This window comes from Paenibacillus sp. FSL R7-0216, assembly GCF_037969915.1.
Taxonomy (GTDB): Bacteria; Bacillota; Bacilli; order Paenibacillales; family Paenibacillaceae; genus Fontibacillus; species Fontibacillus rhizolycopersici.
The window spans coordinates 1,967,855-2,083,197 of sequence record NZ_CP150222.1 but is presented as its reverse complement, the minus strand read 5'-3'; the positions used below and the strand labels follow the sequence as shown (position 1 = coordinate 2,083,197).

Genomic DNA, 115,343 nt, shown 5'->3' with positions numbered 1-115,343 from the left:
GTTTTTCTGGAGCGCAGCGATCGTTGATCCCGCGTTCCACCAGGCCAGCTTATACATGGCCGCATTGCCGCCGGAGAACTTCTCGATCGATTCCTGGGCGGTGTTCAGCGGGGTTTCGGTATCCAGCAGACCTTCCTTATACAATTTGCTCATGTAGGCAATGTACTCTTTCATCTCCGGCTGCTCCGCCCGATGCACCAGCTTGCCGTCCACTTCCTTCCAATCCGTGTACACGCCAAAGGTCGTAGCGATGTCCCCGTAGATGGAATCCTTGCTCATCGTCAGCGGGATGACATTTTTCTTCTCTTTGATCGTTTTCAGCACGGTGTACAACTCGTCTCGATTCGTTGGGATGGACAGCCCTAACTCATCTAGCCAATCCTGCCGGACCACAAGCTCCTCGCCGATGCTCACGCCTGCCCCGGTCTCGGGAATGCCGTAGATCTTCCCGTCGATCGTTGCGCTGGCGAAAGACTCCGGCTTGATCGACTGTTTGATATAGTTGCCATGGGCCTCCAGTAGCTCATCCATCGGTTCGAGCGCTCCCGCCGAAGCCAGATTATAGAACTGGGCCGCATTCAGCTTGGCGATATCATAATTCTCTTTACTGGACACCATTAAGTTCAGTTTCTCATCCGCATTCTCCGCAGGAAGCAATTCATAATCCACATGGAATCCGGTTCTTTCCTCAATGTATTTCGCCACATATTCGGTTTTCGGATCAAACAGCCCGTATTGCATGATCATCCGCAGGTCCGGTTTACCCGAATTGTCCCCGCCATTTGTTCCTTCCGAGGTTGCATTGGTTGTATTGCCCGAAGGCTCAACCGCATTAGGTTCCGACGTTCCGCCTCCTCCGCCGCATCCGGATAACACCAACGCGAAGCTTAGAATGGCGGTGAGTACCGCCGATGTTTTCATCTTGAAAATCATGAATAACCTCCTTAATAAGCTTTTTTTATGGGGGTAGCACTGCAAGTCGAGCGCATCACCTCCTTCAGGAGCTGTTCTCATAGAGCCGACCTGAGCCGACCGACTCAACCTTTAATCGAACCGACCAGCACGCCTTTGACGAAGTATTTTTGCAGGAAAGGATACACGAGCAGGATCGGAATAGTTGCTAGAAGAATCGAGGAGGCTTGAATCGACTGAGGTGTTGTGTTAATCGCGGCATCGACGTTATCCTTGAGGAAATCGCCGCTGGAGGACACGAGAAGCTCCTTCAAGTAAAGCTGCATCGGCTTGATGGCCGGGTCGCTGATGTAGATCATGGCGGAGAAATAATCGTTCCAGAACGCCACGGCAAAAAATAATCCAATGGTGGCAAGGACCGGCAACGATAAAGGGAGCATCACCGACGCCAGGATCCGGATATTCCCCGCACCGTCCAGTTTGGCCGACTCCTCCAACTCCTCCGGAAGGCCTTCGAAGTAATTTTTGATAATCAGCATGTTGTACACGTTCACCATTGCAGGGAGGAATAGGACCGGAAAGGAATTGACCAGATTCAGGTTCTGCATCAGCAAGTACGTGGGAATCAACCCGCCGCTGAACAACATGGTAAATACGAAGATCAACAAGAGCCCCTTCCTGCCGCGCAGCCGAACCTTCGACAACGGATAAGCCGTCAGCGTCGTCAAGAACAGACTGCAAACTGTCCCAATCACGGTGAGGGCGATGGAGACTTTGAGCGAATTCAGGAACATGGAGTCTTGGAGCACATATTGATAAGTCTCGAGTTGAAGGCCAACCGGAAGCAACCCCACCCTTCCTGAGATCACGGCGCTCTCGCTGCTTAAGGACTTGGCGAGCAAATTAACGAAAGGCAGCAGCGTCGTCAGCCCCAACAAGATAAAGAAGATGTAATTGAGAACCGTAAAGCATTTCTCGGAAAACGAGGTTTTCATCGTCCCCCTTGGCGCTGGTAATCCTTCCAAAGCCTGTTTCGGTTCCATGCCTTCCTTCCCCCTTCCTTACCAAATCCCGCGCTGCAAATATTTGCGGCTGGCTGCGTTCCCGGCAATCACCAGCGTAAAGGAGATGACCGCCTCAAAGAGCCCTACCGCCGTTGAGAAACTGTAATCCTGACTGCCAAGCCCTCTGCGGTACACATACGTGCCGATGACATCGGAAACCTGATAGACCACAGGATTGTACATTACCAGAATTTGTTCGGTTCCGGCTTCCAGTACGCTGCCGAGCCGCAAAATAAACATCAGGACGATAATCGGCGCGATCCCCGGCAAAGTAATATGCCAGAGCTGCTTCCATCGGCCGGCTCCATCCATTTTCGCCGCTTCATAGAGCATCGGATCAATCGTGGTGAACGCAGCCAGGTAGACAATGGTGCTCCAGCCGGTCTCCTTCCAACCCGCCGAAGTGATCAGCACGCTTCGAAATACGCTATTATCGAGAAAGAAAGCAATCGGCTCCATCCCCATCGAGGCCAGTGCCTTATTGATCATCCCACCGTTCGTCGACAACAGATCCATAAATAATCCGCCAACGATGACCCAGGACAGGAAATGCGGGAGATAAATTACCGTTTGCACCGTCCGCTTAAAGATCATGTTTCGCATCTCATTTAACATGAGAGCAATGACGATGGGTAAAGGAAACAGAATTACAATTTTAAGAAAACTGATAATCACCGTATTTTTGAACACTTGGGCAAAGTCCGGCGACGTAAACAGCTTCTCGAAATGCTTCCAGCCGACCCAAGGGCTGTCCGCAAACCCGCTGAAAATGTTGAAATCCTTGAAGGCAATACTTATTCCGTACATCGGCGTATACTTGAACAGCAAAACAAACAATATCCCCGGCACGAGCAGCAAATAGAGATCCCATTCCTTCCAAATGTCGTGCCCCAGCCGGCTCCAATAGCCGCGTTTGGGCTTGATCTTCCTGGCCGATTCGGGCCCGGGCCCGATATTCAATTGCATCCGCTTGCCCCCTTCCCCTGTATTCGTCCACTTGTGATAACATTGTAAATTTGGAACGGGTGGGCTGAGTAGGCGAGAGCAATTACTATTTGTGGTAATATGATGGTTTATCAACCTAATGAAGGGGTAAAAAAAGAAGCCTTGCGGCTTCTATTGATGTGGAGTTTATAATCCGATCAATCGACATGGGGAGTACGATGAAGGTTAAACATGAATGTGCCCTGTAGGCTCCGAGCTCAAATCTCGCTAACGCTTGCCATGGTGCTTATTTCGGTAAAATAGAGTGATTTCCCATTCTAACGCTTGCCAGAGAGCTTATACGTGGAAAAACAGCTCCTTTTCCGCAGAAAACCGACAAATAAGCTTTCTAATCAGCGTTAGATTGACAACCACGCCATAAAGACCCAAATAGCGTTGCTCACAAGCGTTAAAGTTCGCTAACCCTTACACTCCCCAGGATTTACCCCCCAATACTTGCGGAAAACCTTGGTAAAGTAACTCACATCCCGGTAACCCACCGAACGAGCAGCGTCGTACACTTTATGTCCTTCCTGCAGCAGCGATTTGGCCCGCTCCATTTTGCGTTCGAGCACGTAATCCGAGAAGGCGACCCCCATCTCCTGCTTGAACAACCGGCTTAAGTAAGAGGAATTGATATACATGCGGTCTGCCACCGTGTGCAGGGTTAATTCCTGATCCATTTCCTCATTCAACAACCGCAAAATCTCCTTCACCACCTGATGGCTGTTCGCTTTGCGTTGCTCCTTCACGTAGACCACAATCCGGTTAACGATTCTCGTCATATGCGCCCAGGTCTGCGTTTGAGTGCTCAGTAAGCTCATGTTCTGGATATACCTCGCATCATCACCAAGCACCTGTTTGATCGTCCAGCCCCGCTTTTGAATCATTCGGGTAAACAGGCCATGCACAAAGAACACCGACTCATGAAACTCGTCCGAAGTCTCCATCTTGGTAACCTGTTCATCCCATATCCCTTGCAGGGCTTCCATGGCTTTGGCCTCGTCCGCGGTCTCCATCGCAATCTCTAACTCCTTCTCCAGATTGGGTTGGATCGCGAAGGGCCGAGCGTACTCCCTAGCTGTTTCCCGATACGGGATGATAAGATCATGCCCGTACACGACCCGCTCCTGCAGGGCATGGCTAGCCTGCCGGTATAACGAAACCAGGTGCTCTAGTGGGCCCGCCCCTGCGCTAATGCCAGCGCTGGCAGTTCGATGCAGCACTTCTTTAATCCGGGAGAGCAGCTGGGACAAGTCCGCATTCATCCGTAGCATCGCCTCGCTCACCTCTGTCTCTGGCCCAACCACGAACACCATCATCAGATTCATGTCCGAGTCGGTCGCGATCCACCAGGTCGGAGGGGGTAACAGTTCTTTGGCCAGAATTTGCAACGTAAACTTCTGAATCTCCGCCTTCTCCCCCTCCTCTGGAGATGGGTCCAGTTCCATCACGGCAACCGCGATACGATCCTCTTGCCGCAGCGGGATTTGCAAATCCATGCATTTGCTCAGGATCTCCCCGTGTCCAACCTTGCCGCCGGCCCACTGAAGGAAGAACAGATTTTGCAAATGTGGCAGGTTGGACAACCACTGCTTCTCTAACGCCGCCTGGTGCCGCCATTGTTCTAACTCGTGCTGCAGCTGTCGCCGGGCTTCCAGCACGGCTTCCAAAATTTCTTCCTCGCCCGCGGGCTTCAGCAAATATCGTGAAACCCCATGCTTCAGCGCAGTTTGGGCAAATTCGAAATTGTCGTGTCCGCTCAAAATAATGATTTTCATCAACTTCGTGAGCAATCCACGCTCTTTAAGCTCGCGCAGCAGAGTCAGTCCGTCCATCCCCGGCATTTGTACGTCGATCAGCATCAGATCCGGCTTCTTCCGTTCCATGAGCTTCAACGCATCCAGTCCGTTTGCCGCCGTGCCGATCATATCGATTCCGTGTGACTCCCACAAGATATTATAGGCAAGCGCCTGGCGCAGCCGGGGCTCATCTTCCACAATCATCAGATTCATCCCGTTCCCCCTCCCATGGAATGGATAACAAAACAGCTGTTCCTTCTCCCCATACGCTCTGAACCGTCAACCTCGCTTCCGGTCCGTAATACAATTTCATTCTGCTCAGCACATTGCGCAGGCCAAACAAATCCTTCGCCTGCTCTTCTTCCTGCAAATAGGCGGAAACCATGCGGGGATCCATATGGTCCAGCTCCTGCTGGATATAATGGAGCCGCTCTTCCTCCATTCCCGGGCCGTTGTCCTCCACGCGGATAAACAACGTCCGCTCCTGTTCAACCCAACTGGAGATGACCAGACAACCGTCCGATTCTTTCCCCTCCATGCCATGGATAATCGCATTCTCCACGATCGGCTGAAGCAGCAGCTTTAACAACGGAATCCGCTTGCTCCGCTCCGATATCCGATACTCCACACGGAAATTGTCCATGAAACGAAGCTGCTGGATACGCAAATAATAATTCAAGTGGACGATGCTCTCTTCGATTGTGAACACCTGCCGACCCTTGTTTAGGCTGAGCCGGAAGAAGCTGGAGAGGTTCATCACCATCTCGCTGATTTCCTCTGCATCGTAATTTTTGGCCATCCAGTAGATCGAATCCAGCGTGTTATACAAAAAATGCGGGTTGATCTGGGATTGCAGAAAGCGGAGCTCCGTCGTTTTCAGGCGCAACTGCTGCTCATAATGATCCTCGATCAGGTGTTTCTGCACCATGGCCATGCGATTAAAGGATTGGATCAAAAATCCAAACTCGTCCTTCCGATTCGTAGTGACATGGATCCCCAGTTCCCCGTTGCCGAGTCGTCTCATCCCCTTGGCCAATTTCAGTACGGGAGAAGCGATTCCGCTATACACGACCCAGGATACGGTGAAGGCAAGAATCAGGCTCAGCCCGATAATAGCAAAGGTAAACAGGCGCAATTGATCGGTCTCTTGATACAGCTCGCTTTTGGGCTGGACCATGGTCAGTCGCCAGGTCGAATAGGAGGAATCCATCGTGACGGTCATATCCTGATCCGGAAGATGGGGGGGCGATGGTTTGCCAACCTCAAGCAGCACTTCCCCCTGTTCATTTGATAATGCGATTCGGCTGTTTTCCGAAGGCAGCAAGGTTTTGATAATATTCAACAATTTATTCTTACTGAACGACACGACGAGCAGATTCGCTTGCCGATCGCTGTTGTACAAATCCATCGCCCGCAGAAGCGAGATGCTGTCGGTGTTCGTCAATTGCCCAAAAGTCACCCCGTCCGTAACCGCATAGTCCGACTTCACATAAGAGATGCCTGTCCCGTTATGGCGGGCGGTCTCCACGAACCATTCCTTCTGGGCGTCCCCTGCCAGTTGTTTGCCTCCGTAATGGGTGGAAATCAGCATCCCTGAGGCGGGATGATAGACGGAAATTTGTGAGATATATCGGTTAACCGAAACGGAGTTCGACAGTTGTTCCAAAATATAAGAGAAAGCCATGATCGATTGCGGCGAGAAATCGCTGCCGTTCTCGTTCAGCAGTGCATTCATGGCGGGGTCCCCGGCGATCAGCGTCGAAATCTCCTCAACGTTCTGGAAGACCAGGTCCAAGTGGTTCATCGCCGAGGAAAGGGCCGTTTCGGTCCGATGCACCGCCTGGTTATAAAGGATATCCCGCGATCTCTCCACCGCAAACAGACTAATCAGGACCAACGGAAGCAAGATGAGTATAAAATATCCGGTCAGCCGGAATTGAATATGGTGCGAAAAACGGTTCTTGATCCATCGAATCACCGTACTCCTCCTCCAAGCGGTGCGGCTCCGCGATTACTTCCTGCTTTCGTACCAGCGATTGACTTCTTTCGTTATTTCACTCCCTCCATCCGCTTTCCATCTCTCGACATATTGATCGAACGCATCCAGGGGTTCGATCCCTAAAATAATTTTGACAAATACGTCCTCCAATCGAGTCAGGTTCTTGCTGTATTTCCCCATCGCCGGCGTCGGAATCCCGTAAAATGCGTTAGACATAATATTGCGGTGAACGGTTTGGATATTGTTATATAGGTTAAAATCGCCAAGCGAGTCGAGGCGCTGCTTAAATAACGTTTCGTCGGGAACGTCCACCAAGGACTGATAAATCCCCCGGTACAAGCTCTCGTCATGCAAGGCGAAATCCGTAACGATCCGATCTCCTTCCCGCCGCCAAATTTCATTTTCAAAACCGAGCTTCAATGTCTTATAGTCACTCGCGATAAAATCCAGCAATTGAATCACTTCAACTGCATGCGGGGAATTCGCCGGGATCACGTTATAGCCGCGAATGAGATCAATGCCGTTTACGCCTTTGTCCCCTTTGGGTCCCGTAGGATATTCCAATGGAATCCAACGAGCGTCCGGGTCCCGTTTCATATTGGCAGCGATCGGTCCACGCGTATCGTACCAGGTTGCTGAGAATAACCCCACTTTCCCGTTCTCGACCTTCTCGAACAAGTTTGTCTGAAGGTTTAACGGAAACTCTCGTTCCAGCAGCCCTTCTTGGTACAACCGGGCTAGAAAGCCAAGCGCTTCTTTCGTTTCTGGCAGAATATTTCCGTAAACCAAATGACCGTCACGTTCAAACCAGGTGTCCAGTTGCGTACCGTAGGCGCCGAAGAACGGAGAGGAGCGTCCAAGCTCGGCCGTGAACGTCAAACCCACGGTGTCCTGCAAGCCATTGCCGTCCGGGTCATCCCGGGTGAAGGCTTGAATGACTTTGTAATAATCGTCCAGCGTTTCCGGAGGGTCTAGACCCAGCCGGTCCAGCCAATCTTTTCGCGCATACATCAACTCGATGCCGGTCACTTCGTTTAAGCTAGGCACGGCATAAATTTTGCCGCCGTATTTGACTCTATCCCATACTTCGGGAGGAATTTTCTCTTTCAGGTGAGGGCCGTACCGGTCGATCAGATCATCCAAGGGTAACAGTGCCCCCTGTTTGACATAATTGTCAAACCATACGGGCTCATAGGCGTGCAGCATGTCGGGGTGGTTCCCCGAGGACATAATGACGTCCAGTTTTTCGTCATAGACCTCGGTGGGGGGCGTGTTGACCTGAATGTCCAGGCCGGTCTGCTCTTCAATATAATTCAAATAACGGTTGTCGTTCTCATCCATGCCCTCGGGAAAAGTCATGCCCAGATCGGAGATGACGATGCTGACCTGGGGACGAGAACGCTGATCGCCTCCAGTAGGCAGGTCCTCGGCTTGTCCGGGTAGGCTGCATCCCGTGAGCTCCGTGGCAATTCCCATAATCAACGTCAATAATAGCAGCAACCGCTCGTTCCTCCGGAGCAGAATAGATCGTATTCTCATTGTGTCCATGTCCCTCCTACTCCCCTCAATCTAGCTTGCATATCCGATCAGACCCGTTTATCCCTCTCCTATAAACCAAATTATACATAGCGACGCCTAGAGAATTTGTCGAACGTTGATAGCGGTCATCTAGAAAAAAAAACTAAAACTAATAGGGTGACTCGGGTTTGAATAAAACAAGATCAGTCCCAACCCGGCCGTTGAAAATGAATCCAAGGCCGGATTGGGACTGATCTGATCCCGTCATCTTCCAAACTCATCCTTATATTCATCGACCGGGTCCCATTTGGACCAGGCTCCTTCAAGGAGGTTCCCCTCCGGATCACGGAAGTAGAAATACTTCGCTTCCCCGTTTCCCAAGGTCATCAAGTCTTCTACTTCAACCCCTTTATTCCGTAACATCTCATGCGTGTATTCGATATTAGGACAGTTGATCGCCATGATCGGAAACGGTTTTCCGTTGCGCAGGATTTCTAGTCGATTGGGACTTTCCGTCTCAATCAGCAATAACGCAATCGAATGTTGATGCGGGTGATGCAACACGGCTAGATTAGATCCGCGGTCTTCGAATTTGTTTATCAATGTAAACTCTAGATTGTCCGTATACCACTGAATGGACGCGTCGATACGGGATGTCGGTACATACACATAACCAATCCGCGAAAATTTATAGGGTTTACTCATCCGGGGAATAACCCCCTGCCTATCAAATTGGCCGTTACCGGCTTCTTACCGATTTCTCGTGACCATACGGATAATTGGCCGATATGGTGGATCTCGTGGGCGATCACGTGCCGCAAGACTTCACCGTAAGTATGGGCTTCCCGCTCTCCCTCATCCGTGATATCGATCATCACGCGATCTTCCAAACTATCCTTCCAATCATAAATAAATGGTGCAAGCTCCCTGTGACAGCGGTCGGAAAAAGCCTTGACCTCAGCTAAGCTGGCCACTTCCTCGAAAGGAGGGAGATTGACCGTTCTCTCTTGGATGCCACCAACGATCCACCCATATTCGACGGCCACAATATGATACAACGTAGGAAGGATGCGTCCGAGTCCTCCGGTGCGTTTCTTCATCAATTCTTCCTCGCTTACCGTCTCGCACCAGTCAAACCAATCGCGGCGGACTTGCCAGTTATACTCGAATAATTTCAACATCCCTGATCCTCCTTCAAAATCTCTGAGTCACAACCGTGTTCCACATCCAAATAATTAGACGCAATAGGCAATTTTCCCTTCCGATGGAACAAATGGATTTGGAATAGACATGCCGTTTTTTTCGGACGATATACGGAAGTATTCACTTAATCCTAAAGCGCTTACAATGGTGGAAAATGTTTCTCTATTTTAAAAAGGAAGTGAGGAGATTCAGATGTTTGTGTTCCTTGCTAAGCGAAAAGATAGGTTCTTCAAACTGCTCGCCGCCCTATGCATCGCTTCTCTTCTTCCGCTTCTCCCGCTTGGCCCCCTCCCAATGGTCTCAGCCGCTTCCCTCGTAACGATTGACACCCCTGCCCACGGTGATGAAGTGGAGGTAGGAATGCTTACCGTATCAGGCCAGTACACGGAGGCGTACAACGTCGTCCTGATCGTCAATGGCACGGAGCAACTGCCGACCCGGACGGACGGCGAAAACGGCGAAGCCTCAGGCATTTGGAGTGCCGAGCTGGACACCAGCCGATATGACGGTGAGATCACGTTGCTTGCCAAAGGAACACAAAGCACGACCCGATACGGTGTATCGAGTCAACCGATTACGATCCGTGTGGATAACCCCAAGGTGACGAAACCCGCCGTTTCCATTACGAATCCGCTGGATGGGGCGCAGCTTAGAGGGAAAACCACCTCGATTCACATTTCCGTAAACTCCAGGAGTCGCATTCAGTCAGTGGAAGTTCGAATCAACGATGGAGCCTGGCAGAAGGCCGTTAAGTCCGGAAAGCTTTACAAATATACCTGGAATACCAAAGACCTTGGCGATAAGACCTCCAGTCTGGAAGCCAGAGCGATCGATGAATTTGGGAATATCGGCCGCAGTATGACCGTATATGCTTCCACGGGAGGAGGAACCCACGAACCCGTGACGGTTGAGAGGCAGGATCGTGCCATGTGGATATGGGAAAAAGCTGCCTACAATCTGTTCCTGAACCCCGGATCCAAATCCGCTCTAAAAGCTTTTGCCGAGGACACGACCACCTTTGATTCGGATCCAATCACAACCTTCTACATCGGCGTGTTCCCTTACGGCGGAGTCGATATTCTCGAAGAGTATCCCGACAAGGTACGCGATTTTGTGAGCTGGGCGCATGACAACGGCTACCAGGTTCAGGCCTGCATTGCCGGTGGGACAACGCCGCCCTATATGGGAGCGCTAGCCCCTTATCATGAGTATGCCGTCCGGGAAATCGAGAAGGTCATCAACTATAATATCGCGGCGACTCCAGCCGAACGATTCGATGGCGTGAACGTGGATATCGAACCGTATATCCTGCCGGAGTTTAACGCGGAGAAGCCTACGGTTCAACTGCAATACCTCGATGTGCTGCAGAAAATGATCGATCGCCGGAACGCCGCCGGCATTGACTTGCCCTTCGGACCGGCCATTCCGCGCTGGTTCGACAGCAGCGAAGGCGCCAAAGAGATTACGTGGAACGGGGAAACCAAATGGCTCTCCGAGCATGTTCAAGATCTCAGCGATTACATCTCTATCATGGATTATCGCGATGTGGCGGATGGGGGCGTCGGCATTATCGCCCAAGCGCAAGGCGAACTGAGCTACGCCAATATGATCGGAAAGCCGAATTCCGTCGTGATCGGCGTAGAAACGCTGGATATCGCAAGCAGCGGCGATCCGGAAACGATCACGTTCCGTGAAGAAGGGCGCACGTATATGGAAGCTGAGCTGGATAAAGTGTATGCGGCGTTCCAATCCGATCCGGCCTTCGCCGGCATCGCCATGCATCATTACGACTCGATCCGCTGGCTGCCCTCCACCTGGGGACCGGACGGCCATCTCTGGCGCGTCGATCCCGCTGATACGGAGCCGCCTTCCGTCTTGCCGGATCCGCCGCTGGCCTCGGCAGCCGGTTTTCAGTCGGTGCAGCTAAGCTACGGGCGAGCCACGGACAATTCCGACATCGAGCATTATCTGATCTATCGCGGTACGGAACCCGATTTTTCGCCGGATGACGCTCATTTGGCCGGGACCTCCAGAAATTTGACGTATATGGACACGGGATTACTCTCGAATACGACCTATTACTATAAGGTCGCAGCCATGGACATCAGCGGCAATATCGGGCCGGCGACCTCTCCGGAGGCATCCGCAACGACGGCGACCTCCTCCACGTACCTGAAACCGATGATCGTCGGAAATATGGAGATTACCTTCAACGTGACACGCGCCGAAGTCCGCTTGGAAATCATCGATCTTGAAACCGGCCAAGGCGTGCCCGCCGCTGTGTATGGGCGATTTACCCAGAGCGGAGGGCGTTACATCGAAATGTCCACCGATGCGAATGGGTACGCCAGCGGTTCGTCCGAGGCGTTAACCTCCCCTTCCGGCGAAGTTGGCTTCTTGCCCCAGCGGATCGTGGCTCCTGGATACTATTGGGCGTCGGCCTATGACCTGAACCGGAACATCACCGCCATCTGGCCGCAGCGTTAATCCCTGGCGCGGGCTAATACAATCGATACCGTTCAATGGCCCGGCGAAGAGAAGCGATCTCCTGCCGGGTCATTCTGTAGTCGGCGAGGTCATTCGCGGCTTCCTCCGGAATCACGCCGGACAGCGCAAGGCACCCAAGCATACGCAATATATATTGATCCATCGGGCGGATAAATGTACTCTCGGCATAGCCGTCCACCCGGGCGGATAACGCCATGAACCTTGCGTAGTCTCCATCGGCATACGCCTGCATCAGGTCATGTTGAATGTTCGGGAACGCGGCGCCTAGTCCAACCAAGGCGCCGCGAGCCCCGCGCATCAGCGAATATCCGAACATCCGGTCCTCTCCGGTAATGAGCAGCTGCTCCGGGAATTCTTCGGACATGAGCGTGGACACGTCCTGCAGCGTCATCACGCTGTCGAGCGTCGCCATTTTGATCCCTACTGACATCTCAAGGGACAACAAGGCTCTCAGCACTTCAGTGGAGTAGGCGATTCCCCCGGCCTCGGCATATAAATAAAACAAAATGAGAGGTTTCCCCAATTGCCCTAACGCTTGATGATAGTCCACAATGGCTTGATTCCGTTCCGTTTCCGGGAGCTCATGGAGAATCACAGGTGGAAATACGAGCAGAGCGTCCGCTCCCCCCTGAACCGCATCGGCAGCCATGGACAAGCTGTCCTGCTTCCATCGATCTATCTTGGCCGCACCCAGCAAACGGAAGTCCGGGATCGCTCCAACGCCCGCTACCAACAGCTTGGATTCTCCAAGCGCCGCTCTCCACGTCTCTAGAACCGAAATTCGCTCCGAACGGTCCATATGTAATCCCCGTCCTGTATGTGCCCAAACGGCCGCCCCGGCGATGGATTGTGACGCAAGATACCGAGCATAAGCTTCCTGCGCTTGCTCATGGATCTGGCCCGTAAGGTCGCGTGGGACCGGAACGGCCGGGACGAGTCCCCATGCCAAGGCTTGTCTCACCTCGGTAATATTCATTCGTGATCCCCCTTTACGAAAAAATCGCGTCCCCGCTCCCGATACCAAGTGGTCACCTCGCGGAACGAGGCGATTCCCTCCCGATGTCCGATTTCCCCAGTTTCTCTTAAGTGAAGCATCCAGGTGACCAATCCGTTCTCCGGATGAAAATACAGCTCATGCAAAGCCCGCTCCGTTTTGCTGCCAATGGTCATGCCATACGCGCTGGAGGGCAGCTGAAACAAGGTGTGCATCTGCAAGCTTTCGGTGCCGCGCAATGCGTATTCCAGCGCCATCTTACCGGAGTGCACATCCCCTGTCCCCGAAATGCCGGGAACAGGCACCGTCAGCTCTCCCTCAAGCTCCAATCGGCGCAGCGTGGAGAGAAGCCGCAGATTACGGCGACTCAGATCCGGCCCGCCATAGGCGGCCCCGCGCTTCTCGCCATCTTGACTCGTCCGTTCATAAAGCCGATTCGCGTAGACGAGATAATCCGGCCGAACCTCACCTTCTTCGATCAACGTTCTAATCGTCCGCAATTGAAAGTCATCATCAAACACCGTATTCATCAGTTTAATTCCCAGTTGAAGCTCGTCCGGCGGCAAGGCCGATTGGATCAGCCTGGGCACCTCTCGATACCAACGAAGGATGGCCTCCTGTTGCTCCGCCCGGTCCGATCCGGCTAGCGTCGGGCTAAAGTCTTTTTCCAATTGGAGCGGACCCGCTTCGCCGGCCTTCCGCCAAACCTGGGCCAAACTCTGCGTCGTATGGCGATATTCGTCTAACGCAAAATCGTCGTTTCCCGCCGGCAAGTGATATTTGCAGGAAGGCACGACGACGGTCCCCCATTCGGACCCATGGCGCAGTGAGGCTGCGAAGAAGCCCAGGTATTCCGCAAACGAACCATGCCACCCCCGTCCATGCCAAGTAACGTTCCACCCCCTGTCGCCTGTTTCCTTCCCGGTGATAGGCTCCACCTTCATCCGCGTATCCTTGACGGCCCAAGCCTCCATCCCGCGATGGCCTTGTCCGTTTTCCGCGATCACAGTTTTTAGGACGACAAATCCCAGGCCGGCCTGCGCATCCGTACGAACTTGAGCTTCATTCAGCGACAGCTGGCCCGCGGCTTTGCCAAATGGGTTCTTGATCGGAGTAAGTCCATACCTGGAAGCGACGTCGATGCCATACGCCTCCATCAAATAAATCTCAAGCCGCTTCGGAAGACCCGTATGTCGGAACCGTTCGTAGTCGCGGCGAATCCGGACCCCCTCCGTATGGCGGTGGCTGGGAACGGCGGGCAGTATCAGGCGGTTCATTGGCTTCATCCCCTTTTGAATAACGCTATATCCTGATTTGTATGCCGAATCCGCCCCCGTTTTGTCCTCCGAAACGCCTATTTTTCCCCGATCAAAAGAAACCGTCGATGTGCAGCGCGTAAATTTGTCGGGGTCGACCGCGGCCCACCGGCTGCTCCTCCCCCACGATGGTGGCTAATTCGTATTTCTCCAACGCGGCCATGATTCGCCGAGCGCTGCGCAGGGTGATCCCGAATCCTTCCGCCAGTTGCGCTGCGGTTAAGGCCCTAGTGTCCAGCCTGCGACATAGAGAGATTAACCTGTTCAGCGTTCCGACGCTGAGACCGGCCTTTTTGGCCATGGAGATCAGCTCCGGGTCTTCGCTTCGTGCCGAATATTTCAAAGTCAGCTCTGATCCCATCGGCCCGTAGACCTGCCCGTCCTGCATCATGAGAAAACAGTTGCCGCCCCCGCCCGCTTTGGCTTTTAGCAACGCTTCCCGCGCTTTTCCTTCCGCCTCGTTCGCCGTTCGACCGAGGCCGATTCCGATACTCGCCTTCCACTGCAGCCGCTCCATCACCTCCAGCAGCAGCGGGGCTTGCTCGAATTTGCGAGTCGCCTGTTCAATGATCCCCCGCGTGGTGATGAAGGAGACCTCGCCCGAATCCGTCCAGTTGATCAAAGACTGCGTCTCCTCCCCGAAATCGATCAGGATTTGCTGAAGGATGATTTTTTTGCGCTGAACCTCGTAGTCGGAAGCCGCCTCCTTCACAACCCGTTCGAAATGATCGATATTCAGAATGCCGATCGCCATTTGCGTGCTGGATAAACGAAGGCTCTTCCCCTCGAGGAGCGCGCGGTTCAGCACGTCCCGAATGGACGATTGCGTAGGCACGACGCGAAAAGCGGGAACGCCCAGCTCAACGAGCTGCTGATACACCGAAGTGACACAAGTGACGGTGGCCGCGACGAGCCCCTGGCTCCACAACTCGTAGTGAAAGGCGACCAGATCTTCGTGGCGCGTACCGGCGCTGTACGGTTTGACGTAAATTTGCCGGCGCACCAGGCCAAGCTCGTCTAGCTGCTCCTCCAGTTCATGCCGCAGGAGCACGTCCACGCTGATACGGATTTCCCCATCCATCTCTAGCAGCTGGGTGCGGTAGAAATCAAACAACACCTTATACAACGTAGTCCCGGAATATTGTACATGCACCATCGGCAGGCCAGGCTCGCTATCGAGTGCGAGCTGATAGGGAATCGGACCCGTAAACAACAGGATGTCCGCCTGCTCCCGAACGCGGGCCACGACTTCGAGCGTATCCTGCTCATGTGGATAGGGGGCCGGGATCATGTTGAGCTCCTGAAACACGCTGCCGACTTCCACCACCTTATCGACCAAGTCGCTTGGACCGATTACCGCCACATTGAGGTTCAAGGACGATCGTCACCTCCACCGGACAATTCCTGGGTCACTTCGATGAGGGAAAGTTGCGTTAACTCCAGGACCCGATCGCCGAAATATTCAAACGAGAGAAATCCGTCATACTCCAGCTCCGCCAGCTTTCGCAGGATTGCGCGATGGTCACTGTCCCCTTGCAGCACGGGAACGGGAACGCTTTGGGCCCAGTCCTGGTGGTTCCATTGATAGTTCTTGAAATGAACGTGGGGTATCCGGTTATAGAACCGATCTAGGGCAGGCAAGGGATCTTGGTGATCAACGAAAAAATTAAACCCGTCGAAGATCAATTCCAACTCCGGGCCAACTCGATCCAGCAGCTTGGAAATGTCGTCTGTGGTATCGGCCAACGTATTGTTATGCATTTCAATGGCCAGTCGAACTCCATCCTGCTCACAAGCTGCGGATGCAGCCGATAGACCGGATACTACGCTATCCCATAAAGAGGGGGGCGCCTCACGGGACGATAGATGCCCTGCGAATGTACGTATCCTTGGGCAGCCCAGTTCCTTAGCCCAACGGGCTGCCCTCTGGACCTGCTGGAGATCGGCTGCTTCGTTTTGGGAAAAGGAGGTGTACGTACTGATTGCCGGGACACTGAGACGATGTTCGGATAATAACCGCCGAAGGTCGTGAGTCGTGCCGCCGCCATCTAAATACTCCGCAATGTGGCCTTCCCATAGCTCAACCCCATCAAGCTGTAACCGGTTAGCTGCCTCCAGCACTTCCTTGAGGATCATCCCTTTGAGTCCGGTGGAGCAGATACTGAACTTCATCGCGAGGGTTTTCGGTTCAGTCGACAACCTGTTCCACCCCCGTAGCCTGTGAACGGTACACCGCCTCTAGTACGGCGATCACCGACTTGGCGTATTCGCCGGAGCATTCCGGCTCCGAGCGATGCTCGATGGCATCCAGCAGATCATGTAGCTGCAAGGCAAATGGAGATTCGGCGCCTTGGGCATCATCACCTTCCACCGGTTCGTACTCCCCGTCGCTGCTGATCCATAGGCCTTGGCGGGAAATCAGCCTGGCCATTCCTCCAGTAAAAATCAACTCCGTTTCGTCCTTCGCCACGCCCTCATAGCCGGATTGGACGATCACCGCACCGATGCCGCCCTCCGTCTCCGCCAGTACGACGCCGCTGCCCTCCACATTGCCGATCGGCGCTTCATAACTCAACACCGCCTTGACCTTCGTCACCCGGCGACCGGTCAACCATTGGATCTTGTCGATCGAATGAGCGCCCAAATTCATCAGGATGCCGCCTCCGGCCTTCTCCTTCTCGAGGAACCAGCGCGGACGTTCTTCTTCGAAATAGGCTTTGTGCCGAGTGTCATGAATCGCCACTAGCTTGCCCATCCTGCCGCTTTCGATCAAAGTCTTCGCTTGCCGGTTCGCCGGCAAATAATGCTGCGTATGCCCGACCATCAGCGCTATCCTGGCTTCCTTTACCGCGGCCAGAATCGCGTTGCAGGACGCCGAGCTGATCGCCATCGGCTTCTCCAACAGCAGATGGCAGCCCTTCGCTGCGCAGAATACGGCGCATTCCTCGTGTAGATGATGCGGCAGCGCGATGATGGCGATGTCCGGCTTTTCCCGAACGATCATTTCCTGGTAGCTGGGATAATAGGCGAGGCCATATTGGGCCGCGACATCCCGCCCTCTAACGCCATCGGGATCCGCGACCGCCACCGCGGTCAACCGCTCCGGCCCCAGTTGCCGAATCGCGTCCAGGTGGTTACGCGAAATGCCGCCGGCCCCGATCATTACAACCCGATAACTCATGATCTTCCTCCTTTACCGCCTCTACTTAATGCCGGCAGAATTGTTGCCTTGGCACAATCCCACCGTCTCTACTTAATGCCGGCGGAATTGCTGCCTTGCACAAAGTATTTCTCCGCGAACAGAAACACGAGCAGGATCGGAATCAAGCTCATCAGCGCGGCGGCCACCATATACTGCTCATTGCCCGACCATTGTCCGGCCATGGACAAGATGCCGATCGGCAGCGTAAAGTTCTCCTTCGACGTTAGGAAGATGGCCGGAGACAAAATCTCGTTCCATTTCGTCATGAACGTGAACACCGCCAGCGTTGCGAAGGTCGGCTTGCACATCGGCATAAAGATCCGCCAATAGATTTGCATCGGATTACAGCCGTCTAACCGGGCTGATTCCTCATAATCTCGCGGGATGCCCAGAAAGGCTTGTCGCATGAGAAAAATGCCAAACGGCTGGGCCAACCATTCGATGATCCAAAGCGGAGTCAGCGTGTCGAGCAGATGCAACGACTTAAAGATTACGAACTGCGGAATGATCAGGACGACCGGCGGAATCATCATCGTGCCGAGAACGACGAGGAACAGCGTATTTTTGAACGGAAACTTCAGCCTGGCAAACGCGAAAGCGACCATGGAGCACGAGATCAGCGCACCGATGACCGACAGCACGGTAATGATAACGCTGTTCATCGTATACTGGCCAAACGCCCCAAGCTTCCAGACCTCAACGTAATTGCTCCACTGCACGGGAGAAGGAAACCACTCTGGAGGAACTTTGGTGTATTGAGCGTAGCTTTTCAAGGAATTAAACACCGTCGTAAGAAAAGGCAGCAGCATGATCAGCGAGCTGCAAATAATGACCGTATAACCGGCGATTTTTTTCTTTCTCATTCGTAATGCACCCACTTCTTCTGCAACGTCATTTGGACGACCGTCAGCAAGAACAGGATCACGAACAGCACCCAGGCGATCGCGGAGGCATACCCCATACGCAAGAACGAAAATCCCTCCTGATACAAGTAAATCATCAGCACAAGGCTTGCTTTGTTTGGCCCTCCTGCGGACGAAGCGTCCATCGCCCCGCCGGTCATGACGTAGATTTGCTCAAACGCCTGGAACGTCGATATCGTGCTCATGATTAGCACGAGGAACGTGGTGCCCGAGATCAGCGGCACGGTGATGCGGCGGAACTTCTGAAGCGTGCCCGCGCCGTCGATTTCGGCCGCTTCGTACACCTCGGACGGGACATTTTGCAGTCCAGCCAAATAAATCACCATAATGTACCCGATGCCCTTCCATACTGCAATCAGCACGAGCAACGGAATGACGAGATGCTCATCCTGCAGCCACTTCTGAGGATCCAGGCCTAACGCCTGCAAGAGCGAGTTGGCAAAGCCAAACCTCGGGTTAAACACCGCGTCCGACACGTACATGATGACCGTCCAGGAGGAGATGACCGGCAAGAAATGCGCGAGACGGAACATTTTCAGCGCCCGCAGCTTCTGATTTAGCGCCACCGCGAGTACGAGGGCAAAGAAGGTCTGCAGCGGCACGAACAAGATCGTGAAATAAACGGTGTTCCCCAGCGCCTTCCAGAATACCGGCTCGTTCAGCAGCTTGGCGTAATTGTCCATTCCGGTCCATTTCGGCGGGTTCAGGATATCATATTCAGAGAAGCTGAAATATAAGGAGGCCAAGAGCGACCCGAGTACAAATACGAGAAAATGAATGAGATAAGGGGTCACCATCAGGAGCCCCCATTTGCCATCGTGATGCAACCGACTTCGTTTTTTGCGGATCGGGGAAGACCCGGTATGAGCCAGGTCTCCTGTCCGTAGATCTGCCGTTTTCCCCACCATGTTCATCACGCTTTCTTATCGATTTGGTCATCCGCCTCTATTTCTTATAAAATTCATCCAGCACCTGCTGTACCTCTTTATCTGCTTGGGTTAAGGCCTCGTCGACGCTAATCTCGCCTTCAAAAGCCCGGTTGATGTTGTCCCCAAACTTCCCGACCCATTCGCTCCAAACCGCGTTGACGTCTAGCGTGCCGGCGAATTCAAAGCTATCAAGGAATGCCTTCTTGTTCTCCGGGTTGCCGCTTAAGAATTGCTCGGAGTTCGCCACCGATTTTTTGACCGGCACCGCTTCTCCCAGGGCCGCCCATTCATTTTGCGCTTCGTCTTCGGTCGCCCAGTATTTCACCCATTCCCAAGCCGCGTCGCCTTTCGCCCCTTCCGCCTTCTTGTTGATGACCCAGGAGTTCGCGATGACCGGGGAGAACCGTTTGCCGTCCGGCCCCTTGGGCAGCAGGGTCACGTCATAATTCAACCCCGCTGCATTCGCATCGATTGTGCGGGCATAGATCCCGATGCGCATGGCTGCGGCTTTGCTAGGAAATGGCGCCATGTTGCTTTGGAAGCTTTTCAAATCAGAAGGGGTTGTTAACAGTTCACGCTGCATACCGTCTACGATCCATTCCATCGCTTGCTTGTTCTCTGGCGTATGGATGATCGACTTCGTCAGCGTTTCGTCCAGGACGCCGCCGCCGTACGATTTCAGCACCGTCATCCAGCCTTCGGTAATGCTGAAGAACGTTAAGCCGTATTGCGCGACTTTATTTTTGTCAAAAGCGGCATCCGTCGCATACGCTCCGTTCGAATCCTTGGTCAGCTTCTCCGCCGCTGCCTTGAGATCGTCCCAGTTCCAATCCTCTGTTGGATACGCGACCTTAGCCTCGTCGAACATGTCCTTGTTATAGTAGAGGACGGCGATTTGAATCCCCTGCGGGACGCCCCAGTATTTCCCGTTCGCATCTTTGTTGAAGTCGAGGCCGTAATAGTCGTCCTTCTTCAAGTCCCGATCAATCCATTCGGTCAAATCCTTTAATACGCCGCGTTCCGCGTATTTGGGGACGAGCACGCCGTCGGACAGCCAGAGATCAGGCGCGCTTTCCGCCGCAATCTGCGTGTCGAGCTTTTGGAAGAACTGATTGTAAGGCGAGGATTCCGTCTTGATCGTGATATTCGGATGCTTCTCCTGAAACTTGGCGATCAGCTCCTGCATCTTCGCATCGGTTTGTGCCGAGGAATAATAGCCTAGTCTCAACTCCACCGGCTTGTCGGCCGTTTCTTGCGGTTGATTTTGCTGCTGCCCTTCCGCCGTACCTCCGTTCCCTCCGGTCCCGCCGCCATTCGTGGACGGAGTCCCGTTCCCTCCCCCGGAACATGCCGAAATCAACAACACAAACGTCAAAATGACGATTGCTCCGATCCCTTTCCGTTTCATGCCCTGACGTCCCATTTCCATCCCCCTTGCTTATTCCCCACCCCATGTAAGCTATTTCAAGAAGGTCGATGGGAGTGGTGTTGTGATTATCTTCAAAGTAAAGGACCCCGAAATAGAGTTCAACGTCCTTAAATCGCCCCAAAATCGCGCGCACGCTAAACATTCACAATATACGTTTGAGCGAAAGGCGCTGCGGCGTGAGCTCGGCGAACCAGCAGCACATCCCCGCTAAGGTGCACGTTTGCAAACTGGTACCCCCGAGGCCCTTGGTGTGAAAATAACACCGCATCCTCCCCGCTCTCATGTGTGACCGACAGTGCCGTCGCCAGCTCCCTTGGAACCGGGCGGCCGTAGCTGTCCAGCACGTCCAGTTGGCGGATGGCCGGCGGCGCCTCGCTCTGCCGCCGGGCTGGAACCAACACCGTGACAAACTTCGTAAACCCTTGCCCGGATTGCCGAAGGACGACTTTGCAGGCGGGCGTCTTCTCGTTATAGTTGCGCGAGACCCAGCTCGGTTCGACGTCGATTTTCACAGGATGAAGCGGAAGGATTCGAAGCACCGGTCCCCCGCTCCCGATGTCACCGGCGTCTCCGATCACGAGGCGATTCTCGGCTTGAAACCGCACCTCCAGCCCCTCGGCTAAATGAAACGGCAGCGCGTAGGCGTGTTCCTCGTCGCCGTGGGACAGGCAGGTATCGACGACAACCCAATAATCCGGCTTCACGAACAGGATTTGGCGCATCACCTGAACCGGATGGTGCAACCGCCAATAGCCGTCATGTCCCCCTTGGGCATAGTCGTAGCCCGGGGCGGTCTGCCACACGCGACCGAACGAACGAGCCACGTTCCTCCACTTCCAGGAATCCACGTAGTCCGATATCGTCTGTCCGTCGACGGAAATCGTATTGTGTTGGAGTGATTCCTTGAAATACTGGCGATCACGGGTTTCCATGTAGGTGCACCGTCCCGGATCGACCAGAAACTCGCGGCCGTAAGCAAACAAACTGATATGCAGGGCATCGTCATGTCCGTGGGCCCGAATCACGTCCATATGCCCGTTATCGAACCAGAGATAACGAGCCGTAGGCTCCCAATCGCTGCGCATAAAGGCATACCCGCCTTGCGCCAGCTCCTTGGAGACGAACTCCGGCACCGTTGCTTCGAGTTTCTCGTAGAGTTCGAACCCTCTTTGTCCGTAATACCAGATTCCTTCGTAATCCAGCGATCCATAGGCTTGCGATTTCAGATCGCCTCTCCGATACAGCACGGCCCCTCTCGCGAGCACGTCCCGGATATCCGTACTGTCGCTGTCGCTAAAATTCGGCTGGCGTCCGTCCGGTTGGATGATCGCCAGCGAGGCGGTGTACATTCGGTTTAGAGTATCATGGAGGGTGGGCGGCAACGCGATGCCGTTAAGCTCCGCAAGCCAAACCGATTCGAACAGGCAATGCAGCACCTCATGGTGGTACATGCTGCTTTGTTCATTTTGCAAGCCGTCCTCAAAAACCTGTAACGGGCACATCTCCACCAAGCGCTGGACCGCGGTTTGCCGCCATTTTTCCGCTTCCTCCAGATCGGGAAATAGCAGTGCCAATTGAAACAGGCCATTCGTTTCGAGAAATCCCCAGTTGCTTTGCCGGTCATGCGACGTATAGGCGACGCTCAGGTACATCCCATGCCGTCGGACCGCTTCGAGGAATACCGTCTCTTCCTCCGTCCCCCAATGCTTCGAGCCGCGCACGCAATAATAGCCTTTAAGCCAATGGGTGATTCGGATGCCGCTGTCCAGCTTGCGCCAAGTATCCTTGACATTGAAGCTGCGATCAGCGCTCTCCAACACTTCCGCTTCGGTCAGCGGGTTTTGTCTCATCCAATCCTTCAGCAGCCGGATATACGCCAGCGCATACGATTCTTGGCCGGTTAACCAATAGGCTTGCCCCAACTCGCCCATGTATCTCGCCCGGTTCAGCATGACGAGCCATTCCAGATCCCCGTTATGCCGGTAATACCAATCAATGCCGTTCGGGAAAGCCACCTCCTCTTCGCAGCGCTCCATATCCCAACGATGGGTGAAAATAAACGTGTTTCGCGCGGCCAAATCAGCCCGGTGGAGCACCTGCTTCACTTCTTCGGGCCAATGCTTGCGGCAGGCATCCACAATAAAGGGTCGTTCCTCCTCAATCCAGTAAAAACGCCGGGTTACCGGGTTATCATCCTCTCCTAACGCCATTTGCTTTGCTAGCCTCCTTCATGACTCATCCATCGGTCCACAAGGCATTTGATTTCCCATGTCGTCTTCAGTTAAAGCCCCAGCCACTCTTCCAACCCTTCTTGGACAAACCGATCATCGTTAAGATCAGGATATGCGCGATAAACGCGTTCAATTTCTGCAATTTGTCCGGGCGACAGCTCTTCTTCGGGATCGAGGCACCAACGTCCGGCCAACAAGCCTTGGCGGCGCAACACTTCATGGATGCCCGGAAGACAACCTTGAAACCCGTTAGCCGCATCAAAAAGGGCTGCGTTCGCATCGGTGATTCGCATGCCGCGCGTTAGCAACTCCGCAGGGATGGGGGCGCCGCTCTCGCGGAGAGCAATGATCTCCTCCAGCAGCTCCACCGCTTGGGACGTCCATACCGCCCAGTGGCCCAGCAGTCCGCCGACGATCCGCTTCTCCACCGTTTCCCTCGAGGTTGTGCGGTAGCTGAATACGGTGAGCAAATCCGCGACGATGTTATCGTCGTTTCCGGTATAAAGCGCAATCTCGTCCCGGCGACTGGATTCGCATACGGCCCGCACCACGTCCAGCGTCTGATAGCGGTTAAAGGGGGCAATTTTGATCGCCTTGACCCCCGGCAGCTCGGCCAGATCCCGCCAAAACGCGTAGCTAAGCCGCTTCCCGCCCACCGCCGGCTGCAAATAAAACCCGCAGACGGGGATCACCGCGGCGATCGCTTCCGTGCGGCGGATCAGCTCCGCCTCGCTGTCATCCGCCAGCCCGCCGTTGCTGACCAGGCCCAGGTCATACCCGAGCCCGGCGGCCAGCTCGGCTTCGCGAACCGCCTGCTCGGTTGGGCCGCAGATGCCTGCCACCTTCAGGAACGGGCGCTGTAGCCCGGCGGCTTCCACCTCCTCGGCGGCCAGGCGGAGTACCGGCTCAAACAAACCAATTTCAGGGTCGCGGATCTGAAATTGCGTTGAGTGAACCCCTACCGCGATCCCGCCGCTCCCAGCGGCGATATAATAACGCGTTAACGCGCGTTGTCTGCGCTCATCCAACCGGCGCGTCGCGTCCAGCGCCAGCGGGTGCGCGGGGATCACCGTTCCCCGTTGCAGCAGCTTGTGCAGCTCGGGTTTCAACTGCGGTTGATTGCCCATCAGAACACCCCTCCCCTTTCCTGAAAATGGGTAGGTTTCCCTAACGTATTTCCGCCAATCTCGACCCAATCCGCGGTCCAACACATCATTTCTCGGAGTGAAACCCGTGGATACCCCAATAAAGCATGCGATGCGGAAGCATTGCTTAATAACGCCGTCGCCTGTTCCTCCCCGGTGAATACCGGCCGGATTCCGAAGGCTTCGCCAAACCGTTCGGCCAGCCAACGGATCGATACCGTCTCCGGCCCAGTGATATTGAACGTCTTCGGCGGCGAATCGCAATGCAACAGCGAACGGATCGCCATCTCATTGGCGTCCCCCTGCCAAATGACGTTTACCAGACCCATGTTCAGGTCGATGGGCTCCCGTTCCTTCACCGCCTTGGCTACCTCCAGCAAAATGCCATACCGCAGATCAATCGCATAATTCAGCCGAAAGTTGACAAGCGGGGTACCGTTCTTACGGGAAAAATATTCAAAGACCCGCTCCCGCCCCAAGCAAGATTGTGCATATTCGCCGATTGGCGCGGGGGCGGTTTCCTCCGAAGCCCCGCCCTGGGTAACCGCCGTCAGCGGGTAAATATTGCCGGACGAGAAAGCCACGATCCGCGAGGCTTTAAATTTCTCCGCCACCCGCCCCGGGAGATAGGCATTCATAGCCCAGGTATAATACTCGCGTCCAGTCGTCCCGAATTTGTGGCCGGCCATGTAGATGACATTCCGTGCCTCCGGCAGACGCGACAACGCGGCTTCTTCCAGTAAATCCGCCGAAACGGTGCGGATGCCCGCTGCCTCCAGCTCCTCCCTCAGCGTCCCCGCGGAGAACCGGGAGACGCCGGTGACCCTGGCGTTCTTCCCTGCGGCGGCCAAGCCCCGGGCAAGCAGTTTGGCCAAGCTGGGGCCCATTTTCCCGCCGACACCCAGAATCAGAACATCGCCGTCCAGCCCTGCAAGATCCCGAACCAGCCGGTCTGAGGGCTCGCTCAAACGCTGTTCCAGCTCAAGAATCGTTTTCATCTCTCATCACCTCATCTGGTTTTCCCCTTTATGGTAGAAGCGTCAGGAATTCCAGACAACGACCTTATATCGTCCTAAAAACAAAGCAGGAGGGAACCGGCCGCCGCCGATTCCCTCCTATAAATCTATGCTATAGCTTTTTGGACAAGAGAATTTCAAGAGGATCCTTCTCCTGCAGCAAACACCCGACGTCGACATATCCAAGCTTCCGGTAGAAATGCTGCGCATCCTCGTTGGATTGCGTCGAGGTCATTACGACTTGAAAGCCCTGCTCTCTCATTTGCTCTTCCCAGTGCAGGACAACATTCTTGCCAAGTCCCTGCCCCCGATAAGGTTCGTCAATCCATATGAGATTCATAAACGGCGTGTTGTCCCAAAAATAATTGAACCTCATCCAGCCGATGGCTTGGTTGGATTCCCGAAGGATGTAGATTTCCCTCGCCATAATCTTGGTTGGAATTAGCGTCCTTGCGAGATGTTTGTCCCTTTCGCTGATATAATCGATGTCTGCTTCGGTGGCGAACTCAATGTTCACTCTTGCTCCCCCCGTTCGTTATCCATGCAGAGATCCCGGATCTGCCCAAGGATTACAGGGAAGTCGCGCGGATCCTTAATGACAAATAAATAGTCCGCTTCTTCTAGTCCCGGTTGATCCTGTTTCGAATCTCTTTGTCGATCCAAAACTTCCGAAAAACTAGACGCATTTCGAAAGATCTTATTTTTTCTCTGCGTCTTTTCCACGCGTTCCTCTAGCAAATGGAAGGGCAAATCAAAGTAAACCAGAATTCGCTTAAATCCCTTCTCCTGAAAATAGCGAAGCACATTCCTTCGCGAGGGTTCATGCAAATTTGAATTACTCAGAATGATGTGCATGTGACTGTGTTCTACCGCATACGCCACAATGGTATGGGTGATGGAGAACTTTAACGTATTTGGCCCTTCCGAGGGGCGCAATTTCATATAATGCGCGTTAATGAACGCAGCATGATTGTCCTGATCAATGACCACCGCATCTTGCTGCAAGACTTTTTCCAGCTCTGTGGCAAATGTCGTTTTTCCGCTATGCGTCATTCCTACCGTCATAATTACAAAGCGGCCCCTTGGCATATCTTCCATTTAGCCAATCTCCTTCATAAACGCTACGATTCTACCGGCTTCCCTAAATCCAATCTTTTGGTGAAACGCTTGGCTTACCTGGTTATCCCATCCTGTGTCCGACCCCAACTCTTTACATCCCAGAGATTTCGCCCAAACTTCCCCCGCCGCCACCAATTGCCTCGAGATTCCTTGATTTCGATGATTTTCGTCTACGTAAATTCCTTCTACATACCCGACCGGACTTGAACTGGAGCCTTCTACATAGTCAAATCGAAGGGACATATGCAAGAATCCGATATAGTTACTATCAATGGCAGCCAGAAAAACCTTATCTTTCTCGGATGCTAGTACATCTTCGAACTCACCTCGTAGTTCCGACCATTCATGATCCGGCCAAAGCTTCAACGCCAAACGAGTTACATCATCCAGATTGGTTGGATTGGCATGTTCAATCATCATTCGTTCTCCCTCTAAGCGTACTCAAAGAATTTTTCGTCCCATCACAACCCCAAACATCCCGATCATTCCTTCGTGATCGTTAAGCCCATATTGACGATAGAACGCTTCCTTTCCCTGGGACGCAAACAAGCCTACGAAAGCTTTTTCCGGTGCATTTTCTTTTAGGTAATTCACCAAAGCCTCCATGATCTGTCGTCCCACGCCCTGTCCTTGATGATCGGGATCCACAGCAACATCCTGTATGTAAAAATAAATCTGACCATCCCCTACGATCCGCCCCATCCCGACCACTTCACCCTTCTGCTCCACAACAACGCTGAATATCGATTGGCTTAAGGATAGGTCGGCGACCTCAAAGTTCATAAACTCTTTCCAACCTACGACGGTGCAAAGTTTAGTATATTCCTCCAACGTAGGTACTCTATGAATTACGGTGTATTTTGCGCTCAACTTATTTTCTCCTCAACGTAAAATAGAGTAGTCCTTCTTTTAACTCACTTTCTTGGTGAAACCCCAACTTCTGAAGCAGTCTCTGAGATTGGAGGTTATCGACTTCCGTCGTCGCCTCAATATAGTCCAGCCCCATAAGCTCAAATCCGATACGGATTAATGGTTTCATGGCCTCCTGCATGAGTCCCTTACCCCAATAACCTGGTGCTAAATCAAACCCGATTTCTGCTTTAGTTCCCGGATTCCCTTCGGTGTACCAGCAATGGTAACCGCAAGTCCCGATGAGCTCCTGGGTTTCTTTGCTGAATAATCCGTATCGGCATCCCGTGTCCTGGATATGGAAGGCGATGATCTCTTCGGCCTCCTGAAGATCTTTACAAACCTCAATATCCATAAATTTCGTGACCTCCGGTACCGAAAAATGCCTCAATACGGCGGCTGCATCTGCCAAAGTCAATTCTCTCATGAATAGTCTTTCGGTTTCTATGTTCGGATAATTCATGTTATACCACCTTCAAAAAAGTTGTTCTGTCCAATCCTCAAAATGCTCCTCAAGAAATCTAATTTCCTTCTCGTAGTGAGCTAAATGGCCTTCGTCAACAAGCTTGATAAATGCCGTGTCTCCGGATGCGGCACGCTCGGATAAGGTAGTGCACATGGTTTGGATTCGAGAAATGACCCAATTCTTGAGGTCACCCGGGACTTCCATCCCATAAGATTGGAAGAACAGCTCAATCCTATTTTTCCGCCGAGAAGCATGCTTCTCCCGGTCATAAGGAACAACCTCGTGATCCACTTCTCCCGGTGAAAAAGCAGCAAGCGGAACGGAAGTATACAAGGTGTAAGCGATATCCCACAACCGCGGACCGGGGCCGGCCATATCGAAGTCAATGATCCCTACTGGCCGATTGTGATCAAACACAACATTATATAAAGCTGCGTCGTTATGACAGACCACTTCATGCAATGCTTCATCTGGATAACTATTAATCGATTCCTGGGTGGTTACAAATCCTACAGTGGCATCATGATAACTTCTCAAGAGCTTAGCCAACTCGGTAAGCACGCTGTCCGACCACATATATCGTTCAATTTCGGGGTAGTCGTTCCCCGGCACATCGCCTTCAAGATAAGTTAGCATTTCTCTCCCCTGTTCATCGCGCCCCAAAAATCTCGGGGAATGAGCAAACCCTTGACCTTCAAGGTGTTTGAGAAAATCATACACATAAGGGTTGGGCTCTGCCTTTCTTCGTACGGTTCCCCCCACTTTTACGACCTGATTGATGTTACCGCCGTTCAACATTTCTTCGTGTTCGGACAAGATGTAAACCTCCCGTCGATGGTTCTACTTCGGTTCATGGTTTCTTTACGTACTATCGGAATTGTATTCGAAATTTCATATCTAAATTGGCGCTGGCAACGAAAAATCCGAATTGTATTCGGTTTTTCATATAGATTTAGGCCAAAACACTTGAAAGTGTGCATATCTATATGAATTTTCATATACATTGCGATAAAACCGACGAAAACGCTAAAATGTATTCGATTTATCGACCAAACTACTTCCAAAGACGCTTTACATCCATTACCTTATCCCCGGTAAACCCCAGCTCATAAACATCCGGATTCGTAAGCCGACTCCATGCCTCAAACCCAAATGAATCATCAAAGTGTTTCAAGATAAGAGCCATTAGATTTCCGTGCGTCACCACAGCGATATTCCTTTCTGGCCGTTGGATGAGGTCTTGGATGGCAGCAACTCCCCGGGTCATCGCCTCACGTGAGGATTCACCACCCGGTAACTTCAAATCGAGATCATCAAACGACTTCCTCAGTTTATCCATCCAATCTGGCATCCCCTCTGACGACAGGACTCTCTCACGAAGACGATGATCCATATGTATAGGTAAACCTAAACGTTGGGATAACGGTTGGACTGTTGAGACCGCTCTTTGATAGGGGCTGCTCACCATCCAGTCTATGAATCTATCATGTAAAAAATCCGCCAGTTGCCCCGCCTGAACTTCTCCTTCCTGCGTTAACTTCGCCGAGGCTTCTTGACCATTAGCCTTACAATGTCTGATTAGATATATCCGCTTCAAAGATATCCCCCCTTACTTAGGATTGGATTGGTAAGGATAACATTTCTCCTGTTTCATTTCATTCTACAATGAGAGAATCTCTTTATTGCAGTATGCTTTCCAGTGTAAATATAGTTGATCCATGGTCGTATCCAGGATTGTCTCCAAGGCTAGAGGTTCTCTAATGATTTCATTTAACGATTCAAGTCCATATTCATCGACAATGAACTGGATCATTAAGCCGCTATAGAAATAAGCTGAACTTCCGTAATCATCAAAGAAGGTGGGACTATTTAGCTGTTCTAGTGTTGGAATCTCGCGAAAATGATGTTTCTGATTCAGTGCGTCCTCAAGCTGCAATGCAGCGTAAAATGCCGTGCCTTCATCCAGCCACTTCACACTTCCAACCGCCGGATGGATTTGTTGGATTATGGCATGAATAAACTCATGAACTAATTGATCCGTATATTCGGAATGTAAAGAAGGAACAAATCGTATTTGCGGCGGGGTAAATACCTTAATAATGTTATCTTTGGCATCGTATGTACCTTCGGTTTGACGACCTATGATATTGTAAAATTGCTCGCGATCCGTATACACATGAACCCTCGTTTTCTTAGATGGACTAAATTGGAACATGGTCGTTAATCGCTCATAATTGGATTCGTAATTTAGGGCAAGCTCTTGAATAACTTGTTGAACATCATCATCTTGACTCGGTGAGTAGAATTCCCCATGGATAGTTTCTTGGATTAGGTAGAGTTCATCTTCATCTCCTTGCTTAGTCAAGGAACAAGATCCTAAGAGTAGCATCGTGACCATACTCCATATCGTAAATTTATGCCTCAAAAATCTTCCTCGCTCTCTTGTCAAATATTAGGTATGCGATACACTTTATCGTATAGAAGCGACTTACATGCCAGGAACTCCTGCTCTGTGAGTGGCTTGGGGTAGCTCATGATTTTCAGTGGTAGATCTTGTCCCCCGACCCTCAACGGCGGCTGAACATAGGGATACTCATTAAGGTGGAATCCCAGTCTCTCGTAAAACCGGATTCGACGACATGAGATGATATCTTCCGGCAGTTCCACCTCGAGAACAGTCAATTTGTCCGACTCGCCCAAATAATGACTCATCAACCGATCCCCGATTCCGCCTCCTCTCATAGCTGCATCTACTGCAAAATGCTCAATAAAACGGAATATCGGAAATTCCCAAACCGCCAAAAAGGCGATAATCCGTCCCTTCTCATCCGACTCGGTGATCAGCCGATATTCAGGATGCCGCAACAGCTCTTTTTGCCCAAATTGGGTTCGGTATTCGATCTCGGGAAAGGATGCCGACATGATTTCATACACACGCTCAAAAACATTCATTCCGCTAACACTTCCTCATTCCTCAAATTACGCTTAACTAGCTAATCATACGCTTGTTTCCCAATCCTCTTTTAGCAGCCCATAGACCACCTTATTCGTCTATTCTTCTCCGCATAGAAGAACCTCCCACGAATCCACTTACAAAACATCGAGAGAATTTACGATCCCTTTGGTGATCTGGGGATACACCACAGTCAAGATGACCGATGCAATGAACATAATAAGCAGGGTTTTAGGATATTTCCCCCTCAACCAACGAACCGTCTGGTACAAGCAAAATAATAATAGAGGAATTGCAATCAAGGATGTAATATGCCAGCCTAACTGCCCCTCCCTCGTCCAACTACCAATCCCTATGAACTCCAGGAAGCTGTCCAATAAGGAATAGCCGTAAACGTGGTTTGTCGCTAAGATCAATAATAGGAAATAGCCCATCAACCATAGCCAACCTTTGTTCACCCGAAGACCTTGTTTCAAACTCCAACACCTCCGCTACTCAACACGACCGAGGTCTCGATTTGCCTTGCAGGCACATTCCAATAGGTACGAAGTAATTGATTTTTCTCTTCGGGCGACACCAAATGAAAGCCATTCTTGACATAGAAGCGGATGGCCCAATCCGCCGATGCCCACGTTCCGATCAAGATCGGTTTATTGGTCAAAGCCATGAGATGCGTGAGAAGCTTCGAGCCAATTCCGCTCTTCCGTTGCAGAGTTCGAACATAAGCATGACGAATTAAAGAAACCTCCCTTTTATCCTGAATCCCCATAACTCCAAGCAATTGGTTATCTTCTTCATATCCCCAAAATACGACGCCTTGGTTGATTTCATCTAATAATTCATCCCACGTCATATACGGTTCATGATACCTGTCCTCAGGGATGATCCCCTTATAAGCTTGCGCCGCATCGTTAATGATCAGATAAATGTCCTCCCTATCTTGATCCGTACATAATCTAAGCATGGGACTTCCCTCCTTGGTTTTTACGCTTACCTATCTTTTATTCGTATTCGATCTTCATTTCCTTTACGAATACCGCGGTTCCTCTAATGGATATCTCCAAATCCTGATCTTGTTCTCCTCTTGTGGCTTGCACGAACACTCTTCCATTTCTCCCGATTTCCATCCCTTGCTCTACTAGAAATTCAACCTTCCTCACTACTTGATTCATATAGGTTAAATAATACGCTCCCATAACACCTGAGGCCGTTCCGGTAACCGGATCCTCTAGGGTTCCTGAATACGGAGACGAGAAATGTCGTGCATGCATAAATGCACCCGGGTCGTGCGTTTCCATACAAAAAGGATGGATAGAAGCTCTTGGGTTTTCTTTCAAGATGTCAGGAAATATGCGATTCTTGGGGGCCATTTTCATAAATGAGGATAACCTTCGAATGGGGACTAACAAGGTCCAGGTTCCTGTACTTCCATAGACGATGGGGAGGGAGATGTCGATTTCGCTGCCAGTCAAACCCAGGGATCCCGCTAACTGATCAACGTCTCCGTGATATGAGATGAATTGTGGGCGATCTTGCCTCATTTCAATCTCCAGCGTAGGATCCGCCGTCTTCAAAGAAACCGGCAAAACACCGGCACGGGTTTCAATCGTAAGGGAGGTTTTATTCTGCAAAACCCCTTTTTCCTTCAAACAATGGATCGAGGCAATGGTGGCATGGCCGCATAAATTGATCTCGTGCCCGGGAGTAAAATACCTCAATCGCAGATCGGCTACGCTGGACCTGAGCACAAATACGGTCTCGTTAAATCCCACGACGCCAGCGATCTGCTGCATGTCCGCATCACTTAAGGAATCCGCATGGAGAACGACGCCGGCCGGATTTCCGTAGTTCGGTTTGGTTGAAAACGCATCGTAATGATAAACGGTAATCCTATTCATCCTCGAACCCACTTTCATGTTTAGGTTGTACCCTTCCATAATTATACTTCTGATCATTAGGGGGCGGAAGCTACGATTCTGTTATAAAAAAAAGCCCCCGCTTACGCGGAGGCCTTCTATGCACACCTAATTCAATTATTCCATCATAGCTTCGCCTTGATCTCCGGGACCGACATCCCCTCGGAGCGCAGTTGCTTGATCCGCGAGATTCTTTCCACCGTTTCTTCCCGTCGGTACCGGCGCGTCAGATTCTCTTCAGCCTGCTCGAACGGCAGCATGCCTTCCTCCGTGTAGAACTTCAAGGTGCTGTAGCGGGTCGCCGTCAGCCGCGCCAGTTCGCCGATCGTCACGAACTCCGAGGCCAGAATGGCTTCCATGGTACGTTGTCTGGACATAGGGGCAGGACTCCTTTAGATCGGGCGTTTCGGAAGCAGCCGTACCCCTTGGATCGGGATGCGCACCGTGACAAAATGAGGAACCGCTTCATAAACTTGATTGTCGATTTTGATCGTGGGGATCTCCCCGTCCTTCAACACGGTAAATACATGGCCTTGGGCCTCAAGCCGCTCTTTGACGGCCTCCAGACGTTGCTTGGAGTTAGAGAACCAAGCCTCCGTCTCAATAAAAACCGCCTGCGTGCGATCCAGCAAGGGAAACAGGAAGAGCATACCGGTGCCGACCGAAGTGCGCACGAACGTTTTTTTCATCCGTAAAACATGCTTGATCGCGAATTCCCATCCCCGATAGATTTCAATAGTAAAGATCGTATGAGCCAATGGATTGCTGGAGTCCAGCCCGATCATGCGAGCCGCCACAAGGTCCAGTTCATTTCGTGAAAAGAGGTCCGGCAAACAGCCGCTTTCCCGCAGCAACCACAAGAGACAAACCGTATCGTCGCTGACCGGTCCATCCTCCAGAATCTCCGCCCGGAATCCCTCCGTTATCCGCGTATATTCATCGATGGGGCAGCGGTATTCTTTGATCGATACGCCGGCCGATTCGTAATACATATCGCACCCGAGTAAATTCGGGATCTCCTCCAAGCCCCCGAGATCCGACAGCGTCTTCGCCATAGCGAGCTCAAAACGGGCCAACTTCCTTTTGGACAACGAAGAAGCATGCTTCAACCACCAGGACAAGTCATGTTGACGGCCGCGAGCTTTCGAACTAACCCCGTTCAGAATCAGCTCTCGGTATGCCGATACCTTGCTTGATGCATTCTCCCCCGTCCTCGTTACAGGCTGGATCTTGCCATTTGTTCCAGTTAACCCGCCGTCCAGATAGACCTCCAGAACAACGGCAGCCGCCATCGCGCGAAGCGATATCTTCTTGACGGTCGTTATCATGTTACTTCGCTGCGCATTCAGCGCGATCATCGAAAAACGCTGGGCCAAGGTAAACTCCGTTATCTCTGCCATCGCCAAACTCCCCCATCGGTCTGGAATCGAGTGACCTTCTTCTTCGTCAAAAACCACTTACTACTTACTGCTTACTACTTACTACTTACCACTTACTATTTACACCATATTCCTTTTGGGATGTTTTGTCAATTGAGATTCCGCACTTGCTCGAAATCGGGATCTAGCCCCCTTACTCCTCGACCAGCACCAGCCCTTTGGAGATTGCCGGCTCCATAAACGGACTCGCCGTCCCAACGCTAAACAGCTGTAAATGATGCATCGCGCGCGTGCAGGCCGTGTAGAACAACCGTCGCAAGCTCTCTTCTCCATAAGACCGCACCGAGGCATCGTAAATGATCACCGCATCAAACTCGATACCTTTGGCCAAATAAGCCGGAATGACCACCACGCCCTGCTTGTATTCAATTGAATCGCGGGTCACCAGCTTAAGCTCGCGGATTCGTTCTCCCCCCAAAGCGGCATAAGCGGCTGCGCTTTCTGCCGCCGACCGACATACGATGGCGATCGTATCCGCCCCACGCGCTTTCAATTCGGCGACCCTGCGTTCAAGGCAGCGGTGCAGCTCCGAAAGATCGGCCACCTGCGTTAACTTTGGCTTCTCCCCTTTACGCTCGAACGGTTCGATATTTTCGCCGCCAGGGATCAGACTCCGCGTAAACTCAACGATCGGTCGGGTCGACCGATAACTGCGGCGTAGTAAAATCGTTTCGGTAGCCTCTGGCCCATAAAGGCGAGTCAGCCCCTGGAAATCCGCCGTACCGGCAGCGTGAGCGAAGATCGCCTGATGGAAGTCGCCTAGTACCGTCAGTTTCGCTGCGGGAAACAGTCTTTTGATAAACTCGAACTGAAGCGGAGAGTAATCCTGCGCCTCATCGATCAAAACATGACGGATAGACACGTTCGCCTGGAACCCCAGAATCAGCTCGTTCAGCAGCAGAAATGGCGTTGCATCCTCATAGTACAACTTGCCATCCTTCAGGTTCTGAATCGTGATGCGGCAAATATCCGGCCAAGCTTCCCGTAATTCTGGCGCCTCTACTTCCAACCAGGAGCCGGTACCGAGGGTTGGCGTCTCAAAGAGCTGTTTATAGATACCGGCAAGATCGATAAACCGCAGCTCGCGGATCTGTTCCCGCACCGGCTTCAGCTTCCTGCGCACGACCATTCGTGCTAGCTCTCTCGCCAAGCGTTCGCCCTCGATCTCCTCGTCCGAATCTTCGTTTAGGCCATGCTTTTTGCGAATCTGTTCATAAGCCCGTTCATATTGCTCGTTGCTCAGTAACTCAATTGCCTCCTGCACCCACGGCTTGCGGCGTTCCAGCTTCTCGATTTCGCCAATCCGCTCCTTCAACCATGTCGTCAGGCGATCGATTCGCCCGGACAAACGTAAGTGTTCGTCTCCACCGTAAAATTGCTCCGCCATTTCTTCAGCCGTAATCAACGTGCCCCCGCGAAACTGCAAAGGCAGGAACCGCATGCCGCCTTGCTCCAAGGAAGAACGATAAGCTTGGATCGCCTCCAAAAATGGCACAGACGCCTTTAATCGAATCGCGGCCATACGCGCCGGATAATCCGGATTATCGTTCGCCGTCAGTGCATATTCCAACTGCGCGTAGGCATCCTCGATCTCGAAAAGACCGCTAAGTCGATGATCGAGGTATTCCTGGAACGTCACCTGTTGCATGTTCTCCTCTCCAAGCTCGGGGAGCACGCCTGATACATAAGTCTGAAACATCACATTAGGCGAAAATAAGATGATCTGATCCGCCGTCATCCGTTCGCGGTATTTGTACAGCAAATAGGCGATCCGCTGTAAAGCAGCCGATGTCTTTCCGCTGCCGGCAGCGCCTTGGACGATGAGCAGCCGGGCGCGGTCGTGCCGAATGATCCGGTTCTGCTCCTGCTGGATCGTCGCCACAATGCTGCGCATCTGCGAATTGGCCGTTTGACCAAGCACCTCCTGCAGCACCTCGTCCCCGATCGTCAGTGAAGTATCGAACATCGATTCGATCTGCCCCCGGCGAATCAGATATTGCCATTTCCGCTTCAACTCCCCATGAATCGTCCCGCTTGGCGTGGAGTACTCGGCAGGCCCCGGGGCGTAATCGTAGTAGACGCTGGAGATTGGAGCCCGCCAATCGTAAATCAGGAACCTCTCCCCGCTGGGATCCATCAAGGACGAGACACCGATATAGACCCGCTCCATCCCCGGCTCGCCTTCTTCGGCGAAATCGATTCGCCCGAAGTAAGGATTCTCCTGCATCCGTAACAGCGCGGCCCGGCGTTTAGCAGCTTGGCGATGGCTGCTTTGGCTTAACGACAACACTTCGGCCTGCTGCCGCAGGCTGATGACCGTTTCCAGAAAGTCGTCGAAGTTATCCAGATTGACCGTAACATCTTCCCAGAAATGCTTGCGGAACTCGACGACTTCATTTCTTCGCCGCGAGGTGTCCTCCTCCAGTTCGCCGACGCTCTCCGCGAGGACCTCCATCACACGGTCCAACCGTTCCTGTTCCCGCTTCAGCTCCTGATCCATAATCAGCACTCCTTTTCATAAAAATGGGGGTTGACGCGAATTGATTTTTTGTGTACAATAAAATTAGGAAAGCTATACTCATAATGGTTACCTTCGACACATGCTATATAAATATAGCATGTTTTTTCGCGTTAATCAATCACCCCACATCATAAAAACCCCGCCAACTCCGCAATCTGCGGATAAGTTGGCGGGGCTTTCATTTTAGTAACCATTAAGCATTGCGTTGTTTAATCCATTGCTCCAACGTGTCTTCCAACGTCATATTCGCAGTAATGTGCTCAGTGCCTTCACGCTCGAAATCAATCCATCCCGTATTGAAACCGTCCAGCATAGCCATCCGGCCATGCACACGATCGGCAGGGCCACCTTGGTGGACGAAAACTTCTGCCCATTCGTCACGCGGCAGCGCAATAGCTTGAACCTCACGATTCAGTAATCCCCCCCAAATTTCAGCAATGTCATTCGGAGAATAAGGCTCCGGTCCTTGCAGCTCCAAGTAACGGAGCCCTTCCCAGCTCTGCCGCAGCGTTTTCGCAGCAATTTGCCCAATATCCACCGTGGCAATCATCGGGATTTTGCGATCAAGTGGCTGAAGGAATCCAACAACCTGCCCTTTATCTCTAGCGGACTCGACATCCCAGATGGAGTTGTCCTGGAACCAAGCGGCCCGAAGGAAAGCCGAAGGCATCGGCAAGCCGGACAACTCCTGCTCCAGAATATGCAGCGATTCGATAATGCCGAGCCCGTTCGAGCGATGTGCTCCGACGGACGACAACGCTACGAATTTCGGTACCCTGGCGCCAATAAGCGCTTGGGCGACCGCGGCAACCGTTTCCCTTGTTTCCGGAAACCCCTCTGATGGATAGAAAACAGCCGGGTTCATCACAAATACGCCCTCCGCGTCAGTAAAGGCAGCTTGTAAAGCCTCCGCATCGCGATAATCGGCGAACACCGGCTCAGCACCGTTCTCTCTCCAGATCTCCGCTTTCTCTTTGCTTCGAACAACCACCCTAACCTGCTCGCCTTGCTCTAGCAACGCCTTCGCAGTGGCTCCTCCTACTTGTCCCGTTGCTCCCATGATCACGTACATGATTATCGCCTCCTCTATTGGATGTGTATATCCTATCACAGAGGATTACAACTTACAATATACAAATTTATTTTCTTGTAACTTGAAACAAAAGAAAAACTCCTTTGATCTGACCCAAAGGAGTTTCATTATTACCTCGTAAACAAACCGTTGGAGATCAGATGCCAGACGGCATCGAACCTTTGATCCCCATCGGGCAATTCCCATTCTGCGGAGTGAGCGACATGGTGAAAGGGAGTCGTGGCCATGAACACGGCCATCGCGGTCGTCCTTGCTTCTTGCTTAGCAATGGCCCCTTCCTTTATGCCATCCTTGATCATCGTAGCCAACTGATCCAGTAAATGATTGCGATGTACTTGAATAGCTTCAGGCGCTTCTGTTACGAGTGACGAGTACATTTCGAACAATTCAGGGTCCTGGCTGGCGCGGCTCCGTTTAAATTTACGGAGTGTATCTAACCAACGATACAACTTATCGGCGGCAGGTGCCGCCTCCTCGACGACGGCCTGCAAGGGAGGGAGGGAACGCTCTAACCAACGCTCAACAACCGCCTCCTTCAAAGCCGCTTTATTATCATACAACCGGTATAACGCCGCGTGAGTCACGCCAAGCGCCCGAGCGATATCGGACATATTCGTTTTGGCCGGGCCGAACTTACGCAGGATCGCCTCGGTCGTATCGAGAATCCGTTCTTTGGACAAGACTTCTTCTGCCAATAGAAGCACCTCTTACTATGAAATGGCTAGGATAATACCTTCATTATAACCGAAAGGATCCCTGTTTGACGATAAGAGTGCTTCATCCTCTAAGCGCGAGGCGCGAGAAAATGCTTAAGGCAAAACCTTGGTTTTGGCCGAAATCGGCATTCTCGGCTTCGCAATCGGTACCTCTGCCGGATACCCAATGCCGAATACCCCTATTACCTCGTACCCCTCCGCCACGCCGAGAAGCTCGCGGTTATGAGGCAAGCCGCCGATCGACGACCAGAATGTGCCGACGCCGGCCTCGTGGGCAGCCAACTGGAAATTTTGCGCGAAACAAGCGGCCGCCATGACATTCTCATCCCGCTCGATCCCCGTGGCTCCGGGTTTGGATACCAACGCGATAACGACAGGGGCACCCCAGAAATCGCTCTTATGCTTCAGCTTTGCCCGCGTTTCCGGTCCGATGCGAAGCAACTCCCACGGTTCGTTGCAACGATGATTCGGTGCGAAGCTTGCTGCTTCCAGCCAGCCCATCAGCGCTTCTTCATCGATCGGATCAGGTTTGAAAGCCTTGATATTTCTCCGGCTTTTGATTAATTCAATTATGTTCATGCTCATCTGTAGCTACCTCCCTTAACTCAAACGAATGGATAAATTCTTGAATGATTTCGTCAACCGACCTCAAGTGTCGTTTACCAATGTATAGAATAGGTATTTCAAAGTCAAGTTTATCCATCCCGGTGCAAAAAAAAGACAGCCCCTCATAGAGAGATCTGCCTTTTTCAAATAGGCCAAACAGTCAGGTACTAATACAACCGCTCTTCGCCGGTAACCGGGTTCTGGAATGCCGATTGGATATCGCTTTTCGTCAACTCCTCGGCAAACTCTGTATCCTGAGTCGGTTTTAATTTGGCCGTTTGTTTCGCTTTCGGGGCTTTCTCCCGTTGATTGTCCATTTGTTTCGAATCCTTCTCCATCGCCTAGAGCACTCTCCTTTACTTGCGTAAAAATAGGGTATGCCTAGACGTTAGAGTGCGGCTCGGTTCCGCTTTTTATGCAGAACTGCCAGTCGTTAGGATTAATAAGCTGTCCAGCCGGCGTCCGCGGTAATCGTGGTGCCGTTGATAAAGCTTGAATCGTCGGAGGCCAAGAACAACGCTACTTTCGCGATATCCTCAGGTTTTCCAAGGCCTGGGTTGATGCCCATCCCCACTTGAGCCCGTTCCATGCCAAACGGATTGACCGCCGTGAGCGTCGCACCGATATTCGTTTCCACCGCCCCCGGGGCAATTGCATTGCAGCGAATCCCGAGCGTGGCGTACTGGAAGCCAACGTTCTTCGTCAATCCAACAACCGCGTGTTTAGAGGCGGTATAAGCCGCTCCTGCCCGGGAGCCGAACAAACCGCCGGCTGAAGCGATGTTCACGATAACCCCTGCTTTTTTCTCTGTAAAAATCGGAAGTGTCTTGCGAATCGTCCGCATCGGACCTGTCGTATTCACGGCGAAGACCTTGTCCCACAAGGCATCCGTGATATCGGCGGCAGGAACGAAGTTATCCATAATGCCCGCGTTGTTAACCAGGATGTCCACCGTACCAAAGCGGCTCACGGCACTGTCGATCAAACGCTGTACGTCTTCTTCTGAGGCAACGTTGGCCGCGATCGCGATTGCTACTCCGCCTTTTCTCTCAATTCCCTCCACCACTTTGCTGGCATGCTCCAGGTTGAGGTCAGAAACAACCACTTGGGCGCCTTCAGCCGCAAACAACTCGGCGATCGCTTTCCCCATCCCCGAAGCTGCCCCGGTGACAACCGCTACTTTCCCATTTAACTTCATATCATTTATCCCTCCGCTTTTATGATAAAATGTACATATGTTGATTAATAATCATCTGTAATTCAAGTATAAAAATCACAGTAAACGCTTGCAATCAGCAAATTACGCTGCTTTGTTGATTAATGGACAAGCTTGACCTTTTTGTTTACGAAACTTAGGAAAGAGGGTGTAACGATGCCCCGGACCACGTCAAAAATGGACCCGAGAATCCTGCGAAGCAAATCAGCGCTGCGCACCGCCTTGCTTCAGTTGATGGCGCAGCAACCGTTTCACGCGATCACGATTACGGATATCGTTAGGCAAGCCGGTTATAACCGCGGGACGTTCTATGCGAATTATGGGACAAAAGAGGAATTATTAAACGATATGATCGAAGATAAAATCCAGGATCTGCTTCTTGCCTTCCGGGCGCCATATGAGAAGATCGATGTATTTTATCCGCATGAGCTCCATGCGCATTCCGTGATGATATTCGATCACGTTGCCCGGAACGCCGATTTTTATACCGTGCTAACCCACAGCGAGGTTCTTCCGGCACTCCGCGAGAAAATCCTGGTGTCTCTAAAGCAAATCATCATGGAGGACCTGCGATGCGAAAGCTGCGAGACTCAAGTGATCGACACGGAACTGATGGTCATCTATTCGCTGCATGCGTTGCTCGGGTTGATTTTTCATTGGATCGAAAGTGGATTTGTCCACTCCCCATTGTACATGCAGGAGCAACTGGTACGGATTATTCACCAGCAATCCGGCGTAAAACTGGAGGTTAAGAGCAAGCATTAAACAAGAGCCTGCCGGATTGTCGGCAGGCTCTCTTGCGCTATCGTGGCTGATGACTGATGACTAAAACAGCAACCTCTTATGAGCTTAGCTTGGCCGCTTTCAGTTTGGCCAATTCGGCCTGCACTTCATCCTGTTCCGACCAATCGGCCAAGCGAAGCCCGTCTTGATCCACCGATCGTACAGCCGATACCTCAGCCTCTAACCGCATTACTTTTTGCTCCATGCGATCAAATCCGCGAATAATTTTCCCGGTGTCTCCTGCCGTTATACTTGCGTTCGTTGCCCGCAGCGTAGTCATGGCATTTTTGCGTGCAAGGAGGAACGTTAGCTTGTTACTGAGGTCCTTATGCAGCTCTACCAATCGGCCAATTTCGCCCTGCAGGGCTGCCGTTTGTTTCCGAATGACCTCGCGTTGCTCCAGGTACGTCTGCTGCAGCTTCTCCTGATGCAGCTTTTCCTGAATCGCCAGCTTCGCAATGTCATCCTGATCGCGATCGACCGCCAATCCGGCTTGACGGGTGCGTTTCTCAATCACTTGTCCGGTTTGGGCAACCAGCAGATCATAATGCTGCTCGGCAGCAAGCTGGTTTCTTAAAGCTAGGCGGGCATGATCGATCTGATCCTCTAGCTGCCGGATATAATATTTAGCCATGCTGACCGGATCCTCCATACGATCCAGCAGATGGTGCGTATCCGCCGCCGCCATGTCTTTCATTCTTCCGAAAATCCCCATATTATTCTTCCTCCTTATATTGATTGCGTTCCCATTCATCCAGGAATCGGCCTCGGTGATGACCGATATCGATCGGATACGGAATCACGATAGACTCTTGCGGAATTGCATTCTGTTGATGGTTTGTCCATTTTCGGTACAAGAAGTAACCCAAGATGACAACGATCAAACCCCACAATGGGGTTAGCAAGCTCATTGCGCTAATGACGGCGAACCCAGCACCCGCCCATTTCAGCATCCCGCTTGCTTTAACAAACAACGCGGTACCGCCGATCCATGCAGCCAATTGTAACAGACTCAGCCATAACGGCTTGGCGCTCGCCTCCGTCCGGCTGTCCGATTGCATCATCATCGGCATCCCATGTTGTTCGTAGCGAAAGGAATCCTGCCACGCTTGATGGTGACCCATGTGGGCACTGGCCGTCGTCACGCCGAACAGTTGGGTGCAAATGATGGCCGTAAAAAGGACAACCGCCATAACGGCTATCCCAGCCGTGATGGAAGATCGTTTCACGACACTCACCTCCTTCCTCGGATGTCTTTGTCTTGATGAGATGAGCTTAACGCGCGAACCTTTAATGAAACTTAACAAAAAGCATAAGCACAAAAAAAAGCGAAACCACCACGTGGTTTCGCTTGAGCCCCTCTTTAAGCCTGTTCCCCGTTTTCGATCACGGCGGCCAGCAAAGCGAGAGTTAATCCCTGCCCCCAACCCTGCGCCCATTTTCGATCGATGTGAAGATAACCTTCGATATCCTTCATCACGGCGGTCCCGCCGGATACGTTCAGAACCCGCCCGTTATCGGCGATGTTCGCCAAAACCCCGTCCAACGCCCTCTGTACATATTTGGCGTGCAGCGGATTGCCTTGGGTGATCATCGCCGCCGCGATCCCCGCCGTAGCGGACACTTCGCCGTAAGCGTTCGGGTAATCGAGCACGGTGCCCCACAAGCCGTCTTCATGCTGCAGCTTCTTCATCGCGGCTAACTGGTCGCGCAAGGAGCTCCAAAGATGCATCATCGGCGGATACAAATAGGCCTCCGGCAATCCCTTGGCCGCGCGGGCCATCGTATAAGCCGCCCAGGCGTTGGCACGCCCCCAGTAAATGCCGGACATATGATCTTGGTTGAGGTGATTGTACCCGTGATACCATAGGCCCGTGTCTTCGCTCTGCAAATAGTTGATATGCCAGTAGAACTGATGGAGCGCATCGTCGATCCAAGGCTTCTCGCCTAGCATCACCCCGGTGCGGAGCATGAAATACGCCGCCATAAACAACGTATCCGCCCAGCATTGCTCAGGGAAATCATTCCCCGCCGACACCGTATGCTGCAGAACCCGGTCCCCGAACCGCGGGGCCTGGTTCTGCAGATAATCGATTTTGCTCAGGATCAGGTCGAGATATTTCTGCTCCTTCGTTTGTTCATACAGCGTGAGCAACATATGTCCCATCGCGCAAGCATTTACCGTCCAGACCGGGAGCCCAGCCTCGATGTACTCCTCGCACCATTGAACCATCCGCTCCACATAGGCCGGTTCCCCGGTCGCTTCAAACGCCCGGCTGATCCCGTAATAAGCCACGCCGCATGGCCAATCCCAGGTCAGATCCATCCCGAAAGTATACTCCGCAACGCGTTCGATAATCGGCTTCAGTTCGGAAGGGGCCGTGTTTAGCTTCAACATCTCTCCATCCTCCTCGCCCTTTACTCTATTTGTAGTTCCCGGCATCGATTGCTTCTTGCTTCTCGTCGAGAACTTCCTGATACCCCGCATCTAGATACGTTTTCTTGGCCGCTTCGTACGTAGCATCGAACTCGCTCTCCGACGCAATCGCGATCTTGACATACAACTCCTGGAACAGCGAATTCAGATCGGCCTTATATTCATTCACTTTCTCGAGCACCACACTGTACAGGGCATCCGGCGTACGGAATTCCGCATACTTGTCGTAGAAAGCCAAGGAGTCTTTAGCCAAATTCTCATATCCCGGTGGCGACATGCTGCGCAAATAGGCTTCCCGCATTTTCTTCGGATCATCGTATTTCACGGTTTCGACAACGAGGCACCAGTAGTCCTTGTTGTTGTTCTGAGAGAGGACGGAATCTCCTTTAAAATCCGCGTTTTTCACGGCGATGCCATCGGCATCCAGCGTATAGTTCTCGCCCTCAACCCCGTTTTGCAGGAAGAACAGATTCTCCGGCTGGCTCATCCATTCCAGGTACATCCACACGGCGGCGCGTTCCATCTCGCTAGACTCATAATTGATGCCCATGATCATTCCAAAGGGCCAGTAAGCGCGTCCCTGCGGCTTCCGCCCCTCCGGCACGCCGGCTTGAGCATCCAGCACAGCAAATTCCGCATCCGGATTGTTCTTCAGCGTCGAGGTGATCACGTCGGTATTGCTGGAGAGATAGAAGCTAAAGGTCCCGGTTTTGCCTGCCACAAATTCTGCCTTGGCCTTGTTCTCATCATCGCGCAGATAGAATTCCTTATCGATCAAGCCGTTGTTATATTGATAGTTCAGGTTACGCAGGTAACGCTCCGTATCAGCGGTAGTCAGATCCGCCACGCCCAGGTCGGAATACAACGCGCGGTATTTCTCGTCGATCGGCCAGTCGCGGAACGCGTAATTAAACGTGTAGTTGTTCTTTTTTAACGTTTCGCCGCCGGCACCCAGGCTCGCTTCCTTCCACTTGGCTAGCAGCTCGTTATATTTCTCCAGGGAGGTGAGATCCTCCATCTTCATGCCCACCTTCTCTACCCAATCCTTGCGGATCAGCGTCGTGAAGCTGTCCAGGCTTGGACGCTCGCCGAAGAAAAACACGTTTTTCTTGTCGACCGCCCCATACTGTTTTATGGTGTCCCCCATCGTTTTCCAATAGGTCGGTGCGTAATGGGCAATTTCGTCCAAATCCAGCTCCTGCATCACGCCTTCCCCATAGTAGGCCAAAGCCTGAGGCATATCATAATGGTAAATAATATCCGGTGCCTTATGCGATGCCAACAGTTGCTCATAATCCGTTACCTCATTGCTGCGGGTGATCGGGATGAACTTCACGGTGACGTTATGCTTGTCGCCAAATTCCTGCTGAATCCAGCGCGTATAGTAGTTATCGGTGACATTCCAGCCCTCGAAAGCCCTTTCATAAACAGGAAGCTCAAGCGTGACCTTCTCAGGAAAACCAGCCGAATAATCGGCGTACTTACCGTCCGCGCTCTGATTCGCGGAAGGGCTCGACTCGTCCGAGCCCTTGTTCGAATTGGCGTTCTTGCCGCTTCCGCCCGTACAACCTGACAATAAACCTACAATAATCATCGAAACCAGGATCCAGGTAAACTTTTTGCCCATTTCTCGATTCCCCCTAATCGATAATAACTACTCCTTGACGGCCCCAAGCATGACCCCCTGAACGAAATACTTCTGGATAAAGGGATACACGCACAGAATAGGCAGAGTGGCAAATACAACGCACGAGGCCTTCAACACCTCGGGATTGCTTAGCGAAACCTGCGTGGCTTCCAGTTGAAAGCTTTCGCTCGCCTGAATGACCAGATAATACAATTTCAGTTGGAGCGGCCGTAAGTCTACTCTTTGTTTAATGTAAAATAACGCATCTTGATACGCATTCCAGCGTCCGACCGCGTAAAACAGCGACAACGTCGCCAGGATCGGCTTGGAGAGCGGAAGTACAATGCTCCACAAGATCCGGAAATGCCCCGCACCGTCGATCCGAGCCGATTCCTCGAGACTAACCGGGATGCTGCTGGAGATCGCCGTCTTCATGATCAGCAAGTTGAACGCGCTGAACGCCTGCGGCAGAATAAGCGCTGACCATGTATCCAACATGCCGAGATTGCTGATCAACATGTACTCGGGAATGATCCCGCCGGTGAAATACAAAGTAAACATAAAGAGGAACGTCAGCGTGGTTCGGCCCTTCAATTGCTTGCGAGACAGCGGATATGCCGCACAGATCGTGATGATCATGCCGAGTACGGTGAACAGAATCGTGACCACCACCGACACGTACAAAGAGCGCAGAATACTGGCATCGGCGAAAATTTTGCTGTACGCTCCCAAAGTAAACCCTTCCGGCCACAGAAACACCTTGTTCGCAATGACAAACGCATCATCGCTTAACGATTTGGCGATGACATGAAGAAACGGCAGCAAGCATACGAGCGAGGCGAGGATCAACGCGAGATGAATCAGGACGTCCCAGACGTCGTAGCGATGTTTGCGGCGGAGTCGCAGCGTGTTTACGGATGCTTTCATGGTTCGCCTCCTTTCTTAGAGCAGCCCGTCTTCGCCTAGTTTCTTAGCCACCCGGTCGGCCAGCAGGACGAGTACCAGCCCGATCACGGACTGGAAGAGCCCTAGCGCCGTAGCACGGCTAAAGTTCCCGCTCTCGATCCCCCAGCGGTACACCAGAACGGGAATCGTCGTCGTGAATTCGGTGGTCGCTTTATTTTGCAGGGCAAAAATCCGTTCGAACGAGCCTTCCATCACCCGGCCTAAATTCATGATGAGCAACGTCACGATCGTCGCGCGAATCGAAGGCAGCGTCACGTTCCACACCTTCCGCCACCTTCCGGCCCCGTCCACGGTCGCCGCCTCGTACAACTCCGGGTTTATGCCGCTCATGGAAGCCAGGTAGATGATCGTTCCCCAGCCCATGCTTTGCCAAATGCCGATCGCAAGATAACTGACCAACCAGTTGTTGTCCTCTTGCAAGAACGGGATCCGCGTGCCGCCCATCATTGCGATCAAGTTGTTGATGACTCCATTGCTTTCGCTCAACAGCTGATAAGCGATCGCTCCAATAATGATCCAGGAGAGGAAGTGCGGCAAATAGAGCAGGGTCTGGTTGATCCGTTTGAACTTGACGTTCTTGATCTCATTGAGCAGGATGGCGAGCAGGACGGGAATCGTGAAGCTAAAGACCAGGTCGAGACTATTCAGCAAAAGCGTATTGCGGACGGCGCGGCCGAAATCATGTTTGGCGAAAATCTCGGCAAACACCTCGAACCCCACCCATTCGCTGCCCCAGAACCCGCGGGCGATTTTGTAATCCTTAAAGGCAAGCACGAGTCCTGACATCGGCGCGTATTTGAACACCAATACAAAGGACAAAGGGATCAATAACAGGAGATAAAGTTCCCAGTCCCGCCGGAAATGGAATGCAGCCCCCCGACCTAACGCCGGGTCATTTCTGAATTTAGGCTTCGATTTTGAAGCGCTTTCAACTTTCACAACATTCACCTCCTCCACAGTCTGGCCTGTCTCGGTTCCATCACGGTTGTTTCAGCGATGACGAGTTTGTGTCACATCATACCCCCACGTTTAATCCGCCGTAAATCATGAGTTTTGATCTTCCTTATCACTTTTGATCGTTCCCCTTGCAGTAATGGCGATTGCCGGACTTTATGATCAAATCTGAAGGGTTGAAGCAAAAATGGAGCCGCCTCCTTCGGCTAACCCGAAGCAAAGCAGCTCCCACGAAATTTAACCCGAGCTCCGCAGCTTGCTAGCCTTGTAACTACTCGGCGGCATCCCTTCATACTTTCGAAAAAACCGATTGAAACTCTGAATGTTCACGTAACCGACCTCCGCTGCAATCTGTTTCACCGTCATCCCGGATTCCAGAAGCAGCCCCTTGGCTTTCTCGATCCGCCGCAGGTTCATATAATCGATCAAACTGGTTCCTGTCATTTCGAACACGATTTTGCGCATGTAAGAGTAACTGATCCCAATTTCCTTAGCCATGTCCTCAAAGACGATTTCTTCGCAGTAATGCGCATCCAGATAACGGAGGATTCGTTCCCCGTGCCCGGGTTCACTCTCGGGTCTACGCGCAAGGTACTGGAGAATATCGCGGTAGAACTCACGCATATAGTGATCCAACTCATCCAATGTGTCGATGGAGGCGATAGCGGAATAAATGTTGCCCCGACCGGCGAATATCCGCGTAGGATTCATCTGATTTTCCCGCAGTTCCTTGATCGTGACACCAACCAACTGGTGATAAATAAACATGATATTGTCGTAGGAAATAGAGGGTGCGGATTGGATTTCTACGCGGATCACAGTCAATTCCTCTAAGAGGCGCTCAAGGTTCCCCGCCTGTAGGAAATTCAGAATTCGCCTCTCGCTATCTACAGGATAAAGATAAGGCTTGCCGCGTTCCTCTTCCTCGCTCCAGAAGGAGATCCCGCCGCCTCCGTCAACCATCCGCTGCTTAATGACCTCCATGGCCTCCGCCGCGCGATCTTGAAGACCGGCGTTTTTCTCCGTCCGGCTGCTGACCCCAACGGTTACCGTATGGCCAAGCAAATCCCCCGCATATTGACTCAACGCCTCAAGCGCTGACTTAATTCCTTCGTAATCGCGATCTACCTCCTCCTGCCCGAAGTTGATCACGACGGCAAAGCAGCCCTCACCTTGATAAACGCATCTCGCAACAACTCCGGGAGGGAATAAGGTCTCGCCATGTGTCACGATTAGATATCGGTGGTAGCTTCGGGTTTCCGGGTTCGTCATGTCCGCGTAACTTCGGTAACGGTCGATCGAAAGGACGCCAACCAAACTATAGGGTTCAGGAAACAGCTCCGTCGCCGGCTGGACCTCTTCCCCTCGCAGCAAACGGTGAACCGCCAAACTGCGGACATCCTGCTCCCGTTCCTGAAGCAGCTTATAGAGCTGCTCCTCTTCCTCCTGCATTCGTTTAAATACAGCATCGAGGAAGGTCAATTCATTTTTGTCCGCTACTCCTCGGCTGCCACTGGACCTAACGGTCCGGACCAGCCTTCGCAACGGTTTGGATAGCCAGGTCGCGAGAAACACCGTCAATACGGATCCGGCAAAGATCACGGCAGCCGTCAGCCAAACGATATTATGCTGCAGCTTGTTCGTTTTGGCCATCAACGCATCCATGGAATAAACGTTTACGTTCCACCATCCGAATAAATCTGAACGGGACCAGGTGTACAAAAGCCGCTCGCCATGAAGCTCATGAAAGGAATAACCTTCCCGCGCCTGGCTTTCTAAGATCTCTTGCATGTTCGGTTGCTTGGTTCCGTCGGTAAACAGCACCGCCTTGTCATTGTGCGAAATGATCAACCCATCCGCTTGCATAAGCAGATAGCCGTGGTCGGCCGGCTCGGCGGATCGCAAATATTCTCCGATTTGGCTTTCCCGCAGGTTGACCACGATCGTCCCGCGTGTCGTCGTTGATAACCGGTTCAGGGGCAACACGTAGGAGATCACGGTTTCTCCCGAGCTCAACCTCCGAGGTACCCACACGCCGCTAATCCCTCGTCGTCCCTCCAGAACCTTCTCCATCCAACCGATCGGTTCATACCGGTCCGTAGTCGTAATGCCTTTGTCGGTCGAAATCACATAATCCGCACCGCTTAAGTAAAAGAAAGAGGAGTACACTCCGTTCACCCGGTTGTTCAGGTTCACCAGTTCCCGAAGCACCGTCAATGCCTGGCTCACATGATTGTAATCCTCTTGCAGCTCTCGGTAATTCTCAAATGGACGGATGCGGTCAAAGACCCTGCTTGCCGTGAGCCGTACTGTATCCTGAGCCAAGTTATTCAGCGCATTCTCGTTCAACCTTCGGTTTGCGTCTAATCCCGCCAAGGAAGATTCCGCAATCGCCTTCTCGGAGTAGCGCAAGATTTGCGTACCGCTGAACAACGTCAGAATAATCGCCGGAACCGCCATGACGCAGAACAGGATGACTGCCAATTGAAGCATCATTGGAATCCGTTTCATCTTCCCTTTCATCCCCTCCGAAATGGGCTTTCCGCAGCAGATTTCTGGGTGACTGATCTAAAGCGCTTACATAACACACTTGGATAAATTATACATCAGTGCCAAGTCAGGGTCTATTTCTATCATTTTAAATTTTCACAATTCGGTAAACGCAAAAAAGCCCGTACCTAATAGGTACGGGCTTAGCAACTCCGAACTCCTGGCTTCACTCCTCGTCCATGCGGGTGTTCGCTCCAGCGGTCCAGGCGCTGCCGGCCACCAGCTTATCGCGATACTCCTGAGGAGACACGCCCTCCAGCTCTTTGAAAACACGAGAGAAATGACGGGTATTCTCGAATCCGACGGCATTGCTGATTTCCGACAGCTTAAGCGAACCCTTTCCGACCAATTCCTTCGCTTTTCGGATTCTTACTTTTTTCAGATAGGTCACAAAGCTTTCGCCGGTATACGCCTTAAACGCTTCGCTGAAATAGGAGTAATTCAGCGATACATGGTTGCTGACAATCGCCATATTCAGTTGACGGTGGTAATGGTTTTCGATATACGCCACCGCTTCTTTCATATCTCCGTGCTCACTATGGGCGGATCGAACTTCCTTGATATATTCGTCAAGGTCTGAGAGCAGCTGTTCCAGCGATCGGAAATAGTCGTGAAAATGGCAGAAGTTCGACATATCCCCCACTTTGCGGTAGAGCTTCAGCACGTCGACGGAAGCTTCGCCATAAACGCGAAACACTTCATCCAGCACCTGTTCGTTCATATGCCGGCTGACCGCCTCCAGGTACGACATATCCAACTCCGGCAGTTGATCAACCCGGAAGATCTCATGCAGGAGCGAGCCGATTTCTTTTTCCCGATTCGTACCTAGGATATTCCCAAGCTTGCGGATGGTCTCCCTCGGAACAGGATAAGACAACCGCTTCATCTGCAATTCCTCATACCAGATCAATCGAGTCTTCGGATAAATAAAAGTATATTTCAACGACTCACACGCCTGGCGATAGCATAGGGCCAGATCCGTGAGCCGGCTTCCTTCTTCGCTCACGCCGATCAACATCCCGTCAAGATCCCGTTCCGCCGCCAGCAGCGAAAGTTCCTCAAACTTGCTGCGTGGACCCCCGACTAAAATCATTCGCCCCTCGCGATCCAACAAGGAAGCGTTGAGTACGCCGTCCACACTTTCGAACATATGCAGAGCAAGCGACTTTAAATCCTCTTTCTTCATGCGGCTCCCATCCACGTTTTTGTAGGTCAAAGCCGCGATCGTAAAGGGGAATGCATATTGATCGAAACCGATTTCGGAACTCCAGATGCTAAGGTCCTCCCCGGCCAGCTCCTGCTGCGTCTGCAGGAGTTCCTGCAGACGCACCGATTGAACCTGCAACCGATAGCTCTCCGTAGCGGCTAATTGCTCAACCATGTGCGAGCGTTTCGCCAGATTATCCTGACACTTTCGCAGCGCCGCGAACAGTTCATCCCGGCGGATCGGCTTCAAGAGATAGTCGACGGCCTGATACCGGATGGCTGCTTTGGCATACCTGAAGTCTTCATAACCGCTTAGAATAATAATTTGCGGCCGACCGGCCTGCCCTTCCGGCTGCGGACCTTCCGACACATTCTCAATCAAAGCGATTCCATCCATGATGGGCATCCGGATATCCGTTATGATGATGTCTGCACCTTGGGTCCGGTATAGCTCGATGGCTTCCGCCCCATGAGCTGCCGTAGTGAGATCGTATTGGCCCGGGAATTCACGTTCAATCATAGTCTTCAGACCAAACCGAATATTCTTCTCGTCATCCACGATCAATAGTTTTGTCATCTGTGCCAACCCTCCCTGTTAACAGCACCTTCGGCATGATCATCACAACTTGGGTGTACTGTCCTTGCTCGCTGAAAAGCTTCAGACCGTACTGTTTTCCGTAATATAAACGTATGCGCTCTTGAACATTTCGAAGGCCAATACCGTAATGATTCGACGGTGCAAAATTTCCTGGAATCTTATCTGTCAAACCAACTCGGTCTAATTCCTGGTTCAATTCAAGCAGCGAGGTTTCATCGACCCCTCTTCCGTTGTCCGTCACTACGATTCGGATATCGCTTTGCGGCAATTCCAGAACCTGAATCGAGATGTTTCGCGCTCCCGTTTCATCCCCGGTCCAAGCATGCTTCACTGCGTTTTCGATGATCGGTTGAAGCGACATCTTGAGCATCTCCATATCCAGAAGATCATTTGAAATATCCAACTTCAGCTCAATCGGTTCATCAAAGCGAATATTCATCACTTCGATATAGTTTTCGATGTGGCGGATTTCATCGCGCAGTTTCACGTATTCCCCGGACCATTTGAAGTTATACCGCATCATTCCCCCGAGGGAAGTCAGCGCATCGGAAATTTGCCGTTGGTTTTCGATTTCAGCCAGCATTTTGATGTTCTCTAACGTATTATACAAAAAGTGAGCATCGATTTGGTTATGAAGGGTTCGCAGCTCCGCTTCCTTCGTGAGCGCTTCCTTGTAAACGGCCTGGGCCACCAGCGTATTGATCGTGTTCATCAGCTTGGAGAAATGATGCGCCAGTTCTCCGACCTCGCCCCCACCGTGGATCGTGATACCGCTGTAGGTCTCCCCACGCCGCACCTTCTTCATTTCTTCCGTAAGCACACGAAGATTCTTCAGAATAAACGCATTAAGAATATAAGCAATGACAGTAACCAACGTAATAAACCCAATATTGGCTCCGATCAAAATATTGCGCATATGTGAAATTTCCTTAAGCACGCCGTCCATGGACACGATATTCAACAGATCCGCATTGATCCGCTCAATGGGCTTATGCAGCAGCAGAAATGATTTTCCGTTCTCTTTGTAATAAATATCCCAAACCCCGGTTTCTTTATAACGTATCAGTCGCTCCCGGATCGCTTGCTCCAGTTCCGGATTCGTACGAAGATACGAGCTTGGGTCGCGGGTAAAAATCTGGGCTTCACTATCCACAAGCAGCATTTGCGATTCGCCGTTCTGGAAGGTGGAATAGGTTCTTGGGCTGAATTTTTCCAGCAACATGTCGACCTGAACCATCCCGACGTGATGGTTTGTCGGAATGCTCATTTCTCGAAGCAAGGACACCTTTGGCGTTGCCGCTGGGGTTTGCCCTTTGTAGCGTTGCATCAAATCCGGATCATTGTATTGAAAAGACCAGGATTCCGTTCCTTTCATTTCCTTCGCTTTTTGAAACCACGGCTCACTTGCTACACGGGTTTCCCGGAAGAAAATCGGCCAAATTTCGGTGATGTTACTGCTTGAGAAGAGCCGCAGATGCTCCACATTCGGGTTTAAATACTGGATTCGCGTTAAGCTTTTAAACGTATAGTAGCTGAAATTGACGAGTTCACGAGCACCTGTCTCGCTCGCATTCGCTAGATAATCCTGTACTTCCAGATCGTCGTAGGAGACTTGCGCTGCCCGCGCCATCGACTCAATCTGGGTATCGATATGCTGGATTTCCATCTCCAGCAACGAGGTATTCTTGTCCTCGGCATCACGGACATACATGTTATTGATGGCTTGATACGAATAAAAGGACACCAACGAACTGGGTCCTAAAATAATGAAAATATAAGAAGCAATCAGGCGGCTCTGAAGTGAGCGGCGCCCAAACCAATATTTAAACGAATCCCACCATGCTGCCCAGGGCTTCCTTCTCTCCATATGCCGCGCGACTCCTTTTCATAAACGCCCAAAAGCCCGCGATTCGCGGGCATTTTTTGGGCAGAACGAGGATTATTCCATGCCAAGTTTCTTCTTGTTCTCTTCATACTTAGTTTGCTGGAACGCCTGCACTTTGGCAAGTCCCAGATCTTCTTGTTTCTTGATGTAATCGGACCAGATCTTATCGAATTCTGCGTCAGACGGTGCCATCAGCAACTTCGGAAGCGTCTTGCTGCGCAGATCTTTAATCTTGCTCAGGATAATGCCTTCATCCGAATTGGCCAACGGATCGATCAAGTCAAATTCGGAGACACTGACGGTTTTACCGCGAGTCCAGTCTTCCAATTGTTTGTACGGTTCAACCGATTCAGGCTGCCATTGCTGGGTGATGTTAGTGTTCTGCATCATCCAGAAGGTAAAGGAGGAGCCGTATTGTTTGTCGAATGCAGCCCGGTCTTTATTCATGAGATCAAAGGCTTCCGGTTTGAATTGGTCTTTGCCGTCAATCGTGTCATAGCTGACGCCTTTTTCACCCAGGTAAAGGTCTTTTTGACCTTCTTCACTCATCAGGTAGCTCAGGAATTTAATGGCGCGAGCTTTATCCTTCACATCTTTAGAGATCAATGTTACCGTCCAACCGGAAATCGAAGGACCGTTCAAAGTAGGCGGATCCAGTTTGGAGTTCGCCGGACCGTCAACCGCGATGTAAATCTTGTTTGGATCTTGTTGGTACAGAGTGCCCAATTGCGCTGCAAAGTCGGTGCGTTGGTACAGCATCGCGAAGTAACGTCCTTGCGCGATCTTCTCTTCCATTTGAGCGCGTTTGTCGATGAAAATATCCTTCGCCAGCAAGCCATCTTCGTTGGCTTTGCGCAGCGTTTTCAACCACGTTACATATTCCGGATCGGTTTCACGGTTGTACAGCTTGCCGTCTTTTTGTCTCGGAATTGCCAGGAAGTTCTGCAGATATTGTTCCAAGGAGTCATTACCGACAGCTGTAAATTCATGCAGACCCAACGGAATCAGCGGTTGACCGTTGATTTCAGGGAATTTCTCTTGAGCTGCTTTCAGAGCAGCCACGAAGCCTTCCGGTGTACGCATATCAGGGCTGCCGATGGCTTCATAAATATCTTTACGTACGACGAAGGTTTGGTTGGATACATACGTATCGCCGTATTGCTCATAGTCTTTAGGGGACGAGGAAGAGTTCGGATAACCGTATACATTCCCGTCTGGCTGCGTGTACCAGCCCAGTTTGTCTGGGTCAGCGATTTTGAAGAAGTAAGGATCATATTGTTCCGCCAATTTGTTCAGCGGCTCAACAAGTCCACCTTCGATCATTTTCTTCACGCCGTCTTCATACCAGCCCAGCGTAATGAAATCAGGCAGCTTGCCGGATGCGATTAGCGTGTTCAGCTTTTCGTTTTCATTCCCGGCAGGAACGATGAAGTTGATGTTTACACCCGTTTTCTTCGTTACATATTGGGAAGTCGGGTCAACCCCCCATTTATTCGGGAACCAGGCAAAGTTCAGGTACCAGTCGAAAGTGATTGGAGACGTATCGGATTTCCAACCTGGTTCATCAGCCGATGGTGTTGCGGCCGGCTCGGTCGATTCTTGCGAATTGGTGTTGGCAGGCTTGTTGTTAGCGCTTTCCTTACTCGCATTGCCATTACCGCCGCAAGCAGCCAGAGACAGGACCATGATGGCCGCCATCAGCAGCATCATCATTTTTTTGGACTTGCTTTTCATGCCCATGCTTTTTACCCCTTTTCTCATTTGGTGTGATTCCTTTTATGTGCAACTCCAAAGCCGCCGAGAAGCGGCTCGGAGGAGTTACCACGAACGTGGTGAGTCGGCCTATACCGCTTCTTAGCCTTTGATCGAGCCGATCATCATCCCTTTAACGAAATAGCGTTGCAGGAACGGATAAGCGAACACGATCGGCAGGGTCGTTACGACCATCGTTGCCAGTTTGATCGATTGGGAAGTGACTGTCTTAGTCACCGCGCTGCCCTGTACGGCCGTCGTCATGATGTTGGAACTGGACTGGGCCACAACCCGGTATAGAAACGTCTGGATCGGCTGCAGGTTCTCGTTGTTGACGTAAATAATCCCCGTAAAATAATCGTTCCATTGATAGACCCCGTGGAACAAGGCGATCGTTGCCAATACCGGCATTGAGACCGGGAGCACGACTCTCAAGAATACAACCCAATCGTTCGCTCCGTCGATCCGGGCCGCTTCCTCCAATCCATCGGGAATTTCCCGGAAGAAGGTCATGAAGATAATGAGGTCAAAAAAGCTGAACAGCACTGGAATAATGTAAACCATGAAATTATCAAGCATATGCAAATCCCGGATGAGCAGGAAGGTTGGAATCAGCCCCCCTGAGAAAATCATCGTGATTGTTCCCAATAGGATGTACAGCTTCCCTCCGATCAGCTCTCTGCGGGAGAAGGCGTAGGCGACCATCGCGGTAAAGAACACGTGCGCGACAACGCCAATGACGGTCTTGGCTACCGTAAGTCCCATCGCGGTCATAATGCCCGGATTATCAAATACCGCCTTGAAATTCTCGAGGCTGAAAATCCGAGGCCACCAGTAAATCCCCCCGAGCATGGCGTCCTTCCCGTCGTTAAACGCATTGATCAGGACGTACCAAATCGGATACAGCGTGACGAAGCAGATCAGCAGCATTCCCAAATTATTCAGTGTATCGAAGACGACTTCGCCTTTCGTTCTGCGGCTTAATGAAAACATGTGCAGGTCCCCCTTGGCCTAAAACAACGAAGTGTCGTTGAGTTTTTTGGATACTTGGTTGGCAATCAGCAGCAGGATGAGCGCTATGACGGACTTGAACAATCCGATCGCCGTAGAGAACGAGTACCGGCCCGAAGAAATCCCTGTATAGTAAACATAGTAATCTATAACATTACTTGCACTATCGTTCAAGGAGTTACGCAACACCAAAATCTGGTCGAAGTTAGAGTTCAGCACACCGCTGACCGCCAGGATGAACAAAATACTGATCGTAGCTTTGATTGCCGGAAGCGTAACGTACCACATTTGCTGGAACCTTCCGGCTCCGTCAATGGTGGCCGCTTCATACATTTCGGGCGAAATGCTCGTAATCGCCGCCAAGTAAATGATCGCGGACCATCCGAGCTCCTTCCAAATATCCGAAGTGATCACGATCGTCCAGAAATATTTCGGCTCAGCCAGGAAGGAAATCGGTTTATCAATAATGTGGAGCGCCATAAAAATATCATTGACGATACCCACGTCCGACAGCCAAGTTGCCAGGATCCCCCCCAGCACAACCCAGGACAGGAAGTGAGGCAAATAAGAAATCGTTTGGATCGCTTTCTTGTACCGAAGCGAACGAATCTCATTTAGGAATAAGGCGAATACGATCGGTAAAGGGAACATAAGCAACTTCAGCAAACTGATCCCAAGCGTATTTTTCATGACATTGACGAAGTTCTCGTCCTGCAAAAATTCCTTGAAGTGCGTAAGACCCGCCCATGGGGCTTCCGAAATCGTTCGAATAATGTCGTAGTCCTTAAAAGCAATGATGACACCGTACATCGGAATGTAGTTGAAGATGATCATCCAAGCGATGCCGAGCAGAGCCATAATTTGAATATGTCTTTGCGTGTACAGTTTCTTCAGCCATTTTCGCCTTGACGAGGGCGGCGTTTCTATCTCTTGCATGGCTGCGGGTTGCGTTGACGGCTGCATTTCCATCCCCTCTGACCTCCAAGCTGTTCTAGTCTAGTATTGTAAGCACTTTCACCTATCTGTATCTATTGTACTTGGGATCGAAGCATAGGGATATGCTCCAGATTTCGTATCGATGTATTCGTTTTTCGGCTGGCGATCACGATTTTTAGAAAACAAATACCCGTACCGGGAAGATACGGGCAATAACGCCTACTTCATGATCAATTCGGTTGGTTGAACACCGTATGGTGCCCTCGTCCCTTGAATGACGTCCAGCATTTCCGCGTGGGTGGCCTTGATTTCCTGCACAAAGTCCTCATAAGGCCGATGGCAGACATCGACGATCCCGATCTGGTAGTTCTCCCCGTCGAAACGGCCTAGCGTGGCTTGATCATTCAGTATAAAATAATGCGTCCCCACCAGGTACTTCTGACTCGCTGCAAATTCCGTGTAATAGCGGTAGGCTTTGCCACGGTCGGCCTGCGTGTATACGCCTTTCAACCCCGGGCTTAGCAACCCTACATCCGGAGCTCCAAAATGGAATTCGCCGATCAGGATCGGTTTACCGGTGTGTTCGTAGATCGCGCGGAGGTCGACTTCATCCGGTCTAAACTTATAACAGTTATAAGTGAAGACATCATAGTACTCACTTCCCTCCAGAACCAGTTCCGAAGAAATAAACGCATAACGCATTCCGAGATTTAAGTGATGGGGATCGATCTTCTTCAACGCTTGAGCCGGGATGCGGACATACTCATGGGCCATCCGGCGGGAAAAATCCAATAAATCCGCATCCGCGGCATCGGAAAATTCCTCATACCCCAGTTCACGGATCGCGCCGAAATCCACCACTTCCATCCCCCACGCCGCACTTAGGGCATCCGGCCGGCCTTCATATCGATCCTCCAGATAGCGAATCAGCTCTTCCTTACTTGCCAAGGAATATCCGCTGCGGAACATTTCCCGCGCCAGATTCACGCGATCCCCAAACGCCCAATGCGGTTCGTTCGTCATAAAGTATCCGATGAGATAGCGGTCCTCTTTAAACGGCTCCAATTGCGCGGCATACCGCTCCGAGGCCTCTCGATACTCCTGGCTGAATACGTCAGGAAAATCCCGATACACGGTCTCTTGGGTTGTAGGAAATCCGGCCAACGGCATGACATAAGGCAGCTTCGCTTCTTGGGCAAAGTTCAGATCCGACCAGTTCCCGATCGTATTAAATCCCCAATCGATCAACCGAGAACGAGTCATTTGGCTCCAAGTCTCATGATAATTCTCGCCGAAGGCTCGAATCAGATTGCTTACGGCATAATTATAATAACGATGACCGTTCAACGTCTCTCCTGTCTGGAAAGCAGGTCGGAAAGGTCCTTCCTCTTCCGGGATCCACTCCAGACAAGGTTCAATGCCGTCGATCCGTCCCGCTTCCCCGGAGGAAACCACATCCAGCCCCTTACTGTAGAAAGCGTATCCCTCCGGATCCACCAGCCAGAATCGGTCCCCCTGCTGCGCGACATGAAAGTATCCTGTAGGTTCAAAAGGAATGGATTTATATCCCCCATAGGTACTGTATTCCGGTCCAAAATGCGCGATCGCGCCGTCTTCTGCCTCTTTCTGCAAATAACGGACAAGCTCCTCTGCCGATTCGGTTTTGCCGCCCCAATCCTTGATTTTCAATTGTCCCAGCTCATCAACGATCGGCTCTACCTCCTGTCCCAGGCTGCAATCTGGCTTCTCGTCCGCTAGGTACAAATCGTGCAGGATAAAGGAACGATGCGTATAGAACGGCAAAAAAATCATTTCGAAATGCTTGACTTGCTCCGGTTCCATGGCGGTTCCTTGCAAAAATGACTTCAGTTTGCCCGGCGTACGCTCCAGAAAGATATGCTGGGCATCTAAATGCTCAAGGTCAAAAAACGTTCGAACCCGAATCTGAGGCAGGAATCCCGTCATGCAATACAAGTCCGGTATACTCTGCACCGAACTTGGAGTTCGCTTCGAAAAACCAAGCGCCATCTGAAACTCCGTGATCGATTGAACGGTTAGCTCCAGCACAAGATGCTGGCCTTTCTTAAACTCCAAGCCGGCGAAATGGAGCCTCCCCCCCTCCGGGGAAATTTCGATCAAACGCCCGCCGTCCGGAAGCGGTTTCATTTCAATGCTGCCGCTTACGTTCATCTCTGTTGGTCTCATTGGTTCAGTCGCTCCTTCGGATTGGTCAATTCGTAAAAATTATACGATATTTCGAAGAGCTTCCTTCCGTTTTCCGAAATTGTGTGACCAAGCCCGAAATTGTGTGACCCTTCCGAAACCGTCGAATAGACAGAACGCGCTTATTCCAAGGCAAACGAAGCCAAGTCCGCGCATCCGTTCCCGGTATACTTGAAATATAAGGCCTGTATGCCGTCCGGAATGGCAATGTCTGCGGTGTATTCCGTCCAAACGTTCGTGAAGTCAACCGGGATGGTTCCGAGCGCCGGCCCCTCCCAAGCCGTTTGGATCTCGAAAGCACCTTGGCAATACCCGCGTACTTTGATCTTAACTTTTTTGATGCCATGACAATCGAAATACTTGAACCCGGCCGTGGCAGAATCCGTCATGTTAGCGATATATCCGATCTCCTCGTCTCCGTCTTTCCCGTCTTGAGTGATTTTTGGAAACCGGCTGTCCATCCAGGCTCCGGAGCCGAAGCCGCCGGTATACGTCGCCTCGTCTTTGCAAAACAGATGGCACGCCAGATAGGCGGGATATTCTCCGTGCCCTACAAGCGGACCGCCATTCGGGCCGCTGGAGGTCATCTCGGCTTGAGCGATCGTTCCGTCCTCGCGGAAGTGAATCCGCTCGATGCAGCCCTGCCGGCAGAACGCTGTACCGTTGGTATGCCGGTGATAGAAGACATACCATTTCCCATTGATTCGTTCGATGCTGCCATGGTTATTTCCGCCGTAGTACATCGGCTTGTCCGCCGGTTTGTAGGAATCGATATGAAGATCGTTGTTGCTGATGAGGACTCCTTGATAGACGAAGCCATGAGTCGGAAATGGACTGGTTGCGTAACACAACTCATGCATGACGATCGAGGAGTAGATCAAGTAATAAGTATCGTCTTTCTTACGGATCGAAGGAGCTTCAAAAAACGCATGTCCTTCAAACCCGCTCCCCTTGCTATAAGGCTCGCTTGGCGCGACAAAAACCGGTTCCTCCACGATCGTGAGCATATCCGGGCCCAGCACCGTAACCATCGCGCCGTGTCTGGATCGATCTCCGGCCGCACAGAATCCGGTATATAAGTAAGTCCGCTCGCCCTCCGTCAACACCCCGGGGTCAAACTGAGGTTCGTCGCCGGCTTTTTCTCCCAAACGCGTGCCGTCGGCATACTGAACGTACCCGTAGAATTCAAACTCCCCAGCCGGAGTCTCGCAGACGGCGACAGAAACGATCGGAACCTTGTCGAGCACATAATACAGATAATACCGCCCATCCGGTCCGACGGTAACGTCCGGGGCATAGAGACACATCCTGCCGTCCGGATTCAGCGGGTCATCGGTTTTCTTGTAGATGACGCCTTCGTATCGCCAGTCCCCCAAATCCTCTACCGGAGCCGACCAGCACACATAGTCGTTTAAGCAAAATACATGGCCGTTAAACCGGTCATGCGACCCGTATACGTAAACCCTATCGCCCCAGACATGCGGCTCCCCGTCAGGAACATACTCCCAAGACGGCAGATATGGATTGAATCCTTGCTTTTTCATCGGCGGCTCCCCTCTCCCGGTTCATTTCTGAAAATCCGCTGAGAAAACTCGCTAAGGCCGTTTCTCCATACAGGCCAGTCGTGGCCTCCCTGCTCCTCCACCCAAATGTGGGGGACCCCCTGCTCAGCGAAGTAAGCATGTGTCCGGTCGCTGACGTATTTCAAATTGTCCTCATCACCGCAAGAGAGCCATAACAGACTCATTCGCGTCGCCGCCTCCTGCGGATTCGGGGCGAGCTGTTCGGGAGTCTTCGTATTGGGGGCCGGGGAAAATGCGCCGATCCAGGCGAATTGATCCAAATGGCTTAATCCGATGTTTAAGGACTGCCCGCCTCCCATGGACAAGCCGGCGATGGCGCGGCTCTCCCGCCCGGTACTGACCGGATAGGTAGCTTCTACAAAAGGGATCAGGTCATGGAGTAAGTCCCATTCGAAACGCTCGAACGCCTCAAGCTTCTCAGGGGCAAAAAGGTCGCCCTCGGCCCGATCTTCCGGCATAGCGCGGCCATTGGGCATGACCACAATCATGGGTGCGAGCTTCCCATCCGCATAAAGCCGATCCAAAATGAGATGCGGCTCGCCATGCTCAAACCACTCGTGTTCATCTCCGCCAATGCCATGTAATAAATAGAGTACCGGATACGTTTGATTCCGGGAAAATCCGGGAGGGGTATATATCCTTGTTTTGCGCTGGGTTCCTACGGTTGTGGAGCGATATTCCACGACCTCGATGCTTCCGTGGTGCAAATGGCTGGATGCTTCCGAAACTTGCCGATCCATGATCTTCATCCTCTCCGTCATTTAGATAATTGAATTATAGCGCTTCCAAAAAAACGCTCGCTAGGCTGAAAATAAAGAACTCATCCGTATTTCTTTAAACAAAAGAAGCGATCGATCCAGTTAGTTGCCCAACTGAATGATCGCCTCTTTGGCATAGAACAACGTGCTTATTATGCGGTAAAGCCTAGTGCTTTCATCATCTTTGTGAAGATTTCCGTATTTTCGAAGGCTCCGGTGAACAGATTCGCGTTCTTGCCCATCGCCGTAACCGGAATATCGACCGCCGTATGGCCGGACGTCGTCCAGTCAACAATGAATTGCTCCTTGGAACCCGCGATCGCAAACGGTCCGTCTTCCTTGGAGATCGCATCTCCGGATTCATCCTCCGCATCAACCGACTCGATCGAAAGGCCGCCGGTTTCATGGTCGGCCAGGACCAATACGAGCGTATCCGGGTTTTTCTTGGCGAATTCCTTGGCGACTTGCACGGCTTTATCCAGCTGTTGACCGGCTTTAATGGTCAATGCGGCGTTGTTCTCATGCGCCATCTCATCGGTCGCCTCCTCCTCAACCATGAGGAAGAAACCCTTTTTGTTTTGGGACAACGTGTCGATCGCTTTCTTAGTCATATCCGGAAGAGAAACGACCGGGTTATAAATATCGCCGTCCCCTTCTTCTCTTTGCTGGAACATCTCTTCATTCGCGAACAAACCGAGAAGCTTGCCGCTTTTTGCTTTTTGCAGATCCGCTTTATTGTTGACGTAGGTGTAACCCAGTTGTTTGGCTTTGTCGACCAGGTTGCCTTGGGTCCCCTTGCTCTTCTCGGAAGGATCCTCTGCCGGCTCGTCTTGGAACGCGCCCGGGTTACCGGCCGGGAACCAGAAATCCTCGCCACCGCCCAACAGCACATCCACTTTGCTCTTCGTCAAAAGTTGGAGCGCGATATCGCTTTGCGCAGAACGATTCTCCACATGGGCACCAAAAGCCGCTCCGGTCGCGTCCGTCACCTGGCTCGTCGTAACGACTCCCGTGGACAATCCCGCTTGTTTCGCGTATTCCATAATCGTTTTGACCGGTTTCTTGTTGGCATCCATTCCGATTGCGCCATTATACGTTTTGACCCCGCTGGCATACGCCGTAGCGGAAGCTGCCGAGTCGGTTACCGCCGACGTCGAGCTCGTATGTACCAGACCGGCATAAGGCATGTCGTCCATAGCCAGTTTGCCTTTCTCTCCTACCGTAGCCAATCGAATGGCGTTGCGTGCTGCATTCCCCATTCCGTCCCCCACGAACAGGATCACGTTCTTCGTCTTTGAGGAGGCTGCCACTGCCGGACTCGGGGTCTGTGCGGTCAGAATGCCGGTCACCGCTACCGCTGCCGCAGCAGTCACCACAAACGCTGTTCTTAAACGCAAGCTTTTTGCAAGTTTCATAAAGTACGAACCTCCTAAATGTTTTGAGTTTCGTACTCTATGATAAATACCATATATTAAGGAGATGTATGGCGTGTGTAAAATAATGTTAAATGGAAAGCTGCACGCTGCGCCAGCCACTTAATTCGCATTGGCCGTATCTGTTATCCCCGGTAGCGACCACCGTTCCGTCCGACTTTAAGCCAAGGGTATGAGCACAACCCGCAGCTACCGCCACAATATCTTGCCAGCTGCTCACCTCACCTTGGCCATGTTGATTCGATCCCGCCGCCACTACGGTACCGTCTGCTTGAAGTCCGAGGGTATGGTAGCTGCCAGTGGCAACCGCCACAATATCTCGCCAATCACCGATCTCGCATTGATGATGTCTGTTCAACCCCACAGCCACCACGGTGCCATCCGATTGAAGACCGACGGTATGAAGATACCCCGCCGCAACCGCCACGATCTCACGCCAGTTGTTTACATTACATTGGCCATAACGATTATTTCCCGCCATTATCACCGTACCGTCAGATCGGAGTCCGGCGGTATGCCAATCCCCTGCGGTTATCGCTACGATTCCCTTCCAATCGCTTACTTCGCATTGCCCTTCCGCATTCCGCCCCACAGCCACCACCGTACCATCCGATTGAAGGCCGAGGGTCCGGCGCCATCCCGCGGTGACCGCCACGATCTCGCTCCAACCGCTCACCTCGCACTGATGATGCTGGTTCCAACCTGCCGCCACCACCGTACCGTCCGCTTTAAGCCCAACGGTATGCGAATTCCCCGTGTTCGTCGCTATATGTACATTCCCTGCCGCCACCGCCACGATATTACGCCAGTCCTCAACCTTGCATTGTCCATGTTTAGGATCGCCGACAGCGATAACCGTGCCGTCCGAGCGAAGACCGACGGAATGCCGTGGGCCTGCCGCCAGGGTTGCTTTATATAATGTAGGGTCCATGTCTTACCTCCTTGTGTCATGGATTCCGATTGAATTCATCATACGAAAAGCTTCTGAAAGAAATCAAACAAAATCATAAGATTAACGTCTCGAACCCGAGGGCAGCCGAAACTTATGATGAGAGTGTGACATAGCTACCTGCCCTACAAATCGGGTACCCCGGGGGTGATGTATGAATCAACCTGCGCAAGTCGTTCTGATTACGGACGCCGACCATCCCACAGGCAAGGCCATGATCCGCCGCTTCGCCGAGGATGGCGCCTATTTCCTGTTGAACAGTTTGTCTGATGGCACGCTAATTGCCGCCGAGATCGACATGGCTAAAGCGTCTGGATCCAAAGTGATCGTGAAGAATGTCGACCTGAGCGCCGGCGCGAACGCAAGTGAACTTGTTCTGCTGGCCGAGCGGGAGCTCGGTGCGCTTACCGTCCTGATCCATAATAACGATCGGCTCGTCTCTATTTCCGTCGAAGACGGCTCCGAAGCATCGTTTCGCGAGGTAATGAACACCAACGCAAAGTCGGCCTTTTTATGCGCGCAAGCGGCCGGAAAGGCCATGGCGGTACGGGAGTCGGGCAGCATTATCTTCGTCTCGTCCATTCATGCCGAGAAGCCGACCGGCTCCTCCTTCGTCTACAGCGCATCCAAGGGCGCCGTCAAGATGCTGGCCAAAGAAGCGGCCCTGGAGCTCGGGCGGCACGGCATCCGCGTGAATACGATTGAGGCCGGTCTGATCGAAGGCGACGGTGAACGGTTCCGCAGCTCGCTGACGACGCTCTACCGCAGTCACGAACTCAAAGTTCCGAGCGCTCGGCTAGGCACTGCGGAGGATATCGCAAACGTCGCCCACTTCTTGGCTTCAAGGGAGGCGGGATACGTGAACGGCGCGGATATCCGGCTGGACGGAGGGTTCCTCCTGCATTATATGGATCACAAAATGAAACGGCCAAGGAGCGGTGATTCGCCATGAGTCTAACGGGCAAGGTCGCACTCGTAACAGGAGCCGGTACCGGCATCGGCCAGGGCATCGCCATCGAGATGGCAAACAGAGGCGCAAGAATGGCACTCCACTATAACCGGAGCGAGGCCGGCGTTCTCGAGACGAAGAGACGAATTGACGAAGCGGGTGGAAGCAGCTTCATTGTCCGGGCGGATGTCTCGAACCAGAAGGAGATCGCCGCGATGGTTCGCCACATTGAAAGCCGTGCTGGCGATATCGATATTCTGGTCAACAATGCCGCTGTACAACTGAACTACGACCTTTTCAAACAGGATGGCGAAACGTTCGACCTCATGTTCGATACGAACGTAAAGGGCTACTGGCAGTGTATCCAAGCCGTTATTCCCGGCATGAAACGAAAGGGAACCGGACGAATCATCCTGATCTCCTCGGTACATGCCAAGCGGCCGACGGATTTCGATCCGATTTATGCCATGACCAAAGGCGCGATCCGCATGCTCGGGCGGGAAAGCGCGATCGAGCTGGCACCGTACGGCATTACGGTGAACACGATCGAGCCGGGAGCCGTCGATGTGGGCAAATACAACCTCATCTCACCGGACGATCCGGATGCAGAGAAGAAACGGGAGGCGCGGCGCAAGCACCAGCTGGAGAAATTTCCGCTGGGGCGCGTAGGACTCCCGCTTGATGTCGCTCAGCTCGCCTGCTTTATCGCCTCGGACGAAAGCGAGTACATGACAGGCTCCGCTATCCGACTTGACGGCGGAAGCATGCTGCTGTAACGAGGCTGCAGCACACCAACCGATTAGGAGTGATTTCATGGTAAACAAAGAAACGTACGAACAAACGCTGGCCCATGTTCGTACTTCCTCCAGCCCTTCGGAGCTGCGTATCACCGATATCCGCTTCACGGATATCGTCGGCGGTCCGTTTCACAGCAGCTTGATCAAGGTATTCACGAACCAAGGGTTGGTCGGTTTCGGGGAAGTCCGCGACGGCGCAGACAAGGTCTACGCCCTCATGCTGAAGAGCCGGCTACTCGGAGAGAACCCGTGCAATATCGACAAGCTGTTCCGCCGGATCAAGCAGTTTGGCGGGCATGCGCGTCAAGGCGGCGGCGTCAGCGGAATCGAGCTTGCGCTCTGGGATCTGGCCGGCAAAGCGTATGGCGTGCCGATCTACCAGATGCTCGGCGGCAAGTTCCGCGATCGGGTTCGCATGTATTGCGACACGGATGTTGTCGGAAAGGACACCGGCAAAGCGATGGGCGAAGCGCTCAAGAAGCGGATGGAAGCCGGCTTCACCTTCCTCAAGATGGATCTTGGCATCGGCCAGCTCATCAACGAACCGGGGACGCTTAGCGCGCCGCTTGGTTTCCTGGAAGAGATGCGGGAGATCGCGAAACGCCGCTACAGCCGCGACAAAGGTAATCTCACCGAACAGGAGCTTCGTGAAATCAAAAACCGTCACTACGATATTTACAACATCCCTCATCCCTTCACCGGCATTCATGTGACGGAAAAAGGCCTCGACATGCTGGAGCAATATGTCGCGGATGTCCGGTCGGTTATCGGCAGCGAAGTGCCGCTCGCCATCGATCACTTCGGCCATATCGGACTTGAGGACTGCATCAAGCTAGGCAAACGTATCGACAAGTTCAATCTGGCCTGGATGGAGGATATGATTCCGTGGCAGTATACGGATCAATATGCCCGTCTCTCTCGCGCCGTGACGACACCGATCTGTACGGGTGAAGACATTTATTTGAAGGAGAACTTCAAGCCTCTCCTCGAAGCCGGCGGGGTGTCTGTCATCCATCCGGACGTGCTGACGACCGGAGGCATCCTCGAGACGAAAAAAATCGGGGACATGGCGCAGGATTACGGCGTCGCGATGGCGATCCATATGGCGGAGAGCCCCATCGCCTGTCTCGCCGCCGCTCACGTCGCCGCGGCGACGGAGAACTTCCTAGCGCTCGAATACCATTCCTGTGAAGTGGATTGGTGGGACGACATCATCATCGGCAGCCGACTCCCGGATAAGCTGGTCCAGAACGGCTTCATCACCTTGACGGACGCTCCCGGACTCGGGATCGACGATCTGAACGACGAAGTATTGGCTGAGCATCTTCATCCCGAAATCGGCGGTCTCTGGGAATCAACGGATCAATGGAATCATCATTATTCTAACGACCGGCAGTGGAGCTGAGGCTCCTCTGCTTTTTCTTTCACAATAAAAGGATCGTCCTGACGGCGCAAGCCGATCAAGACGATCCTTTTCATTCCTCTTACAGGGTGGCGGAAGCGCGGTTCATCTTGGCCGCCGCCTCCATTAAGCCGGTAATATATCCTACGCCAAACAAACGGCCAAGCAGCTCATACCCCGGGTTCTCATTGTCTTCGCCTTCCATCGTCGGCACGTGGTCCGGCCTGGCCGGGCCGCTAAAGCCAACCTCGTAATACGTCTTCATCGCTTCGAGCATATCCGTCTGACCATCGTCATGGAACGTCTCCTCGAATTTTTCCGGCGTGCCCTTCACGTCACGGAAGTGGACGAAGAATAGCTTCTGCTGGTCAGCGAACTGCCGAATGACTCCCGGTATATCCTCACCGGCCGTCGCAAGAGTCCCCTGGCACAACGTGATGCCGCTATAGGCGCTCGGCACCAGATCGATGGCCCGCTGCAGCGCCGATGCGTTCCGCAAGATCCGCGAGACGCCGCGGATTGGCGTAATCGGCGGATCGTCCGGATGAAGCGCAAGCTTCACCCGGGCGGATTCCGCGACGGGAACGATTTTTTCCAGGAAATAATGGAGGTTCTCCCACAGTTGTTCCTCCGTCACAATTCCGGCTTCCGTGGGCGGCACTTCCGCCATCAGGCTGTGATCGTAGCTGGAGACGAGCGCTCCCCCGCGTGTCCGGGTTGTCGTTGAGGTGCGGAACCAGTTGAATTGAGCCATAAAGTTATAGCAGAGCACGGGAATGCCGGCGGCCCCCATATTGACCAGGAATTGCTGAAAAATCTCGATTTCCTCATCACGGCCGGGCGCTCCCAGCTTAATCTTGTTGCTTGGCGGCATCGATTCGATCACGGACAACGTTAGACCAAAGTCGGCATAACGCTGCTTCATTCGGATCAGCGGCATCAAATCCCAAGGTTTCTCCGTTTTCTCTTCCCACGGGAGCCCGCTGACCGCGTAATTGACGTTCATCTGTTTTGCCAAATGCCATAGCCGGCTTGGCTGGGATGGAAGAAATTCCGCAAGCTGCATGTCGTTATCCGCCTCTTTCTATCGTTTAGTTGCCTGCCTTGGCGACCAGCTCCTTACCGAGCTTATCGATTTTGTTGAAAGCTTCTTCAATGGACTGCTGACCGAACGTCACCGCGTCCATCTCCTTCTTATAGGCATCCACCCATTCCGTAAATCCCGGTGCCGGCGAATAGAACGGCAACGCCTTGTCAACGGACAGATCATAAATTTCTTTACCGAGCTTATCCTTCGCCTCCAGATTCGGTTCTAGCTTCTTGTAGATATCCGGATTGATCGGAATCCCGCGGGTCAAACCAAGCGCATCCCCTGCGGCTTCATCGGTAATAAACCATTTGACGAATTTCTTGGCTTCTTCCTTGTTCTTCGAATTGGTGCTGACGCTAAGGAAGATCGTCGATTGCGCCCAGCCTCCGCCCGCAGGGCCGGTCGGCATATTCACGACGCCCACCTTGCCCGGCATGAGCTGCTCGAGCGCGCTGACCGAGCCGGTTGTTGCGCCCCTCGTCATCACGACCCCGCTTGCCATCGGGTCGGCCTGCGGATCGTTCTCGAGGAAGGCGGCAGACTGCTCCGCCGGAGGAACGATTTTATCCTTGCGGAATTGTTCGTAGGTTTGATAGAACTTCATGAACAGGTCCTTGTCGAGCGTAAACGTCTTCCCGCCGTCAGACATGATCGGCGGTTTCCCCATCGCCGTCTGGTAATAGTTGTAGAAATCCCAGGTTGTCGTGTCGCCGATCGGGTATTTGCCCTCCGGCAGCTTGGCGCGGGCTTCCTTCGCCCATTGGAAGTACTCGTCATAGGTCCAATCTTTATGCGGTAAAGGGATGCCATATTGCTCGAGATCCGCCTTGTTGAAGGCGGTTCCCTGCGCATTCTGGCTCAGCGGGATGCCGTACAGCTTGCCGTCGATCTTCAGGTTCTCGATGACGCCAGGATCGACGATTCCGGTCAGGTCGATATCCGACAGGTCCTCCAGCTGTCCCCGACTTACGTATTCTTGCAAGTAAGCCGCATCCATCTGCAAGACATCCGTCATCGTTTTCGACGCCGCTAACGTCGGCAGCTTCTGCCAATAAGCGTCCCATGCCATATGCTCGGGTTTGAATTTAACGCCGGGGTTTTGCTGCGTATAAAGATCCAAGGCTTTCTGCGTCGCTTCGTGGCGTGCGTCCGTCCCCCACCACATGATGCTGAGGGTCTTCTCTCCGCCGGAGTCTCCATTTCCACCGCTCCCGCCGCCGTTTCCTCCAGAATTCCCACCGGAATTTCCACCTGCATTTCCTCCGGCATTGCCTCCGCCTCCGCCGCCGCAAGCCGTCATTACAAGAAACAGGGCCAGCAGGAGTGCGGCTGCACTCATCCATCTCGATTTGCTCATTGTCGATTTCCCCTTTCCATTTCTCTTAATCAAGCACTTGACTTCAATGGGTAACGCCAAAATCAACCTTTCAGCCCCGTCGTTGCGATCCCTTCCACGAAATGCTTCTGTGCGAACAGGAAGATCAGTGCGGAAGGAAAGACGGACAACAGCGACATCGCGAGCAACTGCCCCCACTGAATCTCAAACTGGTCGATGAATCCCCGGAGCGCCAGGCCAACCGTAAATTTATCAACCGAGCTAAGGTACAGCACCTGCGAGAAGAAATCATCCCAGCTCCAGATGAAGGTGAAGATCGCAACCGTCACGAGTGCCGGCTTGATGAGCGGGAAGATGATCCATACGAAGATGCCATATACGGAAGCGCCATCGATCTTGGCCGCCATGTCCAAATCGCGAGGGATGCCTCGAATGAACTGGACGAGAAGGAAGATGAAGAACGCGCCTCCGCCGAAGAAATGCGGCAGAACAAGCGGCACGTAGCTGTCCACGAAGCCAAAGGAGTTAAACAGGATATACTGCGGAACGACCGTAACTTGGCCGGGCAGCATCATCGTCAGCAGAAGGACCGAGAACCAGAAGCCCCGCAGTTTGAAGTTCAGTCGGCCGAAGCCATAGGCTACGACCGCGGCAGTCAACACACCGCCAAATACGTTCCCAACCTCCATCAGAAGCGTATTGCCGAAGAAATGGGCAAATGTATAATCGCTGGAGTACTGCCACCCGTTGCTGTAGTTCTCCCATAACGGCGTTTTCGGCCAGAGCGTCGGCAAGCTCAGCTCCTCCGTCTTCTTCAGCGAAGCGCCAACCCACCAGATCACCGGATAAAGCATGAGGAGGGAGAATAAAGTCAGAAGCAGATGATTCGTCAGCTTGGACCTAAGCTTCATTTCGACCCTCCCCCTTCCGATTCGTAGAACACCCAATAGCGAGATGCGGCAAAGTTAATGACGGTCAGCAGACCCACGATCGCAAGCAAGATCCAGGCAAGTGCCGAGGCATACCCCATCTGGTAATGCTTGAACGCCTTTTCGTACAAGAACAAGGCGTACACGTACGTGGAATTGACCGGTCCCCCTTTGGTGATGATGAAAGCGGAGGTGAAGGTTTGGAAGGAGCCGATCACGCCGAGAATTAAGTTAAAGAACATGACAGGAGACAACATCGGCAGCGTGATGCTGAAGAATCGGCGGAACTTGTTTGCGCCGTCCACTGCCGCAGATTCATATAACTCCTGAGGGATCTGTTTGAGTCCGGCCAGGAAAATGACCATCGTCGAGCCGAACTGCCAAGTATTCAGCAGAATGAGGGTTCCGAGCGAAGTGTCCGGATTGGTGATCCACCCCATGCCCTGGATGCCAAACCAGGCGAGCACCTGATTGATGTAGCCGTCTAGTCCGAACATATTGCGCCATAAAGCCGCAACCGCAATGCTTCCGCCAATCAGCGAAGGGAAATAAATGGCCGTTCGATACAGATTCATCCCTTTCAATTTCTGATTGAGCGCCATAGCGACGAGAAGCGAAAAAAGCAGCTTGAGCGGCACGGAGAATAGGACGAACGTGAAGGTTACGGTGAGAGATTTCGTAAAGGTTGAATCATTCGTGAAAATGTTGACGTAATTGCTCGTTCCCGTCCAAACCGGATCCTCCAGGAGCGAATAATCGGTGAAAGACAGGTACAACGATTGGGCGATCGGCCATAACGTCAGCAATAGAAAGCCGATGAGCCACGGGGAAATAAAAATATAACCGGCTAGATGGTTTGCACCGGTCTTCGCGCGCTTTCGGACGGCGCGTCCAGCTTTTCCAGCTTCGTTAATCGTATTGGTTTGTGCAGCCATCCTTTTCGATTCCTCCCCTCTTGCGATACACCTTGTGATAAATGTTGTAGTAGTACTACTGTATTCGAAGGCGGTTTCACGATTAAAGGTGACGAAATTATGATATTGTTTGATTTTTTAGAATCCGTGGGTCCCACGGGAAGCGCCGACGACAGCGGTGGAAAAAATTATGATGGGGCGGGGAAATGCCTTAAGAAAGTCGCATCGACAAAACGGCGGCCCTCCCTAACAATAGAGTCATGTTGAACAAAGAGGAGGCGCTTCAATGAAATTCGATAACCCGGAAGATCTCATTCAATTGACTCCGCTGTGGAAGGGCGAACGGTTCGAGAACGGGCGACCTAAGGTGCCGGAAGATGTCCTGCGAAGAATACGAAAAATTACATTGGAGGAAGCATGGGGGCCACTATGGCACCGTGGCTATACGTTTCAGTTCGAAGGCGACTTTAAGATCGTCCATCCCGATCAGGTGATGGTGGGACGGGCCGTAACGGCCGTTATGGTGCCCAAGCGGCCCGATCTGCACGAGACGCTGCTGAATTACGGGCATGAGCAGGAAGGGCGAAGGGGCTTCTTCAACCAGTGGGTCATCGACTCCCTAGTCGAGGATGACGTCGTTGTCGTCGATATGTTCGACAAGATCCATCTCGGCACCTATGTGGGCGGAAACCTGTCTACGGCCATCTCGACCCGAACAAAGCGGGGCGGCGCCGTGATCTGGGGCGGCATCCGCGACAATCAGCAAGTATCCGAGATCAAGAACATTAACGTATACTACCGCGGTAGCGACCCGACGGCCATCGGCGATGTCACGATGGTGGGGATGAACGTGCCGACCCGGATTGGCAAGGCGATTTGCCTTCCTGGCGATGTGGTTCTCGGAACCCCGGCGGGTGTGATTTTCATCCCTCCCCATCTTGCCGAGCTGACAGCGGAGCAGGCGGAGAAATCACAGGTCCGCGACGTGTTTGGCTTCATTCGGTTAAAGGAAGGTGTCTATTCCACCGCGCAGATCGACGCATCCTGGCCCACCGCGCTGTGGGAAGACTTCATCCAGTGGTTCCAGAACGACGAGGCGGCTGCCGAATACCGCCATTTATCCTGGGAGAAGGAGCTTGAGGAGGCGCGCCGGAACGAGCAGGACGGACACCGTTCCGACGTACGTTTATAAGGGCAGAACCAAGAAACAGGAAGCGGACGCTGCGCCGCTTCCTGTTTTATTTGCAAATCGACTCCCGATACTCGCTCGGCGATACCCCAACCTTCTTCTTAAAGATTTGGCTGAAGTAACGGGGATCCTGGTAACCGACTTTCTCAGCGACTTCATAATTTTTCAAATGGGTCGTCCGAAGCAGTTCCTTCGCCTTGTCGATCCGAATATCGGTCAAATGCTCAATAAACGTCTTGCCAGTATTCGTCCTGAAGAGCATGCTCAAATAGGTTGGTGTCATATACACTTTCTGAGCAACGCTCTGCAGCGATGCGCATTGGCAATCCTGCTCCATGTAGAGGATCGTCCTCTTAATGATGCTGCGATGGTTCTCTTTCTGGCCAGGCGAGACGACCTTCCACATCCCGGTTAGAAAAAGGCAGACGTAGTGCTTCAGCTCTTCCAGCGTGCTTAACCTCACAAGCGACGTCGCTTCAAAGGATCTGTAAGCGCCTACATTTTCTTCATCGGCAAGGACCCTTCTTTCCACACCGACCAGCAGTCGGATGGTCAGCTCATACATGCTTTTGACGTCGACCGGCCCCTGCTCCAGTACCGCAAAATAAAACGACTCTACCGCCTCTAAGATTTCCTGTTCCGAAGCCGCCGAGCGGAAACTCTCAACCAACTGTTTTTCCCTCTCTACCGGGTAACGGTCTATCGACTCCAGATGGCGAAGCTCGCCGAAATGGATCATTTGGCCGGTTCCGCTGTAGAACTTGTTCTGTAACGCCCATGAAGCCTGCCGATAGGATAAGTGGATATCGCCCAAATGGCTGCAAGGCTTCCCGACCCCGATATTCACGGGATGAGCGAATTGTTCCAGAAGTACAGCCCGCAGCCGTTCAAGCACCTCCTTGGATACCCACGAGAACAGCAGCCCAATCCGTCCGTCCCCGTCAAGAAAGGCGATACCGTTTGCCGGCATCCGTTGCTGAAGGCTTTCTCGCATGCTCTCCAGATAAGACAGCTTGTCGTGTTCATGATCGGCGGGGGCAGTTGGCTCCAGCAGCGCAATCGTAGGGAAAGTATAGTAAGGATTCAATTGAAGCTTAGCCAAGCTCTCCTTTAAATCCGCCTTCGCATCTGCCGGCCCGGATACAAGATATCGCAGAAGGCGGTCTTTCATCCATGACGTGATCGCCTGGTGGTCCAACAATAGACGTTCATTCAGCATACTCCTTTTCCCCCTTTGGATAGAGAATGACAACTGAAATCCTGGCCTTAATCGAGATGAATGATCTTGTACGCATGCATGTGCTCAATAAATGCTTCCTCCGCAACGTCGCCGTCCCCCGTCCGGAGGGCGTCAATCAGCATCCGGTGCCAATCGGCCAGCATTTCTGTCGTCGAATGCCGATTGGAGATGGCCATGAAGCGCATTACCTTCGTCCGCATATGGTTCCATAGCTCCAAGATGGCTTGATTATCGCAGCGCTTGTAGAAAAAGCCATGAAAGTCCATATCCATTTCCAAAATGCTTAGCGTGTCGCTCTGCTCGACCGCCTCCTCCATCCTTTGAATAATCCGCTCAAGCGCGGCGTAATCCGCCTCTGTAAGCGTTGACATAGACGCGCGAACAGCGAACCCCTCTATGATTTCGCGGAGGACAAACAGATCCCGAATCTCCTTGGATGTAATGTTGGATACGACCGACCCTTTATTTCGAATGCCGGTGATCAATCCTTCCTGCTTCATCCGCTCCAGCGCTTCCCGTACAGGCGCCTGGCTAACCTGGAAATGTCCCGCGATATCCAGCACGATGAGCCGGGTTCCCGGGCAAAGCTCGCCCGTGAGTATTTTTCGTTTGAGCGCTAAATAGATTTGCTCGCTAATGGAATTCACCAGCGGGACGATATCATTGCTCGGCATCCTTGTTTCGTCTCCATTCGCGATAATCGATTATCGATTATCGATAATCCATTTTTTTCTATTGTATGAGGGCACCCGCGCATCTGATACCGGAAATCAATAATTCGTTAGCAAAAAGATCCGCGAAGCTTTCGCTTCGCGGACCGAATGGGACATTCTTTATTTCACATTCTTACTCCTGATCAAAATAGACAATCTTCCCCGTCTCGGCGGATTGATAGACCGCCTCCAGGATCTGAGAAACAATCATCGCTTCCCTCGGTTTAACCAAGGGTTCGATGTCGTTCACGATGCTGTGAATCCATTGTTTGGCTTCATACTCGAAATCGGACATCTTCTCCCCACGGAAAAGTTCCCTTGCATTCGGATCCACATCAAGCTGATTCAAGAACAAGCTTCCGTCCCGCTCGCCGTTAATCCGCAATTTATTGTGGTTGAAATCCGCGCCCCCCTTCGTTCCGCAGAGCAGATTGCCACCGCCGTCCGCAATGTTCAGGGCCCAGCTAGTTTCAATAATGACGGTAGCCCCATTCTTGAATTTCACATATCCGAACGCGGAATCTTCGACCTCGAATTCATTAGGATCCCAAGATCCCCATTCGTTTGCGGCATTTTCGGTATCCTTCAGTTTATGGAAGACGCTGCCGACGACGCTTTCCGGTTCATAGTTATCCATCAACCACAGGATGAGGTCGAGGGAATGGGTTCCGATATCGATCATGGGACCGCCGCCCTGCTTCTCTTTATCCAAAAACACACCCCAGGTCGGTACGCCTCTTCTTCGGGTAGCGACAGCTTTGGCGAAATAGATCTCACCCAGTTCCCCGCCTACGATCATCTTTTTTAACAGTTGGCTTTTGGCGCTGGACCGGCTCTGATACCCGACGGTTAGCTTCTTGCCTGTTCGCAAGTGGGCCTCGTACATCGCTTTCGCCTCCGCACCGGTGACGGCCATCGGCTTCTCGCACATGACATGCTTGCCGCTTTCGAGCGCATCGATGGATATCGAGGCGTGAGAACGGTTCGGGGTTAGCACATGGACGACTTCGATCTCTTCGATCGCTAGCAGATCCTTGTAATCCGTGAACACCTTGGCTTCCGGCGTACCGTATTTTTTCGCCGCTTGCTCGGCTCTTTCCGGGATCAAATCGCAGAAGGCCACCATCTGCACATTCTCCAACTTCGCTAAACTCGGCATATGTTTGTCATTCGCTATCAATCCGCAGCCGATGATTCCTATTTTGACCGTTCGCATCGAATTTCCCTCCCTTGTGTCATTTGAATCATTTGAACTCTACCGTTCGGTTTTCCTGATGGGCAATGTAGGCTGCTTCCAAGAGCTCCGTCAATTTCGTCCCCTCTTCCAGTCCGAAGGGCATTGGTTTATCGTCAAGCACGGCATCCACCCACTGGAGGATCGGAAGCGGTTGCTCTGCTGGGAGTTGTTGAGGTGAAATCCATCCGCCAAAGGGTAGATCGAGCTTCTTCGAAGTGACTTTCACAGTATGATCCGAGATGATCAAAGTGCCCTCGGTACCGTAAATTTCAAGCGCAGAAGGCGTTCGGAACGTAACCAGGCTGGTTTCGACCAGGGCGACCGCGTTATCGGCGAACTCGATAGAGCATTGCGCATTATCTTCCACGGCACGATTCGTGAAATAATGGAACATGGAGTTGATTCGTTTGGGCTTCCCCAAATACCAACTGGCGAGGTACATCGGATGACAACCTAAGTCCATCATGGCCCCGCCCCCGGCTTGCTTCTTATCGTACCAGTACTCCGGGAGCCAATTGTTCAAAGCCCCGTCGTGGCCGTTACGTATGCGCAGAAGCGTAACGTCTCCTAAGATTCGGTCATCGATCAGCTGCTTCACGAACAATTCGTGCGGTCTCGTGCGAGCAGGAAATGAAATGCCGAACTTGACGCCGGCTTGGCGCACCGCTGCCGAAATCCGATCGCATTCCTCCGTGGTAAGCGCCATCGCTTTTTCGGTAAAAATATGTTTACCGGCCTGAGCCGCAGCGACCATGACGTCCGCATGCATACTTGTAGGGGCATCCACCACGACGCCATCGATGTCTTCGCGCCCGAGAAGAGTATCCAAATCCGCCTCAAAATCCGCACCCAATTGGGTTGCCCATTCCCTTCCGCGTTCGGGTTCTTCATCCCAGACGGCCGTGATCTTCACCTTCCCATGGGATTGCAGCTTTCTGGCGTAATCCTCCGCATGCACATGCCATTTACTTAACATTGCAACGTTCAACATATCGTGTCCTCCTTCGTCTTGAGGATGAGTCGAGTTAGAACCCGACATCATCTCGTTCTGCCGCCTTTTGAGCCACAAACTCCGCCATCTCATCCACACCGGCAGCTTTAAACTTGTCTTGCACCTCATGAAGCATTTTTAAAGCTTCTTCATCAGACGCGGCAAACAATGCCTTCTTAAATTCCTCATCAAAATTCAAGCTGCTGGTTTTATCGATGAATTCCTGATAATTAGGCCACTCTCTCGCAAGATAACTGGCACTGACCTTGTCGATGATTTTGATCGGCAATTTGGCCGAAAAGCTCTCCTCCAGCTTTTGCCACTGCGTTTTTTGATCCTCTGGCGTAGGCCAAGTGACGGTATCGGAGAAGGCACCAATGAATCTTCCCGGAAGGTAATTGAGCCCGGCATCTCTCTTCAAATCCGGATTCTCATCGAATTGTTTCTTCACATCCGGAATCCATTGAGGAATCCCATTCTCCAGCGTGTAGTGCGTTCCTTCAATCCCGAAGTACGATAGCAACCTTCCTTCCTCGCTGTTGACATAATCAATGTACCGTAAGGCCGCATCGGGATCTTTGATGTTCGCGCTTAAGAAAAGGACCGGGAAACCGGAACGGCCGGGTTTTTCCACTTGCGTCCGAATTTGTCCGCTCTTATTCTTCATGGGTCCCAGCAGCTCATATTGCATATCCGGATTCGTCTTATACAGCGTTTTGGATAAATCAGGCAACATCGGTTGAGCTCCGAATACGGCGAGCTTGCCCGTAGTTAGCTTCTCGTTTGCGGTTGTGCTCGTATTGCTGAAAGCTTCGAGATCAAACAAACCTTCCGTTAATAACTTCCTCATATATAGCAGTCTATCTTCATGATCCTTGGTTTGCGTCCAGTGGATCAGCTTTCCGTCAACCTCACGGTAGTCCGAAATGTTGTAATCCGTCCAACCCGCAAGGAATTGGCCATAATCCCATCCATTCCACATCGTTCCGGCAGGGATCACCGGCTTTCCGGCAATATCCTTGAACCCGCCGTCTCTGATCTTGACCAATAAATCATAAAGTTCCTCTTGCGTATCAATATCTTCCGCTTTCACATTTAACGCCTTGAGAATATCTCCCCGAGCAAAAAGGCCGTAATTCCAGTTATGAATGCTCTCTGGGGTTCCGTCCGGGGTTTCCGTAGGGATGAGATAGGTTTTCCCTTCAAAATCCGGGCTGTTGAGATCGAACTCGTTGAAATCCTTCGCTATCCCGGTGGTCACAAGTCGTTTCACATTCGGGTACTTATCCAGATAAGGAGTGAGATCCAGAAGTTGCCCTTCCATCGCGGCCTTCTTGATGACTTGCCCTTCTCCCCCTGTGGTCGACCAGAAGGGGGCGTTCACAATATCCGGAACCGTACCGGAGGCAAAGATGGTATTCAGCTTTTCGACCTCGCTTGTCGTGATGGACTCCAGTTTTAAGGTCACTCCGGTTTTTTCCCGGATTTGACTAGCTACGGGGTTATTCTCCTGATCCTGCGGGAAACCGGCTCCGCCCCCGTTCCAAGCACTAAGGAAAGTTAAGGTGACCGGCTTTATTTCCTCCGTGCCCGATTCCTTCACAGTACCTGGCTCACTCGGACCCGTGTTCCCCGTTCCCGCTTCCTCCTTCCCGCCTGATCCCGTACAAGCCGTCAAGGTTGCAAATAGAAGCAAAGCGATCAGCGGAATGCCAAGGACACCCCTCAACTTGTTCTTTCTCATACTACACTCCCCTCTCATTGAACATTTTTATATAAAAGGCTTGGCCTCTTATATCACCTACTCTTTAAGGGAACCTACCAATACGCCTTTCACAAAATACTTCTGCAGAAACGGATACACGCAAATGATCGGTGTCGTAATGATAATGACGAAAGTCATCCTCAACGCTTCCGGAGTGACGCCGCGTAGCTCCATCTGAGATTCGGTCATATTTTGAATCGCAGATCCGCTATTTCCCGACGATGACGTCATCGATTGGAAAGACGCTTCACTGATCATTTTGTTCAGGAACGTCGCTGCAGGCTGTAATTTCTCGTTCTGGATAAAAAATTGTCCGGTGAACCAGTCATTCCACACGCCCACCCCGACAAACAAGGCTATAGTAGCAAGTACCGGCATCGAAAGAGGCAAAACGATTCGGGCGAACACCGATAACTCGCTGGCCCCGTCGATTCGGGCTGATTCCGATAAGGCTTCAGGAATCCCATCGAAGAAGGTTTTCATGATAATCGCATTAAAGAAGCTATACAGGGAGGGCAGAACCAGTACCCAAAACGTGTTCAGAATGTGTAACTGCCGGAACAGGATAAAGGTCGGGATCAGTCCCCCGCTGAACAAGGTGGTAAAGAAAAAGAAGAACACGATAACTTTTCTTCCCGGCAAGCCTTTCCGCGAAAGCGCATAGGCTAACAAAGCCGTCAAAAATACGGATCCGATCGTGACCACCAGGGTTCGAGTAACCGAAACGTAAAACGAATTTAAGATAAGCGGGTTGGTAAACGCCTTTGCATAGTTCTCTAAGGTGAACACTCTAGGAAAAAAATAGATTCCGCCCTTCATCGCATCGTAGCCGTCATTGAATGAAAGGGCTAAGAAATAAATAAAGGGATATAACGCCGTGGCGCAAAAGATTAACAACACCGAATAATTAAGCAGCATATATATTCGATCCGCCGGCGTCAGCCTTTTCGCACCCATGCACACACCTCCTTATGCTCCTCGAAGCCCCTTACCATAGCGATACCTCGCTCACACGTCTTGAAATATGATTGACAGCCACAATAAGCAGTAACGAGATCGCGGATTTAAATAAGCCGATTGCCGTGGAATAAGCGAGTTGCCCTTGTTGGAGTCCTGTTTTCAACACATACGTGTCCAATATCTCGGAAACGCCTAAGGTAGCTGGAGTTTGCATCAGCCAAATTTGGTCAAAGCCCGCGTTCAGGATTCCGCTGAGGGAAAAGATCAGCAGGATCGCGATCGTCGGCGTTAGGCAAGGCAGCGTAATTTTGAATAATTTACTCCATCTTCCCGCCCCGTCGATTTCCGCAGCTTCATACAAATGCGGGTCGATATTCGTTAACGCGGCTAAATAGATGATGGAGCCCCATCCTACCCCTTTCCAAACGTCGGAAATGAGAACCAAAGGATAGAATAACTCCGGCTTCCCCATAAAAAAGATCGGATCCAAACCCATTTGATAGCGAATGTCATTGATCAGCCCTACGTTCGGAGACAGAATTTTTTGGAGTAAAGTCACGACGACAACCCACGAAACGAAGTGCGGCAAATAAGAAATCGTTTGAAACACTCTTTTGATTTTTTCGTGCATCACGGCATTTAACATCAAAGCCAAGATCAATGGAGCTGGAAATCCAAATACAAGTTTCAGGGCACTGATGGACAACGTATTGCGGAGGACTTCGTAGAAACTGGAATCGTGTAAGAACTGTTCGAAATACTTAAAGCCTGCCCACGGACTCCCCAATATGCCCAGGTTGTATTTGAAATCTTTGAACGCTATCAAAATGCCGTACATCGGATAGTAAGCAAAAACCAGAAACCAGATGATAGCGGGAAGCAAAAACAAATAGATATGCCTGAAATACCATACTTTCCTTAATCTATTGGGTACCATGCTCCGATCACCTCCTAGATCATCATCAGGTCGATTCTATAGAACCGCCAATCCATAAACCGGTAGCCTAGTGTTCCCACCCCTCTCTTGCAAGCGGTTTCATTTGGTTGATTATAAATATTCGATATAAATGAATATATTCAATATACTATAAGAAAAATTCCATCATTCTTTGTAAAGCGAAACCTAACACGCGAATTATTACGGAAATTTGGTACTAAAGACCCTCCAACAACCACAAACCATAATGTGTATATTTAATATATACATCGGAGCCTAAGTGTGGCAGATTACCGTCCTGTAGTCGTTCATCCGTACCAATTCATGTTATTATTAATTGGTTTATATAGCTTTCCATAATATTGAATCGACTTCTCTCTGTTGGGGTCATTCCGGAACAAAATACCGTTTAACCAGCAAGGTATTACAACCTTGCCGGTTAAACGGTACGGAGTTGACAGCTTTATACGGTTATATGCTTATCGGTATTTCTTCATCATCCCTGCCCGTATCCGACAAATAGATGGGATAAGTCCCACATGAAGTTAATTATAATTTTTCGCAATAGTTTCCAAATATTGCTCAATCGGAACCGAGTTCCGAAGGGCCATTAGATTCTTGCCAGCTTCACCGACGATTGTCCGGAATTGGGTGCTTGCCCCTGTTGCTTGTGCTGCAATGGCATCCACGATAGTTTGCGGATCGTCCAACTGACTTGGATCAGGATTAGACATCATCGCTTGAACTTTGTCCATATAGTAATCATAGTCTTTAATTCGCTCGTCCTTGTTCCATCGAATGCTATGAGTAAAGTTGTTACCCGTAGAACCGCCTTGTTCAATTAGCCGAAGCTCGATGTTCAGGGGCTTGAGTTCGTAATACAACCCCTCCGTCAAACCCTCAAGTGCAAACTTCGACATATTGTAAAGTGAACCCAGAGGAACTGCCGTTGTGATGCCCATAAAGGAACTGATGTTGATAAACATCCCGCCGCCGACGGCTCGAAAATGAGGCAGGAATTTGCGCATTACATTGATCGGTCCCCGTGTATTCACTGCAAACTGCCAATCGATCGTATCCTCTGTAGCTAACTCAAGTGCTCCGTAAGAACCCATCCCAGCATTATTAACTACCACGTCTACCTTCCCGAAGGCCACAATAGCGTCATTCACGGCAGAATCCACTTCAGCCAAATTCGTAACGTCAAGCTTGAACAGCTTGATATTACTATACTGGGTGAGCTCGTTTTCTTTCTCGGGAGTACGCATGGTTGCAGCGACTTTCCAGCCCATCTTGGCAAAATGAATAGCGGTCAATTTCCCGAGTCCCGAGCTGGTTCCTGTAATAAAAATCGTTTTCGTTTGCATGTAAATTATCTCCTTAGGTATAAGTCCACGCAAGAATTCACGTTGTACTTGGTTCTACTCTTATAGCGAGGCAGTGAAGGGTGGTTGATTGAACTATTTCCCCCATTCCTCTGCGTCAAACTTCAAAGTATTTTTAAATCGTGAATTTATTTCCTGTTAATTTTTCACTTAATTTCCATAGCCGCTCAGCGTCTGCGGGATTGACTGCCCACTCAAATACGCCAGGAGTGTGGGGTTTGTCAGTAATAACCGCAATATCTCCATTCTCGCAGTATACACCGCCCTTTCCGTCTAGTTGAGGATGAACCGCGCACCAGATTAAAGTGGCAGCTCCTTCTTCAATCGTTTTGATTTCATCGTTGTACTCCGTAAAACCGCGTTCTCCTAGTTCGTTTAAAGCGCCCATTGCACGTAATTCGTCATCAGTCAAATGACGGGCTAAATCCGTGAGGATCGTTCCCGGATGAACGGAAAATGCCCGAACACGGTGTGCCTCTCCGCGCATGTCCATCGCTACGGCGAACAAAGCGTTAGCTGTCTTCGACTGTGCATACGCAAGCCATTTGTCATATTCCCGCGTATTGAAGTTGGGATCTTCAAAATGGAAGGCACTTAGTTGTAAGGCGCGTGAGGATACAGAAACAATTCTGGCACCTCCCGCCTTCTTAAGCGCTGGCCATAACTTCGACACAAGCTGGAAATGTCCTAAATGGTTGACCGCTAGATGGGATTCAACCCCTCGCGAATCGCGAGCAAGTGGAGCCGCCATAATGCCTGCGGCATTGATTAAAATGTGTAAAGGACGTCCAGAATCGAGAAATCGACTGGCAAATTCATCAATTGAAACGGGATCAATAAGGTCCAATTGTTCCAGTTCCACACCAGGAATTCCGTTAAGCGCGGCTTGCGCTTTTTCCGGAGTGCGGGCAGGTACAATAACCGTTGCTCCTGCAGTTGCAAGAGCTCTTGCAGCTGCAAGGCCCAGACCGGAATAACCGCCGGTCACGATAGCGATCTTACCCGTCAGATTCTGACCAACTAATATTTCTTTCGCCGTCGTTCTTGGTCCAAAACCAGAGGAAATAGGCCTTTGTTGTTCGAAATGATTTTGCAACTTCATATCTTTAACCTCCATGATGGGCCAGACCACCGCTAATACCAGTCTGCCTAATTACACTACTGTTCTGTATTAGTTTTCCGGGAAATCTGTACTGCGAGAAATGGTTTCCCAAGCGCTGTACTCCGTCTTCAAGTCATCAAGTTTCTGCATGATTTGGTCAAAGGCAGCATTCCCAAGTATAAGTCGATTAGGCTTATCCTCCAGTTCAACCGTCTTTATAATCACCTTGGCTATTCTCTCTGGATCACCCGTCAGTAAGCTATCCCCTTGCTTTTCCAGAAGATCCCTCACTGCACCTGAAGTTTCCGCATAGGCCGGATTACGGACGCTCTGACGGTTCTTCTGCAAAATTCCTGTTTTCATACCTCCTGGCTCCAGTAGCAAAACCTTTATGCCTAGTGGCGTTACCTCTTGCCAAAGAGCTTCCGTCAATCCTTCAACAGCGAACTTGCTCGCGCTATAGTAACCAAGCGATGGCATCGCTACTACTCCACTATTGGAGGAGACATTAACGATTGTACCTTGTTTCCTTTCACGCATGCCCGGAAGAACGGCGCGTATCATTGAAGCGAGACCAAAGAAGTTCGTTTCGAAAAGAGATCGAATCGCATCATCTTCTCCCTCTTCAATTGCGGAACTATAACCAATCCCCGCATTATTCACGAGAACGTCAATCCGTCCAAATTTGTTTTCTGCTTCTTCAACCACTTTCAGGACCTGCTTGGGATCAGTTACATCGAGTGCGGAGCGTGGGCCGTATCCGGAAAACGATCCGCAAGATCCTTGAGAGATTCCAGGTTCCGTGCCGTCAATACAACACGATGACCATGATTCAAAACCGCTTCTGCTAAAGTCCTCCCAACGCCGCTGGAAGTGCCCGTAATTAGCCAAACGGGAATGTTATTTTGTTCCTGCATCATTTGAATACCTCTTTCCGTTTTTTTGGCTTGGTTGCCTCGGTGTTACTATAGCAGTTCTGTTTTTTCATATAAGAAGGCACTTTTTTTAAACATGCTTTAGAAAAATAAAGCCTGAAATTATTGCGCATTGTTTTGGTTTATATTAATGAATGACTTATTTTGTTAGCTGAATCAAATGAGAAGTTAATTCTTCCGAATGCGAGAAGAATGGCGAATGATCTGAATCTATGGTGATAATTCGTTCGCATGGCACCTTAGAATACATTGCTCGTTGTAATCGAATGGGAATGGCTCTGTCTTTAAGCGCCTCGATGTATACACGAGGTACGGAACCAAATTTCTCATCCGTGAGTTGGACAGGCGTAATCGACGGGATCAGCGGCTCTAGACAAAGCTTTTCTTTTGCATAGGTAAAGTCATCAAACGTACAATCTGCAAAAAAGTGGCTCCGTATCTCTTCATCTCTAAGTCCAATATATTTTTGTTCTTCATCGATAAATACAGCCTTAGGAGCTTCTGGCCCTAGATCTACACTGCCGAATGCATCAAACAAGGTCTGACCGCTCTCCGGAAGAAATGCGCTTAAATAAACCAGCTTTTCGATTTTATGGGGAAGGTACTCCGCAGTCTGGCTAATGACGACCCCCGCCATGCTGTGTCCGACTAAAATAACCTTATCGATCTCCTTCTCTAAAATAGCGCATAGGCGATCCGTATAACTTTTCAAATTAATCTCGGAATTCAGTGTATAATCCAGACCATGACCTGGTAAATCAAACACAATTACTCTATGCCCCTCTTTTTCAAGCATAGGAATAATTCTCTCCCAACACCAAGCACCATGCCACGATCCATGTACGAGTACAAATGTACTCATTTCTATCACTCCTAATAATTAATTACATCAGTTCAGTGTCTTTCTTCGTTCCAAGCTTGCTGCAGTACTTGTATGAACACCTCCGCCGATTGAGCTCCGCTGATCGCATATTTGTCATTAATAACAAAATAAGGAACACCGTGCAATCCTGTTTTCTTAGCTGCATCTTCATCTGCCCTTACCTCTATACTAAATCGATCGCTAGCTAACATCTCTGCTGTATCTACAGCATCCAAACCAGTCTGAACCGCAAGGTCAAGTAATGTAGACACATCTCCAATATGCATCGAATCCGTAAAATACGCCCGGTATAACCTCTCGATCATCTCATCCGCTTTACTAAATTGCTTCGCAAATTTCAGCAGACGATGTGCATTAAATGTGTTAGTCATCTTAGCTGAATCGTAGTTGAATTTAAGACCATCCTGTTCCGCGCGCTTTGAAATTTCCCCAAGCAATGATTTCATATGTTCACGTGTAGATCCATTTCTCGAAGCAGCTATCCCGTAAACATCATCCAACGGATTAATCTCCATGTTTGGGTTCATTTCAAAGCTTCGATAAACGATCTCTACTGCGTGGGGATTTGCAAGCTCATCTAATCCTGTTTCAAGACGACGTTTACCTATATAACAAAATGGACATATCATATCTGTCCAAACTTCTACTTTCATTTTCGCACCTCCTTTGCTTCACGTTGCCTCGGGGTCCACTATATCAGGAATTAATTTCTTGAATAAGAAGGCAATATTTTTTTATATACTTTAAAAAAATAAAGCCGCGGTGATCCGCGACTAATTTTTTCTTAGAATACTGACCATCCCTTACACTTTAATTTAATAAAGTATATTAAAAAAAGTTGCCTTCTTACAATAAATAAAAACTGCTGATATAGTTGTCCTCGGGGCGATTGAAGCTCTAAACTTACAAGAGAGGTTGTTCAACGATGCGACACAAAACATTATTCATCCACCTGTAGTTCATCTGGATCATATCGAATATAGTTTTTGACCACATGTCACTTAGAAAAAGAAATATGCTGTGACGAAAAAAATTCAACTAAAGGACGTGTAACAATGCTAACCAATAAAAAGTTTTTTATGAGTCTAGTTGTTTTAGGTGTTCTGATTATTTCCGGATGGTCCGCAAAAAATAATCAGGAGCACGTTGTTCACGCAGCAGATCAAAATCTTCAAGAGCTGCAAGCAAAAATTAATGAACTTGAAGAAAAATATCAACGCTTAGAGGACATTGAGCAAATCAAGCAGGTAAAGGCACGTTATTTCCGTTTTGTAGATGAAAAAAAATGGACGGACCTTGCAACCCTCTTTACAGATGATGCTAAGATTATAGCTGATGGAGCCGAATATCCTGGCGGAGGACCGGCATTTGCTAAGATGATCGGAGATCTTGTAGGTGATGCACCAACCGTTCATCATGGTCATATGCCTGAGATTGAGATAATTGACAAAGATAACGCGAAGGCGGTTTGGGCTATGGAGGATTTATTGACCTTCCCTGATAAAAAAGGTTCTCCTCCAGGGCACAACGGATACGGTCAATATCATGAAACTTACAGAAAAGTGAATGGTGTCTGGAAAATCAGCAGTATGGAGCTGACACGGTTCCGCATGGATCCCCTGAAAAACTGGGATCCCAACACGGACCCTGTAACCGGTAAGTAATATACGATAGCTGAGTGATCAAACGAAACCCCGACAACACTTTTTACGAGTGTTATCGGGGTTTTGCTAAACCCATTTATTTGGTATCTTTCTCAAGGTCCCAATGCTCGAGAGGGTCCATCCGGAATCGAGTCAGGATCAAACTGCTGATTTTCCAATCTCCGTTCACACGACGATAAGTCTCTCTATATTGACCATAACCGTTATGGCCTTCAGGTACTCCTTCTTTGTTTGCTGGGAATGTAAACAAATCCTCCATTGCCCAGATTCCTTGAGCATTATCATCGTCGATAAATTCAATTTCTGGCATATGACCATGGTGTACCGAAGGAACTGCTTCAACCATACTATTAATCACAGAAGCCATCTCTTGCGAATTTTTGAATAGATAACCATCTGGGTAAATATTGGCGTCTACTGTGAACAGATCCGCAAATCCGGGCCAATTCTTTTCATCAACGAAGCGGAAATAGCGAGCCTTCAGTTTTTTGATTTCTTCAAGATCCTCTAAACGTTTGTACTTCTTTTCGAGTTCACTGATTCTATTCAGAAGAGTATCTTCTTCTTTGATTGACATAATGTCACTCCCTTTTTTATTTTGGTTCTTTCGCAAAAGTAGCCGAACCTTGCATTTACTTTAACAGGTGCGTTTTTTTTTGTAAGGAGGCATATTTTTTATACATGCTGTAGAAACAGGGCACAAACTGTAAAAAAATAAAGTTATCCAATTACGAAAATACGGAAGTTGTCCTAAGCATTACAACATAGCTTTATTTTTATAAAGCACGTATAAAAAAATATCGTTCTTACAAAAAAAACTAACACCTGCTATTGTTTTTGCATGGAGATGGACTCCACGAAATAAATGCATAAAGGAGATGGAGCTTCTTGAGAACTGGTGCTCATCAATGAGTGCTATTTTTCCTCAGATTATATCTGAGAAGGCGGATATCCTCTTAAATAATAAAAAGGATGTTGATCAAAATGACAAAAGCAAGCAATACGAAACCGATAGTCTCACGAGTCGAGAATCTTGAATGGTTTAATACCATGCCAGGAGAAAAAATGGCTATTCGCCTTCACAGCAACCTAGTTGGAGGAACGCTAAGCATAATAGAGGCTAGGGTTCCTGCCTTGATGGGACCTCCAAAGCATATTCATAATGAACGTGAAGAAACATTTGAGATACTAGAAGGGACTTTTCGTTTCCAATGCGGTGACGAGGACTTTATTGCTACGCCTGGGACAACCGTCACTGTTCCACGCGGATTACCACACGTATGGGCTAATGTTGGAACCGAAACGGGACGACTCCTATTCATTTTCACACCTGGCGGGATCGACGATTTTTTCAAAGAAATCAGCAAACACTCACTTGAAGCAATCGTTGACGTTGCGGCAGATAACGATACGATCATTATGGGTCCCCCATTACTTCAAACCCAATAATTAATTTGCATTCAATATATTGGAGGTTCCTACAAATGGATATCGAGACAAAGAAAAAAGAGCTAATCGACGCTTATTACTTCCGTCATGCGACCAAAGAATTCGATACAACAAAGAAAATTTCCGATGATGATTTCCAATTCATTCTCGAGGCAGCACGGCTTTCACCGAGCTCAGGAAATAATGAACCATGGAAGTTCCTTGTTATACAAAACCCTGAATTTAGAAAAGAGTTAGCTCCACTTGCATCAGGTGCAATTCGGCAGTTGCCGACAGCAAGCCATTTCGTTCTCATTTTAGCTAGAAAAGGACTCACTCATAGTAACCCCTATCTTGTGAAGCATTTAACAGAAGATAATGGGATGCCATTAGAAATTTATCAGAACTTGGCTCCAGCTTATGCTCAGTTTTACAATGACCTTCATCTTGATACAGAGCGGGCATTATTGGACTGGTCATCCAAACAAACGTATTTGGCAATGGGCAATATGATGACCGCAGCGGCATACATCGGTATTGATTCCTGTGCCATGGAGGGTTTCGATCTGGATGCCGTAAATGATCTCCTCAGTAAAAAAGGATTACTTGGAGACGACGAATTTGGTTTAAGTGTCATGGTTGCCTTTGGTTATAGGAAAGAAAATCCAAAGCGACCTAAAAGAAGGCTTCCTCTGGAGGAAATCGTGCAGTTCATTTGATATCAATAGATAAATATCTTTATATCTTCTTATGTGGGGAGGAAAAAACGTGAGAGTAGAAATTTGGTCAGATATTGTTTGTCCGTTTTGCTACATCGGTAAACGCCGATTTGAAGCTGGATTGCGTGAATTCGCCCAACGCGATGAAGTGGAAATCGTGCATCGAAGCTTCGAACTGGATCCATCGATTACTATTTATCCTGAGAAGACTTTGTTTGAGATCGCAGCAGCGAAATACGGCACTACGCCGGAGTCCACTAAAAAGGATAGTATAGCTGTTACGGAGCGTGCAAAAAAAGAAGGTCTGGTCTTTAACTACGAATCGGTTAAGCATACTAATTCTATGGACTCGCATCGGCTAATTCTTTTCGCTAGGGGTTTCGGCAAAGAAAATGTTGTTCTTGAATTGTTGTATAAAGCTTACTTTACCGATTCCCTGCACATTGGGGAAAGAGAAACGCTATTGTCGATAGCAGAACATGCCGGTCTCGATCGACTTGAAACAGCAAACATGCTTGATAGCGATCGTTATCACGATGCAGTCAGGGAAGACGAGCGTACAGCGAGTAAATTAGGAATTAGTGGAGTCCCGTTTTACCTTGTAGATGGAAAATATGCGGTATCCGGAGCCCAGCCGGCAGTTGTCTTTACCGAGGCCCTTCAGAACGCTTGGGAAGAACGTGCCAAGGTAAAGAATAAGGCTGCTGAGGAAGATGTAGGTATGTGTAAGGACGGATTCTGTTAATCAACAAGAGGGTGCCCCAGGTCAGGCTTTCGACCCTTGGGACACCTTTCTGTATTTCTCAAGACATAAAGTGCATCCGTCAAATAAAGATACGTTAAAAAGACAATAATACCACTAAGGGATGAAATGTGGGGTGAATGAATTTGGATACGTCAAAGTTTGAGATAGATTGTGTTGAATCAATATCGGAGGTTTTACATTTTCTATCTGGAAAGTGGACATTTTTGGTGATAACAGAACTTTTGAAAGGTCCACAGCGCTTTAATCAATTACGGAGAAATCTTGGGAATTTAAACACAAAAGGCTTAACTGATACCTTGAGAAATTTGGAAGAACACCAAATGATTAAACGCACCGTATTCCCTACTGTCCCCGTGACGGTTGAATACTCGATAACTGAGAAAGGACTCGCTTTCTCCGAAGTGTTTCAAAAAATCAATCACTGGAAACAGGAATGGGACTCTCCTCATTCCACTCCGATAACCCCAAGGAATGAACAAACTCAAAGGACAGAGCCGCAATAACTGTGGTCGTCAATAATGCAGGAAACAATTGAGCATATCGACCGATTATGAGTCGCTCCGCTTGAAGAGGTAGGTGACCCATAACAACAACGGAATAATGATTACGCATATCGGGACTACAAACATGCTCCATATTTTTAGGAAAACTCCCATGTAAGTCGGCCCATGTAAGTTCATGGAAATAATCATAATAATGGGTACGACAAACCAAACCATGGGCTTCCAGTTTTTTAGATTCAGCCATTTAGACATCTCATAGCTCGCCACAAAAGCATAGGAAGATAATTTGATAACGGTACCGAATATCGCTATAAATATAAAGAACACATCCAGATTCTGAATGAAATCCATAATATCAATTGCTCTTATCGTTACAAAAATAGGAGTATTCAGTTTCATCGTTAGTTCAGGTCCTAAAACGACGATACACATCACCACTGACATTACAATTGTAAAGGAAGCAATTCCAGCGGCAGCCACCGCATGCGATGGAACCTGTTTGGGATCGGTCATAAAAGATGATAATACCAACAAAACAATCGCTTGTCCCGCAAGCAACGGTGCAAAAGGAACCATCCCTTGTACGATCTCCAGTCCTCCGTGATCAACATAAACGGGCAAGAGCCTCTCCAATCGGATATTCCCCCAATTTAAGATAAAGCTCAAAAAAATGAGAAAGTAGAAGATTGGCCCCGTAATTTCACTAAATCGGCCAATATTCGTAATCCCACCCAGAGTTAAATAAAAGGTTATGCTAAATAATATGATCATAATTGCCCATGTTGGCGTTCCGTTTAATAGTATACTTTGAATAAAATCAACCTGTGCACGAACAACGACGGAGGTAATCCCGATAAAAGCGCAGAAATACGGCAGGAAAATGATTCTCCCCAACCACTTCCCGAGAAGCTTCCAACATACCTGAAACAAGGATTGATCTGGATGAAGGAGAGCTAACTTTCCAAGTAAGATCGTAATAATCACTCCTGCTGCTCCGGAAGCCAGCAAGGAGATCCATGCATCTTGCTGCACGATGGATACAGTCGGAGTCAACACAACCCCAATTGCCATAACAATATATGTCGTTGCAAGTATCCAAAAAAGCTGTGACCCTTTTATTTTCACCGTTTGTCTACTCCTCATGATTTCAACCAAGGTTAATATTTCATCGATGTATTGGATTGCCCAGGGTCATCGCATCGAACATTGAAGTTTATTGATACTTGGAGTTCAGGAAAAATGCGATCCCACTCCTCTTCATATCCCTTCCATTGCTTAGGTAACTGATGATGTACTTTCTTCCCGAAGCCAAAGATGTCGGTTCGATATTTGACTTGTACAGTGGCAATAAGCTTCGTGACCTCTTGCTGCAAATTCTTCTTCAGTTCCTTTTCGATGATTTTTAGATCCGCAGCTTTTGTGGGATCAAGTTCCGTATTATTCTCAACGATACTCCCTTTCCCCGTGAGTTGGATATGGATTTGAATATCGTCCCCGGACATTTTGGCACGGATCTGACTTTTCAAAAATTTCAGAATCACGCTTATATTGTTCTCTTTCTCCCGAATGAAGAAGTCGGATACAAGACTGTCTTGTCTATTCGAAATCCAATTCGCATAGGCAGATTCCTGACTGCCCAGGAAGCCGACCAATTTCAAATGGTTATTACTGTTTAAAATAGCCGAACCGACGTAATGAGGCTTCGAAGAAGGCGATAAACTTATGGCTGGCACCATGGGGTGAATCCCGCGACTTAAGGAGTCCGCCAGCAAATCCCGGAAATAAGTATGTCTAATATGTAAGATCTCCTCTTGGCGCGTCAGTGATGTTTGAGTATATGGATCAAAGATTGGATCCGTAGTAAAAATATCTTTGGCTCGTCCGTCCTTCACAACAAATACCTTCGATCGGAGTTCTGATTTGGGATTACGGACGATTTCATCGAGGAGTTTGTCTATACCGTGTTCTGCCATTTTCTGTCCGATCAGCAAAACCTCTCGATGTCCTACAAATATCTCTCTAGATAGTTCCTTTTGTAAATTATGCAAACTATCATAAAGATTCGTACCGCTTGCACTCATGGTTTGAAAAGCCCTCTTCCCCTCCCCTCCCCCACCAGCATCCAGTCCGCCTGAATTTGCCGGTATTGCGATTTGGGTTGTAACTAGAACATGTCTGTTGTCCTCGATATCCCATCCATCTCCCAAATTAAAGGCGAGGTGGTCAGGTTCATTCAAACTCCAGCAACCGGTTATTAAACACAACAAGAACAGGGGTGAGCTCATCTTCAATACTATTTTCATGCGGATCCACCTATCATTTGGCTTTGGACTTTGTAAGTTTACGAGGGGCACGTACTAACCAATCTTTGATCCATCCATGAACCAGCGGAGCCACCGGGGTGAGATATGGGATTCCAAACGGACTTAACCGAGTCAGATGCGCTAAAATGGCGATCATTCCCGCTGCCAGGCCAAATAAACCAAACATGCCGCTTAGAATGATTAACGGGAATCGCAGCATCCGAAGTGGAAATCCAAATCGATAACGCGGAACGATAAAGGAGGCGATACCGGCAAACGATACTACGATTACAATCGGCGCGGAAATAATTCCAGCGCGTACTGCGGCCTCCCCGATGACAAGCGCGCCAACGATACTTACAAGCGGACCAATCGTTTTAGGCAAGCGTATGCCAGCTTCCCGTAACCCTTCAAAAACAACTTCCATCATAAAAACTTCAATGATGGTTGGAAAAGGCGCATGTTCTCGAAGGGACGCTATGCTGATCATCAATTTTGTTGGAATCATCTCCTGATGATAATTGGATAGCGCTATATAGAGAGCTGAGGTGGTGGTCCCGAAGATGACAAAGACAAAACGAAGCAAACGGGTCATCAATACGTACATAGAGCGTTCATAATAATCATCTGGCGCTTGCAGCCCCGTCCAGAAAGTCATCGGAACAGACAACGCAAATGGAGTGCCATCGGTTAAGATAGCTACTTTGCCCTCTAGCAATCCGGAGGCAATAACGTCAGGTCTCTCGCTATTCAACATTTGCGGAAATGGAGTAAGATGCGTATCTTCGATCGCTTCCTCGATATACCCGGATTCAAGAATTCCATTGGTATCAATTTGATTTACGCGATATTGAACTTCCTCCAACAGCTTAGGCTCTACTACTCCTTCGATATAGGAAATGACTACTTCCGTTTTCGTTAAAGTACCAATCGTAATGGACTTCATCTTGAGCTTTGGTGTTGTAATGATTCGGCGAAGCAACGTCGTATTCACGCGGAGGTTTTCCGTAAAGCCTTCTCTAGGCCCCCGCAGTGTCGGTTCAGCAGAAGACTCTTCGATACTGCGGGTTTCGACTTGTTTAATGTTGGCCAAGCATGCGGTAGCATCACCATCGGCTAGAATAGCGACGCTTCCTTTTAAAATACTTTCAACAGTTCCATCAAAATCGGGAAGTCTAGAAATTTGCATAAGAGAAAACAGCTTTTGTTCGCACATATTGGCGATACTGTCGATGGTACCAAGACCCTGAGGAACCCCTTCATAGATTAGCGGCCTAAGCACATTGGATTCGAAAATTTCGGTATCGATCATCCCATCGATATAAATCATGAGGAGCTTGGTTTGTCCACTGATCATTAACTCACGATAAACGACATCTGAACAATCCCGGAATATGGTTTTGAATACTTCATCGTTCTCATTAATATCTGGACTAAATTTCTTTTTTTCCTGTTCTACCGACAATGTATGATTTCGTTGCTGATTTGAGTTTAATTTATGCCAGCTCATGGTTGGAATGACCTCTCCGTTCATCTTTAAACTGCTTTAGCTAAGGGTCATGCCCTTCCTCGCTTTTTTTTACTAGCGTTTCCATTAGCATGTTATTTCAAACAATACGGCACACAGTGTACATTAGGAATTCATTCCGAGGAAAATAAGGACAAAATGGACGGTTCTTATCCGTGACAATCACACCACAATTAACTATACTTCTTGATGTAGCTTTACTTTTTAGTCTGACTTCAAAAAAGGAATGTGAGATGATAAGAGTGATGGAATCCATAAAGTTTGAAAATAGCTGTATAGAGTCGATCTCGGAAACTCTACAATTACTCTCCGGTAAATGGACATTCTTAGTGATTACGGAGTTGTTAAAGGAATCTCAGCGTTTTAATCAGCTACGTAGAAACTTAGGGAACGTAAATACCAAAGGCTTAACAGATACCTTGCGGAATTTAGAAAATCACCAAATGATCAAACGCCAGGTTTACCCGACTGTCCCTGTGTCGGTGGAATATTCAATTACTCCAAAAGGCGAGGCCTTTTTGAAAGTTTTTAATGAAATTAATCTGTGGAAAACCAAATGGGATTCTCCTGATGTAATCTGAGATTTGATTCAAGATTCATAACAATGCTGTCTAACGATTTGTTCTGTCAAAAAAAAGTCCGAAGCAGTAAGTATCTGCTTCGGACTTTTAACCTTTATCATCCCCATATGCATGAGGGAATTCTCCCAATATTCAATGCAAATCTACGAGCACTTACTATATCCGCAGTTGCTGCAAGTCTTGCAGCCCTCGATGTTGATGAGCGAGGCCGAGCCGCAGGACGGGCAGAGGTCGCGGGAGGTGGCCGGCGCGCTGCCATGGCTGTGGCCGCCGTGCGAGCCGTCCGCGGTACCATGATCTTGCGCGGCTTCCTCGTGATGTGCGATCGTTGCTGCCACCGGCGCCGGGTCGTGGTCGCCGTACGGGCCGTTTTGCACGTGCGTCTCTAGCGCTTTAGCAACCGCGTCCGCGATCGATTCCACGCGGTTTGGACCAAAGCCGATAGCGCCTGTACCGCCGATGCCTTTGAGATGCTTGATCAGCAGCTCCACCTTCTCGCCGTGGTCGCCGTAACGCAGGAACAGCGAGCAGACGCGGCCAAGCGCTTCCGCCATCGCAAACACGTCGGAACCGGCTTTCCCTACGTTCAGGAAGATTTCACCCGGAATACCGTTCAAATCGTTGATCGTGATATATGCCATGCCAAACGGCGTGTTGATCTTATAAGTAGCGCCATGGAGCACTTGCGGGCGTCTCTTGTACTGTTCCGCCGTTTTCGGGCTGCTGGCTTGAACCGGAGCGCTTGCCGGCTGTTCCGTTACGGCTACCGTTGCTGGTGCTGCCGCTTCTTCTTGTTTCTCTTCCTTCTTCTCCGTTTGCAGGACTTGTACGTCACGGCTACCGTCGCGGTAGATCGTTACGCCTTTGCAGCCAAGGTCGAAGGCCAGTTCATACAAACGTTCCGTTTCTTCCACGGTAAAGTCGGATGGGCAGTTTGCCGTTTTGGAGATGGAGCTGTCGACCCAACGCTGGATCGCGGCTTGCACGCGGATATGATCCTCCGCCGACAAATTCATCGCGGTCACGAAGTAATCCGGCAGCTCTTCCCCTGGATGCGCGTCCATCCACTCTTGCGCGATCGGCACGAACTGCTCGTCGAAGCCGAGACGGCTTTGACGGTAGTATTTGAAAGCGAAATAAGGCTCGATCCCGGTCGAGGTTCCAACCATCGTCCCTGTGCTGCCGGTTGGCGCCTGAGTGATGATCGTGACGTTGCGGACCCCTTTGGTGCGAACCGCTTCGCCAACTTCCGGATACACTTCCGTCATCACTTTCATAAATCCGCTTTGCAAATATTTGTCCGCTTCGAAAGCCGGGAAGGAACCTTTCTCTTCCGCGATATCTGCGGAGGCCAGGTAAGCTTCCTTGGCGATAAAGCCATATAATTTGTCGAGGAATTCCAGCGATTCCGGGCTGCCGTAACGGATGTTCAACTTGATCATCAGCTCGGCCAGGCCCATCGTCCCGAGGCCAACGCGACGCTCTTTCTTCTGGTTCTTCTCGTTTTCTTCAAAATGATAAGGCGTTTTGTTGATGACGTTGTCCAGGAAACGGACCGAATAGCGCGTCGTTGTGGCGAGTTCGTCCCAAGCGACATCGTGTTTCTCTTCGTCGTAGAACTTGGACAAGTTCATCGCCGACAGGTTGCAGACGCCCCAACCCGGCAAACCTTGCTCCCCGCACGGATTCGTACAAATGATCGGGTTAAAATACCAGCTGTTGGACATTTGGTTGTAATATTCCATAAACACAACGCCCGGTTCGGCGGATTTCCAAGCCGACTCGATAATCGTGTGCCAGATCTCACGCGCTTTGACAGTGCGATAGTGGATCACTCTGCGGCCGTCCGCTTTCCACTTCTCGAGATCGCCGTCCCACACTTCGTTGTAGTCCTCGTAAGTCGTATCCGGGAACACCAATTCCCAATCGAGGTCTTTCTTCACCGCTTCCATAAAGCTGTTGCTCACGCAAACCGACAGGTTCGCGTTCGTAACCTGGCCCATCGTCTGCTTGACGGTGATAAAGTCCATGACATCCGGATGCCAGTCGTTGATCATCAGCATCAGCGCTCCGCGACGGCTGCCGCCCTGCTCGATCAAGCCGGTGGTGTAGCTGAACAAACCTCCCCAAGATACGGCGCCGCTCGAAGAGCCGTTTACGCCTTTAACAACCGCACGGCGCGGACGCAAGGAACTGAGGTTAATCCCCACGCCGCCGCCGCGTGCCATGATCTCGGTCATTTCGGACAAGGTCTCCATGATGCCGCCGCGGCTGTCTTTTGGCGATGGGATCACGTAACAGTTAAACAAGGTCAACTCGTCACTGGCGCCGGCACCTGCGGCAATCCGGCCGCCCGGTACCAGCTTCCAATCGTCCAGGATATAGCGGAACTTCTCTTCCCATTGCTTCTGCAGCTCCGGCGTTTCCTCTACGGAAGCCATCGCTTTAGCAAGGCGGTCCCACATTTCTTCAGGGGTTTTCTCGATATTGAGGGTCAGCTTCTCCACGTCGGACTCGACCAACTCGCCCCGGCGTGTCTTCACCGTAACCTTACGACCCTTACGCGCAACGACTTCGCCAACTTCCTTTGTTGGGAATTTGGGATCATCCTTCGTCAGAACGAGGACGACGTCGCCGACTTTGGCGTGACTAGGGTCCGCATCTTTCCAGGCGTACCGGTCCAAGAAGATTTTTTCACTTAGCCCCTCAAGGCGCTGTTTTGGCACAGTTTTCAAAGAAAACACCCTCCTATAAGTTTGGATCAAAGATTCGTAAATATATCGGTCATTCGCGCCGGATCTTGAAGTCGAAAACGGGCGAAAAAAACGAAAAAAGCGTTGTTTCAAGCCGATATTCGCCTGCCTGAAAGCCGCTACGCACACCCTATAAACCGTATTATCATATGTATGAATCACAATATATTGTGTGCGAATACCATTATACTATACAATATCTCGTTGTCACAGCGGGACAGCTTGAAATTTTAGGCTTTTTTCCGAATGCTGCTGGCCCAAACACTCGTTTGCTCCGGTTCTCTCAATTTTTCGGTCTTGAATCTATGAAACCGCCATGTAACCATTTCCAACCCAAGCTATAAAACGGAAGAGCTGCCTCTGGAGGCTTCATCATGCGATTATCCCTTTCGTTAAGGGAGCAAGGTCGAGGTCGAACGGTTCATCTAAATCGCTTTGATCTGAGCAAACGGGATCATCATGTAAAACGGTCAACCCAAGCAATATCACTAGCTGATGCTCCGTTTCGCTCCCGCTCCCCTCTCCAAAGTTATGAACTCCTTCTTTTTCGTCCATACTACACCTACGTCTGCAAGAAGCACGCGGTATGGACTGATTCGGATCCTTTCGTAGCCGCAATAGAGCTAGTCAAATACGCATCAAATGGGAGGTTTTACATCATGAATCCTCATCCCCCCGGCCCTTCCCCCAATTCGGTCGTCCCGCCGGAATGGAATCTGCAGATCCCCGTAGACTTCGACCGAAGTTGGTTCAGCGACTTGGAATCGAGACATCAAAAGGGCGGCCCCTGGGACGATTGGAAGCTGTTTAACCTTGCCCTTGAGGCCGAAACTGCTTCGCTTGTCACGAGCTTTGAAGAAATGCAATGTTTGAAGCATCTGCAAGGCGTCACCCCTCTGCCGCACCAAACCGAAACGGCTCGAAAGGTCCTGTTCGAAATGCGCGGGCGTGCGATCCTCGCCGACGAGGTGGGTCTTGGGAAGACGATCGAAGCCGGTTTGATTTTAAAGGAATACATTGTGCGCGGATTAGTGAAGAAGGTATTGATTCTGGTGCCTGCATCCCTGGTGCTACAGTGGGTTCGGGAACTGAATCAGAAGTTCGGCATACCGGCCGTAGCGCAGAAGAAAGAGCATTCCTGGCACAACGACGTCGTTGTCGCCTCCATGGACACGGCCAAACGCGACCCGCACAAAAATATTCTGCTCAATAATGAATACGATCTGGTCATCGTAGATGAAGCCCACAAGCTGAAGAACAAGAAAACGACCAACTACCAGTTCATGCTGCAGCTGCGAAAAAAATATTGCCTTCTCCTGACTGCCACTCCGGTGCAAAACGATCTAGGCGAGCTGTTCAACCTGATCACGCTGCTTAAGCCGGGGCAACTGGGCGGGCAAAGCGAATTTGCCGCCAATTTCGTCGTCGACAAACGACAGCCGAAGAACGAGAATCAGCTCAAGGATGAGTTGGCCAAGGTGATGATCCGCAACCGGCGCGGTGACGGCGAGCTGGAATTCACGAAGCGAATCGTCCGCAACATTGACGTAGAGCTGTCCGAGGAAGAGAAGAACCTGTACAACGGGGTTACTTCCTTCATTAAAGACCAATATAACGCCGCTGGCGGCGACCTCAACAGCATGCTGTCCCTGGTCACCCTGCAACGCGAGGTATGCAGCAGCCGGGATGCGGTATTCGTCACATTGGTTAATTTATCTAAGAAGCTTGCCCCTGATTCCCCGATCCGTGATCGGATTTGGGATCTTGTCGACCTGATCCGTCAGATCAAAGCGAACAGCAAGGCGGAGAAAGCGATGGAGCTGATCCGTGAAATGAATGACAAGGTGATCGTGTTCACCGAGTATCGGGCTACGCAGGAGTATCTGCTGAAGTACTTCCGTGACCGCGGAATGACCGCGGTTCCGTACCGGGGTGGGATGAACCGAGGCAAAAAAGATTGGATGATGGACCTGTTCCGCGGCCGGGCCCAGGTGATGATCGCGACCGAAGCGGGCGGCGAAGGTATCAACCTGCAGTTTTGCCATCAGATGATCAACTTCGACCTGCCCTGGAACCCGATGCGAGTGGAGCAGCGGATCGGCCGGGTGCACCGGCTGGGTCAAACCAACGACGTCAATATTTACAATCTGTCTACCAAAGGCACGATCGAGGAGCATATCCTCCACCTGCTGCACGAGAAGATCAATATGTTCGAGTTGGTCATAGGCCATCTTGACGTGATTTTGGAGCGTTTCGAAAAACAACATTCACTGGAAAAAAGCATTTACCAAATCATCCTCGAATCCGGCAGTGACGAGGAGATAGCCAGCCGCGTCGATTCGCTGGGACGCGAATTCCACACCATAAAATCCGAGCTGGATGCAGAAGCCGAAGGAACCGAAAGCGAAGGCGGCCTGCAGCAGCTGTTGGGAGGTTGATCTGCGGTTATGTCCATGACCTCTGAACAGATACGCGAGTATGTTCTGACCTATCTGGAAGCAACCGAATGTCAGTTCCTTGAGAAATCGCCACATCACGTCACCGTGAAACTCTCTCCTCGCGCGGACCGGGACTTAACGAACCGTCCCTATTACTGGGGGTTCATCGAACGGACCGGAGCGGAGCCGGAAACGATGTCGTTTTCGTTTATTTTTGAACCGGAGGCGCACCGGGCGGCCGAAGAAGCGAAGGCCTCCCGGGAACAAACGGGACCCGGGCAGCAGCAGATGGAAGCCGCACAGGAGGACACGCTGCTCGGCCGCTACTTTGGCGCGGTCCGCCCGCTCCCGGTACTCGGTCCGGGACGGATTCAGCGCGAGGAGCTCACATTTGGCAGCCCGCGGCTGAAACAGATTTTTGAAGCAGCGCGTAGAGGCGGCCGTTATGTGTATTTGTTCGAGGAGCCGGGGCAACGTCAACGGATGGCCTTGCTGCCCGCCGCCTATGAGCCTTGGCTGGGCGTCTGCTTCAAGGTGGAATTCTGCTGCGATATGAAACGCGAGGAGCTGCATTATTACGGAGTTTCCCTGCTGACGGGCGCCGTCGATGAGTCGTTTCAGACCCGAATTGCGGCGAAACAACTGGTTCCGCGCTTGCCCGAAAACGTCCATATCGAACCAACCAAGCTGTCGTTAGATGCCGGACGCACCGTGCTTGAGCAGCGGCTTGCCGATCAGATTGCCGCTTATGACGACCGCTGGGCCCAGGAGGCCCGCGAACGGTTGAACGACGAGTTAGCATTGATCGACGCTTATTACAAGGATCTCGTGAAAGATCCCGAACCCGAGCGGGCTCAAGGCGCCAGCGAGCAATACGAAGCGAGACGGGATGAAATCCGCTGGCAGTATGAGCCGAGAATTGTCGTATCCGCCTTGGGCTGCGGCATCTTTCATCTGCGTTCGCAGCGGTGACGAGAAATCAGACTGATCTCGCTAAAAGACCGCAAAAATAGAAGCCGTTTGCCGCAATGCAAAGCGACAGGTTGCAACATCCTTTTTGGGGCGGCTTCGGTACAATGGACAAGCAATCGAAACCAGGCCTGATGAGGCCTGACGAATGGCTAGGGAGGCGATACCATGCCGGAAGCACGCAAACCTCAAAAGATATTAACCACCACTTGCAAAATTCTCTTATGCGCAAGCATCTTATATAGCGCATCAGGCGCCGGTCTACCGCTGGCGGGCGGCTACGGCGGCCTGGGCACGGCGGAAGCCGCCGGCGAGCGAACCGGGCAGGCCGCGTTGGCGACGCTCGGGACGGCAGCGGATGCACCCGCGCCTGAGGCGCTGCGGCGCTTCGCCGCCGAGGCCGTCGGCCAGCTGGCCCAGGTCGAGCCGTTTACGGCATGGGCCGGCGCCGACACCGCCATTGAGCCGCTGGGGCCGGGCACGCACAGCTGGCTCGTCACGGTGGCGGCCGCTGGCAGCGGCCAAGGCGGCGCAGCCGGGGTGCCGCCGGGCGCTTCAGCCCCGCGCGGCTACCTCATTATCTCCGCAACCGAGAGCGGAGATTACAAGCTGGTCGAATACGGAATGGGCACCTATTCCGTATTCGACCCGGCGCTGCTCGAGGCTGCGCTCCGGCAGAGCGGCCTCGGCGCAGCCGCTGCGGGACGGGTGACCGCCGTCCCGCTCTACGCCGGCCCGGCATTGGCCGCGTGGAAGGTTCGCCTGCCGGATGGCGGCGAACCCCAATACGTCAATGCCGCCGACGGCGAATGGCTGCCCGAAACGACGGGCAGCTGGGACAAGCAGGCGGGCGGCTACGCGCCGCCGCGGCTGGCTGCGAGCAGCCGCGCGCCATTATCGCCCGCCCCTATCGTCTACACGTCATCCCGCTTCGATCCCTACGACAACCTGTTATGGATGACGGCCAAACCGCTGGCGCTGAAGTCGGATGCCTTCATCGGCAAGCTGAAAGCCAGCCGGCAGCTTGTCTATGCCGCTTCCGGTCCTGAACGCACTTATTCCTTTCCTCTTCCGGTCTACGGCTATCAAACCTGGACGAACAACAGCCCTTTGGCAGAGCCATCCGCTGAAGCCGAAGCCGAGGCCGTTTACGTCATCACTGGCACCGATACCGCCATTCGGCTAATCGCGCTGGACGCTCTGATGGAAAGTGGAAAATTCGTCACCTTCTAGTTTTTTAACCAAATGGCGAGTCTCCGGAAGCACAACTTCCATCAGACTCGCCTTTGCTGCGTTGACTCTACCGGACCTTTTGGCCAACCGCCCCCGGCCCGCCTGCAGCGCCTGAAGTCAACCTTGCCGATCTGCGAAACAGTTGGCGCAAGCTGTCCAGATTGGTCAGCACCGTGCCCGCGATGATCGTTACCCCGCCCAACACCGCAAACCACCCGGCCGTTTCCCCGTAAAACAGCACGCCGATCGTCATCGCAATGAGCGGCGATACGTACAGCCAAGTCGACGGAAACACCGGGTTGGTCTTGGCTACCAACCAATAAAACAGGCTGTGTCCCACCATCGAACCAACCACGATGAGATATAACAGAGAGCCTAATGCGGACGGCTGCAGAAGGTCTTCGGCCGTCACCCGTTCGGTGAAGCCCGACAGGATGAGCAGTAACAAGCCCCCGAAGATCATTTGCGCAGCGTTCAGCGCAATCGGCGACACCTCGGTGTAACTCTGGGTGACCCGTTTAGTATACAGCGCGCCAATCGAGTAAAGCACTTCCCCAGTCAAAATCGCCGTGCAGCCGATGACCCAGCGGGATTCGGCCTGGACCGAGGTCAGGTTGGGCAGAACGAGCAGCATGACGCCGGCCAATCCGATGATTATGCCCAGAACGGCTCGTCTCGTCGCTTTTTGCCGCAGCACGATCATCTGCATCAGCAGAATCATCAGCGGTCCCGTAGCCGATAATACCGCGGCGATTCCGGAGGTCACGTATTGCTCCGCCCAGTACAGAAAACTAAACGTCCCGAAGGTCAGCAAACCTCCCGTCACCAGCATTTCCTTGCGCAGCAGCAAGGCAAAATCGGCCTTTTTTCTCCAAACCATCCACAGAAACAGGATCGCCCCGGCCGCGAGGAAACGGATCCCCGCCGAGAAAAACGGAGGCGCCGCGTGGTCCACCCCGATCTTTATCGCTAAAAAAGTGGTGCCGAATATGAGACATACGATCAAATAGTTGATCAGAATCATCAAGATCTTCCCCTTTCGCCTATTGAACTGTATCATACAGGAAAGGAGACAGAACAGATTTACCGATGCAGAACAGATGCTTCGGCTTCTCGCGTAAAATGGTTCGTGTTGCAAGAAGGGAAGGCGATGTACCCGATGACGAAAAGGGCAGAGCCCGGGAAGATCCTCTATACGCAAGCTTATGATTATATCTTGAACCGGATTCGCCGGGGGGACTGGAAGGCGCACGACAAGCTGCCTTCCGTGCGTGCGTTGGCCGGGGAACTGCAGCTCCATCGGTTAACCGTATTCCGGGCATACGGGTTGCTGAAGGAGCATGGGATCGTTTACGTGAAGGAAAAATCCGGTTATTACGTTTCCGAAGGCACACCCTATGAAGAACCCGCTGGAGCAGGCGGATATGCGTCTGCTACCGCCCCCCGACACGAGGCCGGACGTCTGCAAAATGCCCTGAGCGAGATCCACCGCATTCCGGCCGACTATTCGTTCTCCCAGGCGCTCATCGATCCGAACCTGCTGCCGAACCTGTTCCTTTCAGACCACGTGAAGCAGGTATTCGACCGCTATCCCAAGCTGCTTGGCACTTACTCCTCTGTCCAAGGAGACGAGGAGCTGCGGGAGCTCCTCAGTGCAGATTTGCAGCGGAAAAATAAGCTTCAGGTCTCCCCCGACGAACTGCTGATCACGACCGGCGGCCAGCAAGCGATCGACCTGCTGGCTGGCGTTTATCTTCGTCCCATGGACCATGTCCTGGTGGAACGCCCAACCTACAGCTCGGCGCTTGACTGCTTCCGTCAGAGGGGCGCTCGTCTCTTACCCGTGGAGATTCGCAGGGACGGGTATGACCTGGACGTTGTCGAAGCTTACCTGAAACGCCATAAACCCCGGATGTTTTATATGAACCCGACCTTTCACAATCCGACGGGATACACGGTGCCGGCCGTCCAACGCAAGCAACTGGTTGAACTGGCGGAGCGCTACGGTTGCTTGATCGTCGAGGATGACGCAGTTCATGACGTTTACTTCGACGCACCGCCTCCCCCGCCGCTCTATTCCTACGATACGGAAGGCTGGGTCGTCTACCTGCGCAGCTTCAGCAAGTACTTGGCGCCTGGTCTGCGCATCTGCGCCGTTGCCGCGCGAGCAGCCGCGATGGTTCCGCTGCTGACCGCCAAGTCGCTGGCCGACAACGGGACGCCGCTCGTCAACCAGAAGCTGTTCCAGCACTGCTTCGAGTCGGTACGGCTGCAGCTGCACCTGGAGAAGCTTCGTACGGCGCTACAAATTCGCCGGGACGTGATGGAGCAAGCGCTCGCTTCAGGTACAGGCTGGCAGTGGTTCCGTCCGCAAGGCGGCTTGAATCTGTGGGTCCACCTCCCTGACGGGCTAAACGCCAACCGGCTCCTGACCGAAAGCATCCGCCGTGGGTTAACGTTCGTCCCCGGAACGATCTGCGATCCCATGGGTGAAATGAACGACCAAATCCGGCTCAGCTATTCGTTCATGAATGAAGCGCGGATTCAAGAAGGCGTTCACCTGCTGGTCCGCTTGGCCGAGGAGCTGGTGCAAAGCGAATGAAGCACGCGATGAATGATGGGAACGAATTCGATACCCGGGCAAACCTGAAAAAACAGCCGCCTTCTCCCTTGCGGGACGGAAGACGGCTGATTTCGCTTGAGGCTCGGCCAAGTCACACTCCGCGGGAACGGGAGGGATGCTCTTTCCCCCGGGATTCCTTCTTCTTCGGTTTGGGAATCTGCTCGGCCCACAGGGAGATGGAGAACGGGATCATCCCGAACCATCGCCGGCTCCACGGTTCCTTGACCTTCGAGCGCTCACGGCGGACTTCCCGCGGCGTTTCCACGTAATCCACCACCCGCTCCGTGATGTATTTGACCAACTCGTCGCCTTTCGCCATTGGAGATAGCTCCTTTCCAGCTTAGTCGTTCTTCGTTAGCTCTAGTTTGTGCCGAATCGCACCGCATTAAACCCGTACAACCCCATGGCTACCGGCAAATCGCCAATGCATGATTTTCCTTCCGCTGGCTCACTCTATAGAGGTAGAAAAGCCCGAAAGGTGAGACACATGGGAAAGATTACACGATGCCTGCTAGCCATAATGAGTTCGATCCCCATAGCATTCGGTTGGGGGATCGCCCCGGCAGCGGCTGACGAAGGTAAGGATCTTCGACATGCCTTCCCCGAACCGGTGATTCTGATCGATGCCGGTCACGGAGGGATTGACGGGGGAACGTCTTACGAACAGATTCTCGAGAAGGATATCAATCTCGAAATTGGGCGGCGGCTTTATGTCGTCCTGAGAAGCCACGGCTACCGCGCAATACTCAACCGGACGGGGGATTATGCCCTAAGCGACGACAATCGCTGGCTTCACAGCCGCTCACGGCACCTGCGGGACCTTGCCCAGCGTAAGGAACTTAGCGAGCAGTTGCCCGCTTCGATCGTCGTCAGCCTGCATGTCAACTGGGGACGGAATAAATCGAAACGCGGTCCGCTTGTACTCCATCAGAACGAAGGACGAAGCGTGGTACTAGCAGACTCGATCCAACGGTCACTGGAAAGGTTCTATCAGTTGGAAGCAGCTCGAGTTCCGGAACACGGGAAGCCGTTTTATTTGCTGAACCATATCGATTGCCCCGCCGTCATTGTGGAGACGGGATTTCTCAGCAATACCGAAGACCGCGCCATTCTCACGAACGGGCGCGGTCAGCAGAGGATTGCCGAAGCGTTGTATCGAGGCATCTCCGAATATTTTACGGTAATGTAAACCCCGGTCCCGGCTTCACGCCGGGACTAATTTGTTCCCGCGCCAATTCGCTGATTCCGATGAAATGGATGCCTTCCGCCTGCAGCATCGGGATATTTTTTCTCAATGCAGCCGCTGTTTTCTTGCCTTGTACACCCACATGCCCAATGGTTACACAGCTGCCTCGGTTCTCCTTCTTCAACAAGGCAAGGACTTGCCGCAGTTGACCCGAGACGTGCTCCACGCTGCCCACATCGTCCAGGAAAATGTCATTTTCAAGCCGGGGCAGTCCCTTCTCTTCGCTTAAGCGAGGAATGACCGACCAATAATTGGTTTTGCTATCAACGAAGAATAAACCGCGTTCCCGGCATACCTCCAAAATCACCGACATCACGCGCTCATCTCCGGTTACCTTCGAGCCCATATGGTTGTTCATACCCACGGCATAAGGCACTTGTTCAATCGCGGCTTCCACCCGCCGACGGATCTCCCCGTCCGTCATGTTGGAGAGGATGGCCCCGGGTCCCAGCCACTCCGGTCTTCCTTGCTTCGGCTCCATCGGCAAATGGACAATCACATCGTGCCCGTGCTCGTGCGCCCGTCGCGCATCCTCCTGAGTGGTTTCCAAGAAAGGCATGACTGCAACGGTCAATTTCACAGGCAAGTCCAACATTTCGTCCGTCCCGTCCATCCGATTGCCAAAATCATCGATAATCACCGCAAGTTTGTGGGTAGACACTGGTTGTTTGCTATCCACTGCCGGATCTGTCTTCTCTCCTCCAGCGCCGACCGGCGCAGCTCGTCCGCTTCCGGGTGTCATCAACAACAGCGCGATCAAACAACTGACAGTCAGCACCGGGAACCATCGAACCGGGTTGCGGAAAATCGTCAAATTCGCTTCCTCCTTTACTCATCCCCACTTGGATTTAAAATCAAGCTTCCCCGAAATTCCCGTCGCCGCGTCAGGCAAGTCCACACCAGATCGGCCGCAAGCAACAGCAATAGCAGCGGGCCAGCCACGGACCACACCGAGGAAATGCTTTGATACGCTTGTTCCACCAGCGGGTGCAGCACTTTGAGCATCACCGCCGACAGAAGTCCCCAATACAGTGAAAATCGCAGGCAGACATGGCCGCCAAGCTGAAACCGTAGCCCAGAATAATCCCACCATCTTCGCCCAAACATCGTGAACAGCAAATATCCGCTGATCCCTTCAACGACGGTTGGAATGATGAGACATAATAGAGCCGCTAGCAGCGGGCGTACTCCTTCTCCCTCCTGCAAAAATATCAATAGAAGCAGCGGGGCTACGCCGTACATCGGCTTAAACGGGCCCTTCATGAACCCCTCCTTCCAGAACACTCCCTGCGTGAACAGGCTGTATACATTTTCGAGCAGCCAGCCAAAGAGTGAATACAGCAGAAAATAAAAACCGAGTTCTCCCGCCGTCATGAACACCATCCTCCTTTCTGCTAGTATGACTGTCCCTGTCCGGAAACATGCGCAAACGGTCCGCTGCGCACCAGAGCTCACAAATAAAGGTAAAAAATACCCTTACATCTGCGAAAAGGCCCCTTTTGAACAAAATAGCGGTATTTGATGGCCTTATTTCTCCGCAGGAGCCCCAAATGGGGCGGTTTTGTCCCTATCGAACCGAAATAAGGCCATTTTTTACCGCTATTTGTTCAAAAAGAGCCATATCACCGAAAATAAGGTGATTTTTTACCGTTATCTCTTCCGAGGCCGGCGAAGTCCATGCCTTACCCATTCGGGCGTAGCAGGGCTACCGTGTCCGCCCCATACCAAAAACCAGCCCCCACTACCAAGCAGTGAGGGCTGGTTTTACTTGTGTTATGCCGTTGTCTGTCTTCGCCATCCATGGGCCAAAACTCGTTACATTCCCAGCACCGGATGGGGGACATACGGTTCTTCCAGTCGAGCAATTTCGTCCGGCGTTAACCGAAGCGACACCGCGGCAACCGCGTCCTCGAGATGATGCGGTTTGGTCGCACCCACTATCGGCGCGGTGACCGGGGATTTCTGCAGCACCCAGGCCAAGGCGACTTGCGCGCGCGGCACCCCGCGCTGAGCCGCGACCTCAGCCACGCGCTCGACCACCTTGCGGTCAGCTCCCTCCGTGGCCGCGAACAGACGTTGGCCGAACAGGTCGCTTTGCGAACGCTCACTTTGTTCATCCCAATCGCGGGTTAACCGGCCGCGAGCCAGCGGGCTCCAAGGAATGATACCGATGTTCTCCGCTTCGCACAGCGGCAGCATCTCACGTTCTTCCTCGCGATACAACAGGTTCAGGTAATTTTGCATGGAGACAAATCGGGTCCATCCGTGCCGCTCAGCAGTATGCAGTGCTTTAAGAAATTGCCAGGCATACATCGAGGAAGCCCCGATATAACGGGCCTTGCCAGCCTTGACGACATCATGGAGCGCCTCCATCGTTTCTTCGATCGGCGTCGTGGGATCCCAGCGGTGAATCTGATACAGATCGACGTAGTCCGTCCCCAAACGTTTCAGGCTATGGTCAATTTCCGCCAGGATCGCTTTGCGCGACAAACCTCCCCCGTTCGGACCGGGACGCATTCGCCCATGGACCTTGGTGGCAATCACGATCTCGTCGCGGTTGGCGAACGTTTTAAGTGCTCGCCCGACGATTTCTTCGCTGGTCCCATCGGAGTACACGTTGGCCGTATCGAAGAAATTAATGCCAAGCTCAAGTGCCTTGCGGATAAACGGACGGCTTTCTTCCTCGTTCAGCGACCAAGGATGCGCCCCGCGGTTCGGTTCGCCGTAGCTCATGCAACCTAGGCAGATGCGCGATACCTCAAGGCCGGTTCGTCCCAGCTTCACATATTCCATGCTTCATTCCCCTTCCGCTCGCAATTTGAATATCCTTATCTACTCTCTTATTATAACGCAACCGGCGCCTGCGCCTAAATTTCCTTCAAAGTACGAACGCGTTCTTGAATCAGCGCTATGAATTCCCGTGCTGCCGCGCCAAGATATTTATCCTTCAGGTGAACGATCCCTACCTCCCGGGTCAGGCAGGGATTTCGCAACGGGAGTTGGCACAAATCCCGCAAATCGTACATATCCAGCAGCGTCTTGGACAGGATGGTTACGCCTGCGCCGGAGCGGATGAGTCGCAGCAAGGAGTCGATAGTGGTCGTTTCGATTTGGGGTTGCAGCGTAAACCCTTTGACTGCGCAAGTCGCATCGACCAATTGGCGGCAGCGATGCGTCGGAGGAAACATAACCACCGCCTCTTCCACGATACGTTCGAAATCGATGGAGGTTTGCCCGGCCAGAGGATGCGCAGCTGGTGCGACGAAATAGAAATCCTCCTTGTACAGGGGGATGGCAGCGAATCGTTCGTCCTCCTCCTGCGGCAGGATCGTCACCGCAAAATCGGCCTCCTCCGACACCAGGTACTCGATTACGTCTTCGACCCCAAGCAATTTGAGCTGCAAGCGGGGATGCCGGGGGTAGAATTCCCCAAGAAGCCCGGATACGAGTTCGTTTAATTCCCCGATCAGCGCGGCCACCGCCAACTCGCCGCGTTCCAGATGATGCAGCTCGGAAATTTCCTCGCGAACCCCCGCCAATGAGTTAAAAATAGCGGCGCTATATTTATGCAAAATATGACCCGCCGGCGTCATCGTAATTTTTTTGCCGATCCGATTGAACAACGGGACGCTTAACTCGTCCTCCAGTAGCTTGATTTGATAACTGAGGGTCGGCTGCGAGATGTTCAAGCGTTCGGCCGCTTTCGTAAAATGCAGCTCCTGGCAGACCGCTTTGAAGCATTCCAGTTGTCTTAGTTCCATATGAACTTCATCCTCCCCGGTTTACGGATAATGATTTAATCTATCTATCATTATGATCGAAACAATCATATTGATCAATGATAATTTTGAACGATACAATGATCCTGAAAACGAATTGAATTGAAAATTTAGGAGGAACCCATGATGCCGAATTCGATTGCCGAAATCAAAATCCCCGACAGCAAGCTTGCTTTTGAAGCCGCCGAATTGCTGCGCGAATACGGAGACGAGCTGCTGTGGAACCACTCGAACCGCGTATTTTTATTCGCCGCCCTACAGGGGAACCAAGCGAACGTGAACTATGACGCCGAATTGCTTTACATCAGCGCCCTGTTCCACGATTTGGGCCTCACCCCGCATTACAGCAGTCCGGACAAACGATTTGAAGTGGACGGCGCCAATGCAGCCCGCGAATTTCTGAGAAGCCGCGGTGTCCCGCAGGAATCCATCCGGTTAGTGTGGGATGCAATCGCTCTGCATACCACCATCGGCGTCGCCGAATACAAAGAACCCGAAGTCGCCTTGCTCTACTCCGGGGTCGGTTATGACGTGATGGGCGAGAATTTCGAACGGATTTCGGAAGAGGTCCGCCAAGAGATCGTAGCCGCCTTTCCTCGCAACGATTTCAAGAACCGCATCATCCCTGCGTTTTTTGAAGGCTTTAAGCACAAAACGGATACCACGTTCGGGAATATTAAGGCCGATGTGTGCGCCGCCATGATCCCCGGCTTCCAACGGAAGAACTTTTGCGACTGCATCCATCACTCCCCTTGGAAGGAATAAATCGCAATCCGCGGCGGTCACAAATCAGCTAGAGCCCGGCTAAAGCGGTGAAATACGTCTCGATAAGCGGGGAATCGCAGTTGTGGCCCCTAGTGGAGGGGGCCGAAGTCGTTAAGACGGACCTTTCGGAACTGCGAATGCTCGCGGAACGAGCGGGCATGTCGGAATGGGAGGATGACGTTTTGCCGTGGGACCTTCTCGGCGGTTTGGGTCCTCTATCCGAAACGGAAGATCCCGAGGACTGGTTTCCGCCGATCGGTCCCACCCCGTTTGATGCCGCCGGCCTATTGGCGATGGGCTGCCGGTTGGCCAATATCCTCTTATCGACCGCGGGAAGGTAGGATTCCTAAGCTCTTGATCTGGGCTCTCCGTGGTATAGTAGAACAAGGTAAGGACTAAGGATAACACCGGACATGCTAGTTGTGACGGGGATGTCTGATCAAGGAGGTTTTCTTGAAATCATGTTTAATCAAATCACCTGCGCGGATAACGTTGGGCTCGAAGCCTGGGCTTTGGAAGAATTACAAAACTATTCGAAGCAACCCATCATTCGGTTTGATAAAGATCCGCAAAGCAAAGATGAGTTAATGGGAAGAATCCAAGGTGCGGATTGCGTATTTGTATCCTGGAGAACGAGGATTGATCAGGAGTTGATTGCAAACCACCCGTCGATTCGGTATATCGGCATGTGCTGCAGCCTGTATGACGAGCGATCGGCCAACGTCGATATCGCCGCGGCGAGGGCGCATGGCATCGAGGTAAGGGGAGTTCGTGATTATGGCGATGAAGGGGTTGCCGAATTCGTCATGAGCGAGCTCATCCGCTTGCTCAAAGGTCTGGGCCCGCACCAATGGCTAAGCGAACCGGTCGAGCTGCAGCAGCGCAAGCTGGGCATCATCGGGATGGGGGCGACGGGCAAGATTTTGGCGCATCGGGCTTCCGCTTTCGGCATGCAAGTCCGTTATTTCAGCCGGAACCGCAAACCGGATTGCGAACAAGCCGGGTTTGAATATGCTCCGCTTCGCGAGTTGCTGCATACCTCGGAGATGATCTCCATGCACTTGCCCAGAAACACCCATCTCCTCGGACCTGAGGATTTCGCCGCTTTGGGCCACGGCAAAATTCTGGTGAACACCTCCCTCGGAGCGCCATTTGATGCCGCTGCCTTTCGGGAGTGGATCCAAGCAAGCGGAAATTATGCGATCTTTGACGCTGACGGTGCAGGGGAGTTCAAAACTGAGCTTCACCGCTATCCCCAAATCATCTATACTCCCAAAGTGTCAGGTTTCACCCGGGAAGCCAGAGGAAGATTATCTCGCAAGGCATTGGACAATTTAACGAGTTATATGGACACGAGTAAATAAAAAAAACAGCCTCGCAACCGCTCCGAAGAGCAAATTGCGAGGCTGTTCTACTTAAGGATGCGGTCGAGAGGACTCGAACCTCCACGGGGGGTTAGCCCACACGGACCTGAACCGTGCGCGTCTGCCAATTCCGCCACGACCGCGTTTCTCGGTTGATGCATTGTTTTGCAGCAACGAATCATATAATATCATTTATTTATCGAAGAGTCAATAAATGAATCTCTGGAAATCCCTCCTCCTTCCCGTTATACTTGAAGGATATCCCGACGAATTACCTTGGAAATGGAGTGCCTTATCGATGTTGACTCATTCCAATCCTTTTATTAAGAAGCAAATCTATGATCGAATCTCGTTCCTCGGCACCGTCTCCAAAGCCGACCTGATGAGCGAGTTTCCGCTTACTAGCAGCAGCATGACACGTTTACTGGAGGAGATGACCTCCCGGGGGCTAATCGTCATCTCCGGGCTGGGGAGCTCGACCGGCGGCCGAAAGCCGATCCTGTTCCAGACGAATCCGAAGCACAGATTTGTGTTTGGGCTCGAAATCTCCCGGATCTACTCCGTACTTGGTCTATATGATCTGCATTTAAACCCTTTGTCACAGGCCCGCTGGAAAATGGACGATCGCATGACACCCGATGTTCTGGCGGACTCTGTTGCCAATACCGCGAAGGCGTTTCTTACGGAGCACGGAATCACTTCCGCCGACATTCTGGGAATCGGCATCGGTGCGGTTGGCCCGCTGGATCATCGCAACGGAATCATCCTCGAACCCGAGTGGTTTCCCGCCCCCTCCTGGAGACACGTTCCAATCTGCACTATGCTCGAGGAGCGGTTAGGGATTCCCGCCATGCTCGATAACGGGGCCAACACGGCGCTCATCGGTGAGCACTGGGCGCTGCGATCCGAAACCGTTCGGCACGCCTTATACGTGCATGCCGGCGTAAACATCCGCTCGGCCGCCATGTCCGAGGGCCGGATTCTTCGAGGTGCCGCCGATACCGAAGGGGCCATCGGGCAAATGATCATTCAGATGGATGGACCAAGGCTCCGTAATAAAGGCAACTCCGGAGCGTTGGAGGCCTTCGTTTCGGTTCCCGCACTTGAAGAGCGGGTTCGCTCCGAGCTCATAGCCGGGCGCCTCAGCGTGTTGTCAGGCGAAGCCCCGGAACGTGTGAACTTCGCCGCCCTAGTCGACGCCTTGTCTCAGAACGATCCACTGGTAATGGAACAATTCACGGAAACGGCCGTCTGCCTCGGAACCGGACTAGCCAATCTGATCAATGCCTTACACCCTGAATATGTTGTTCTGGGCGGTCCGCTTGTCAGCGCACACCCGCTTGTCTTCGATATTGCAGTCGAAATCGCGAAGAAAAATGCATACCATTATCCCGAATACAACCCGCTGTTTACCCAAGGTCAGCTGACCGATACTGCCGTAGCTACGGGGGCGGCGCTGATGGTGCTGCAGCATTGGCCAATCGATTAAGAAAGAGATTGGCCCAAAGGTGGTCCATTTGAAAAGTTCCCTTGATGATAAAAATAATCGGCCAGGTATCAACCCACCTAGCCGATTATTTTTCATTGTTGGCAGAGTTGCCCAACTTTCAGAAGATTATGGGCATGGGAAAGCCCCCTGATTTCTGATTCATACGTGCACTGTACTGTCACCGGCAAGAATGTTGCAGATAGTGCAACATTCTTGCCGATTCCTTCGTATACGCCCCAAAATCCTGCACAAAATGCAACATTCCGGCCCCGCAGGACAGTTTGGGGGTGGAATTGTTGCAGGAAATGCAACATTTCACCTTCACAGGCCCGTTTCCCCGCCCAAATCCTGCACGAAATGCAACATTTCCGTGATCGGATCCACTTACCTTCCGGGACGAACCCTTTGCTTATGCACCGCCGGAAGTTGTTGAGAACCGACACGCTCTCATTCCTTCCCGATCCCGCTGCGGTATTCGCTCGGGGACATCCCGGTGGACTTCTTGAACTGCCGCGAGAAGTACAACGCATCGTTAAAGCCAACGGAGGAAGCGATTTGATCGACGGTTAACGAGCCGGTAAGCAACTCCTTTGCTTTATCGATCCTCACCTTCGTCAAATACTGTTTGGGCGACAGTCCGGTCCGTGCCTTAAAGGCGTTAAACAAATGGGCCCGGTGGTAACCGAGATTTCGGGACAACTCCTCAATGCCGATTTGCTGCGGGTACTGCAGCTGAAACCAGCGGATCGCCTGCTCCACCTGCCGGTCGATCATCGCCGGCTCCTTCGCGGCGGCACGGGGGAGGATGTCCCGATTCGCCAATCCGAAATGGTGAAGCAGAAGCGTCATCCAGCCCGTCGCCTCAAGGTTCTCCAAACGCGGGTGGTCAGATTGCCGAAACGATGAGCGGAGACGGGCGTAAAGCTCCCGCAATTCCTCGGGTTCCCTGGAGCTTACGACGGGTTTATCCGGCGTGATGCCGACGTCCTTTAACTGCCGAAGGACGCCTGGTCCTTTTAACGCGACCCAGGCGTAATGCCACGGGTGCCGGGAATCCGCTTCATAAGTGAACAAGCCGTTCGGAAAAATGACGAAGGTGTCCCCCGGCCCGCAGGAATAAATGCGTCCGCCCCAGGTATATGTTCCTTTCCCCTCAAATACCGTGTGCAGCAAATAATGATCGTGCACGGACGGCCCGATGCGGTGATTCGGATGGGGACGGCCTTGCCCGCTAAACAAGACTGTCACATCCCGTTCCCGGTCATCGGGGTTCATGTGGACTTCAAATAAGTCATGTTCGGGAATCATCACTGCCCCCTAGATAAGCGTTTTGGCCTGCTCTCCCTAGCGTAAGGGATAGCAGACCAAAATACAACATTCCTCCATACTTCCCTTCCATTCCTCCATACCTTTATTTCAGGGCGAGAGCTATATTGAGGAAGAAAAAGGAGGAGATAGGACATGTCCAAAATTACATTTATCGGGGCTGGCAGCACCGTATTCGCCAAGATTGTACTGGGCGATTGTATGCAAACCCCAGCCTTGCAAGGTTTCGAGCTCGCTTTATTCGATATCGATCTCCAGCGGCTGAAAGATTCGGAGAATATGCTGAACCATTTGAAGCTCAGCAGCGGCAGTACCTGCGTCGTGAAAGCTTACACCAACCGGAAGGAAGCGCTGAAAGGGGCGAAATACGTCATCAACGCCATCCAGGTCGGCGGCTACGATCCTTGCACCATAACGGATTTTGAGATTCCGAAAAAGTATGGGCTGCGCCAGACAATCGCCGATACGGTGGGAATCGGTGGGATTTTCCGTAACCTGCGGACGATTCCGGCGATGCTGGACTTTGCGGCCGATATCCGCGAAATGTGCCCGGATGCCCTGTTCTTGAATTACACAAACCCCATGGCCGTGCTGACCAATGTCATGAATACGTATGGCCAAGTCCGTACTGTCGGGCTTTGCCATAGCGTGCAGGCTTGCATTCCCGGCTTGTTCGATAGCTTAGGGATGGACAAAACCGGAGTTCAAGCCAAAATCGCTGGCATTAACCATATGGCCTGGCTGCTGGAGGTGACCCGAGATGGAGTCGACCTCTACCCGGAAATTAAACGCCTCGCGGCCGAGAAGCAGCAGCAACCACATCATGATATGGTGCGCTTCGAAATGATGCTGAAATTCGGATATTACATCACGGAGTCGTCGGAGCATAATGCCGAATACCATCCTTATTTCATCAAGCGGAACTATCCTGAACTCATCGACCGTTTCCAAATTCCGCTGGACGAATACCCGCGCCGCTGCGTCGAGCAAATTTCCAACTGGAAGCGCATGCGGGAGGAGCTCGTTGGCAACCAGGAGCTCAAGCACGAACGCTCTCACGAGTATGCTTCGTATATCATGGAGGCCATCGAGACCGACGTTCCGTTCAAAATCGGCGGCAACGTGATGAATTCGGGACTGATTCCCAACCTCCCGGCGGAAGCCTGCGTGGAAGTCCCCTGCCTGGTGGATGCCAGCGGCGTAACTCCAACCTATGTTGGTAATCTGCCGCCGCAATGCGCCGCCTTAAACCGGACGAACATCAATACCCAGCTCTTGACGATTGAAGCGGCGATCACCGGCAAGAAAGAGCATATTTACCATGCAGCCATG

General features: G+C 51.5%; 107 protein-coding genes and 1 tRNA gene (2 of these 108 running past the window's edge). 22 read left to right on the top strand and 86 right to left on the bottom strand.

Annotated features, from left to right (window positions below; translation table 11 throughout):
* From MKZ15_RS09265 to MKZ15_RS09230, 8 genes are all read right to left on the bottom strand, one after another.
* Positions 1–933, bottom strand: partial view of an extracellular solute-binding protein gene (locus tag MKZ15_RS09265; protein ID WP_244868349.1) — the 5' portion only. 600 nt of this gene lie to the left of the window's left edge; 933 of the gene's 1,533 nt are visible here — the first part of the coding sequence; it begins with the start codon at positions 931–933; the stop codon falls past the left edge of the window.
* A 104-nt stretch (positions 934–1,037) separates the two neighbouring features.
* Complete coding sequence (locus MKZ15_RS09260; protein ID WP_339821413.1) at positions 1,038–1,955, bottom strand: carbohydrate ABC transporter permease; 918 nt, start codon at positions 1,953–1,955, stop codon at positions 1,038–1,040.
* A gap of 18 nt (positions 1,956–1,973) precedes the next feature.
* Positions 1,974–2,942, bottom strand: coding sequence for an ABC transporter permease subunit (locus MKZ15_RS09255; protein ID WP_339821410.1), 969 nt, complete (start codon positions 2,940–2,942; stop codon positions 1,974–1,976).
* 437 nt (positions 2,943–3,379) lie between these two features.
* Positions 3,380–4,975 carry a response regulator gene (locus MKZ15_RS09250; protein WP_155605174.1) on the bottom strand — a complete coding sequence of 532 codons (1,596 nt, stop codon included), beginning with the start codon at positions 4,973–4,975 and terminating at the stop codon, positions 3,380–3,382.
* On the bottom strand, positions 4,950–6,740 hold the full coding sequence (locus tag MKZ15_RS09245; RefSeq protein ID WP_339821406.1) for a sensor histidine kinase: 1,791 nt from the start codon (positions 6,738–6,740) through the stop codon (positions 4,950–4,952). The genes MKZ15_RS09250 and MKZ15_RS09245 overlap by 26 nt, the downstream gene beginning before the upstream one ends.
* A gap of 33 nt (positions 6,741–6,773) precedes the next feature.
* Complete coding sequence (locus MKZ15_RS09240; RefSeq protein WP_339821403.1) at positions 6,774–8,300, bottom strand: extracellular solute-binding protein; 1,527 nt, start codon at positions 8,298–8,300, stop codon at positions 6,774–6,776.
* Positions 8,301–8,543: 243 nt separating this feature from the next.
* The gene (locus MKZ15_RS09235) at positions 8,544–8,984 is read right to left on the bottom strand and encodes a VOC family protein (RefSeq protein ID WP_339821400.1); all 441 of its coding nucleotides are present in this window, start codon (positions 8,982–8,984) and stop codon (positions 8,544–8,546) included.
* A complete protein-coding gene (locus MKZ15_RS09230) occupies positions 8,981–9,460 on the bottom strand; it encodes a DinB family protein (RefSeq protein WP_339821396.1) in 480 nt (159 codons plus the stop codon). The genes MKZ15_RS09235 and MKZ15_RS09230 overlap by 4 nt, the downstream gene beginning before the upstream one ends.
* A gap of 382 nt (positions 9,461–9,842) precedes the next feature.
* Here MKZ15_RS09230 and MKZ15_RS09225 point away from each other — a divergent pair, with 382 nt between their 5' ends.
* Complete coding sequence (locus tag MKZ15_RS09225; protein ID WP_339821392.1) at positions 9,843–11,969, top strand: Ig-like domain-containing protein; 2,127 nt, start codon at positions 9,843–9,845, stop codon at positions 11,967–11,969.
* A gap of 13 nt (positions 11,970–11,982) precedes the next feature.
* On the opposite strand, the gene MKZ15_RS09220 is transcribed toward MKZ15_RS09225, so the two are convergent.
* The 31 genes from MKZ15_RS09220 to MKZ15_RS09070 all read right to left on the bottom strand — a co-directional run bounded on the left by MKZ15_RS09220 (position 11,983) and on the right by MKZ15_RS09070 (position 40,111).
* A complete protein-coding gene (locus MKZ15_RS09220) occupies positions 11,983–12,966 on the bottom strand; it encodes a dihydrodipicolinate synthase family protein (RefSeq protein WP_155605170.1) in 984 nt (327 codons plus the stop codon).
* On the bottom strand, positions 12,963–14,261 hold the full coding sequence (locus MKZ15_RS09215) for a hypothetical protein (RefSeq protein WP_339821389.1): 1,299 nt from the start codon (positions 14,259–14,261) through the stop codon (positions 12,963–12,965). Before MKZ15_RS09215 ends, MKZ15_RS09220 begins: the two co-directional genes overlap by 4 nt.
* A gap of 91 nt (positions 14,262–14,352) precedes the next feature.
* Complete coding sequence (locus tag MKZ15_RS09210; RefSeq protein ID WP_339821386.1) at positions 14,353–15,675, bottom strand: transcriptional regulator; 1,323 nt, start codon at positions 15,673–15,675, stop codon at positions 14,353–14,355.
* On the bottom strand, positions 15,672–16,499 hold the full coding sequence (locus MKZ15_RS09205) for a sugar phosphate isomerase/epimerase family protein (RefSeq protein WP_339821383.1): 828 nt from the start codon (positions 16,497–16,499) through the stop codon (positions 15,672–15,674). The genes MKZ15_RS09210 and MKZ15_RS09205 overlap by 4 nt, the downstream gene beginning before the upstream one ends.
* On the bottom strand, positions 16,489–17,481 hold the full coding sequence (locus tag MKZ15_RS09200; RefSeq protein WP_155605166.1) for a Gfo/Idh/MocA family oxidoreductase: 993 nt from the start codon (positions 17,479–17,481) through the stop codon (positions 16,489–16,491). Before MKZ15_RS09200 ends, MKZ15_RS09205 begins: the two co-directional genes overlap by 11 nt.
* A gap of 68 nt (positions 17,482–17,549) precedes the next feature.
* Positions 17,550–18,365, bottom strand: a complete 816-nt coding sequence (locus tag MKZ15_RS09195) for a carbohydrate ABC transporter permease (protein WP_193415091.1) — start codon at positions 18,363–18,365, stop codon at positions 17,550–17,552.
* Entirely contained in the window at positions 18,362–19,333 is a 972-nt protein-coding gene (locus tag MKZ15_RS09190; RefSeq protein WP_339821380.1) for a sugar ABC transporter permease, read from the bottom strand. The genes MKZ15_RS09195 and MKZ15_RS09190 overlap by 4 nt, the downstream gene beginning before the upstream one ends.
* 37 nt (positions 19,334–19,370) lie before the next feature.
* A complete protein-coding gene (locus tag MKZ15_RS09185; RefSeq protein WP_339821378.1) occupies positions 19,371–20,777 on the bottom strand; it encodes a sugar ABC transporter substrate-binding protein in 1,407 nt (468 codons plus the stop codon).
* Positions 20,778–20,917: 140 nt separating this feature from the next.
* On the bottom strand, positions 20,918–22,993 hold the full coding sequence (locus MKZ15_RS09180) for an alginate lyase family protein (protein WP_339821376.1): 2,076 nt from the start codon (positions 22,991–22,993) through the stop codon (positions 20,918–20,920).
* A 71-nt stretch (positions 22,994–23,064) separates the two neighbouring features.
* Complete coding sequence (locus MKZ15_RS09175) at positions 23,065–24,141, bottom strand: dihydrodipicolinate synthase family protein (protein ID WP_339821374.1); 1,077 nt, start codon at positions 24,139–24,141, stop codon at positions 23,065–23,067.
* Positions 24,141–25,157 carry an NAD(P)-dependent oxidoreductase gene (locus tag MKZ15_RS09170; RefSeq protein ID WP_339821372.1) on the bottom strand — a complete coding sequence of 339 codons (1,017 nt, stop codon included), beginning with the start codon at positions 25,155–25,157 and terminating at the stop codon, positions 24,141–24,143. Before MKZ15_RS09170 ends, MKZ15_RS09175 begins: the two co-directional genes overlap by 1 nt.
* A 130-nt stretch (positions 25,158–25,287) precedes the next feature.
* On the bottom strand, positions 25,288–25,692 hold the full coding sequence (locus MKZ15_RS09165; protein ID WP_339821370.1) for a GNAT family N-acetyltransferase: 405 nt from the start codon (positions 25,690–25,692) through the stop codon (positions 25,288–25,290).
* Positions 25,689–26,273, bottom strand: a complete 585-nt coding sequence (locus MKZ15_RS09160) for an ATP-binding protein (RefSeq protein WP_339821368.1) — start codon at positions 26,271–26,273, stop codon at positions 25,689–25,691. The genes MKZ15_RS09165 and MKZ15_RS09160 overlap by 4 nt, the downstream gene beginning before the upstream one ends.
* Positions 26,274–26,714 carry an aminoglycoside 6'-N-acetyltransferase gene (aac(6'), locus tag MKZ15_RS09155; RefSeq protein WP_339821366.1) on the bottom strand — a complete coding sequence of 147 codons (441 nt, stop codon included), beginning with the start codon at positions 26,712–26,714 and terminating at the stop codon, positions 26,274–26,276.
* A gap of 21 nt (positions 26,715–26,735) precedes the next feature.
* Positions 26,736–27,164, bottom strand: coding sequence for a GNAT family N-acetyltransferase (locus MKZ15_RS09150; RefSeq protein WP_339821364.1), 429 nt, complete (start codon positions 27,162–27,164; stop codon positions 26,736–26,738).
* 1 nt (position 27,165) lies between these two features.
* Positions 27,166–27,666, bottom strand: a complete 501-nt coding sequence (locus MKZ15_RS09145) for a GNAT family N-acetyltransferase (RefSeq protein WP_339821362.1) — start codon at positions 27,664–27,666, stop codon at positions 27,166–27,168.
* A 12-nt stretch (positions 27,667–27,678) separates the two neighbouring features.
* Entirely contained in the window at positions 27,679–28,485 is an 807-nt protein-coding gene (locus MKZ15_RS09140; protein ID WP_339821360.1) for an aminoglycoside phosphotransferase family protein, read from the bottom strand.
* A 238-nt stretch (positions 28,486–28,723) separates the two neighbouring features.
* Positions 28,724–29,266, bottom strand: a complete 543-nt coding sequence (locus MKZ15_RS09135; protein WP_339821358.1) for a histidine phosphatase family protein — start codon at positions 29,264–29,266, stop codon at positions 28,724–28,726.
* Between the two features lie 63 nt (positions 29,267–29,329).
* Positions 29,330–30,034 (bottom strand): hypothetical protein, encoded by a 705-nt coding sequence (locus tag MKZ15_RS09130; protein ID WP_339821356.1) that lies wholly within the window; start codon positions 30,032–30,034, stop codon positions 29,330–29,332.
* Positions 30,035–30,114: 80 nt separating this feature from the next.
* Positions 30,115–30,621 (bottom strand): GNAT family N-acetyltransferase, encoded by a 507-nt coding sequence (locus MKZ15_RS09125; RefSeq protein ID WP_155605155.1) that lies wholly within the window; start codon positions 30,619–30,621, stop codon positions 30,115–30,117.
* Positions 30,622–30,759: 138 nt separating this feature from the next.
* A complete protein-coding gene (locus tag MKZ15_RS09120) occupies positions 30,760–31,098 on the bottom strand; it encodes a hypothetical protein (protein ID WP_339821354.1) in 339 nt (112 codons plus the stop codon).
* On the bottom strand, positions 31,095–31,586 hold the full coding sequence (locus MKZ15_RS09115; RefSeq protein ID WP_339821352.1) for a GNAT family N-acetyltransferase: 492 nt from the start codon (positions 31,584–31,586) through the stop codon (positions 31,095–31,097). The genes MKZ15_RS09120 and MKZ15_RS09115 overlap by 4 nt, the downstream gene beginning before the upstream one ends.
* Positions 31,587–31,623: 37 nt before the next feature.
* On the bottom strand, positions 31,624–32,520 hold the full coding sequence (locus MKZ15_RS09110) for a PhzF family phenazine biosynthesis protein (RefSeq protein ID WP_339822373.1): 897 nt from the start codon (positions 32,518–32,520) through the stop codon (positions 31,624–31,626).
* A gap of 143 nt (positions 32,521–32,663) precedes the next feature.
* Complete coding sequence (locus MKZ15_RS09105; RefSeq protein ID WP_155605151.1) at positions 32,664–32,915, bottom strand: helix-turn-helix domain-containing protein; 252 nt, start codon at positions 32,913–32,915, stop codon at positions 32,664–32,666.
* Between the two features lie 15 nt (positions 32,916–32,930).
* Positions 32,931–33,938, bottom strand: a complete 1,008-nt coding sequence (locus MKZ15_RS09100; protein WP_339821350.1) for a GPP34 family phosphoprotein — start codon at positions 33,936–33,938, stop codon at positions 32,931–32,933.
* A 172-nt stretch (positions 33,939–34,110) separates the two neighbouring features.
* The gene (helD, locus tag MKZ15_RS09095; protein WP_339821348.1) at positions 34,111–36,477 is read right to left on the bottom strand and encodes an RNA polymerase recycling motor HelD; all 2,367 of its coding nucleotides are present in this window, start codon (positions 36,475–36,477) and stop codon (positions 34,111–34,113) included.
* A 214-nt stretch (positions 36,478–36,691) separates the two neighbouring features.
* Positions 36,692–37,570, bottom strand: a complete 879-nt coding sequence (locus tag MKZ15_RS09090; RefSeq protein WP_339821346.1) for an NmrA family NAD(P)-binding protein — start codon at positions 37,568–37,570, stop codon at positions 36,692–36,694.
* A 131-nt stretch (positions 37,571–37,701) separates the two neighbouring features.
* A complete protein-coding gene (locus MKZ15_RS09085; protein ID WP_339821344.1) occupies positions 37,702–38,286 on the bottom strand; it encodes a TetR family transcriptional regulator in 585 nt (194 codons plus the stop codon).
* Between the two features lie 114 nt (positions 38,287–38,400).
* Positions 38,401–38,886 carry a nitroreductase gene (locus MKZ15_RS09080; RefSeq protein WP_339822370.1) on the bottom strand — a complete coding sequence of 162 codons (486 nt, stop codon included), beginning with the start codon at positions 38,884–38,886 and terminating at the stop codon, positions 38,401–38,403.
* A 194-nt stretch (positions 38,887–39,080) separates the two neighbouring features.
* The gene (locus MKZ15_RS09075; protein WP_339821342.1) at positions 39,081–39,251 is read right to left on the bottom strand and encodes a hypothetical protein; all 171 of its coding nucleotides are present in this window, start codon (positions 39,249–39,251) and stop codon (positions 39,081–39,083) included.
* Positions 39,252–39,352: 101 nt separating this feature from the next.
* Positions 39,353–40,111, bottom strand: a complete 759-nt coding sequence (locus MKZ15_RS09070; protein WP_339821340.1) for an SDR family oxidoreductase — start codon at positions 40,109–40,111, stop codon at positions 39,353–39,355.
* Between the two features lie 174 nt (positions 40,112–40,285).
* On the opposite strand from MKZ15_RS09070, the gene MKZ15_RS09065 reads away from it, so the two are divergent.
* On the top strand, positions 40,286–40,894 hold the full coding sequence (locus MKZ15_RS09065) for a TetR/AcrR family transcriptional regulator (protein WP_339821338.1): 609 nt from the start codon (positions 40,286–40,288) through the stop codon (positions 40,892–40,894).
* Between the two features lie 76 nt (positions 40,895–40,970).
* Here MKZ15_RS09065 and MKZ15_RS09060 read toward each other — a convergent pair whose 3' ends face one another.
* From MKZ15_RS09060 to MKZ15_RS08980, 17 genes are all read right to left on the bottom strand, one after another.
* A complete protein-coding gene (locus MKZ15_RS09060) occupies positions 40,971–41,627 on the bottom strand; it encodes a PspA/IM30 family protein (protein WP_339821336.1) in 657 nt (218 codons plus the stop codon).
* Position 41,628: 1 nt separating this feature from the next.
* Entirely contained in the window at positions 41,629–42,141 is a 513-nt protein-coding gene (locus MKZ15_RS09055) for a hypothetical protein (RefSeq protein WP_339821334.1), read from the bottom strand.
* Positions 42,142–42,275: 134 nt separating this feature from the next.
* The gene (locus tag MKZ15_RS09050) at positions 42,276–43,310 is read right to left on the bottom strand and encodes a glycoside hydrolase family 88 protein (RefSeq protein WP_193415071.1); all 1,035 of its coding nucleotides are present in this window, start codon (positions 43,308–43,310) and stop codon (positions 42,276–42,278) included.
* A 25-nt stretch (positions 43,311–43,335) separates the two neighbouring features.
* Complete coding sequence (locus MKZ15_RS09045) at positions 43,336–44,976, bottom strand: extracellular solute-binding protein (RefSeq protein ID WP_155605142.1); 1,641 nt, start codon at positions 44,974–44,976, stop codon at positions 43,336–43,338.
* 27 nt (positions 44,977–45,003) lie between these two features.
* Positions 45,004–45,903, bottom strand: a complete 900-nt coding sequence (locus MKZ15_RS09040; RefSeq protein ID WP_193415069.1) for a carbohydrate ABC transporter permease — start codon at positions 45,901–45,903, stop codon at positions 45,004–45,006.
* Positions 45,904–45,918: 15 nt separating this feature from the next.
* On the bottom strand, positions 45,919–46,881 hold the full coding sequence (locus tag MKZ15_RS09035; protein WP_193415068.1) for an ABC transporter permease subunit: 963 nt from the start codon (positions 46,879–46,881) through the stop codon (positions 45,919–45,921).
* Positions 46,882–47,133: 252 nt separating this feature from the next.
* The gene (locus MKZ15_RS09030; protein ID WP_193415067.1) at positions 47,134–49,407 is read right to left on the bottom strand and encodes a helix-turn-helix domain-containing protein; all 2,274 of its coding nucleotides are present in this window, start codon (positions 49,405–49,407) and stop codon (positions 47,134–47,136) included.
* 205 nt (positions 49,408–49,612) lie between these two features.
* Complete coding sequence (locus MKZ15_RS09025; protein WP_339821331.1) at positions 49,613–51,229, bottom strand: response regulator; 1,617 nt, start codon at positions 51,227–51,229, stop codon at positions 49,613–49,615.
* A complete protein-coding gene (locus MKZ15_RS09020; protein WP_155605138.1) occupies positions 51,204–53,117 on the bottom strand; it encodes a sensor histidine kinase in 1,914 nt (637 codons plus the stop codon). Before MKZ15_RS09020 ends, MKZ15_RS09025 begins: the two co-directional genes overlap by 26 nt.
* 72 nt (positions 53,118–53,189) lie before the next feature.
* A complete protein-coding gene (locus MKZ15_RS09015; protein ID WP_155605137.1) occupies positions 53,190–54,875 on the bottom strand; it encodes an extracellular solute-binding protein in 1,686 nt (561 codons plus the stop codon).
* Between the two features lie 114 nt (positions 54,876–54,989).
* Positions 54,990–55,880: a carbohydrate ABC transporter permease gene (locus tag MKZ15_RS09010; RefSeq protein WP_155605136.1), complete on the bottom strand. Its 891-nt coding sequence runs from the start codon at positions 55,878–55,880 to the stop codon at positions 54,990–54,992.
* A gap of 18 nt (positions 55,881–55,898) precedes the next feature.
* Positions 55,899–56,861 carry an ABC transporter permease subunit gene (locus MKZ15_RS09005; protein ID WP_239483679.1) on the bottom strand — a complete coding sequence of 321 codons (963 nt, stop codon included), beginning with the start codon at positions 56,859–56,861 and terminating at the stop codon, positions 55,899–55,901.
* 192 nt (positions 56,862–57,053) lie between these two features.
* A complete protein-coding gene (locus MKZ15_RS09000; protein ID WP_339821329.1) occupies positions 57,054–59,039 on the bottom strand; it encodes a hypothetical protein in 1,986 nt (661 codons plus the stop codon).
* A 140-nt stretch (positions 59,040–59,179) separates the two neighbouring features.
* Positions 59,180–60,601 (bottom strand): family 43 glycosylhydrolase, encoded by a 1,422-nt coding sequence (locus MKZ15_RS08995; RefSeq protein ID WP_155605132.1) that lies wholly within the window; start codon positions 60,599–60,601, stop codon positions 59,180–59,182.
* Positions 60,598–61,380 carry an alpha/beta hydrolase-fold protein gene (locus MKZ15_RS08990; protein WP_239483660.1) on the bottom strand — a complete coding sequence of 261 codons (783 nt, stop codon included), beginning with the start codon at positions 61,378–61,380 and terminating at the stop codon, positions 60,598–60,600. The genes MKZ15_RS08995 and MKZ15_RS08990 overlap by 4 nt, the downstream gene beginning before the upstream one ends.
* A 170-nt stretch (positions 61,381–61,550) precedes the next feature.
* Positions 61,551–62,813: an alkaline phosphatase gene (locus MKZ15_RS08985; protein WP_339821325.1), complete on the bottom strand. Its 1,263-nt coding sequence runs from the start codon at positions 62,811–62,813 to the stop codon at positions 61,551–61,553.
* An 88-nt stretch (positions 62,814–62,901) separates the two neighbouring features.
* Positions 62,902–63,762 (bottom strand): chromosome condensation regulator, encoded by an 861-nt coding sequence (locus MKZ15_RS08980; RefSeq protein WP_339821323.1) that lies wholly within the window; start codon positions 63,760–63,762, stop codon positions 62,902–62,904.
* Between the two features lie 172 nt (positions 63,763–63,934).
* Here MKZ15_RS08980 and MKZ15_RS08975 point away from each other — a divergent pair, with 172 nt between their 5' ends.
* Genes MKZ15_RS08975 through MKZ15_RS08965 form a run of 3 tightly spaced genes read left to right on the top strand, consistent with a single transcriptional unit; the run spans position 63,935 to position 66,931 of the window.
* Positions 63,935–64,732 (top strand): SDR family oxidoreductase, encoded by a 798-nt coding sequence (locus MKZ15_RS08975; RefSeq protein ID WP_339821321.1) that lies wholly within the window; start codon positions 63,935–63,937, stop codon positions 64,730–64,732.
* Positions 64,729–65,505, top strand: a complete 777-nt coding sequence (locus MKZ15_RS08970; RefSeq protein WP_339821319.1) for an SDR family oxidoreductase — start codon at positions 64,729–64,731, stop codon at positions 65,503–65,505. Before MKZ15_RS08975 ends, MKZ15_RS08970 begins: the two co-directional genes overlap by 4 nt.
* 37 nt (positions 65,506–65,542) lie before the next feature.
* Positions 65,543–66,931 (top strand): mandelate racemase/muconate lactonizing enzyme family protein, encoded by a 1,389-nt coding sequence (locus tag MKZ15_RS08965; RefSeq protein ID WP_339821317.1) that lies wholly within the window; start codon positions 65,543–65,545, stop codon positions 66,929–66,931.
* Positions 66,932–67,010: 79 nt separating this feature from the next.
* On the opposite strand, the gene MKZ15_RS08960 is transcribed toward MKZ15_RS08965, so the two are convergent.
* From MKZ15_RS08960 to MKZ15_RS08945, 4 genes are all read right to left on the bottom strand, one after another.
* Positions 67,011–67,994, bottom strand: coding sequence for a mannonate dehydratase (locus MKZ15_RS08960; protein ID WP_339821315.1), 984 nt, complete (start codon positions 67,992–67,994; stop codon positions 67,011–67,013).
* A gap of 25 nt (positions 67,995–68,019) precedes the next feature.
* On the bottom strand, positions 68,020–69,375 hold the full coding sequence (locus MKZ15_RS08955) for a sugar ABC transporter substrate-binding protein (RefSeq protein ID WP_339821313.1): 1,356 nt from the start codon (positions 69,373–69,375) through the stop codon (positions 68,020–68,022).
* A gap of 62 nt (positions 69,376–69,437) precedes the next feature.
* Positions 69,438–70,265 (bottom strand): carbohydrate ABC transporter permease, encoded by an 828-nt coding sequence (locus MKZ15_RS08950; protein WP_155605121.1) that lies wholly within the window; start codon positions 70,263–70,265, stop codon positions 69,438–69,440.
* Complete coding sequence (locus MKZ15_RS08945; protein WP_339821311.1) at positions 70,262–71,218, bottom strand: sugar ABC transporter permease; 957 nt, start codon at positions 71,216–71,218, stop codon at positions 70,262–70,264. The genes MKZ15_RS08950 and MKZ15_RS08945 overlap by 4 nt, the downstream gene beginning before the upstream one ends.
* Positions 71,219–71,483: 265 nt before the next feature.
* Here MKZ15_RS08945 and MKZ15_RS08940 point away from each other — a divergent pair, with 265 nt between their 5' ends.
* Complete coding sequence (locus tag MKZ15_RS08940) at positions 71,484–72,389, top strand: RraA family protein (protein ID WP_155605119.1); 906 nt, start codon at positions 71,484–71,486, stop codon at positions 72,387–72,389.
* A gap of 46 nt (positions 72,390–72,435) precedes the next feature.
* Here MKZ15_RS08940 and MKZ15_RS08935 read toward each other — a convergent pair whose 3' ends face one another.
* The 13 genes from MKZ15_RS08935 to MKZ15_RS08875 form a co-directional block, all read right to left on the bottom strand.
* Positions 72,436–73,605 carry a helix-turn-helix domain-containing protein gene (locus tag MKZ15_RS08935; RefSeq protein WP_339821309.1) on the bottom strand — a complete coding sequence of 390 codons (1,170 nt, stop codon included), beginning with the start codon at positions 73,603–73,605 and terminating at the stop codon, positions 72,436–72,438.
* Between the two features lie 47 nt (positions 73,606–73,652).
* On the bottom strand, positions 73,653–74,300 hold the full coding sequence (locus MKZ15_RS08930) for a GntR family transcriptional regulator (RefSeq protein ID WP_339821307.1): 648 nt from the start codon (positions 74,298–74,300) through the stop codon (positions 73,653–73,655).
* A gap of 172 nt (positions 74,301–74,472) precedes the next feature.
* A complete protein-coding gene (locus MKZ15_RS08925) occupies positions 74,473–75,555 on the bottom strand; it encodes a Gfo/Idh/MocA family oxidoreductase (RefSeq protein WP_339821306.1) in 1,083 nt (360 codons plus the stop codon).
* A 28-nt stretch (positions 75,556–75,583) separates the two neighbouring features.
* Entirely contained in the window at positions 75,584–76,567 is a 984-nt protein-coding gene (locus MKZ15_RS08920; RefSeq protein WP_339821304.1) for a Gfo/Idh/MocA family oxidoreductase, read from the bottom strand.
* Between the two features lie 34 nt (positions 76,568–76,601).
* Positions 76,602–78,311: an extracellular solute-binding protein gene (locus MKZ15_RS08915; RefSeq protein ID WP_339821303.1), complete on the bottom strand. Its 1,710-nt coding sequence runs from the start codon at positions 78,309–78,311 to the stop codon at positions 76,602–76,604.
* A 57-nt stretch (positions 78,312–78,368) separates the two neighbouring features.
* The gene (locus MKZ15_RS08910; protein WP_213621849.1) at positions 78,369–79,289 is read right to left on the bottom strand and encodes a carbohydrate ABC transporter permease; all 921 of its coding nucleotides are present in this window, start codon (positions 79,287–79,289) and stop codon (positions 78,369–78,371) included.
* A 31-nt stretch (positions 79,290–79,320) separates the two neighbouring features.
* On the bottom strand, positions 79,321–80,229 hold the full coding sequence (locus MKZ15_RS08905) for an ABC transporter permease subunit (protein ID WP_155605112.1): 909 nt from the start codon (positions 80,227–80,229) through the stop codon (positions 79,321–79,323).
* A gap of 545 nt (positions 80,230–80,774) precedes the next feature.
* Positions 80,775–81,596: an SDR family oxidoreductase gene (locus MKZ15_RS08900; protein ID WP_248553901.1), complete on the bottom strand. Its 822-nt coding sequence runs from the start codon at positions 81,594–81,596 to the stop codon at positions 80,775–80,777.
* A gap of 133 nt (positions 81,597–81,729) precedes the next feature.
* Complete coding sequence (locus tag MKZ15_RS08895; protein ID WP_339821298.1) at positions 81,730–82,716, bottom strand: oxidoreductase; 987 nt, start codon at positions 82,714–82,716, stop codon at positions 81,730–81,732.
* 69 nt (positions 82,717–82,785) lie between these two features.
* Positions 82,786–83,424 carry an SDR family NAD(P)-dependent oxidoreductase gene (locus tag MKZ15_RS08890; protein ID WP_339821296.1) on the bottom strand — a complete coding sequence of 213 codons (639 nt, stop codon included), beginning with the start codon at positions 83,422–83,424 and terminating at the stop codon, positions 82,786–82,788.
* A 23-nt stretch (positions 83,425–83,447) separates the two neighbouring features.
* Positions 83,448–83,636 (bottom strand): SDR family NAD(P)-dependent oxidoreductase, encoded by a 189-nt coding sequence (locus tag MKZ15_RS08885; RefSeq protein ID WP_339821294.1) that lies wholly within the window; start codon positions 83,634–83,636, stop codon positions 83,448–83,450.
* Between the two features lie 154 nt (positions 83,637–83,790).
* Positions 83,791–84,513 (bottom strand): alpha/beta fold hydrolase, encoded by a 723-nt coding sequence (locus MKZ15_RS08880; protein WP_339821293.1) that lies wholly within the window; start codon positions 84,511–84,513, stop codon positions 83,791–83,793.
* A gap of 32 nt (positions 84,514–84,545) precedes the next feature.
* Positions 84,546–85,187, bottom strand: a complete 642-nt coding sequence (locus tag MKZ15_RS08875; RefSeq protein ID WP_339821291.1) for a DsbA family oxidoreductase — start codon at positions 85,185–85,187, stop codon at positions 84,546–84,548.
* A 402-nt stretch (positions 85,188–85,589) separates the two neighbouring features.
* Here MKZ15_RS08875 and MKZ15_RS08870 point away from each other — a divergent pair, with 402 nt between their 5' ends.
* A complete protein-coding gene (locus MKZ15_RS08870) occupies positions 85,590–86,198 on the top strand; it encodes a nuclear transport factor 2 family protein (RefSeq protein ID WP_339821289.1) in 609 nt (202 codons plus the stop codon).
* A 76-nt stretch (positions 86,199–86,274) separates the two neighbouring features.
* Here MKZ15_RS08870 and MKZ15_RS08865 read toward each other — a convergent pair whose 3' ends face one another.
* On the bottom strand, positions 86,275–86,775 hold the full coding sequence (locus MKZ15_RS08865) for a nuclear transport factor 2 family protein (protein ID WP_339821287.1): 501 nt from the start codon (positions 86,773–86,775) through the stop codon (positions 86,275–86,277).
* Between the two features lie 407 nt (positions 86,776–87,182).
* Here MKZ15_RS08865 and MKZ15_RS08860 point away from each other — a divergent pair, with 407 nt between their 5' ends.
* The 4 genes from MKZ15_RS08860 to MKZ15_RS08845 all read left to right on the top strand — a co-directional run bounded on the left by MKZ15_RS08860 (position 87,183) and on the right by MKZ15_RS08845 (position 89,614).
* A complete protein-coding gene (locus MKZ15_RS08860) occupies positions 87,183–87,647 on the top strand; it encodes a cupin domain-containing protein (protein WP_339821285.1) in 465 nt (154 codons plus the stop codon).
* Positions 87,648–87,688: 41 nt separating this feature from the next.
* Positions 87,689–88,345 (top strand): NAD(P)H-dependent oxidoreductase, encoded by a 657-nt coding sequence (locus tag MKZ15_RS08855; RefSeq protein ID WP_339822367.1) that lies wholly within the window; start codon positions 87,689–87,691, stop codon positions 88,343–88,345.
* A gap of 49 nt (positions 88,346–88,394) precedes the next feature.
* A complete protein-coding gene (locus tag MKZ15_RS08850) occupies positions 88,395–89,090 on the top strand; it encodes a DsbA family oxidoreductase (protein WP_339821283.1) in 696 nt (231 codons plus the stop codon).
* A 137-nt stretch (positions 89,091–89,227) separates the two neighbouring features.
* Positions 89,228–89,614 (top strand): helix-turn-helix domain-containing protein, encoded by a 387-nt coding sequence (locus MKZ15_RS08845; RefSeq protein ID WP_339821282.1) that lies wholly within the window; start codon positions 89,228–89,230, stop codon positions 89,612–89,614.
* 45 nt (positions 89,615–89,659) lie between these two features.
* On the opposite strand, the gene MKZ15_RS08840 is transcribed toward MKZ15_RS08845, so the two are convergent.
* From MKZ15_RS08840 to MKZ15_RS08830, 3 genes are read right to left on the bottom strand one after another with little or no spacing between them, the layout of a single operon-like run.
* The gene (locus tag MKZ15_RS08840; RefSeq protein ID WP_339821280.1) at positions 89,660–90,739 is read right to left on the bottom strand and encodes an endospore germination permease; all 1,080 of its coding nucleotides are present in this window, start codon (positions 90,737–90,739) and stop codon (positions 89,660–89,662) included.
* Between the two features lie 32 nt (positions 90,740–90,771).
* Positions 90,772–91,917: a Ger(x)C family spore germination protein gene (locus MKZ15_RS08835; protein WP_339821278.1), complete on the bottom strand. Its 1,146-nt coding sequence runs from the start codon at positions 91,915–91,917 to the stop codon at positions 90,772–90,774.
* Between the two features lie 13 nt (positions 91,918–91,930).
* On the bottom strand, positions 91,931–93,427 hold the full coding sequence (locus MKZ15_RS08830; protein WP_339821276.1) for a spore germination protein: 1,497 nt from the start codon (positions 93,425–93,427) through the stop codon (positions 91,931–91,933).
* 173 nt (positions 93,428–93,600) lie between these two features.
* On the opposite strand from MKZ15_RS08830, the gene MKZ15_RS08825 reads away from it, so the two are divergent.
* Positions 93,601–94,026, top strand: coding sequence for a helix-turn-helix domain-containing protein (locus tag MKZ15_RS08825; RefSeq protein ID WP_339821274.1), 426 nt, complete (start codon positions 93,601–93,603; stop codon positions 94,024–94,026).
* A 143-nt stretch (positions 94,027–94,169) separates the two neighbouring features.
* Here MKZ15_RS08825 and MKZ15_RS08820 read toward each other — a convergent pair whose 3' ends face one another.
* The gene (locus MKZ15_RS08820) at positions 94,170–96,761 is read right to left on the bottom strand and encodes an adenosylcobalamin-dependent ribonucleoside-diphosphate reductase (RefSeq protein ID WP_339821272.1); all 2,592 of its coding nucleotides are present in this window, start codon (positions 96,759–96,761) and stop codon (positions 94,170–94,172) included.
* 677 nt (positions 96,762–97,438) lie between these two features.
* Between MKZ15_RS08820 and MKZ15_RS08815 the strand changes: the two genes are divergently transcribed.
* From MKZ15_RS08815 to MKZ15_RS08805, 3 genes are all read left to right on the top strand, one after another.
* A complete protein-coding gene (locus MKZ15_RS08815; protein ID WP_155605107.1) occupies positions 97,439–99,217 on the top strand; it encodes an SNF2-related protein in 1,779 nt (592 codons plus the stop codon).
* A gap of 9 nt (positions 99,218–99,226) precedes the next feature.
* Complete coding sequence (locus MKZ15_RS08810) at positions 99,227–100,189, top strand: YqhG family protein (protein ID WP_339821271.1); 963 nt, start codon at positions 99,227–99,229, stop codon at positions 100,187–100,189.
* Positions 100,190–100,354: 165 nt separating this feature from the next.
* A complete protein-coding gene (locus MKZ15_RS08805; RefSeq protein WP_339821270.1) occupies positions 100,355–101,419 on the top strand; it encodes a hypothetical protein in 1,065 nt (354 codons plus the stop codon).
* Between the two features lie 67 nt (positions 101,420–101,486).
* Here MKZ15_RS08805 and MKZ15_RS08800 read toward each other — a convergent pair whose 3' ends face one another.
* Positions 101,487–102,443, bottom strand: coding sequence for an EamA family transporter (locus MKZ15_RS08800; RefSeq protein ID WP_339821269.1), 957 nt, complete (start codon positions 102,441–102,443; stop codon positions 101,487–101,489).
* A gap of 135 nt (positions 102,444–102,578) precedes the next feature.
* Here MKZ15_RS08800 and MKZ15_RS08795 point away from each other — a divergent pair, with 135 nt between their 5' ends.
* On the top strand, positions 102,579–104,021 hold the full coding sequence (locus MKZ15_RS08795; RefSeq protein ID WP_339821268.1) for a PLP-dependent aminotransferase family protein: 1,443 nt from the start codon (positions 102,579–102,581) through the stop codon (positions 104,019–104,021).
* A 112-nt stretch (positions 104,022–104,133) separates the two neighbouring features.
* Here the strand turns inward: MKZ15_RS08795 and MKZ15_RS08790 are convergent, their stop codons facing one another.
* Positions 104,134–104,361, bottom strand: coding sequence for a YqzE family protein (locus tag MKZ15_RS08790; RefSeq protein WP_213621859.1), 228 nt, complete (start codon positions 104,359–104,361; stop codon positions 104,134–104,136).
* Positions 104,362–104,529: 168 nt separating this feature from the next.
* Here MKZ15_RS08790 and MKZ15_RS08785 point away from each other — a divergent pair, with 168 nt between their 5' ends.
* Entirely contained in the window at positions 104,530–105,231 is a 702-nt protein-coding gene (locus MKZ15_RS08785) for an N-acetylmuramoyl-L-alanine amidase (RefSeq protein ID WP_213621860.1), read from the top strand.
* Here the strand turns inward: MKZ15_RS08785 and MKZ15_RS08780 are convergent.
* The 4 genes from MKZ15_RS08780 to MKZ15_RS08765 all read right to left on the bottom strand — a co-directional run bounded on the left by MKZ15_RS08780 (position 105,218) and on the right by MKZ15_RS08765 (position 109,049).
* A complete protein-coding gene (locus MKZ15_RS08780) occupies positions 105,218–106,102 on the bottom strand; it encodes a divergent polysaccharide deacetylase family protein (RefSeq protein WP_244868357.1) in 885 nt (294 codons plus the stop codon). The genes MKZ15_RS08785 and MKZ15_RS08780 overlap by 14 nt on opposite strands.
* A gap of 14 nt (positions 106,103–106,116) precedes the next feature.
* Positions 106,117–106,662 (bottom strand): putative ABC transporter permease, encoded by a 546-nt coding sequence (locus MKZ15_RS08775; RefSeq protein WP_339821265.1) that lies wholly within the window; start codon positions 106,660–106,662, stop codon positions 106,117–106,119.
* Positions 106,663–107,103: 441 nt separating this feature from the next.
* Complete coding sequence (locus MKZ15_RS08770; RefSeq protein WP_339821264.1) at positions 107,104–108,081, bottom strand: aldo/keto reductase; 978 nt, start codon at positions 108,079–108,081, stop codon at positions 107,104–107,106.
* A gap of 74 nt (positions 108,082–108,155) precedes the next feature.
* On the bottom strand, positions 108,156–109,049 hold the full coding sequence (locus MKZ15_RS08765) for a LysR family transcriptional regulator (RefSeq protein ID WP_193415041.1): 894 nt from the start codon (positions 109,047–109,049) through the stop codon (positions 108,156–108,158).
* A 144-nt stretch (positions 109,050–109,193) separates the two neighbouring features.
* Between MKZ15_RS08765 and MKZ15_RS08760 the strand changes: the two genes are divergently transcribed.
* The 3 genes from MKZ15_RS08760 (at position 109,194) to MKZ15_RS08750 (ending at position 111,196) form a co-directional block, all read left to right on the top strand.
* Positions 109,194–109,832, top strand: coding sequence for an HD domain-containing protein (locus tag MKZ15_RS08760; protein ID WP_193415040.1), 639 nt, complete (start codon positions 109,194–109,196; stop codon positions 109,830–109,832).
* An 80-nt stretch (positions 109,833–109,912) separates the two neighbouring features.
* A complete protein-coding gene (locus MKZ15_RS08755; protein WP_339821262.1) occupies positions 109,913–110,173 on the top strand; it encodes a hypothetical protein in 261 nt (86 codons plus the stop codon).
* 120 nt (positions 110,174–110,293) lie between these two features.
* Positions 110,294–111,196 carry a D-isomer specific 2-hydroxyacid dehydrogenase family protein gene (locus MKZ15_RS08750; RefSeq protein ID WP_339821260.1) on the top strand — a complete coding sequence of 301 codons (903 nt, stop codon included), beginning with the start codon at positions 110,294–110,296 and terminating at the stop codon, positions 111,194–111,196.
* Positions 111,197–111,254: 58 nt separating this feature from the next.
* On the opposite strand, the gene MKZ15_RS08745 is transcribed toward MKZ15_RS08750, so the two are convergent.
* Positions 111,255–111,339 (bottom strand) — tRNA-Leu (locus MKZ15_RS08745).
* A gap of 155 nt (positions 111,340–111,494) precedes the next feature.
* Between MKZ15_RS08745 and MKZ15_RS08740 the strand changes: the two genes are divergently transcribed.
* A complete protein-coding gene (locus MKZ15_RS08740) occupies positions 111,495–112,685 on the top strand; it encodes an ROK family protein (RefSeq protein ID WP_339821258.1) in 1,191 nt (396 codons plus the stop codon).
* Between the two features lie 447 nt (positions 112,686–113,132).
* On the opposite strand, the gene MKZ15_RS08735 is transcribed toward MKZ15_RS08740, so the two are convergent.
* The gene (locus tag MKZ15_RS08735; RefSeq protein WP_213621865.1) at positions 113,133–113,993 is read right to left on the bottom strand and encodes an AraC family transcriptional regulator; all 861 of its coding nucleotides are present in this window, start codon (positions 113,991–113,993) and stop codon (positions 113,133–113,135) included.
* A 153-nt stretch (positions 113,994–114,146) separates the two neighbouring features.
* On the opposite strand from MKZ15_RS08735, the gene MKZ15_RS08730 reads away from it, so the two are divergent.
* Positions 114,147–115,343, top strand: partial view of an alpha-glucosidase/alpha-galactosidase gene (locus MKZ15_RS08730; protein WP_339821255.1) — the 5' portion only. It continues 102 nt past the right edge of the window; only the first 1,197 of its 1,299 coding nucleotides appear in the window; its start codon is at positions 114,147–114,149; its stop codon lies off the right edge, out of view.

What these genes read in the sequence shown, in the direction of transcription:
- MKZ15_RS09260 (WP_339821413.1), bottom strand. Translation starts at nt 1,955, where the DNA reads ATGGAACCGAAACAGGCTTTGGAAGGATTACCAGCGCCAAGGGGGACG.
- MKZ15_RS09255 (WP_339821410.1), bottom strand. Translation starts at nt 2,942, where the DNA reads ATGCAATTGAATATCGGGCCCGGGCCCGAATCGGCCAGGAAGATCAAG.
- MKZ15_RS09250 (WP_155605174.1), bottom strand. Translation starts at nt 4,975, where the DNA reads ATGAATCTGATGATTGTGGAAGATGAGCCCCGGCTGCGCCAGGCGCTT.
- MKZ15_RS09240 (WP_339821403.1), bottom strand. Translation starts at nt 8,300, where the DNA reads ATGAGAATACGATCTATTCTGCTCCGGAGGAACGAGCGGTTGCTGCTA.
- MKZ15_RS09235 (WP_339821400.1), bottom strand. Translation starts at nt 8,984, where the DNA reads ATGAGTAAACCCTATAAATTTTCGCGGATTGGTTATGTGTATGTACCG.
- MKZ15_RS09230 (WP_339821396.1), bottom strand. Translation starts at nt 9,460, where the DNA reads ATGTTGAAATTATTCGAGTATAACTGGCAAGTCCGCCGCGATTGGTTT.
- MKZ15_RS09225 (WP_339821392.1), top strand. Translation starts at nt 9,843, where the DNA reads ATGCTTACCGTATCAGGCCAGTACACGGAGGCGTACAACGTCGTCCTG.
- MKZ15_RS09220 (WP_155605170.1), bottom strand. Translation starts at nt 12,966, where the DNA reads ATGAATATTACCGAGGTGAGACAAGCCTTGGCATGGGGACTCGTCCCG.
- MKZ15_RS09215 (WP_339821389.1), bottom strand. Translation starts at nt 14,261, where the DNA reads ATGAACCGCCTGATACTGCCCGCCGTTCCCAGCCACCGCCATACGGAG.
- MKZ15_RS09200 (WP_155605166.1), bottom strand. Translation starts at nt 17,481, where the DNA reads ATGAGTTATCGGGTTGTAATGATCGGGGCCGGCGGCATTTCGCGTAAC.
- MKZ15_RS09195 (WP_193415091.1), bottom strand. Translation starts at nt 18,365, where the DNA reads ATGAGAAAGAAAAAAATCGCCGGTTATACGGTCATTATTTGCAGCTCG.
- MKZ15_RS09190 (WP_339821380.1), bottom strand. Translation starts at nt 19,333, where the DNA reads ATGGTGGGGAAAACGGCAGATCTACGGACAGGAGACCTGGCTCATACC.
- MKZ15_RS09185 (WP_339821378.1), bottom strand. Translation starts at nt 20,777, where the DNA reads ATGGGACGTCAGGGCATGAAACGGAAAGGGATCGGAGCAATCGTCATT.
- MKZ15_RS09180 (WP_339821376.1), bottom strand. Translation starts at nt 22,993, where the DNA reads ATGGCGTTAGGAGAGGATGATAACCCGGTAACCCGGCGTTTTTACTGG.
- MKZ15_RS09175 (WP_339821374.1), bottom strand. Translation starts at nt 24,141, where the DNA reads ATGGGCAATCAACCGCAGTTGAAACCCGAGCTGCACAAGCTGCTGCAA.
- MKZ15_RS09170 (WP_339821372.1), bottom strand. Translation starts at nt 25,157, where the DNA reads ATGAAAACGATTCTTGAGCTGGAACAGCGTTTGAGCGAGCCCTCAGAC.
- MKZ15_RS09160 (WP_339821368.1), bottom strand. Translation starts at nt 26,273, where the DNA reads ATGGAAGATATGCCAAGGGGCCGCTTTGTAATTATGACGGTAGGAATG.
- MKZ15_RS09145 (WP_339821362.1), bottom strand. Translation starts at nt 27,666, where the DNA reads ATGAATTATCCGAACATAGAAACCGAAAGACTATTCATGAGAGAATTG.
- MKZ15_RS09125 (WP_155605155.1), bottom strand. Translation starts at nt 30,621, where the DNA reads ATGAATGTTTTTGAGCGTGTGTATGAAATCATGTCGGCATCCTTTCCC.
- MKZ15_RS09115 (WP_339821352.1), bottom strand. Translation starts at nt 31,586, where the DNA reads ATGCTTAGATTATGTACGGATCAAGATAGGGAGGACATTTATCTGATC.
- MKZ15_RS09110 (WP_339822373.1), bottom strand. Translation starts at nt 32,520, where the DNA reads ATGAATAGGATTACCGTTTATCATTACGATGCGTTTTCAACCAAACCG.
- MKZ15_RS09105 (WP_155605151.1), bottom strand. Translation starts at nt 32,915, where the DNA reads ATGTCCAGACAACGTACCATGGAAGCCATTCTGGCCTCGGAGTTCGTG.
- MKZ15_RS09100 (WP_339821350.1), bottom strand. Translation starts at nt 33,938, where the DNA reads ATGGCAGAGATAACGGAGTTTACCTTGGCCCAGCGTTTTTCGATGATC.
- helD (WP_339821348.1), bottom strand. Translation starts at nt 36,477, where the DNA reads ATGGATCAGGAGCTGAAGCGGGAACAGGAACGGTTGGACCGTGTGATG.
- MKZ15_RS09090 (WP_339821346.1), bottom strand. Translation starts at nt 37,570, where the DNA reads ATGTACGTGATCATGGGAGCAACGGGACAAGTAGGAGGAGCCACTGCG.
- MKZ15_RS09080 (WP_339822370.1), bottom strand. Translation starts at nt 38,886, where the DNA reads ATGAACATAATTGAATTAATCAAAAGCCGGAGAAATATCAAGGCTTTC.
- MKZ15_RS09075 (WP_339821342.1), bottom strand. Translation starts at nt 39,251, where the DNA reads ATGGAGAAGGATTCGAAACAAATGGACAATCAACGGGAGAAAGCCCCG.
- MKZ15_RS09070 (WP_339821340.1), bottom strand. Translation starts at nt 40,111, where the DNA reads ATGAAGTTAAATGGGAAAGTAGCGGTTGTCACCGGGGCAGCTTCGGGG.
- MKZ15_RS09065 (WP_339821338.1), top strand. Translation starts at nt 40,286, where the DNA reads ATGCCCCGGACCACGTCAAAAATGGACCCGAGAATCCTGCGAAGCAAA.
- MKZ15_RS09060 (WP_339821336.1), bottom strand. Translation starts at nt 41,627, where the DNA reads ATGGGGATTTTCGGAAGAATGAAAGACATGGCGGCGGCGGATACGCAC.
- MKZ15_RS09050 (WP_193415071.1), bottom strand. Translation starts at nt 43,310, where the DNA reads ATGTTGAAGCTAAACACGGCCCCTTCCGAACTGAAGCCGATTATCGAA.
- MKZ15_RS09045 (WP_155605142.1), bottom strand. Translation starts at nt 44,976, where the DNA reads ATGGGCAAAAAGTTTACCTGGATCCTGGTTTCGATGATTATTGTAGGT.
- MKZ15_RS09040 (WP_193415069.1), bottom strand. Translation starts at nt 45,903, where the DNA reads ATGAAAGCATCCGTAAACACGCTGCGACTCCGCCGCAAACATCGCTAC.
- MKZ15_RS09030 (WP_193415067.1), bottom strand. Translation starts at nt 49,407, where the DNA reads ATGAAACGGATTCCAATGATGCTTCAATTGGCAGTCATCCTGTTCTGC.
- MKZ15_RS09025 (WP_339821331.1), bottom strand. Translation starts at nt 51,229, where the DNA reads ATGACAAAACTATTGATCGTGGATGACGAGAAGAATATTCGGTTTGGT.
- MKZ15_RS09020 (WP_155605138.1), bottom strand. Translation starts at nt 53,117, where the DNA reads ATGGAGAGAAGGAAGCCCTGGGCAGCATGGTGGGATTCGTTTAAATAT.
- MKZ15_RS09015 (WP_155605137.1), bottom strand. Translation starts at nt 54,875, where the DNA reads ATGGGCATGAAAAGCAAGTCCAAAAAAATGATGATGCTGCTGATGGCG.
- MKZ15_RS09010 (WP_155605136.1), bottom strand. Translation starts at nt 55,880, where the DNA reads ATGTTTTCATTAAGCCGCAGAACGAAAGGCGAAGTCGTCTTCGATACA.
- MKZ15_RS09005 (WP_239483679.1), bottom strand. Translation starts at nt 56,861, where the DNA reads ATGCAGCCGTCAACGCAACCCGCAGCCATGCAAGAGATAGAAACGCCG.
- MKZ15_RS09000 (WP_339821329.1), bottom strand. Translation starts at nt 59,039, where the DNA reads ATGAGACCAACAGAGATGAACGTAAGCGGCAGCATTGAAATGAAACCG.
- MKZ15_RS08995 (WP_155605132.1), bottom strand. Translation starts at nt 60,601, where the DNA reads ATGAAAAAGCAAGGATTCAATCCATATCTGCCGTCTTGGGAGTATGTT.
- MKZ15_RS08990 (WP_239483660.1), bottom strand. Translation starts at nt 61,380, where the DNA reads ATGGATCGGCAAGTTTCGGAAGCATCCAGCCATTTGCACCACGGAAGC.
- MKZ15_RS08985 (WP_339821325.1), bottom strand. Translation starts at nt 62,813, where the DNA reads ATGAAACTTGCAAAAAGCTTGCGTTTAAGAACAGCGTTTGTGGTGACT.
- MKZ15_RS08980 (WP_339821323.1), bottom strand. Translation starts at nt 63,762, where the DNA reads ATGGACCCTACATTATATAAAGCAACCCTGGCGGCAGGCCCACGGCAT.
- MKZ15_RS08975 (WP_339821321.1), top strand. Translation starts at nt 63,935, where the DNA reads ATGAATCAACCTGCGCAAGTCGTTCTGATTACGGACGCCGACCATCCC.
- MKZ15_RS08970 (WP_339821319.1), top strand. Translation starts at nt 64,729, where the DNA reads ATGAGTCTAACGGGCAAGGTCGCACTCGTAACAGGAGCCGGTACCGGC.
- MKZ15_RS08965 (WP_339821317.1), top strand. Translation starts at nt 65,543, where the DNA reads ATGGTAAACAAAGAAACGTACGAACAAACGCTGGCCCATGTTCGTACT.
- MKZ15_RS08960 (WP_339821315.1), bottom strand. Translation starts at nt 67,994, where the DNA reads ATGCAGCTTGCGGAATTTCTTCCATCCCAGCCAAGCCGGCTATGGCAT.
- MKZ15_RS08955 (WP_339821313.1), bottom strand. Translation starts at nt 69,375, where the DNA reads ATGAGCAAATCGAGATGGATGAGTGCAGCCGCACTCCTGCTGGCCCTG.
- MKZ15_RS08950 (WP_155605121.1), bottom strand. Translation starts at nt 70,265, where the DNA reads ATGAAGCTTAGGTCCAAGCTGACGAATCATCTGCTTCTGACTTTATTC.
- MKZ15_RS08945 (WP_339821311.1), bottom strand. Translation starts at nt 71,218, where the DNA reads ATGGCTGCACAAACCAATACGATTAACGAAGCTGGAAAAGCTGGACGC.
- MKZ15_RS08940 (WP_155605119.1), top strand. Translation starts at nt 71,484, where the DNA reads ATGAAATTCGATAACCCGGAAGATCTCATTCAATTGACTCCGCTGTGG.
- MKZ15_RS08935 (WP_339821309.1), bottom strand. Translation starts at nt 73,605, where the DNA reads ATGCTGAATGAACGTCTATTGTTGGACCACCAGGCGATCACGTCATGG.
- MKZ15_RS08930 (WP_339821307.1), bottom strand. Translation starts at nt 74,300, where the DNA reads ATGCCGAGCAATGATATCGTCCCGCTGGTGAATTCCATTAGCGAGCAA.
- MKZ15_RS08925 (WP_339821306.1), bottom strand. Translation starts at nt 75,555, where the DNA reads ATGCGAACGGTCAAAATAGGAATCATCGGCTGCGGATTGATAGCGAAT.
- MKZ15_RS08920 (WP_339821304.1), bottom strand. Translation starts at nt 76,567, where the DNA reads ATGTTGAACGTTGCAATGTTAAGTAAATGGCATGTGCATGCGGAGGAT.
- MKZ15_RS08915 (WP_339821303.1), bottom strand. Translation starts at nt 78,311, where the DNA reads ATGAGAAAGAACAAGTTGAGGGGTGTCCTTGGCATTCCGCTGATCGCT.
- MKZ15_RS08910 (WP_213621849.1), bottom strand. Translation starts at nt 79,289, where the DNA reads ATGGGTGCGAAAAGGCTGACGCCGGCGGATCGAATATATATGCTGCTT.
- MKZ15_RS08905 (WP_155605112.1), bottom strand. Translation starts at nt 80,229, where the DNA reads ATGGTACCCAATAGATTAAGGAAAGTATGGTATTTCAGGCATATCTAT.
- MKZ15_RS08900 (WP_248553901.1), bottom strand. Translation starts at nt 81,596, where the DNA reads ATGCAAACGAAAACGATTTTTATTACAGGAACCAGCTCGGGACTCGGG.
- MKZ15_RS08895 (WP_339821298.1), bottom strand. Translation starts at nt 82,716, where the DNA reads ATGAAGTTGCAAAATCATTTCGAACAACAAAGGCCTATTTCCTCTGGT.
- MKZ15_RS08885 (WP_339821294.1), bottom strand. Translation starts at nt 83,636, where the DNA reads ATGATGCAGGAACAAAATAACATTCCCGTTTGGCTAATTACGGGCACT.
- MKZ15_RS08880 (WP_339821293.1), bottom strand. Translation starts at nt 84,513, where the DNA reads ATGAGTACATTTGTACTCGTACATGGATCGTGGCATGGTGCTTGGTGT.
- MKZ15_RS08875 (WP_339821291.1), bottom strand. Translation starts at nt 85,187, where the DNA reads ATGAAAGTAGAAGTTTGGACAGATATGATATGTCCATTTTGTTATATA.
- MKZ15_RS08870 (WP_339821289.1), top strand. Translation starts at nt 85,590, where the DNA reads ATGCTAACCAATAAAAAGTTTTTTATGAGTCTAGTTGTTTTAGGTGTT.
- MKZ15_RS08865 (WP_339821287.1), bottom strand. Translation starts at nt 86,775, where the DNA reads ATGTCAATCAAAGAAGAAGATACTCTTCTGAATAGAATCAGTGAACTC.
- MKZ15_RS08860 (WP_339821285.1), top strand. Translation starts at nt 87,183, where the DNA reads ATGACAAAAGCAAGCAATACGAAACCGATAGTCTCACGAGTCGAGAAT.
- MKZ15_RS08845 (WP_339821282.1), top strand. Translation starts at nt 89,228, where the DNA reads ATGAATTTGGATACGTCAAAGTTTGAGATAGATTGTGTTGAATCAATA.
- MKZ15_RS08835 (WP_339821278.1), bottom strand. Translation starts at nt 91,917, where the DNA reads ATGAAAATAGTATTGAAGATGAGCTCACCCCTGTTCTTGTTGTGTTTA.
- MKZ15_RS08830 (WP_339821276.1), bottom strand. Translation starts at nt 93,427, where the DNA reads ATGAGCTGGCATAAATTAAACTCAAATCAGCAACGAAATCATACATTG.
- MKZ15_RS08815 (WP_155605107.1), top strand. Translation starts at nt 97,439, where the DNA reads ATGAATCCTCATCCCCCCGGCCCTTCCCCCAATTCGGTCGTCCCGCCG.
- MKZ15_RS08810 (WP_339821271.1), top strand. Translation starts at nt 99,227, where the DNA reads ATGTCCATGACCTCTGAACAGATACGCGAGTATGTTCTGACCTATCTG.
- MKZ15_RS08805 (WP_339821270.1), top strand. Translation starts at nt 100,355, where the DNA reads ATGCCGGAAGCACGCAAACCTCAAAAGATATTAACCACCACTTGCAAA.
- MKZ15_RS08800 (WP_339821269.1), bottom strand. Translation starts at nt 102,443, where the DNA reads ATGATTCTGATCAACTATTTGATCGTATGTCTCATATTCGGCACCACT.
- MKZ15_RS08795 (WP_339821268.1), top strand. Translation starts at nt 102,579, where the DNA reads ATGACGAAAAGGGCAGAGCCCGGGAAGATCCTCTATACGCAAGCTTAT.
- MKZ15_RS08790 (WP_213621859.1), bottom strand. Translation starts at nt 104,361, where the DNA reads ATGGCGAAAGGCGACGAGTTGGTCAAATACATCACGGAGCGGGTGGTG.
- MKZ15_RS08785 (WP_213621860.1), top strand. Translation starts at nt 104,530, where the DNA reads ATGGGAAAGATTACACGATGCCTGCTAGCCATAATGAGTTCGATCCCC.
- MKZ15_RS08775 (WP_339821265.1), bottom strand. Translation starts at nt 106,662, where the DNA reads ATGACGGCGGGAGAACTCGGTTTTTATTTTCTGCTGTATTCACTCTTT.
- MKZ15_RS08770 (WP_339821264.1), bottom strand. Translation starts at nt 108,081, where the DNA reads ATGGAATATGTGAAGCTGGGACGAACCGGCCTTGAGGTATCGCGCATC.
- MKZ15_RS08765 (WP_193415041.1), bottom strand. Translation starts at nt 109,049, where the DNA reads ATGGAACTAAGACAACTGGAATGCTTCAAAGCGGTCTGCCAGGAGCTG.
- MKZ15_RS08760 (WP_193415040.1), top strand. Translation starts at nt 109,194, where the DNA reads ATGCCGAATTCGATTGCCGAAATCAAAATCCCCGACAGCAAGCTTGCT.
- MKZ15_RS08750 (WP_339821260.1), top strand. Translation starts at nt 110,294, where the DNA reads ATGTTTAATCAAATCACCTGCGCGGATAACGTTGGGCTCGAAGCCTGG.
- MKZ15_RS08740 (WP_339821258.1), top strand. Translation starts at nt 111,495, where the DNA reads ATGTTGACTCATTCCAATCCTTTTATTAAGAAGCAAATCTATGATCGA.
- MKZ15_RS08735 (WP_213621865.1), bottom strand. Translation starts at nt 113,993, where the DNA reads ATGATTCCCGAACATGACTTATTTGAAGTCCACATGAACCCCGATGAC.